This is a genomic window from Algiphilus sp. (assembly GCF_965216485.1).
Lineage (GTDB): Bacteria > Pseudomonadota > Gammaproteobacteria > Nevskiales > Nevskiaceae > Algiphilus.
The window spans coordinates 2,914,116-3,027,904 of the sequence record NZ_OZ244162.1 but is presented as its reverse complement, the minus strand read 5'-3'; the positions used below and the strand labels follow the sequence as shown (position 1 = coordinate 3,027,904).

Annotated in this window: 104 protein-coding genes, 1 other RNA gene and 1 riboswitch (2 of these 106 cut by a window edge); of the genes, 71 read left to right on the top strand and 34 right to left on the bottom strand. The window is 66.1% G+C overall.

The features are described from left to right. From ACOOFO_RS13975 to ACOOFO_RS13930, 10 genes are all read left to right on the top strand, one after another. Positions 1–142, top strand: partial view of a DNA-binding domain-containing protein gene (locus tag ACOOFO_RS13975; RefSeq protein WP_420427360.1) — the 3' end only. The gene continues 674 nt to the left of window position 1, outside the view; only the last 142 of its 816 coding nucleotides appear in the window; the start codon falls outside the window, past its left edge; it ends in the stop codon at positions 140–142. Beyond that, the gene (locus ACOOFO_RS13970; RefSeq protein ID WP_420427359.1) at positions 117–1,709 is read left to right on the top strand and encodes an MBL fold metallo-hydrolase; all 1,593 of its coding nucleotides are present in this window, start codon (positions 117–119) and stop codon (positions 1,707–1,709) included. The genes ACOOFO_RS13975 and ACOOFO_RS13970 overlap by 26 nt, the downstream gene beginning before the upstream one ends. Before the next feature lie 107 nt (positions 1,710–1,816). Further along, positions 1,817–2,854: a methyltransferase domain-containing protein gene (locus tag ACOOFO_RS13965; RefSeq protein ID WP_420427358.1), complete on the top strand. Its 1,038-nt coding sequence runs from the start codon at positions 1,817–1,819 to the stop codon at positions 2,852–2,854. An 80-nt stretch (positions 2,855–2,934) separates the two neighbouring features. Next, complete coding sequence (locus tag ACOOFO_RS13960; RefSeq protein ID WP_420427357.1) at positions 2,935–3,750, top strand: phosphate ABC transporter substrate-binding protein; 816 nt, start codon at positions 2,935–2,937, stop codon at positions 3,748–3,750. Beyond that, a complete protein-coding gene (gene pstC, locus ACOOFO_RS13955) occupies positions 3,743–4,594 on the top strand; it encodes a phosphate ABC transporter permease subunit PstC (protein ID WP_420427356.1) in 852 nt (283 codons plus the stop codon). The genes ACOOFO_RS13960 and pstC overlap by 8 nt, the downstream gene beginning before the upstream one ends. Further along, the gene (gene pstA, locus ACOOFO_RS13950; RefSeq protein ID WP_420427355.1) at positions 4,587–5,510 is read left to right on the top strand and encodes a phosphate ABC transporter permease PstA; all 924 of its coding nucleotides are present in this window, start codon (positions 4,587–4,589) and stop codon (positions 5,508–5,510) included. The genes pstC and pstA overlap by 8 nt, the downstream gene beginning before the upstream one ends. 5 nt (positions 5,511–5,515) lie before the next feature. Beyond that, a complete protein-coding gene (locus tag ACOOFO_RS13945) occupies positions 5,516–6,283 on the top strand; it encodes a phosphate ABC transporter ATP-binding protein (protein WP_420427354.1) in 768 nt (255 codons plus the stop codon). Between the two features lie 138 nt (positions 6,284–6,421). Next, the gene (locus ACOOFO_RS13940) at positions 6,422–7,357 is read left to right on the top strand and encodes a MipA/OmpV family protein (RefSeq protein ID WP_420427353.1); all 936 of its coding nucleotides are present in this window, start codon (positions 6,422–6,424) and stop codon (positions 7,355–7,357) included. A gap of 95 nt (positions 7,358–7,452) precedes the next feature. After that, the gene (locus tag ACOOFO_RS13935; RefSeq protein ID WP_420427352.1) at positions 7,453–8,355 is read left to right on the top strand and encodes a class I SAM-dependent methyltransferase; all 903 of its coding nucleotides are present in this window, start codon (positions 7,453–7,455) and stop codon (positions 8,353–8,355) included. Positions 8,356–8,441: 86 nt separating this feature from the next. Further along, on the top strand, positions 8,442–8,876 hold the full coding sequence (locus ACOOFO_RS13930) for a hypothetical protein (protein WP_420427351.1): 435 nt from the start codon (positions 8,442–8,444) through the stop codon (positions 8,874–8,876). Between the two features lie 664 nt (positions 8,877–9,540). On the opposite strand, the gene ACOOFO_RS13925 is transcribed toward ACOOFO_RS13930, so the two are convergent. After that, the gene (locus ACOOFO_RS13925; RefSeq protein ID WP_420427350.1) at positions 9,541–11,688 is read right to left on the bottom strand and encodes an FAD-dependent oxidoreductase; all 2,148 of its coding nucleotides are present in this window, start codon (positions 11,686–11,688) and stop codon (positions 9,541–9,543) included. A gap of 366 nt (positions 11,689–12,054) precedes the next feature. Here ACOOFO_RS13925 and ACOOFO_RS13920 point away from each other — a divergent pair, with 366 nt between their 5' ends. Beyond that, complete coding sequence (locus ACOOFO_RS13920) at positions 12,055–12,831, top strand: DUF547 domain-containing protein (RefSeq protein WP_420427349.1); 777 nt, start codon at positions 12,055–12,057, stop codon at positions 12,829–12,831. 98 nt (positions 12,832–12,929) lie between these two features. On the opposite strand, the gene ACOOFO_RS13915 is transcribed toward ACOOFO_RS13920, so the two are convergent. Continuing rightward, positions 12,930–13,490 (bottom strand): Hsp20/alpha crystallin family protein, encoded by a 561-nt coding sequence (locus ACOOFO_RS13915; protein WP_420427348.1) that lies wholly within the window; start codon positions 13,488–13,490, stop codon positions 12,930–12,932. 152 nt (positions 13,491–13,642) lie between these two features. On the opposite strand from ACOOFO_RS13915, the gene ACOOFO_RS13910 reads away from it, so the two are divergent. The 9 genes from ACOOFO_RS13910 to ptsP all read left to right on the top strand — a co-directional run bounded on the left by ACOOFO_RS13910 (position 13,643) and on the right by ptsP (position 21,113). Continuing rightward, entirely contained in the window at positions 13,643–14,386 is a 744-nt protein-coding gene (locus ACOOFO_RS13910; protein WP_420427347.1) for a class II aldolase/adducin family protein, read from the top strand. Between the two features lie 94 nt (positions 14,387–14,480). Then, positions 14,481–15,935: an RNA polymerase factor sigma-54 gene (locus tag ACOOFO_RS13905; RefSeq protein ID WP_420427346.1), complete on the top strand. Its 1,455-nt coding sequence runs from the start codon at positions 14,481–14,483 to the stop codon at positions 15,933–15,935. A 31-nt stretch (positions 15,936–15,966) separates the two neighbouring features. Then, positions 15,967–16,302: a ribosome hibernation-promoting factor, HPF/YfiA family gene (gene hpf / locus ACOOFO_RS13900; RefSeq protein ID WP_223056539.1), complete on the top strand. Its 336-nt coding sequence runs from the start codon at positions 15,967–15,969 to the stop codon at positions 16,300–16,302. A gap of 58 nt (positions 16,303–16,360) precedes the next feature. Beyond that, a complete protein-coding gene (gene ptsN, locus ACOOFO_RS13895; protein ID WP_420427345.1) occupies positions 16,361–16,804 on the top strand; it encodes a PTS IIA-like nitrogen regulatory protein PtsN in 444 nt (147 codons plus the stop codon). Positions 16,805–16,808: 4 nt separating this feature from the next. Next, positions 16,809–17,771: a hypothetical protein gene (locus ACOOFO_RS13890; protein WP_420427344.1), complete on the top strand. Its 963-nt coding sequence runs from the start codon at positions 16,809–16,811 to the stop codon at positions 17,769–17,771. A 14-nt stretch (positions 17,772–17,785) separates the two neighbouring features. Next, positions 17,786–18,643: an RNase adapter RapZ gene (gene rapZ / locus ACOOFO_RS13885; RefSeq protein WP_420427343.1), complete on the top strand. Its 858-nt coding sequence runs from the start codon at positions 17,786–17,788 to the stop codon at positions 18,641–18,643. Then, a complete protein-coding gene (locus ACOOFO_RS13880) occupies positions 18,640–19,062 on the top strand; it encodes a PTS sugar transporter subunit IIA (protein ID WP_223056535.1) in 423 nt (140 codons plus the stop codon). The genes rapZ and ACOOFO_RS13880 overlap by 4 nt, the downstream gene beginning before the upstream one ends. Continuing rightward, positions 19,055–19,324 carry an HPr family phosphocarrier protein gene (locus tag ACOOFO_RS13875; RefSeq protein WP_223056534.1) on the top strand — a complete coding sequence of 90 codons (270 nt, stop codon included), beginning with the start codon at positions 19,055–19,057 and terminating at the stop codon, positions 19,322–19,324. The genes ACOOFO_RS13880 and ACOOFO_RS13875 overlap by 8 nt, the downstream gene beginning before the upstream one ends. A gap of 46 nt (positions 19,325–19,370) precedes the next feature. After that, positions 19,371–21,113 carry a phosphoenolpyruvate--protein phosphotransferase gene (gene ptsP / locus ACOOFO_RS13870; RefSeq protein ID WP_420427342.1) on the top strand — a complete coding sequence of 581 codons (1,743 nt, stop codon included), beginning with the start codon at positions 19,371–19,373 and terminating at the stop codon, positions 21,111–21,113. Positions 21,114–21,145: 32 nt separating this feature from the next. Here the strand turns inward: ptsP and ACOOFO_RS13865 are convergent, their stop codons facing one another. The 11 genes from ACOOFO_RS13865 to cutA form a co-directional block, all read right to left on the bottom strand. Next, a complete protein-coding gene (locus tag ACOOFO_RS13865; protein WP_420427341.1) occupies positions 21,146–21,973 on the bottom strand; it encodes a UDP-2,3-diacylglucosamine diphosphatase in 828 nt (275 codons plus the stop codon). Positions 21,974–22,040: 67 nt separating this feature from the next. After that, positions 22,041–22,397 carry a TraR/DksA family transcriptional regulator gene (locus ACOOFO_RS13860; protein WP_420427340.1) on the bottom strand — a complete coding sequence of 119 codons (357 nt, stop codon included), beginning with the start codon at positions 22,395–22,397 and terminating at the stop codon, positions 22,041–22,043. 24 nt (positions 22,398–22,421) lie between these two features. Then, positions 22,422–23,246 (bottom strand): glutathione S-transferase N-terminal domain-containing protein, encoded by an 825-nt coding sequence (locus ACOOFO_RS13855; protein WP_420427339.1) that lies wholly within the window; start codon positions 23,244–23,246, stop codon positions 22,422–22,424. 74 nt (positions 23,247–23,320) lie between these two features. Next, on the bottom strand, positions 23,321–24,868 hold the full coding sequence (gene purH / locus ACOOFO_RS13850; RefSeq protein ID WP_420427338.1) for a bifunctional phosphoribosylaminoimidazolecarboxamide formyltransferase/IMP cyclohydrolase: 1,548 nt from the start codon (positions 24,866–24,868) through the stop codon (positions 23,321–23,323). After that, a complete protein-coding gene (locus ACOOFO_RS13845; protein ID WP_420427337.1) occupies positions 24,865–25,131 on the bottom strand; it encodes a helix-turn-helix domain-containing protein in 267 nt (88 codons plus the stop codon). The genes purH and ACOOFO_RS13845 overlap by 4 nt, the downstream gene beginning before the upstream one ends. A 149-nt stretch (positions 25,132–25,280) precedes the next feature. Then, a complete protein-coding gene (gene prmA / locus ACOOFO_RS13840; RefSeq protein WP_420427336.1) occupies positions 25,281–26,165 on the bottom strand; it encodes a 50S ribosomal protein L11 methyltransferase in 885 nt (294 codons plus the stop codon). Further along, on the bottom strand, positions 26,165–27,517 hold the full coding sequence (accC, locus tag ACOOFO_RS13835) for an acetyl-CoA carboxylase biotin carboxylase subunit (protein WP_420427335.1): 1,353 nt from the start codon (positions 27,515–27,517) through the stop codon (positions 26,165–26,167). Before accC ends, prmA begins: the two co-directional genes overlap by 1 nt. A gap of 3 nt (positions 27,518–27,520) precedes the next feature. Continuing rightward, a complete protein-coding gene (gene accB / locus ACOOFO_RS13830) occupies positions 27,521–27,970 on the bottom strand; it encodes an acetyl-CoA carboxylase biotin carboxyl carrier protein (protein WP_420427334.1) in 450 nt (149 codons plus the stop codon). Positions 27,971–28,003: 33 nt separating this feature from the next. Beyond that, positions 28,004–28,444 (bottom strand): type II 3-dehydroquinate dehydratase, encoded by a 441-nt coding sequence (aroQ, locus tag ACOOFO_RS13825; protein ID WP_420427333.1) that lies wholly within the window; start codon positions 28,442–28,444, stop codon positions 28,004–28,006. Positions 28,445–28,536: 92 nt separating this feature from the next. Further along, on the bottom strand, positions 28,537–29,040 hold the full coding sequence (locus ACOOFO_RS13820; RefSeq protein ID WP_420427332.1) for a TlpA family protein disulfide reductase: 504 nt from the start codon (positions 29,038–29,040) through the stop codon (positions 28,537–28,539). Positions 29,041–29,044: 4 nt separating this feature from the next. Continuing rightward, complete coding sequence (gene cutA / locus ACOOFO_RS13815) at positions 29,045–29,371, bottom strand: divalent-cation tolerance protein CutA (RefSeq protein WP_420427331.1); 327 nt, start codon at positions 29,369–29,371, stop codon at positions 29,045–29,047. A 75-nt stretch (positions 29,372–29,446) separates the two neighbouring features. Between cutA and ACOOFO_RS13810 the strand changes: the two genes are divergently transcribed. Continuing rightward, positions 29,447–30,823, top strand: a complete 1,377-nt coding sequence (locus ACOOFO_RS13810; RefSeq protein WP_420427330.1) for an MATE family efflux transporter — start codon at positions 29,447–29,449, stop codon at positions 30,821–30,823. Between the two features lie 37 nt (positions 30,824–30,860). Continuing rightward, positions 30,861–33,275: a DUF6351 family protein gene (locus tag ACOOFO_RS13805; RefSeq protein ID WP_420427329.1), complete on the top strand. Its 2,415-nt coding sequence runs from the start codon at positions 30,861–30,863 to the stop codon at positions 33,273–33,275. 42 nt (positions 33,276–33,317) lie between these two features. On the opposite strand, the gene ACOOFO_RS13800 is transcribed toward ACOOFO_RS13805, so the two are convergent. Then, positions 33,318–34,364 carry a serine hydrolase domain-containing protein gene (locus ACOOFO_RS13800; RefSeq protein ID WP_420427328.1) on the bottom strand — a complete coding sequence of 349 codons (1,047 nt, stop codon included), beginning with the start codon at positions 34,362–34,364 and terminating at the stop codon, positions 33,318–33,320. A gap of 94 nt (positions 34,365–34,458) precedes the next feature. Between ACOOFO_RS13800 and ilvD the strand changes: the two genes are divergently transcribed. Then, a complete protein-coding gene (gene ilvD, locus ACOOFO_RS13795) occupies positions 34,459–36,162 on the top strand; it encodes a dihydroxy-acid dehydratase (protein WP_420427327.1) in 1,704 nt (567 codons plus the stop codon). Positions 36,163–36,211: 49 nt separating this feature from the next. On the opposite strand, the gene ACOOFO_RS13790 is transcribed toward ilvD, so the two are convergent. The 3 genes from ACOOFO_RS13790 to ACOOFO_RS13780 form a co-directional block, all read right to left on the bottom strand. Further along, positions 36,212–37,030 carry a TatD family hydrolase gene (locus ACOOFO_RS13790; protein WP_420427326.1) on the bottom strand — a complete coding sequence of 273 codons (819 nt, stop codon included), beginning with the start codon at positions 37,028–37,030 and terminating at the stop codon, positions 36,212–36,214. Then, entirely contained in the window at positions 37,030–38,853 is a 1,824-nt protein-coding gene (locus ACOOFO_RS13785; protein ID WP_420427325.1) for a DCC1-like thiol-disulfide oxidoreductase family protein, read from the bottom strand. The genes ACOOFO_RS13790 and ACOOFO_RS13785 overlap by 1 nt, the downstream gene beginning before the upstream one ends. A gap of 85 nt (positions 38,854–38,938) precedes the next feature. Then, on the bottom strand, positions 38,939–39,580 hold the full coding sequence (locus tag ACOOFO_RS13780; protein ID WP_420427324.1) for a hypothetical protein: 642 nt from the start codon (positions 39,578–39,580) through the stop codon (positions 38,939–38,941). Positions 39,581–39,813: 233 nt separating this feature from the next. Between ACOOFO_RS13780 and ACOOFO_RS13775 the strand changes: the two genes are divergently transcribed. From ACOOFO_RS13775 to ACOOFO_RS13755, 5 genes are all read left to right on the top strand, one after another. After that, positions 39,814–40,470, top strand: a complete 657-nt coding sequence (locus ACOOFO_RS13775) for an alpha/beta hydrolase (protein ID WP_420427323.1) — start codon at positions 39,814–39,816, stop codon at positions 40,468–40,470. Positions 40,471–40,551: 81 nt separating this feature from the next. Next, a complete protein-coding gene (locus ACOOFO_RS13770) occupies positions 40,552–41,283 on the top strand; it encodes a hypothetical protein (protein ID WP_420427322.1) in 732 nt (243 codons plus the stop codon). A 4-nt stretch (positions 41,284–41,287) separates the two neighbouring features. Continuing rightward, positions 41,288–41,758, top strand: a complete 471-nt coding sequence (locus ACOOFO_RS13765) for a TerB family tellurite resistance protein (protein WP_420427321.1) — start codon at positions 41,288–41,290, stop codon at positions 41,756–41,758. Continuing rightward, entirely contained in the window at positions 41,755–45,297 is a 3,543-nt protein-coding gene (locus ACOOFO_RS13760) for a response regulator (protein WP_420427320.1), read from the top strand. The genes ACOOFO_RS13765 and ACOOFO_RS13760 overlap by 4 nt, the downstream gene beginning before the upstream one ends. A gap of 130 nt (positions 45,298–45,427) precedes the next feature. Next, the gene (locus tag ACOOFO_RS13755; protein WP_420427319.1) at positions 45,428–46,462 is read left to right on the top strand and encodes a diguanylate cyclase domain-containing protein; all 1,035 of its coding nucleotides are present in this window, start codon (positions 45,428–45,430) and stop codon (positions 46,460–46,462) included. Here the strand turns inward: ACOOFO_RS13755 and ACOOFO_RS13750 are convergent. From ACOOFO_RS13750 to proC, 5 genes are read right to left on the bottom strand one after another with little or no spacing between them, the layout of a single operon-like run. Continuing rightward, on the bottom strand, positions 46,459–46,938 hold the full coding sequence (locus ACOOFO_RS13750) for a DUF4426 domain-containing protein (RefSeq protein ID WP_420427318.1): 480 nt from the start codon (positions 46,936–46,938) through the stop codon (positions 46,459–46,461). The two genes, ACOOFO_RS13755 and ACOOFO_RS13750, sit on opposite strands and share 4 nt — an antisense overlap. Then, positions 46,935–47,576: a methionine biosynthesis protein MetW gene (gene metW, locus ACOOFO_RS13745; protein ID WP_420427317.1), complete on the bottom strand. Its 642-nt coding sequence runs from the start codon at positions 47,574–47,576 to the stop codon at positions 46,935–46,937. Before metW ends, ACOOFO_RS13750 begins: the two co-directional genes overlap by 4 nt. Next, positions 47,566–48,717: a homoserine O-succinyltransferase MetX gene (metX, locus tag ACOOFO_RS13740; protein ID WP_420427316.1), complete on the bottom strand. Its 1,152-nt coding sequence runs from the start codon at positions 48,715–48,717 to the stop codon at positions 47,566–47,568. The genes metW and metX overlap by 11 nt, the downstream gene beginning before the upstream one ends. A 2-nt stretch (positions 48,718–48,719) precedes the next feature. Further along, the gene (locus tag ACOOFO_RS13735; protein WP_420427315.1) at positions 48,720–49,277 is read right to left on the bottom strand and encodes a YggT family protein; all 558 of its coding nucleotides are present in this window, start codon (positions 49,275–49,277) and stop codon (positions 48,720–48,722) included. A 5-nt stretch (positions 49,278–49,282) separates the two neighbouring features. Next, positions 49,283–50,101, bottom strand: a complete 819-nt coding sequence (gene proC / locus ACOOFO_RS13730) for a pyrroline-5-carboxylate reductase (RefSeq protein WP_420427314.1) — start codon at positions 50,099–50,101, stop codon at positions 49,283–49,285. Positions 50,102–50,221: 120 nt separating this feature from the next. Between proC and ilvA the strand changes: the two genes are divergently transcribed. Next, positions 50,222–51,754, top strand: a complete 1,533-nt coding sequence (gene ilvA / locus ACOOFO_RS13725; RefSeq protein WP_420429788.1) for a threonine ammonia-lyase, biosynthetic — start codon at positions 50,222–50,224, stop codon at positions 51,752–51,754. Here the strand turns inward: ilvA and ACOOFO_RS13720 are convergent. After that, entirely contained in the window at positions 51,727–52,524 is a 798-nt protein-coding gene (locus tag ACOOFO_RS13720; protein ID WP_420427313.1) for an ABC transporter substrate-binding protein, read from the bottom strand. The genes ilvA and ACOOFO_RS13720 overlap by 28 nt on opposite strands. A gap of 239 nt (positions 52,525–52,763) precedes the next feature. Here ACOOFO_RS13720 and petA point away from each other — a divergent pair, with 239 nt between their 5' ends. Genes petA through ACOOFO_RS13695 form a run of 5 tightly spaced genes read left to right on the top strand, consistent with a single transcriptional unit; the run spans position 52,764 to position 56,445 of the window. After that, entirely contained in the window at positions 52,764–53,360 is a 597-nt protein-coding gene (gene petA, locus ACOOFO_RS13715) for a ubiquinol-cytochrome c reductase iron-sulfur subunit (RefSeq protein WP_420427312.1), read from the top strand. Beyond that, positions 53,360–54,601 carry a cytochrome b gene (locus ACOOFO_RS13710; protein ID WP_420427311.1) on the top strand — a complete coding sequence of 414 codons (1,242 nt, stop codon included), beginning with the start codon at positions 53,360–53,362 and terminating at the stop codon, positions 54,599–54,601. Before petA ends, ACOOFO_RS13710 begins: the two co-directional genes overlap by 1 nt. A gap of 9 nt (positions 54,602–54,610) precedes the next feature. Further along, positions 54,611–55,360 carry a cytochrome c1 gene (locus ACOOFO_RS13705; protein WP_420427310.1) on the top strand — a complete coding sequence of 250 codons (750 nt, stop codon included), beginning with the start codon at positions 54,611–54,613 and terminating at the stop codon, positions 55,358–55,360. Between the two features lies 1 nt (position 55,361). Continuing rightward, complete coding sequence (locus ACOOFO_RS13700) at positions 55,362–56,027, top strand: glutathione S-transferase N-terminal domain-containing protein (protein WP_420427309.1); 666 nt, start codon at positions 55,362–55,364, stop codon at positions 56,025–56,027. 10 nt (positions 56,028–56,037) lie between these two features. After that, complete coding sequence (locus tag ACOOFO_RS13695; protein ID WP_420427308.1) at positions 56,038–56,445, top strand: ClpXP protease specificity-enhancing factor; 408 nt, start codon at positions 56,038–56,040, stop codon at positions 56,443–56,445. 10 nt (positions 56,446–56,455) lie between these two features. On the opposite strand, the gene ACOOFO_RS13690 is transcribed toward ACOOFO_RS13695, so the two are convergent. From ACOOFO_RS13690 to ACOOFO_RS13680, 3 genes are all read right to left on the bottom strand, one after another. Continuing rightward, the gene (locus tag ACOOFO_RS13690) at positions 56,456–57,760 is read right to left on the bottom strand and encodes an FAD-binding oxidoreductase (protein WP_420427307.1); all 1,305 of its coding nucleotides are present in this window, start codon (positions 57,758–57,760) and stop codon (positions 56,456–56,458) included. A 77-nt stretch (positions 57,761–57,837) separates the two neighbouring features. Next, positions 57,838–58,203 (bottom strand): YraN family protein, encoded by a 366-nt coding sequence (locus ACOOFO_RS13685; RefSeq protein WP_420427306.1) that lies wholly within the window; start codon positions 58,201–58,203, stop codon positions 57,838–57,840. Then, positions 58,193–60,106, bottom strand: coding sequence for a penicillin-binding protein activator (locus tag ACOOFO_RS13680; RefSeq protein WP_420427305.1), 1,914 nt, complete (start codon positions 60,104–60,106; stop codon positions 58,193–58,195). The genes ACOOFO_RS13685 and ACOOFO_RS13680 overlap by 11 nt, the downstream gene beginning before the upstream one ends. A gap of 40 nt (positions 60,107–60,146) precedes the next feature. Between ACOOFO_RS13680 and rsmI the strand changes: the two genes are divergently transcribed. From rsmI to ACOOFO_RS13655, 5 genes are all read left to right on the top strand, one after another. Further along, on the top strand, positions 60,147–61,025 hold the full coding sequence (gene rsmI, locus ACOOFO_RS13675) for a 16S rRNA (cytidine(1402)-2'-O)-methyltransferase (RefSeq protein ID WP_420427304.1): 879 nt from the start codon (positions 60,147–60,149) through the stop codon (positions 61,023–61,025). A 10-nt stretch (positions 61,026–61,035) separates the two neighbouring features. After that, an RNA gene (gene rnpB, locus ACOOFO_RS13670) (RNase P RNA component class A) lies at positions 61,036–61,410 on the top strand. A 187-nt stretch (positions 61,411–61,597) separates the two neighbouring features. After that, a complete protein-coding gene (locus tag ACOOFO_RS13665) occupies positions 61,598–63,190 on the top strand; it encodes a hypothetical protein (protein WP_420427303.1) in 1,593 nt (530 codons plus the stop codon). Positions 63,191–63,203: 13 nt separating this feature from the next. Then, a complete protein-coding gene (gene arsC / locus ACOOFO_RS13660; RefSeq protein ID WP_420427302.1) occupies positions 63,204–63,563 on the top strand; it encodes an arsenate reductase (glutaredoxin) in 360 nt (119 codons plus the stop codon). Then, positions 63,560–64,171 carry a DUF938 domain-containing protein gene (locus ACOOFO_RS13655; RefSeq protein WP_420427301.1) on the top strand — a complete coding sequence of 204 codons (612 nt, stop codon included), beginning with the start codon at positions 63,560–63,562 and terminating at the stop codon, positions 64,169–64,171. The genes arsC and ACOOFO_RS13655 overlap by 4 nt, the downstream gene beginning before the upstream one ends. 7 nt (positions 64,172–64,178) lie before the next feature. Here ACOOFO_RS13655 and ACOOFO_RS13650 read toward each other — a convergent pair whose 3' ends face one another. Further along, positions 64,179–65,933 carry an OPT/YSL family transporter gene (locus ACOOFO_RS13650; protein WP_420427300.1) on the bottom strand — a complete coding sequence of 585 codons (1,755 nt, stop codon included), beginning with the start codon at positions 65,931–65,933 and terminating at the stop codon, positions 64,179–64,181. A gap of 103 nt (positions 65,934–66,036) precedes the next feature. Here ACOOFO_RS13650 and ACOOFO_RS13645 point away from each other — a divergent pair, with 103 nt between their 5' ends. Beyond that, positions 66,037–66,690: a 1-acyl-sn-glycerol-3-phosphate acyltransferase gene (locus tag ACOOFO_RS13645; protein WP_420427299.1), complete on the top strand. Its 654-nt coding sequence runs from the start codon at positions 66,037–66,039 to the stop codon at positions 66,688–66,690. Here the strand turns inward: ACOOFO_RS13645 and cydC are convergent. The 4 genes from cydC to ACOOFO_RS13625 all read right to left on the bottom strand — a co-directional run bounded on the left by cydC (position 66,687) and on the right by ACOOFO_RS13625 (position 72,866). Continuing rightward, a complete protein-coding gene (cydC, locus tag ACOOFO_RS13640) occupies positions 66,687–68,396 on the bottom strand; it encodes a thiol reductant ABC exporter subunit CydC (RefSeq protein WP_420427298.1) in 1,710 nt (569 codons plus the stop codon). The two genes, ACOOFO_RS13645 and cydC, sit on opposite strands and share 4 nt — an antisense overlap. Next, positions 68,393–70,093, bottom strand: coding sequence for a thiol reductant ABC exporter subunit CydD (gene cydD, locus ACOOFO_RS13635; protein ID WP_420427297.1), 1,701 nt, complete (start codon positions 70,091–70,093; stop codon positions 68,393–68,395). The genes cydC and cydD overlap by 4 nt, the downstream gene beginning before the upstream one ends. Beyond that, positions 70,080–71,081, bottom strand: coding sequence for a cytochrome d ubiquinol oxidase subunit II (cydB, locus tag ACOOFO_RS13630; RefSeq protein WP_420427296.1), 1,002 nt, complete (start codon positions 71,079–71,081; stop codon positions 70,080–70,082). Before cydB ends, cydD begins: the two co-directional genes overlap by 14 nt. Positions 71,082–71,444: 363 nt before the next feature. After that, the gene (locus ACOOFO_RS13625) at positions 71,445–72,866 is read right to left on the bottom strand and encodes a cytochrome ubiquinol oxidase subunit I (RefSeq protein WP_420427295.1); all 1,422 of its coding nucleotides are present in this window, start codon (positions 72,864–72,866) and stop codon (positions 71,445–71,447) included. Between the two features lie 141 nt (positions 72,867–73,007). Here ACOOFO_RS13625 and ACOOFO_RS13620 point away from each other — a divergent pair, with 141 nt between their 5' ends. From ACOOFO_RS13620 to ACOOFO_RS13605, 4 genes are all read left to right on the top strand, one after another. Continuing rightward, the gene (locus tag ACOOFO_RS13620; RefSeq protein ID WP_420427294.1) at positions 73,008–73,400 is read left to right on the top strand and encodes a hypothetical protein; all 393 of its coding nucleotides are present in this window, start codon (positions 73,008–73,010) and stop codon (positions 73,398–73,400) included. A 38-nt stretch (positions 73,401–73,438) separates the two neighbouring features. Continuing rightward, positions 73,439–73,535: riboswitch (TPP riboswitch) on the top strand. A gap of 47 nt (positions 73,536–73,582) precedes the next feature. After that, a complete protein-coding gene (gene thiC / locus ACOOFO_RS13615; RefSeq protein WP_420427293.1) occupies positions 73,583–75,472 on the top strand; it encodes a phosphomethylpyrimidine synthase ThiC in 1,890 nt (629 codons plus the stop codon). Positions 75,473–75,552: 80 nt separating this feature from the next. After that, positions 75,553–75,972 carry a hypothetical protein gene (locus tag ACOOFO_RS13610; RefSeq protein WP_420427292.1) on the top strand — a complete coding sequence of 140 codons (420 nt, stop codon included), beginning with the start codon at positions 75,553–75,555 and terminating at the stop codon, positions 75,970–75,972. Positions 75,973–76,027: 55 nt separating this feature from the next. Next, positions 76,028–77,875 carry an ABC transporter ATP-binding protein gene (locus ACOOFO_RS13605; RefSeq protein WP_420427291.1) on the top strand — a complete coding sequence of 616 codons (1,848 nt, stop codon included), beginning with the start codon at positions 76,028–76,030 and terminating at the stop codon, positions 77,873–77,875. On the opposite strand, the gene ACOOFO_RS13600 is transcribed toward ACOOFO_RS13605, so the two are convergent. After that, complete coding sequence (locus tag ACOOFO_RS13600; RefSeq protein ID WP_420427290.1) at positions 77,869–78,309, bottom strand: hypothetical protein; 441 nt, start codon at positions 78,307–78,309, stop codon at positions 77,869–77,871. The two genes, ACOOFO_RS13605 and ACOOFO_RS13600, sit on opposite strands and share 7 nt — an antisense overlap. Positions 78,310–78,383: 74 nt before the next feature. On the opposite strand from ACOOFO_RS13600, the gene ACOOFO_RS13595 reads away from it, so the two are divergent. The 18 genes from ACOOFO_RS13595 to lpxC all read left to right on the top strand — a co-directional run bounded on the left by ACOOFO_RS13595 (position 78,384) and on the right by lpxC (position 98,358). Further along, the gene (locus tag ACOOFO_RS13595; protein ID WP_420427289.1) at positions 78,384–79,496 is read left to right on the top strand and encodes a PQQ-dependent sugar dehydrogenase; all 1,113 of its coding nucleotides are present in this window, start codon (positions 78,384–78,386) and stop codon (positions 79,494–79,496) included. A gap of 337 nt (positions 79,497–79,833) precedes the next feature. Then, entirely contained in the window at positions 79,834–80,271 is a 438-nt protein-coding gene (locus tag ACOOFO_RS13590) for a division/cell wall cluster transcriptional repressor MraZ (protein WP_420427288.1), read from the top strand. A 66-nt stretch (positions 80,272–80,337) separates the two neighbouring features. After that, entirely contained in the window at positions 80,338–81,204 is an 867-nt protein-coding gene (gene rsmH / locus ACOOFO_RS13585; RefSeq protein WP_420427287.1) for a 16S rRNA (cytosine(1402)-N(4))-methyltransferase RsmH, read from the top strand. Continuing rightward, on the top strand, positions 81,204–81,461 hold the full coding sequence (ftsL, locus tag ACOOFO_RS13580) for a cell division protein FtsL (protein ID WP_420429786.1): 258 nt from the start codon (positions 81,204–81,206) through the stop codon (positions 81,459–81,461). The genes rsmH and ftsL overlap by 1 nt, the downstream gene beginning before the upstream one ends. After that, positions 81,458–83,191, top strand: coding sequence for a peptidoglycan D,D-transpeptidase FtsI family protein (locus ACOOFO_RS13575; protein ID WP_420427286.1), 1,734 nt, complete (start codon positions 81,458–81,460; stop codon positions 83,189–83,191). Before ftsL ends, ACOOFO_RS13575 begins: the two co-directional genes overlap by 4 nt. Further along, complete coding sequence (locus ACOOFO_RS13570; RefSeq protein WP_420427285.1) at positions 83,188–84,678, top strand: UDP-N-acetylmuramoyl-L-alanyl-D-glutamate--2,6-diaminopimelate ligase; 1,491 nt, start codon at positions 83,188–83,190, stop codon at positions 84,676–84,678. Before ACOOFO_RS13575 ends, ACOOFO_RS13570 begins: the two co-directional genes overlap by 4 nt. Then, positions 84,675–86,096, top strand: coding sequence for a UDP-N-acetylmuramoyl-tripeptide--D-alanyl-D-alanine ligase (locus ACOOFO_RS13565; RefSeq protein ID WP_420427284.1), 1,422 nt, complete (start codon positions 84,675–84,677; stop codon positions 86,094–86,096). The genes ACOOFO_RS13570 and ACOOFO_RS13565 overlap by 4 nt, the downstream gene beginning before the upstream one ends. Beyond that, positions 86,077–87,159, top strand: a complete 1,083-nt coding sequence (gene mraY, locus ACOOFO_RS13560; protein ID WP_420427283.1) for a phospho-N-acetylmuramoyl-pentapeptide-transferase — start codon at positions 86,077–86,079, stop codon at positions 87,157–87,159. The genes ACOOFO_RS13565 and mraY overlap by 20 nt, the downstream gene beginning before the upstream one ends. Beyond that, positions 87,156–88,499, top strand: coding sequence for a UDP-N-acetylmuramoyl-L-alanine--D-glutamate ligase (gene murD / locus ACOOFO_RS13555; protein WP_420427282.1), 1,344 nt, complete (start codon positions 87,156–87,158; stop codon positions 88,497–88,499). The genes mraY and murD overlap by 4 nt, the downstream gene beginning before the upstream one ends. Continuing rightward, positions 88,496–89,692 carry a putative lipid II flippase FtsW gene (ftsW, locus tag ACOOFO_RS13550; RefSeq protein WP_420427281.1) on the top strand — a complete coding sequence of 399 codons (1,197 nt, stop codon included), beginning with the start codon at positions 88,496–88,498 and terminating at the stop codon, positions 89,690–89,692. Before murD ends, ftsW begins: the two co-directional genes overlap by 4 nt. Continuing rightward, the gene (gene murG / locus ACOOFO_RS13545) at positions 89,689–90,744 is read left to right on the top strand and encodes an undecaprenyldiphospho-muramoylpentapeptide beta-N-acetylglucosaminyltransferase (protein ID WP_420427280.1); all 1,056 of its coding nucleotides are present in this window, start codon (positions 89,689–89,691) and stop codon (positions 90,742–90,744) included. Before ftsW ends, murG begins: the two co-directional genes overlap by 4 nt. Continuing rightward, positions 90,741–92,183, top strand: a complete 1,443-nt coding sequence (gene murC / locus ACOOFO_RS13540) for a UDP-N-acetylmuramate--L-alanine ligase (RefSeq protein WP_420427279.1) — start codon at positions 90,741–90,743, stop codon at positions 92,181–92,183. The genes murG and murC overlap by 4 nt, the downstream gene beginning before the upstream one ends. Then, positions 92,183–93,139 (top strand): UDP-N-acetylmuramate dehydrogenase, encoded by a 957-nt coding sequence (gene murB / locus ACOOFO_RS13535; protein ID WP_420429784.1) that lies wholly within the window; start codon positions 92,183–92,185, stop codon positions 93,137–93,139. Before murC ends, murB begins: the two co-directional genes overlap by 1 nt. Next, positions 93,136–94,074, top strand: coding sequence for a D-alanine--D-alanine ligase (locus ACOOFO_RS13530; RefSeq protein ID WP_420427278.1), 939 nt, complete (start codon positions 93,136–93,138; stop codon positions 94,072–94,074). The genes murB and ACOOFO_RS13530 overlap by 4 nt, the downstream gene beginning before the upstream one ends. Next, on the top strand, positions 94,074–94,793 hold the full coding sequence (locus tag ACOOFO_RS13525) for a cell division protein FtsQ/DivIB (protein ID WP_420427277.1): 720 nt from the start codon (positions 94,074–94,076) through the stop codon (positions 94,791–94,793). The genes ACOOFO_RS13530 and ACOOFO_RS13525 overlap by 1 nt, the downstream gene beginning before the upstream one ends. Continuing rightward, complete coding sequence (gene ftsA / locus ACOOFO_RS13520; RefSeq protein WP_420427276.1) at positions 94,793–96,031, top strand: cell division protein FtsA; 1,239 nt, start codon at positions 94,793–94,795, stop codon at positions 96,029–96,031. Before ACOOFO_RS13525 ends, ftsA begins: the two co-directional genes overlap by 1 nt. A gap of 41 nt (positions 96,032–96,072) precedes the next feature. Further along, on the top strand, positions 96,073–97,272 hold the full coding sequence (gene ftsZ / locus ACOOFO_RS13515) for a cell division protein FtsZ (protein WP_420427275.1): 1,200 nt from the start codon (positions 96,073–96,075) through the stop codon (positions 97,270–97,272). A 168-nt stretch (positions 97,273–97,440) separates the two neighbouring features. Then, positions 97,441–98,358 carry a UDP-3-O-acyl-N-acetylglucosamine deacetylase gene (lpxC, locus tag ACOOFO_RS13510; protein WP_420427274.1) on the top strand — a complete coding sequence of 306 codons (918 nt, stop codon included), beginning with the start codon at positions 97,441–97,443 and terminating at the stop codon, positions 98,356–98,358. Positions 98,359–98,499: 141 nt separating this feature from the next. Here lpxC and ACOOFO_RS13505 read toward each other — a convergent pair whose 3' ends face one another. After that, entirely contained in the window at positions 98,500–98,856 is a 357-nt protein-coding gene (locus ACOOFO_RS13505; RefSeq protein WP_420427273.1) for a DciA family protein, read from the bottom strand. Here ACOOFO_RS13505 and ACOOFO_RS13500 point away from each other — a divergent pair. The 9 genes from ACOOFO_RS13500 to ACOOFO_RS13460 all read left to right on the top strand — a co-directional run bounded on the left by ACOOFO_RS13500 (position 98,855) and on the right by ACOOFO_RS13460 (position 112,804). Beyond that, the gene (locus tag ACOOFO_RS13500; RefSeq protein ID WP_420427272.1) at positions 98,855–99,787 is read left to right on the top strand and encodes a M23 family metallopeptidase; all 933 of its coding nucleotides are present in this window, start codon (positions 98,855–98,857) and stop codon (positions 99,785–99,787) included. The two genes, ACOOFO_RS13505 and ACOOFO_RS13500, sit on opposite strands and share 2 nt — an antisense overlap. A gap of 142 nt (positions 99,788–99,929) precedes the next feature. After that, complete coding sequence (secA, locus tag ACOOFO_RS13495; RefSeq protein WP_420427271.1) at positions 99,930–102,719, top strand: preprotein translocase subunit SecA; 2,790 nt, start codon at positions 99,930–99,932, stop codon at positions 102,717–102,719. Positions 102,720–102,728: 9 nt separating this feature from the next. After that, positions 102,729–103,943: a bifunctional glutamate N-acetyltransferase/amino-acid acetyltransferase ArgJ gene (gene argJ, locus ACOOFO_RS13490; protein ID WP_420427270.1), complete on the top strand. Its 1,215-nt coding sequence runs from the start codon at positions 102,729–102,731 to the stop codon at positions 103,941–103,943. Next, the gene (locus ACOOFO_RS13485) at positions 103,943–104,866 is read left to right on the top strand and encodes a Nudix family hydrolase (protein ID WP_420427269.1); all 924 of its coding nucleotides are present in this window, start codon (positions 103,943–103,945) and stop codon (positions 104,864–104,866) included. Before argJ ends, ACOOFO_RS13485 begins: the two co-directional genes overlap by 1 nt. Before the next feature lie 108 nt (positions 104,867–104,974). After that, complete coding sequence (locus tag ACOOFO_RS13480) at positions 104,975–106,894, top strand: N-acyl-D-amino-acid deacylase family protein (protein ID WP_420427268.1); 1,920 nt, start codon at positions 104,975–104,977, stop codon at positions 106,892–106,894. A 273-nt stretch (positions 106,895–107,167) separates the two neighbouring features. After that, a complete protein-coding gene (locus tag ACOOFO_RS13475; RefSeq protein ID WP_420427267.1) occupies positions 107,168–108,232 on the top strand; it encodes an OmpA family protein in 1,065 nt (354 codons plus the stop codon). Positions 108,233–108,266: 34 nt separating this feature from the next. Then, positions 108,267–109,172 carry a hypothetical protein gene (locus ACOOFO_RS13470; protein WP_420427266.1) on the top strand — a complete coding sequence of 302 codons (906 nt, stop codon included), beginning with the start codon at positions 108,267–108,269 and terminating at the stop codon, positions 109,170–109,172. A gap of 165 nt (positions 109,173–109,337) precedes the next feature. Further along, the gene (locus tag ACOOFO_RS13465; RefSeq protein ID WP_420427265.1) at positions 109,338–111,128 is read left to right on the top strand and encodes an acyl-CoA dehydrogenase C-terminal domain-containing protein; all 1,791 of its coding nucleotides are present in this window, start codon (positions 109,338–109,340) and stop codon (positions 111,126–111,128) included. Between the two features lie 179 nt (positions 111,129–111,307). Continuing rightward, a complete protein-coding gene (locus ACOOFO_RS13460) occupies positions 111,308–112,804 on the top strand; it encodes an amidase (protein WP_420427264.1) in 1,497 nt (498 codons plus the stop codon). Here the strand turns inward: ACOOFO_RS13460 and ACOOFO_RS13455 are convergent. Then, a protein-coding gene (locus ACOOFO_RS13455; RefSeq protein WP_420427263.1) for a hemolysin family protein crosses the window boundary here: on the bottom strand, positions 112,780–113,789 show its 3' portion. The gene runs 70 nt beyond the window's last position; 1,010 of the gene's 1,080 nt are visible here — the last part of the coding sequence; its start codon lies off the right edge, out of view — the gene reads right to left on this strand; the stop codon is at positions 112,780–112,782. The two genes, ACOOFO_RS13460 and ACOOFO_RS13455, sit on opposite strands and share 25 nt — an antisense overlap.

Here is a 113,789-nt window from a genome sequence, read left to right as displayed (position 1 = left end):
CGACGATCCGGCACCGGTGCGCGCCGAGGGCGCCAAGCAGATGCAAGCCTGGCGCGAATCCGACATTCTGTTGGGGGTGCGGCATGCGCATTCGGCGCAGGGCGAGCGAGGAGACCATGGCGTATCAGGCAGTCACGAGTAGTCGGTTGGTGCCGGGTGGCATCGGCAGCGCATTGGCCTTGCTGCTGGCCACGATGACGATCCCCGCGCAGGCGCTCACGCCCTGCGAAGTGCAGCAATTGCAGTGGGAGGCTGTCGGCCAGAACTTTGATCCCAGCCAGACCCACACCCCCGGCGCGTCGCCGCGGCCGGTGTCCAACGACCGCGTGCAGGTGCGCTGGTGGCCCAATGCCGATTACGCCGAGCTGCGCTGGGACATGCACACTCTGTATCCCTTTGCGGCCGAGCTGTCCTACTTCGAGCAATTGAGCGCCGAGCGCAGCGTGGTCAGCGGCAAGGATGGCTTTCGCAGCAGCGGCGGCACGGTCTCGGAGGCGCGCAGGGCGGCGCGTGTCAGCGGCCTGTGGCTGCGTACCCCCTTGCTGTGGCCGGGTGAGACTGCGGGCTTGTCGCGGGAGATCACGCTGGGCGGTACGCGCTGGCAATTAGGTATCGCGCGCAATGGCTCGGGACCGCCCGGCGCACCGGTGCCGCTGGTCGCGGAGTCGCGCCAGTACGACTGGCCGAAGGGCAGCGTGGTGCATCAGCTGAAGTACAGCCGCTGGCAGGAGATCAACGGCCTGAGCATGCCGACGCAGATCGAGTGGCGTCTCGACGGCGCGCTGCTGCGTCGTGAAAGGCTGCAGGCCATCGCGGTGACGCGCGCGGAAGCCGAAGCCTGCGCCGCACCCAGCCGGCCGGCGCTGGCGCAGCCACCGGCGTGGTCGCGCGCGGCCGATCACTGGGTCCGCCGTCGTCTCGCCATGGGCGCGGGTGCGATTGCCGACCAGACGGCCAATATCCGGCTGGAAACTGTCGGCGAGGGGGTTTACCACGTGGTGGGCGGAAGCCATCACGCGCTGCTGATCGAGAGTGAAAGCGGGCTCACGCTGGTGGATGCACCGCTGTATCCGGCGCGCAGCGACCGGCTGTTGCGTCTGCTGTCCGAGCGTTTTCCGGACAAGCCGTTGCGCCGTGTCATCGTCACCCATCATCACAACGACCACAGCGGCGGCCTGCTACCGCTGCTGCAGGGCAAGGTGGAGCTGGTGGTCGGCGCCGAGGGCAAGGCCTTCTTCCAGGCGGTGATGCAGCGCGTTGGCGAAGACGCCGTCATCGCCCTGACCACCGTCTCGGATCGCAGCGAACTGATGGTGGATGAACGCCGCCTGCAGATCGTCAATATTCCCAATAGCCATGCCGCCGGCATGCTCGCCGTGCGGGTGGATGATCTGGCGCTGACCTATGTGGCCGATCTGTATTCGCCAGGGCGCGACGCGCAATCACCGGTGCTGGCGCGGGAATTCCATCAGGCCATGGCGTGGCACGGTCTGGCTCATGGCTCGCTGATCGGGGCCCATGGCAAGGGTGTTGAGCCATGGAGCAAGCTGGTGGATTGGCTGGGCTCCGTGCATCCGGCGTGGAGCGTGCCAAAGATCGCACCGCAGCAGGCGCCCAAGAGCGTCGATGACGCCGCTTCGGCCGACGCGGAGGACGTTCCCGCAGGCGCCGATGCTCTGCCTCCGGACGACAGACCCTCGAAGCCGTAACGCTGCGCTTCGGACGATCTCGCACGGTATCCGGAGCGGCGCCACTGTTGGCGGGGGTTCCCGCGTATTAGGCTTCGATGTACACCCGACACGGTCAGAAGCCACGCATGCCCGATTCTCAACCCACCCATGACGCCGTGCGCGACTACTACGCCCGCGTGCTGCAGTCGTCGAAGGACCTCAAGACCAACGCCTGCTGCACCATCGAGGCCATGCCGGGTTATCTGGCCACGCTGTTGCGCAATATTCATGACGAGGTGCGTGATCGCTACTACGGCTGTGGTTCGCCGTTGCCGCCGGCGCTTTCCGGCGCGACCGTGCTGGACCTTGGCTGTGGCACCGGTCGCGATGTCTACCTGCTGGCGCAGTTGGTGGGGCCTGAAGGCCGTGTCATCGGAGTGGACATGACCGAGGAGCAGCTTGAGGTCGCGCGCCGTCATCAGGCCTGGCATGCGGAGCGCTTCGGCTTCGACAATGTGCGCTTCCATCAAGGCTATATCGAGGATCTGGCGGGTGCCGGCATCGAGGGCGCGTCGGTGGATCTGGTGGTGAGCAACTGCGTGATGAATCTCTCGCCCGACAAGGAACGCGTGTTCAGCGAGGCCATGCGCGTGCTGCGTCCGGGCGGAGAGCTGTATTTCTCCGATGTATTCGCCGATCGCCGGGTGCCGGCCGACCTCGCTCAGGACCCGGTGCTGCTCGGCGAATGCCTGGGCGGCGCGCTGTATGGCGAGGACTTTCGCCGCATCATGGCGCAGGCCGGCTGCAATGACGTGCGCACGGCGTCCACCGCGCCTATCGAACTCCGCGATGAGGCCATTCAGCGCAAGATCGGCCACATCAGCTTCGCTTCGCGCACCGTACGCGCCTTCAAGCTGCCGCTGGAGGACCGCTGCGAGGACTACGGCCAGGTCGCGCGTTATCGCGGCACGCTCAGCGAAAGCCCCCACGCTTTCATCCTGGATGACCACCACCGGCTCGAAGCCGGGCGGCCGATGCTGGTGTGCGGCAATACCGCCGATATGCTGAGCCGCACGCGCTATGCCGAGCATTTCGAGGTCCAGGGCGACAAGTCGGTGCACTTCGGTCTGTTCGACTGCAGCGAGCCGGGCCCGACTGCCGCGGAAGCCGGCGCCTGCTGTTGATGCGACGCGCGCCTTTGTTCTGACGCTGCCCCCGGATTTGGCGGGACCAGTACCGATCCTGGATTTGGAAGATTCTCGATATGAAGGGATGTCGATATCTCGTTGCGTCAGCGTTGGCGCTCGCCGCGCTGAGCGCTTGCAGCGACCAGGACACCCAGCGCCTGACCTTGACCGGCTCGAGCACCGTCGCGCCGCTGGTCAACGAGATCGCGCGTCGCTACGAGGCAACGCATCCGCAGGTGCGCATTGACGTGCAGACCGGGGGGTCCACACGGGGCGTGCGCGATGCCCGCGCCGGTCTGGCGGATATCGGCATGGCCTCGCGTGCCCTGCGCGCGGATGAGTCGGACCTCGTCGGTACTCCCATCGCGCGTGATGGCATCACGATCATTGTGCATGCCGACAATCCGGTGCAGGGGCTGGAGCGGGAGGAGATCCGGGCCATCTACGGCGGCGAGATTGATGACTGGTCGGCCGTTGGTGGCAAGGCGGGGCCGATCACAGTGATTCACAAGGCCGATGGACGCTCCACACAGGAGCTGTTCCTGCAGCACTTCGGCCTGGGCAGCGCAGACGTCAAGGCGGACATCATCATTGGCGACAACAAGCAGGGCCTGCGCACCCTGGTCAGCGATCCGTCGGCGATCGGCTATGTCTCGATCGGTGCCGCGGAATTCGCGCACGAGCGCGGCGAAGCCGTGCGACTGCTGGCGTTGGAGGGGGTGCCGGCCTCGACCGACAATGTGCGTACCGGGCGCTTCCCATTGGCGCGCCCGCTGACGCTGGTGACCAATGCACCACCGGAAGGCCTGGCTGCGGATTTCATCGATTACGCGCGCTCCGCACAGGTACACGACCTGGTGCGCAAGCTGTACTTCGTGCCGCTGGATGGCTGATCGCGTGCTAGCAGGGCTGCTCTACGCCTGTGCGCTGCTGGCGGGCGCGGTGGTGCTGGTCATCCTGGTGTTCCTGCTGATCGAATCGTGGCCGGCGCTGCTTTCCATTGGACCGGCGCGCTTCTTCAGCGATGCCTCCTGGCATCCTGCGTCCGATCTCTACAACCTGCTGCCTATGGTGTGGGGGACCCTGTTCGCGGCGGCCGGGGCTGTGCTGATCGCGGCGCCGATGGGGCTGTTTGCGGCCACCTTTCTGCAGTTCTATGCGCCGCGGGCGATGGCGCGGCCTTTCCGTCGCGTGTTGGAGTTGATGGCGGGCGTGCCATCGGTGGTCTATGGCTTCTGGGGGCTGGTGGTGCTGGTGCCGCTGATTCGCGATATCAGTGCGCCCGGTACCAGTCTGCTGGCTGCCATTCTGGTTCTGACCTTGATGGTGCTGCCGACCATGGCGCTGGCCGCTGACGCTGCGTTGGCGGCCTTGCCACGCCAGCAACTGCAGGCCGCCGCGGCGCTCGGGCTGTCACGTGCCAGTACCGTGCTGCATGTGGCTTTTCCTGCGGCGCGTGCCGGTATTCTCACTGGTGGCCTGCTTCAGGCGGGGCGGGCAGTGGGGGAGACCATGGCGGTGATGATGGTTGCGGGCAACGTGGTGCAGACGCCGGACAGCCTGTTCGAGCCGGTGCGCACCCTGACCGCGAATATTGCCCTGGAAATGGCCTACGCCACCGGCGACCACCGCGCCGCGCTGTTCGTTGCTGGCTTGATCCTTTTTGCCGTGTCGGTGGCGCTGGTTCTGGCTGCCGAACGAGTCAGCGGTGCCGCGAAGGAGCCGACCCATGCCTGAGGCCGGAGCCGAGGTCGTCGCGGCCGGCCAGGTGGCGCAGACAGGGTATGCGCCGCCTCCACGGCCGCGTGCACTGCCCCACGGAAAGTGGCCATGGCTTGGTCTCGCCGTCTGGGGCAGCGCGCTGTCGATTCTGGCGTTGTTCGGGTGGCTGATGTGGGATGTGCTGGTCCATGGACTTCCGCAGCTGTCGTGGACCTTTCTCACCGAGTCGCCGCAGGACGCCGGGCGCGCGGGTGGCATCGGTCCCATCATCGTGTCGACGCTGCTGATTCTGGGCGTCTGTATGGCGGCTAGCGTGCCGCTCGGACTTGGCGCGGCCGTGGCCCTCGCCGAGTACACCGCGCCCGATCGCGGCATTGGTCGGCTGCTGCGGCGGCTGCTGGATGTGCTGGCGGCGGTGCCCTCGATTGTCTTCGGGCTGTTCGGCAATGCGCTCTTCGCCATTCATCTGGGCCTGGGTTTCTCTATCCTGTCCGGCGGGCTGACGCTGGCCTGCATGGTGCTGCCTATCTTCATTCGCACCGCGGAGTCAGCCGTCTCGGCGGTGTCGGGTGATATCCGTCAGGCGGCAGCGGCGCTGGCGCTGTCGCGCTGGCGCACGCTGTCCACCTTGCTCCTTCCGCTGGCGCTGCCGGGGCTCATGGCCGGTTTTGTGCTTGGGCTGGGTCGGGCGATCGCCGAGACCGCGGCGCTGGTCTTCACCAGCGGCTACGTCGATCGTATGCCCGGATCGCTGCTGGATTCCGGGCGGGCGCTGTCCATCCATATCTATGACCTGTCGATGAATATCAGCGGCGGTGAGGCGATGGCCTATGCCAGCGCGGCCGTGCTGGTGCTGTTGTTGCTGATCCTGAATGCGGGCGTCTTGCAGCTCGCCCGGTTGTGGCAAGCGCGCAGCCTTCGACTCGCGTAACTGGGATGCACCAGCCTGCCTTCGAGTTGCAAGAAGTGGCCGTGCGTTATGGCGAGCGAGCAGCCGTCAGCGGCGTCAATCTGAACATACCGGCACACGCGATAACGGCCTTCATCGGCCCCAGCGGTTGCGGCAAGACCAGCCTGCTGTCCAGCTTCAACCGCATGACGGACCTTTTTGCCGGATGCCGCGTGGAGGGGGCCATCCGCATGGCGGACCAGGATGTCCTGGCCGCTGACTGCGACACGGTGCAACTGCGTCGCCGCGTGGGCATGATCTTTCAGAAGCCGAATCCCTTCCCGCTGAGTGTGCGGCGCAATATCGAGCTGGCATTGATCGAGCACGGCTATGCGCGCGAGGCACGCGAGACCATCATTGAAGGCGTGCTGCGCGACGTAGGGTTGTGGGCGGAGGTGTGCGACCGACTCGACCGCTCGGCGCTGCAGTTGTCCGGGGGTCAGCAGCAGCGTCTATGCATCGCTCGCGCGCTGGCGCTTGAGCCGGAAGTCCTGCTGATGGACGAGCCCTGCAGCGCGCTGGACCCGATGGCCAGCGGCGTGGTCGAGGACCTCATCCTCCGGCTGGGTCAACGCCTGACCGTCATCATTGTTACGCACAACCTGCAGCAGGCGCAGCGCATCGCCGATGTCACGGGCGCCTTCTGGACGGAGGACGGCGTTGGCCGTCTGGTGGAATGGGGGTCCACTGAGCAGGTCTTCGAGCAGCCGCAGGACGCCCGCGCTGCGGCCTATGTGCAGGGCCGCTGTGGCTAGCGCGGTGAGGGTGGCGGCAGATATGGATTCCACGCGTAGCGCGTCACTGCGCTTCGACGCACATGCGGTCGCTCTGGTGCCGGTGGGGGAGGCGGTAGGCTGTCGCAATGGAGCGGAGGGAAGGGGAGGAGAACGACGATGGCATCAACGCTTTGGGCGAGCAGACGCAGCAGGCGGGACGCGCCGGTGACGTCGTCCGGGCGTGACCGGCCTGGCGCCTGGTGCCGGGTCGCCGTGCTGCTGGCGTACCTGCTGGGACCGTTCACGGCAGCGGCGCAGGTGGCTGATGCGGGTCTCCCGCTGTGGGAGCTTGGCCTGGGGGCAGCCGGTATCTCCTTGCCCGCCTATCCCGGCAGTGACGAGCAGCAGTTCTTTGGCGCCCCTTTTCCCTACGTGGTGTATCGCGGACGTGTGCTGCGCGCGGACGAAGACGGCGTGCGCGGGCTGTTCTTCTCCAGCGAGCGCGTTCGCCTTGAAGTCAGCGGCAACGGTACTCCGCGTGTGGACAGTGACGAGATCGCGGTGCGCGAGGGCATGCCGGACCTGGACCTCAGCTTCGAACTGGGGCCGTCGTTGCATGTGGATCTGCTCGAACGCGGCACGACGCGGCTCTGGGCGGAATGGAATCTGCGCGCGCTGATTTCCGCCGATGGCCTGCAGTTCGGGCACGAGGGTTTCGTCACCGACCCGGCGCTGTATATCAGTACGCGCCCGCTGGCCTGGGCGCGGGTGGGCGCTCGCCTCCACGTCTATTTCGCGGATGCGGACTATCACCGCTATTTCTACGAAGTGGCACCGGCCTTTGCGCGCGCGGACCGTCCCGCTTATGCCGCCCGTGGCGGCTATAACGGCAGTGGCGCTGGTGTCTTCGCCGATCTGCAGCCGGCCCGCAATTGGCATCTCCGCGCCGGCCTGAATTACCGCAGCGTCCATGGTGCGGCCTTTGAGGACAGTCCGTTGGTGGTGGAATCACAGGGCGTGACCGTGTTTCTGACCGTGGCGCGCAGCTTCTTCCATTCCGATCGACGCGTCCCCCGCGCACGCGGTGACGCGGTGACGCCCGCGGTGCGCTGATGCTCGACACCGGCGCATCGCGACCCGCTGACAGCGGGCATATGCTGGCTGTCAGTGATCCCGGTTCTTAGCCCCGCCTCCTTCAGGAGAATTCCATGCGATACCGTCTTGGCCCGTTGCTGCTGTCGATGCTGCTCTTGGTTACGGCCTGTGGTTCGGGTTCCAACTCCAACGGTGATGCAGCAGACGGCGGGGGCGCAGAGCCCGTATCCGACGATGTGCGCGCGGTGGAAGACCGCATTGCCGAGGCGGCCGAAGGTGCCCACCGGAGTGAAGCTCATATCGCGCGCAACGCACAGCGGCGCCCGGTGGAAACGCTGAGCTTCTTCGGCCTGCGCCCGGATATGACGGTGGTGGAAGTCTGGCCCGGCGGCGGCTGGTACACCGAAGTACTGGCGCCGGTGCTGCGCGACGAGGGGCGCCTGATTGCGGCCTCCTATCCCCTCGACGGCCGGATGCTGTTCCGGGTTCAGATGACGCGGGACTACCGGGCCAAGCTCGCGCAATATCCCGAGCTCTATCGCGCCGTAGAGCATATGCCTTTCCTTCCGCCCACCCACGGTGATCTGGGCGCCCCCGGAACGGCGGACATGGTGCTGCTGTCACGACATTTCCATAACTTCATCGCCGCCGGCATTACGGAACCAGTGCTGGAGGCGGCCTATGCCGTGCTCCGGCCGGGCGGCATCCTGGCCGTGGTGCAGCATCGCGCCGCGGAGTCATCCGTCCCCGAGTCCGAACAACGCGATGGCTATGTGCGCGAATCCTTCGTCATCGAGCAAGCCGAGCAAGCCGGCTTTCAATTGGACGCGCGCAGCGAGATCAACGCCAATCCCAAGGACACGCGCGATCACGCAGCGGGTGTCTGGGCATTGCCGCCCAGCCTGCGGGCCTGTCAGTCCATTGAGGATGCCGATGAACGTGCGCGCTGCGAAGAAAAGTACCGGGCCATTGGTGAGTCGGACCGCATGACGTTGCGCTTCATCAAACCCTCATAGGCCTTTCGGACGCGACTGCTTCCACCGGGGCAGTCGCTGCATTCGCCTTCTTGAAGGCACACGATCATTGATCAGGGAGAACTGCCATGCAACGCCTGAGCGCCATTTACCACTCCTATCGCAGCCTGCCGCTGTGGGTGCAGATCTGGGTGGTCGCCATCCTGATGCCGGTCAACGCGGCCGCATTCTTTCTGCTTGATACCTGGCTCGGCATGGCCGCGGCCATTGCTGCCGTGTTCGTCGTCATCACCAATGTGCCCATCATGTGGGGAACCGGCGGCATGAGTCGGCTCATGTCGGTGCCGCATCTCATTGCCTGGTATCCCCTACAGGTCCTGATCGTCATGCGGCTGGCGGGCATGGTGGAAGCCGGTCCGGTATCCGCTGCGGAGTGGTGGTTCGGCGTGATCCTGTTCGTGATCAATGGCATCTCCCTGGTCTTCGATACCGTGGATTCCTGGCGGTGGCTGCGGGGGGAGAGGGAAGTGCCGGGGGCGGATTCTTGGAGTGCGCCTTCCTAGCACTGATAGGAAGGAAATCTCGACGAATGCAGCGATGCCGCGCAGCGGCGAGCCAGTTCCTGTGCCCTTGGCGGGTGGCCGGATCGGGTGGCGCGCGCAGGGGGTGCGAGACAGGACGTCGAGCAAGGGCTGTGGCGCCATGGACGGCGCCTCAGCCCGACCCCGAGCACGCCGCTCGATCCGGGCACCTGGGTCGGCGTTAGCCGGCCCAGGCCATCCGTGGGCATCATGGCTTTGGTTCCTTTGGCCGTAACCAAAGGAACCCGCGCGTTCTCGGTGATCTAATCGACAGTGAATTGCTTCAGAGCGCGGAATCCTTGGCGATCAGGTTTCAGCTTTGATTGCTCGAATAACCACCTTCGCTCGTGGTTCCGCACCTGTGATGCTCTGAGCTCTGATCTGAGCATCCTGCCCGGTGCGGGTCCCTTTCTCTGCTTGCCCAGAGAAAGGAACCAAAGAGAGGGCACCCCACACCCGCGCCGGCCCTGTCGGGCCGGGTCCCTACGTAGCGCCTGTGCTCGGGGTCGGCCTGACACGACGTCCCTGTCGTGACAGGCCTTGGCTGGCCGTCCATGGCCAGCCATCCCCTGTGCGCAGGCGCTACTCCGGCGCGGGTGCAGGGGACTCCATACGGCTCGTCGCTTCGCGACATCGCAGCAAGCCTTTACCCCCGCATCCACGCATGAAACCTCCCCACCCACTGCAGCAGCTTCTCCGGCTTGTGCGCCTGCTTCCACTGGCCGGCTGCAAACTTGTTGGCCTCGGCCATGGTGGGGTAGATGTGGATGGTGCCGAGGATCTTGTTGAGGCCGATGCCGTGCTTCATGGCGAGGACATATTCGGCGATGAGGTCGCCGGCATGGGCGCCGGCGATGGTGACGCCGAGGATGCGATCGGAGCCGGGCCGGGTCAGGACCTTGACCTGACCATATGCGTCGCTGTCGGCGATGGCGCGATCGAGGTCGTCGATGCCGTAAGTGGTGACTTCGTAGGCGATGCCCTGCTCCTTGGCTTCGTCTTCGGACAGCCCGACGCGGGCGACCTCGGGGTCGGTGAAGGTGGCCCAGGGCACGACGGAGTAATCCACCCGGAATTTCTTGAGGGCGCCGAACAGGGCATTCACGGTGGCAAACCAGGCCGTGTGCGCCGCGGTATGCGTGAACTGATACGGGCCGGCGGCGTCGCCTACGGCGAAGATGTTCGGGAAGTTGGTGCGCAGGAATTCGTCGGTTTCGATGACGCGACTGGTGCGGATGCCCAGTGTCTCCAGGCCGAAGCCTTCCAGGCGGGCCTGTCGGCCAACCGCGACCAGCAGCTGGTCGAAGGCGATCTCTTCCCTGGCGCCATCCGGCGTGGTCACGCGCAGATAGGCTTGGCCGTCACGTATCAGGACTTCTTCCGCCTTGGTCCCAACGCGGACGTCCACGCCTTCGGCGGCGAGTCGCTCGTGCAGCATGGCGCCGAACTCGGCGTCTTCGCGCGGTAGCAGGCGCGGCGCCATTTCCACCTGGGTGACCTGGCTGCCGAGGCGCTGGAAGGTCTGCGTCATCTCCGAGCCGATAGGCCCACCGCCGAGCACCACCAGGCGCTTGGGTAGCTCTCGCAGCTGCCAGAGATTGTCGGAGGTCAGTACTTCGATCTGTTCCAGGCCGGGGAGCGGTGGCACAAAGGGCGCGGCGCCGGTGGCGAGAATGATGTTGCGCGCGGTCAGGCGCTCGGAGGCGCCCTCAGCATTGGTGATCTCAACGGTCCAGGGGTCGATGAGGCGGGCGTGGCCCTGGCGGATATCGACCCCCAGGCCGGTATAGCGCTCCGCGGAATCATGGGGCTCGATGGCCTTGATGACCTGGTGGACGCGATCCATTGCATCGCTGAAATGGAATTCCGCCGAAAGCTGGCGTACCCCCAGCTCGGCGCTGCGGCGCGCGTCATCCAGCAGGCGGGCGGTGCGGATCAAGGCCTTGGAGGGCACGCAGCCGGTGTTCAGACAGTCGCCGCCGAGACGGTCCTTCTCGATCAGCGTGACTTCGGCCTTCACCGCGGCGGCGATGTAAGCGGATACCAGACCGGCGCTGCCACCGCCGATGACGATGAGGTTGCGATCAAACTGCTTGGGTCGCTCGTAGGCGGCAAAGACACGCCGCGCCTTGACGAAGTCAACGATCTTTTTGGCAATCAGCGGGAAGATCCCGAGGAGCACGAAGGAGCCGATGAGGCCCGGCGAAAGGATGCCGCCCAGGCTGTCCAGCTGGCCGATCTGGGTGCCTGCGTTCACGTAGACCGCCGTCCCCGGCAGCATGCCGAGCTGCGAAACCCAGTAGAAGGTCCAGGTGCGCATGGGCGTGAGCGCCATGACGATGTTGATCAGGAAAAAGGGAAAGGCCGGGACCAGGCGCAGGGTGAAGAGGTAGAAACCGCCTTCGCGCTCGACGCCGCGGTTGATGGCGGCCAGACGCTGGCGGTAGCGCGACTGCACAGCGTCGCGGGCGACGAAGCGGGCGATGAGGAAGGCCAGGGTGGCGCCGATGGTGGAGGCAAAGCTGACCAGCACCAGACCCCAGATCAGGCCGAAGATGAGGCCTGCGGCCAGCGTCATGACGGCAGCGCCGGGCAGCGACAGGGCGGTCACCGCCACGTAGATCAGGAAGAAGACGGCGCTGACGAGGACGGGGCGCGCATCCACCACATCGACCAGATCTTCACGCAGCGACTTCAGCGCCTCGAAGCTGAGGTACTGATTGAGATCGAAGGCGAAGAACGCGGCGATGGCCACCACGACAAGGGCCACGAGGGCGACGCGGGCTCGGTTCATGACAATGCTTCCTGCGAAGATCGGATGACTACAGTAGAGGGACTCGGCGTCAGGCGTGCAACGCGGTCGTCCCGCCTTTATGTCATCCCGTACCGTGGTGGACGGTAGAGCATGAAGCCGGGACCGCGGCCAGCTGTCCAGGGCCGGCAAGGCCGTCTACCCTCACCGAAGCGGCATGAATGGTGGTTTGTCTGCGTCGTCGGCCATTGGAGCCAGTGACGCCGCGCGGCGGCTGCCGCGATGCCATCAGAGGCACAGGCCCAGGAGAACAAGGCAATGAGGCAACGCAAACGCACATGGGGTCTGATTCGGTGGTGTATCGCCGCTGCCGGGCTATGGATGGTGGGACCCTCTATGGCCTCAGACATGGCGCATCTGTATGCGCCCTATCAGCAGTTGCTCGATCGCCATGTCGTCGAGGTATCCACGGAAGAGGGTGGCCTGGTAACGGCCTTCCGCTATGCCAATGCCATGCGGGCTGCGGAAACGGCGTCCCTGCTCCAGCGTCAGCGCACCCAATTGGCAGCCTTTGATCCAGCCACGCTGAAGGATGCCGCGGCGGCCATTGCCTTCTGGATCAATGCCTACAACTTCTTCATGGTGGCGCACATCCTTGAGAACCCGGAGGACGGCGAGCCGGTGGAAGGCGTCAAGTCCTTCGGCAGTTTCATCAATCCCTACCGCGTGTTTCAGCGCGATCTGTTCACGGTGGGAGGGGCCACCTACAGCCTGGACGATATCGAGAAGGGCATCCTGTTGGGTGAGGACTTCGCGGCGCGCGGCTGGAAAGATGCCCGCGTGCACTTCGCGGTCAACTGCGCATCCGTGGGCTGCCCGCCGCTGCGGCAGGCGATCTACACCGCCGAGCGTCTGGATGCCCAGCTCGATGACAATCTGAGCCGCGCGCTGCGCACCGACCGACATCTGCGCGTGGACGGCGACACCCTGTATCTCAGTCGCCTGTTCGACTGGTACGAAGCCGACTTTGCGGACGTGGCGGGTTCAGTGCGCGGCTATGTGCTGCGCTACGTGGATGGGGAGCTGCGGCAGGCCGTCGAGGCCACCAGCGATATCGCCTACATCGACTACGACTGGTCGCTCAACCGCGTCGAGAACTTCCCCGAACTCGCGGGCGAACGCTGACGCTTAGAAGGCAAGGCGGCATGGGGCTGTCGGGCGATCCCATCGCCGGCAGGCCCGCGCCGTGGTCCGCTCGGCAGGCGGGCGTGGTGCCGGGGCGGCTAGGCGCCCTGGACTTCGATGCGCCGCCCGCGCTGTTCGGCATCCGCGCGACGGGGAACATGCACGCTGAGCACACCGTCCTTGAAGCGTGCGGCAATCTGCGCCTCGTCGGCATCCTCCGGCAGGTCCAGCACCCGCTGGAAGCGCCCGTAGTTGCGCTCGACCGCGTGGAAGTCGCCGGCGTGGTGCTCCTCGGACTGGCGCTTCTCGCCGCGGATCAGCAGCGTGCCGTCGTCCACCGAGATGTCGACGTCGTCGCGTTCAACACCAGGAATTTCCACCGTGATGGTGTAGCCCGTGTCGTTCTCGGAGATGTCGAGCTGGGGGCGAAGCATGTTGCTCCAGCTGCCACCCGGCTGCGGCAGGCTGCCGCGCATCAACGGGTCGGGGATGCCAAAGGAAGAGAACACATCCTCGAACAGGCGATCCATCTCACGATGCATGCGGGCGAGGGGGTGTTCCGCGGCGGGGTGGCGCATCGCCCGTTCGCCGCCCGGTCGTTCAACCTGCTGGTTCTCCTTCTTGAACCAGTTCCAGGGAGAGAGTTTCTTCCAGTTCATGCGTCATCACCTCCATACCCATGCACTGTCCTCTGTGCCATGAGATAGGGCCTGCGCGCCTTGATTCAAGTCACGCCCCGAGGCTTGCCGCTGGCTGGCTGGGCGCGTAGCTTGGCGTGCAGACCCAAGAAGAAAGAGGAGACCTCACGGGCATGAACGATCAAGTTGCGCATACCGAAGCGGCGCTGCGCCGGGACCTGGCGGCGGCCTACCGACTGGTGGCCCTGTTCGGCTGGGATGATCTGGTGTTCACGCACATCACGGCCAAGGTGCCGGGCAGTGATCACCACTTTCTGATCAATCCCTACGGCATGATGTTCGAGGAGATCACGGCCTCGAGCCTGGTCAAGATCGATGCCGAGGGTAACAAGGTGGAAGACAGTCCGTGGCCGGTCAATCCGGCCGGCTTTCTCATCCACAGCACCATTCATCACGCGCGCGAGGATGCCGGCTGCGTGATGCATACGCATTCGCTCAATGGCGTGGCCGTGTCGGCACAGAAGGAGGGCCTGCTGCCGCTGTCGCAGCAGTCACTGTTCGTGCTCTCGAGCCTGGCCTATCACGACTACGAAGGGGTCGCGCTGGAAGAGGGCGAGCGTGCGCGTCTAGAAGCGGATCTCGGCGGTGCCAACTATTTCATGCTGCGCAACCACGGCCTGCTCACCATTGGACCGCGTGTATCGGACGCCTTCCTTGCCATGTATCTGTTCGAGGCCGCTTGCAATATTCAGGTGCGCGCGCTTTCCGGCGGGCGCGAGACCACGCACATCGGTCCGGAGATCCTGGCGGGTGCCCAGCGCATGCAACAGCAGGTCACGCACCAGCAGGGCTCGGCCATGGTCTGGCCCGGTTTGCTGCGTCGGTTGGACCGTGTCAATCCTGGCTACGCGGACTGATTCCGCACCGCACAGGCGGTGCGCGGGGGTCACGCGCCAAGCCTCTCGGATAGCGGTATCATCGAGCCATGCAAGATTTGTGCAAACGCTCGGAATGAAACAGTCCCTGTCGCTCAAGCTCGGTCAGAGCCTGGCGATGACGCCGGCGCTGCAGCAGGCCATTCGCATGCTGCAGCTGTCGAGCACCGAGCTCCAGGCTGAGGTCACAGAAATCCTGGACCAGAACTTCATGCTCGAGGTGGCCGAGCCGAGCAGCGAAGACATGGGGGGCGACAGCGAGGTCCTGCTGACCCCGGCCGAACGCGGGCCCGATGTGGAGCAGCCCGAGCCGCGCGCCGAGGCCCCCGAGCTCGATCAGCCCGAAACCGCCGATGACTGGTCACTGGCGGACAGCGGCTGGCGCGACAGCAGTGGCGATGCCGAACGCTACGAGTATCAGCAGGCCAACCTGCACGAGAGCGGCAGCCTGCGCGAGCATCTCGCCTGGCAGGCCAATCTTTGCGCCGTGGACGAGAACGTGCGCGACATCCTGGCGCATCTCATCGACGCGGTCACCGACGACGGTTATCTGGACGATTGGGACGCACTGGCCGAGCGCCTCGCCGGCGCTGATGCGGCGCGACAGGCCGATCTCGACCGTGCACTCCGCACCTTGCAGCAGCTCGATCCCAGCGGGGTGGGTGCGCGCTCGGTGGTGGAGTGCCTGCGTCTGCAGCTGGATCAGTTGGGCGAGGACGGCGATGGCGAGGTGCGCGACGTGGCCAAGCAGTTGGTCGACAAGCACATCGACATGCTCGCGCGCCACGAGGCCGACAAGCTGGCCAAGCTGGTCGGTGCCGACAGCGACACCGTCCATGCGGCCATCGCCTGCATCCGCAGCCTGTCACCCCATCCGGGGCGCGCCTTCTCGGGCGAGCCTCCGGATTACGTGGTGCCCGATGTGATGGTGGCGCGCCGCAACGGCATCTGGCAGGTGCACCTGAATCCGGAAGCGGTGCCGCGCGTGCGCGTCAATCGCAGCTACGCCGCCCTGGTGCGGCGTACTGAACGTAGCGGCGAGCAGCAGACCATGCGTCGACATCTGCAGGAGGCCAAGCAGCTTGTCTCCGCCTTGCGCGCACGCCATGACACGCTGCTCCGTGTCGCCCATTGCATCGTTGAAGCGCAGACTGGTTTCATGGAATATGGCGTGGAGCATATGCAACCGCTCGTTCTTCGCGAAGTGGCCGAGCGGCTGGGTATTCACGAATCGACGGTCTCGCGCGCGACGGCAAACAAGTACATGCTGACACCGCTGGGCGTCTTCGAACTCAAGTATTTCTTTTCCAGTTCCATTCGCACGACACAAGGAGGTTCCGCATCCGCCACCGCCATACAGGCGCGCCTCAAGCGTCTCATCCAGGCCGAAACCCCCGGTAAGCCGCTGTCGGACGCTCGTCTGTCCGATTTGCTGCGTGCCGAAGGCATGGAAGTCGCACGGCGCACCGTCGCCAAATACCGTGAGGGACTGGGTATTCCACCCGCCCATGAACGGCGCCGGTCAGCCTGAATTTTTCTCGTCTTCTGTTCGGGAGTACTGCATGAATCTCGATATTACCGGTCACCACCTCGACCTCACCGACGCGCTGCGCGACTATGTCATCGAAAAGCTGAAGCGCGTCGAACGCCATTTCGACCACCTCATCGACGCCCATGTGGTGTTGACGGTGGAGAAGCTCGAACAGAAGGCAGAGGCCACGCTCAAGGCAAGTGGCGCTGAGCTGCACGCGTCCGCAAAGCATAGCGATATGTATGCGGCCATCGACCAGCTCACGGACCGGCTGGACCGCCAGATCAAGAAGCACAAGGAACAGAAACGCGACCACCACGCGCGCGAAGCCCAGAAAGGCGATTTCGCCGAACAGCTCGCACGATGAACCCCCAGCGAGGGGCCGCACCGCGGCCCCTCGCTTCGTTGAATAAGGACCCCACCGCATGAAGCTTGCCGAGGTAATTGAATCCAGCCGCATCCGCACCGACCTCTCGCTGTCCAGCAAGAAGCGCGTGATGGAGGAAATCAGCCATCTGCTGGCGGGCGATGACGGCCCCAGCCAGGGCGATATCTTCAACGCGCTGATGTCGCGCGAGAAGCTGGGCAGTACCGGCCTCGGGCACGGCGTGGCGATTCCGCACGGCCGCGTTGGCAATCTCAGCAAGACGGTGGCGGCTTTCATCCGTCTGCCGCATGGGGTGGACTATGACGCCCACGATGGCCAGGCCGTGGATCTGATCTTTGGCCTGATCGTTCCGCAGAATGCGACCGAGGATCACCTCAAGCTGCTGGCCGCAGTCGCGGAGAAGTTCTCCGACGAGGAATTCTGCGAGCAGCTGCGCGCGGCCACCTCCAGCGATGCCGCCGCTGCCCTGCTGACCCAGTAAGCCCGTGGCGGCGGAGCAGCCGGCCGCGTCCGCATACACCGTCCATGCCGATGCCGATGGCTCGTCACAGCTTGCCGTCGGCAAGCTGTTGTCGCGCGCCGGCCTTGCCGTGGAGTGGCGCCGCGCGCAAGAGGCCTCCACACTGATTGCGCGCGCCGGCTGGCTCGAACCGAGCGCGCCGGCCCATCTGTGCATGGCCGGAACGGCGGCGCTGCGCTGGCTGCAGGACGCGGCCGACCCCATTGCCGCGCTGACCCAGGCATCCGGGCGCGGGCTGCGCGTGGTGCTGGCCAAGGCCGCGGACGCCGACCCTTTGCATACCTGGTTGGAGGGCACTCCAGTGGCGCTGGGCGTGCTGCCCGATGCGCACAGTCGTGCCGATGCGCTGCATGTTTTGCGCATGCACTTGTTGGAGGCCTGTGCGCCGCTGGCCAGCGTCTACGGCGTGCTGGCGGAGGTCTTCGGGCTCGGCGTGCTCATTGTAGGTCCCGCCGGGGTCGGCAAGAGCGAATTGGCGCTGGAGCTACTGGCGCGCGGCCACCGGCTGGTGGCCGACGATGTGGCCGAGATCCGCGCCCTGCCAGGCGGACTGCTGGAGGGGCGGGCTCCCTCTTTGTTGCGCGATTATCTGGAGGTACGCGGGCTCGGCGTGCTCGATGTCGCGCGCATGTATGGGCGCGATGCGCTGGTGGACAGCCGGCGGGTGGATTTCCGCCTGGAGCTGTTGCCGGTACGTGATGCCCCCACCGACTACCGCGCCCGGCTGGCCGGCCTGCGCGGCAGTGTCGATATCCTCGGACAGGCTCTGCCCACCATCTGTCTGCCGGTGCGCGTCGGGCATAATCTGGGCACCTTGGTCGAGGCTGCCTGCCGCGATCAGTGGTTGCGCCTGCAGGGCTATTACGCGGAGGAGGCTTTCGCCGAACGGCAGCAGCGCGCCATTGACGAGCAGACAGAGTCTCAGTAACGCGGGAGCGGCGCATGGAAGTCATCATCGTCAGTGGCCTGTCCGGAGCCGGCAAGTCGGTCGCCCTGCGCCAGCTTGAGGATCTGGGCTACTACTGCATCGACAATCTTCCGCTGGACCTGCTCGGCCCTCTGGCCAAGCGCGCCTGGGGCGTGGCCGAGGGGCGCTTTGACCGCATTGCGCTTGGCATCGACGCGCGCGACAGCGGGGAGGCCATTCGCGGTCTGCCGCAGTACATGGACCGGCTGCGCGAGCGCGGCCTCAATGCCCGCATCCTGTTCCTTACCGCCGATGAGAACGCGCTGCTCAAGCGCTTCGCCGAGACCCGCCGCAAGCACCCGTTGTCGGGTTCGCGCTACACCCTGCTGGAGGCCGTGCAGAAGGAGCGTGCCCTGCTCGAACCGATCGCCTCCTACGCCGACGAGATCATCGACACCAGCAGCATGAATCTGCACGAGCTGCGCGAGCGCATCCTGCTGACCTCGCGCGGCGAGGAAGCCCCCATGCTGCTCTCCATCGTCTCCTTCGGCTTTAAGAACGGCATGCCCGATGGGCTGGATTTCGTCTTCGATGTGCGTTGCCTGCCCAACCCCCACTGGAAGGAGCAGCTGCGCGCGCACAGCGGCCAGGATCCGGAGGTGGTCGAATGGCTGGCAGGACACGACAGCGTGGTCAGCATGATCGACGACATTGATGGCTTTCTGCAGCGCTGGCTGCCGGCCTTTGATCGACAGGCGCGCTCCTACATCACCGTCGGCATCGGCTGTACCGGCGGGCAGCATCGCAGCGTCTATATTGCGGAACGGCTGGCGCAACGCCTGCGCGCGCTCTACCCTGATCTGCAACTTCGCCACAAGGAACTCGCGGCATGACAGAGACAGCGGCTCGCGTCGGCGTCTTGCTGGTTACGCACGGACGGCTCGGCCGCTTCTTCCTGGACACCCTCGGGGACATGCTCGAGAACGCGCTGACGCTGTCGGTGGAAGTACTCGAAGTCCGCCGCGTCCAGGACACCGAGCTGCTCACCCGTGACGGCCAGCGCATGATCGAACGCCTCGACAGCGGCCGCGGCGTGCTGGTGTTGACCGACGCCTTCGGCTCGACACCGAGCAATATCGCCACCCGTCTGGCGGAGCCTGGCCGCACCCGCGTGCTGGCCGGCCTGAATCTGCCGATGCTGGTGCGCGTCTTCAACTATCCGCATCTCGATCTGGATGCGCTCGCCGACGCCGCCGTAGAAGGCGGGCGGCGCGGCATCATGTTCTGCAGCAGGGAGCACGGCGGTGCCTGAATCGACTGTAACCATCGTCAATCGTCTGGGGCTGCACGCGCGCGCCGCCGCCAAGCTGGTGACCGAGGCCAATCGGCATCAATCGGAGATTCGTGTGCGCAAGGACGGTCGCGAGGTCAGCGGCAAGTCCATCATGGGCGTGATGATGCTGGCCGCGGCCAAGGGCAGCCAGATCACGCTGATCGCCGAAGGTGACGACGCCGACCACGCCATCGCCTGCCTGGCCGAACTGGTGGCCGACCGCTTCGGCGAAGAGTCATGACCCGCCTTCCGCCTCCTGCACGCGCCTGCCACGGGCCCGCCGACGCATGAGTCTCTGGCTGCACGGCATCGGCGTCGCGCGCGGCATCGCCATTGGTCGCGTCTCCAAGATTTCGGGCACCGACCTGGAGGTGCGCGAGTACTTCGTTGAGCCCGACGAAGTCGAATCCGAGATCGCGCGCTATACCCACGCCCACGAGGAGGCCAAGGAGCAGCTGCGCGAGGTGCGGGCGCAGATCCCGGCCGGTACGCCGCAGGATATTGCCGCCTTCATCGACACCCACCTGCTCATGCTCGATGACCATTCGCTCAGCGAAGCGGTGATCGGGCGCATCCGCGACGACCGACTCAATGCCGAGGGCGCATTGCGCCAGGCACGCGACGCCCTGATGGCCGTCTTCGAGCAGATGGACGACCCGTATCTGCGTACGCGACAGAATGACGTCGAGCACGTTGTGGCGCGCGTGCTGCGCATCCTGCTGCAGTCGGAGCGGGCATTGCCGGAGCCAGACGACAGCCCGCCCGGCGAGGAAGCGCGCATCGTGGTGGCGGATGACATCACGCCGGCCGACATTATTCTGCTGTCGCAGCAGAAGACCGCCGCCTTCGTCACCGAATATGGCGGACCGCTGTCGCACACCGCCATTCTGGCGCGCAGCCTGCATCTGCCGGCGGTGGTGGGCGTGCACAATGCGCGTCGGCTGCTGCGCGACGGCGAGCAGCTGGTGGTCGATGGCGCCGCAGGGCACATTCTGGCCAGTCCGGACGACGCCGCGCTGACCCGCTTCCGCCACCGCATCGCACGCGATCAGCGCTATCAGCGCCGGCTCGAGCGGCTCAAGGATGAGCCGGCGATTTCCCGTGACGGCACCAAGATCCGTCTGCTCGCCAATATCGAGCTGTCCGAGGACGCCGCCGAGGCGGCGCGGGTCGGTGCCGAGGGTGTCGGCCTGTACCGCACCGAATTCCTGTTCATGAACCGCGCCGAGCTGCCCACCGAGGAAGAGCAGTACGCGGCCTATGCGCGGGTGGTGGCGGCGGTCACCGGCACCATCACCATCCGGACCCTTGATCTGGGTGCGGACAAGCAGGTGGACTCCGGCGCGCGCTCCGGGCCGACGCCCAACAATCCGGCGCTGGGGCTGCGCGCGATCCGTCTGTGTCTGCGCGAGCCCGAACTGTTCCGGACGCAGATCCGCGCGCTGCTGCGCGCCTCGGCGCATGGCCGCATGCAGATCATGCTGCCGATGATCTCCAATACGCTGGAGTTCCGGCAGGCACGACGCCTGATCGAGAGCTGCCGCGCCGAGCTTGCGGCCGAAGGTCACGCCATGGCCGAATCCATTCCGGTGGGGGCGATGATCGAGGTGCCGGCAGCGGCCATTGCCGCGCCCTGGCTGGCACGGACCTGCGATTTCTTCAGCATCGGCACCAATGACCTCATCCAGTACACCCTGGCCATCGACCGCGTCGACGATGAGGTCAATTATCTCTACGATCCGCTGCACCCGGCGGTGCTGGCACTGATTCAGCAGACGATTGCCGCCGGGGCCCAGGCCGGCATCCCGGTCGCCATGTGTGGCGAAATGGCGGGCGATGTGCGCTACACGCGTCTGCTGCTCGGACTCGGGCTGACCGAATTCTCGATGCACCCTTCCAGCCTGCTGGAGGTCAAGCGCATCGTCATGGACGCGGATATCGCCGGCCTGCGCGCGCGGGTGGAACGGGCCCTGGCTTCCACCGAACTGGCTGAGCAGCGTAGCCGACTGGCCGAGCTGGACGCGCAGTAGCGACCTGCCTGGCGGTCGCGTCCAGGCGCGCCCTAGGCGGTTTCGGCGCTGGGGACCGCCAGCGGTTCGACGGCGTCGTTGCGGTTGGGGCGCTCGTTGAGCTTGTTGAAATCGACCCAGCGCACGATCTCGATGCGGCCGTCGTAGTGCTCGACGAGGGCCGAGCAGGATTCCACCCAGTCGCCGCAGTTCATGTACTGCACCCCGTGAATCTCGCGCATCTCGGCGTGGTGGATATGGCCGCAGACGACGCCGTCCAGGCCGCGCCGACGGCATTCGTGCGCCACCGATTCCTCGAAATCCGACACGATGTTGACCGCCGACTTGACCCGGTTCTTGGCATAGGCCGACAGCGACCAGTAAGGCATGCCGAGCCGACGCCGCACGCGATTGAAGTGGCGGTTGAAGCGCATGGCGTTCTCGTACAGCGTGTCGCCGGCCATCGCGATCCACTTGTGATAGCGCGTGATAACGTCAAAGGCGTCGCCGTGCAGCACGAGCAGCCGGCGGCCATCGGCGGTGACGTGCACGTGCTCGTTGAGCACGTGGATGTTGCCCATGCTCAGGCCGAAGTTGACGAAACGGCGCAGGAATTCGTCGTGGTTGCCGGTGATGTAATACACCTTGGCACCGCGCTTGGCCTTGGTCAGGATCTTGCGGATGACATTGGTGTGCTCCTGTGGCCAGTACCAGCCACCGGTCAGCTTCCAGCCATCGATGATGTCGCCGACCAGATAGAGCGTTTCGCACTGGTTGGCCTTGAGAAAGTCGACCAGATGCTCGGCCTTGCAGCCGGGCGTGCCCAGGTGCACATCGGAAACCCAAATCGTGCGGTAGGTCGGTGCCGTCGTCTCTGCCATGGCCGGCAGGGTAGGAGGCGGTCGAGTCGCTGCCATGACAATGGCGTGACACTTTTGTGACGAGGGCCTACTCCCGAGCCGACTGGCAGGCAATGCAGCGTGCCGCCTCGGGTTGGCGTTGCAGGCGGGCGAGGGCGATGGGCTCGTCGCAGTCGATGCAGTAGCCGTAGTGCCCCTGCTGGAGCCTTTGCAAGGCGCCGTGCACCGCATGCAGTCGCTGCTGCAGGACGCGCTGTCCGGCCTGGGCCATGGCCTGCTGTTGCAGCGCATCGCCGCGCGAGACGCGCCCGACGCGCGCCTGGTCGAGTTCCACGGGGCTGGCCGAGGCGTCGCTCTGGGTCAGCGCCTCGCGCAGTTGCTGCGCCAGCGCCTGCAATTGATCGGCCAGTCGGTCGCGGTCGGCCGCGCTGAGATCCTCCGTCATGCGCCCAGCATAACGGCGGCCCCACTAGAGCGCGTAGACGCTCTCCAGGTAGTTGTTGATGACGCGCGACTCGAACATGGCGGCGCCGGTGTTCGGATCTTCCAGATAGGGCACCTGGGTGCGACCGGTCTTGGCCAGCATCTCGCGCCGGTTGCGCGAGTCCACCGGCGCATCGGGGAAGAAGCGCGTGCGCACGAAGGGGGGACCGATATCGGTGGCGCGCGCCTTGCCGAAATTCTTCAGCCGATAGGGCAGCTCGAGTTCACACAGGCGCTCGCGCACCATGCGCGAATAGGGGCTGGATTCGAAGCTGTACAGCACCAGTGGCTGCTTGGGCTGGCGCGAGGGGCGGGCGCGCAGGCCGGCCAGACCTCGGCTCAGACTGGCCGCCTGGGAGCCGGCGAGGGCGCGGCGCATGGCGGCCGCGCTGGGTGCCGGACGGCCGTTGCCATAGCGCGCGTAGAGGCGCTTGATGATGTCTGCGGATTCGTACAGCGGTGCCTCGCCCTCGATGACCAGCAGCGGGAACTGCTGCTTGCCGCCGAGCCGCTCGGCCTCTTCGCGAAAGACGCGTCCGCCCGCCGGACAAGGGCGGATATGCACGTCCAGGTCGAGCTCGGTCAGCACCTCGCGGACCACGCGGCAGAAGGGGCAGCCCTCGAATTCATAGAGGGTGATCTCCGTCACTTCCTGCGGCTGATGCACGCGCACATTGGAACCGCGCCAGCCGCGGGCCGACGAGGCGAGCAGCGAGGTCGGCAGATTGACGCCCGGCAGGCGGCTCAGGCGCGACAGCGCCGTGGACGCGTTGACGGCGGCGCGCGACAGTGCGGCGGGGGTACGGGCCATGCGGAGATATCCTTCGAGAGCGAATGCGGAGCTTAACGTCGAGCTGCGCAGTGCGGGCAGCGCAGCCGTCGATGCTAGTGCCGGAAGTGGCGCATGCCAGTGAAGACCATGGCGATATCGTGTTCGTTGGCTGCCGTGATCACCTCTTCATCGCGCATCGAGCCACCGGGCTGGATGATGGCGCGGATGCCCGCCTTGGCGGCCGCATCGATGCCATCGCGGAACGGGAAGAAGGCATCCGAGGCCATCACGGCCCCTTCGACCTGCAGGCCCTCGTCGGCGGCCTTGATGCCAGCGATGCGCGCGGAGTAGACCCGGCTCATCTGGCCGGCACCGACGCCGATGGTCTGGCCGTCACGGGCATAGACGATGGCATTGGACTTGACGTACTTGGCCACGCGCCAGGCAAAGAGCAGGTCGGCGATGGTCGCGGCGTCGGGAACGCGGGTGCTGACGGTACGTAGCTGCTCGGCAGTGACCACGCCGTGGTCGGAATCCTGCACCAGCAATCCGCCCGAGACGCTCTGCAGGCGACGCTTGGGCTGCGGCGCGCTGGCGTTGCTGGTGAGCAGCAGGCGGATGTTGGGCTTGGTGGCCAGCGCCTCCAGCGCCTCGGCCTCTGCCTCGGGCGCGATAAGGACCTCGACGAACTGGCGCTTAATGATGCTCTGCGCGGTGGCGGCGTCGAGCGGCCGGTTGAAGGCGATGATGCCGCCGAAGGCCGAGGTGGGATCGGTGGCAAAGGCGGCGTCGTAGGCTTCGCCAATGGTGTCGCGTTCGGCGACGCCGCAGGGGTTGGCGTGCTTGACGATGACGCAGGCCGGTCGATCGAACTGGGCGACGCAGCCCATGGCGGCGTCCGCGTCCGCATAGTTGTTGTAGGACATCGCCTTGCCCTGGACCAAGCGGGCAGCGCCCAGCGATCCGGCGGGGGCATCGGCTTCCCGATAGAAGGCTGCATGCTGATGCGGATTCTCGCCATAGCGCAGGGCTTCGACCCGCTCCCAGCCACAGACGAGCGCGGCCGGATGGGCTTCGTCCGGGTTGCTGGCGGTCTGCAGATAGTCAGCGACCATGGCGTCATAGCGGCCGGTATGGGCAAAGGCAGCGGCGGCCAGCTCGCGGCGCAGGCTGTCCGGCAGCGCGCCGGCCTGGACCGCGGCACCCACGCGCGCATAGTCGGCGGGGTCCACCACCACGCCGACATGGGCGTGGTTCTTGGCGGCGGCGCGCACCATCGCCGGGCCGCCGATGTCGATGTTCTCGATGGCATCGTCGAAGGTGCAGTCGCTGCGCGCGATGGTCTGCGCGAAGGGATAGAGATTGACCACCACGAGATCGATGGGGGCAATGCCCTGCGCCTGCATGACGGCGTCGTCGATGCCGCGGCGGCCGAGGATGCCGCCATGAATGGCCGGATGCAGGGTCTTGACGCGGCCATCCATGATTTCCGGAAAACCGGTCACCGAGGCAACGTCGCGGACCGCGATGCCGGCCTCCTGCAGCGCACGGTGCGTGCCACCGGTGGAGAGCAGTTCGACGCCGGCGTCGGCCAGCACGCGGGCAAAATCAACGAGACCGGTCTTGTCGGAGACCGATAGCAGAGCACGCTTAGGGGTCATGATTCGGTATTCAGTAGCCCGTAGTGGCGGAGCTTCTTGCGCAGGGTGGCGCGGTTCATTCCGAGCAGGGCGGCCGCCCGAGACTGATTGCCGTCGCAATGCTCGAGCACCTTGGATAGCAGCGGACTCTCGACCTGAGAGAGCACCATCCCATACAGATCTCCGGGCGGCGTATGCCCATTCAGATGGGAGAAGTAGTCGTCGAGGCTTTCGGCGACATGGTCAGCAAGGCACTTCGGAGCGGGCGGCAATGTGTCGGGCATGGCCGGGCGGGCTGGTGGTAAGTGACGTGCGTCCTGCATGGGAGCGTGACCGAATGATGACGCACAGGTGACACGGCCGGGCACTATAGCGCCTGCGCGCCGTCTCGGCTACCGCGTCCGCCGCCTTTTTTATCGGTGACGCGTCGCCGCTAGTGCTGTGACGTCATGCTGCGTCCCGCCAGGCGCGTCCAGCCTTCCAGTGATTCGCGCGTCCAGGCAATGCCCGGGTAGGCGGCCTCGACGCGTTCCGCCTGACGGTCGAGCAGCCCCGCGAGCACCACACTGCCACCGGGCTTGAGCTGGGCCAGCAGGGTCGGTGCCAAGGCAATCAAAGGTTCAGCGAGGATGTTGGCGAGGACAATGTCGAAGTCTCCGTCGCCATCGAATTCCGTGTCCAGCATGCAGTGCAGCATCGCATCCACGTCGTTGTTGACCGCGTTCTCGCGCGTGGCAACGATGGCCTGCGCATCGTTATCCACCGCCACCGCTTCGCGCGCGCCCAGGCGCAGGGCGGCCACCGCAAGGATGCCGGAGCCGCAGCCAAAATCGAGGACGCGCTGGCCTTGCAAGGACGCGCCGTCCAGCCATTGCAGGCAGAGGTCGGTGGTCGGGTGCGTGCCGGTGCCAAAGGCAAGCCCCGGGTCCAGCTTGATGACCACGGCCCCGGGGGCATCGACCTCGCGGTGGTGCGGCGCCACCCAGAGGCGCTGGCCGAAGCGCATGGAGCCCATGTTGTCGAGACAGTTGCGGACCCAGTCGGTGTCGGGGACCAGCATCTCCTCGGCGCGCATCTGGGCCGCGTCGGGCAGCAATTCCTCAAGGGCGCGGTAGACCGGCGCGAGATCGCTGTCATCGGGGAACAGCCCCTCCAGACAGACTCGCGGCCACAGCGGTGTGGCGCCGGGGCCCGGCTCCAGGATGGGGTCGACATCCTCGGTCGGCTTCATGCTGACCGCCAGCGCCCCCTGGGCCTCGAGAATCTCCTCACCAAAATCGGGGTACTGCGTCTGCAGCACCAGCTGACGCCACGCCATCAGCTCTCCACCCAATGGTCGATCAGGTGCTGCAGATAGTGGATGTTGTGTTTGCCGGCACGGAAGGTGGGGTCGCGCAGGATCTGCTGGTGCAGCGGCGTGTTGGTCTTGATGCCTTCGATAACGAGTTCGGACAGCGCACTGCGCGAACGTTCGATGGCGATCTCGCGGGTCTCGCCGTGGCAGATCAGCTTGCCGATCATCGAGTCGTAATGCGGTGGCACCTTGTAGCCCGTATAGACGTGCGAATCCATGCGCACGCCGGGGCCGCCCGGGGCGTGATAGGTCGTTACCGTGCCCGGCGAGGGAATGAACTTGCGCGCGTCCTCGGCATTGATGCGGCATTCAATCGCGTGTCCGCTGATCTTGATGTCGTCCTGCGTCAGGCCAAGGGGGCGTCCCGCGGCGATCTCGATCTGCTTCTTGATGAGGTCGACGCCGGTGATCATTTCGGTCACCGGATGCTCCACCTGGATGCGGGTGTTCATCTCGATGAAGTAGAAATTGCCGTCTTCATAGAGGAACTCCAGCGTGCCGGCACCGCGATAGCCGATGCGCTCGCAGGCGGCCACGCAGAGTGCGCCGATGCGTTCGCGCTGCTCGTCGGTAATGCCGGGTCCAGGCGCTTCTTCCACCACCTTCTGGTTGCGGCGCTGCATCGAGCAGTCGCGCTCGCCCAGGTGAATGGCGTGGCCCTGTTCGTCGGCCAGCACCTGGAATTCGATGTGGCGCGGCGCTTCCAGATACTTCTCCAGAAACACCGAGCCGTCACCGAAAGCGGATTGCGCCTCATTGCGCGCCATGTGGATGGAGCTGACCAGTTCGTCAGGTGTGCGCACCACGTACATGCCGCGGCCGCCACCGCCGGAGACCGCCTTGATCAGCACCGGATAGCCCACCTGCTCAGCGAGCTTGACGCACGTGGCGTCGTCGTCCGGCAGCACGCCTTCGGAGCCTGGCACGCAGGGCACGCCGGCGGCAGCCATCTCCGCCTTGGCGGTGGTCTTGCCCCCCATCATGCGAATGGTTTCCGGTCGCGGCCCGATGAACACGAAGCCCGAGCGCTCGACGCTCTCGGCAAAATCCGCGTTTTCCGACAGGAACCCGTATCCCGGGTGGATGGCGTCGGCCTGGGTGACTTCGGCCGCACTGATGATGGCGCCCATCGACAGGTAGGAATGGTTGGCCTGTGCCGGGCCAATGCATACCGATTCGTCCGCGAGCAACACGTGCTTCAGGTCGCGGTCCGCCTGCGAATACACGGCCACCGTCTTGATGCCGAGTTCGCGGCAGGCGCGCTGAATGCGCAGCGCGATCTCGCCGCGATTGGCAATGAGGATCTTGTCCAGCATGGCTCAGGCCGGGTTGATGACGAAGAGCGGCTGGTCGTACTCGACGGGTTCGCCGTTCTCGACGAGGATCTGGCTGATGACGCCATCGCGATCGGCCTCGATCTGGTTGAGCATCTTCATCGCTTCGATGATGCACAGGGTCTGGCCGGCGCGAACGGTCTGACCCACGTCCACAAAGGCTTGCGCGCCCGGGGCCGGCGCGCGATAGAAGGTGCCGACCATGGGGGCGCGCATGGTGTTGGCATGGTTCTCGGCCGGCGCGGGGGCTTCCGCTGGAGCGGGTCCCGGCGCCGGAGCGGGTGCTGCCGGTGCGGCTACCGGGGTCGGTGCTGCGGCGACTTGACTGCCGTGCCGGCTGATGCGCACGGATTCCTCGCCCTGCTGCACTTCCAGCTCCGCAATGCCGGATTGCTCAAGCAGTTCGATGAGTTTCTTGATCGTACGGATATCCATGGTGGGGGTCGTTCGTTCTTGGAATGGGGGTGGTCAGTCAACCGCGCGGCCACAGGCCGCGCGAATGGCAAGCGGGTAGACATCGGCGCCCAGGCCGCTGAGCACGCCGCTGGCGACATCGGCCAGCAGCGAGCGATGGCGGAAGGCCTCGCGCGCGTGAATATTGCTCAGGTGGACTTCGTAGAAGGGGAGGGCCACGCCGATGAGGGCGTCGCGCAGCGCGACACTGGTATGCGTGTAAGCGCCCGCGTTGATGACGATGGCCGTGGTGCCATCGCTGCCGGCGGCGTGGATGCGGTCCACCAGTGCCCCTTCATGGTTGGACTGGAAGGCGTCCAGTGACGCGCCCAGTGCCTCGGCCAGCGTGTTGCACGTGGCGATGATTGATGCCAGTGTTTGCGTACCGTAGCGGTCCGGCTCACGTTGTCCGAGCAGATTCAGATTGGGGCCGTTCAGCAGCAGGATGCAGGGCACGGGGTGGCTCCTTCAGCAGTCCCCCGAGTATAACGGCTGTCGAGCACGATGCGGTAACAAGGCGCACATTTGCCGCATTTCGCTGAATTTTCCTACAAATACGGCGCGATAAGGGATTCCAGCTCGGCCCGATCCAGCTTGCCGTGATGGCGTTCCACCATACGGCCCTGACGGTCGATGATGACGGTGTACGGCAACGCGCCCTGGGTATCCCCCATGGTCGAGAGCGCGGGCCCGATCTGGTTCGGGTCAGCGAACACCGGATAGTTCATGCCGTATTCCTCGGCGAAGCGCTGTACCGGAGCCGCATCGTCCAGCGCCGGGCCGAGCATGCGCAGGCCATCATCGCGGCGTTCGCGCTGAACCTCGATGAGCATCGGGATCTCCTCGATGCAGGGCGGGCACCAGGTGGCCCAGAAGTTCATCACCACGACTTGGCCGCGATAGTCCGACAGGCGGTGCTGCTCGCCTTCGAGGTCGGTCAGGCTCAGCGCTGGGGCCATCGCCTGCTGCGGTCCCGGGCCCAGCCACCAGTAGGCGCCAGCGCCCAATGCAATGCCGAGCAGGCCGAGCAGCAGCAGAGCGATCGTACGCACCGGCTTACTCCGCGGCGCCGCGCGTGCTGTCGACCACCCACTGGGCGTAGGCGGCGTGGGCCTGCTGGGCTTCGAGGGCGATGCACTCGGGCACGTCGTAGCTGTGCAGTTCCAGCAGAGCGGCTTCAAAAGCGGCATAGCCGCTCCGGCTGGTCTTGCAGATCAACAGGCTCTCCTGTTCGTGATCGACGCGGCCCTCCCAAAGAAACACCGATTGCACGCCAGGGAGGATGTTCACGCAGGCCGCCACCTGGCGTTCGACCAACGCTTCGGCGAGGGCGGACGCTTCCGCCTGCGGGGCGGTGACCAGTACGACAAGGGGTTCAGACATGGTCAGAGAATAGCAGTCCCATGGCCTCGCTTTCGCGGCGGATTACCATGCGTCTCCCTTCGCCTGGCCACCGCCGTGCTCGCTGCTGCCTACCGCCAAGAACTGGTGCCCTTCCTGCGCACTGCGCTGCCCATCATCGGCGCACAGCTCGCCTTCATGGGCATGGGGGTGGTCGACACCATCTTCGCGGGCCGGCTGGGCGGCCAGGCTCTGGCGGCGGTGGCTGTGGGCAGCCACGTCTGGATGCCGGTCTTCATGTTCTTTCTCGGCGTGCTGATGGCGGTATCGCCGATCGTGGCCTACCGCATCGGCGCCCGCGAGAATCCCGCGGAGACGGGGGTCATGCTGCGCGGTCAGTTGTTGCTGGCTGGCCTGCTCGGACTGGTGTGGATGGCGCTGCTGTGGACGGTGGGAAGTGCGCTCATCGCGCAGACGGGGCTGCAGCCGGAGACGGCGACGCTGGCACGGGATTACCTGCGCGCCGAATCTTTCGCCTGCGTCGCCTTTGCCTGCGTCTTCGTGCTGCGGTACGGCGTCGAAGGCACCGGGCGCACGGCGGCGGTGCTATGGATCAGCGTCCTCGGCTTCGTAGTGAATGCGGTTTTCGATGGCATCTTCATGTTCGGTTGGGGGCCGGTGCCGGCGATGGGGGCGGTGGGCTGTGGCTGGGCAACGGTGGTCGCGGTGCTGGTCATGCTGGCCTGCTGGTTGCTGCTCTATGCGCGCAGCCGTCCGCTCGCCGCCTTTGCGCTGTTTCGCTGGCAGTGGCCGGGCATGCCGTGGGCGCACTGGCTGAGCACTCTGCGTCTGGGGCTGCCGATCGGCTGCATCCTAATCGCTGAGGCGGGGTTGTTCGCGGCGGCCACCCTCTTCATGGCGGCCTTCGGCGACACCGTCGTTGCAGCACATCAGGTGGCGATCAATTTCGCCGCACTGGCCTTCATGGTACCGCTGGGCTTCGGCTTTGCCGCCACGGTGCGTGTCGGACAGGCCATGGGCGCGGGCGATGCGCACGCGGCCGCGCTGCGTGGTCGCATGGCCATTGCCCTTGGCTTTCTGTTCTCCCTGATGTCCGCCACCTTCATGGCGCTCTTCCCCGAGAGCATTGCGCGTTGGTACACCGATGATGTCGCAGTGGTGCAGGTGGCCGCGCACCTGCTGGCCTACGCGGCCGCCTTTCAGCTCTTCGATTGCCTGCAGGCCACGGCCAATGGTGCGCTGCGTGGGTTGAAAGACACGCGCGGCCCGATGCAGATCACGGTGACCGCCTACTGGCTGGTGGGCATGCCGCTGGCATGGACTGCTGCCTTTGTCTGGGATGCAGGACCCGATGGGCTCTGGTGGGGGTTGATTGCCGGCTTGGCGGTGGCCGCCTTCGGCCTGGTCACGCGCTTCTTGCGTGCGTCCCGCTCCTTAAAATCGACGAGTGACCCTGCGGCGACGCGGCACTAACATCGTTGTCCATAACAACCATACCGAGGAGAAAGTCATGCCCCTGACGCGTACCGGGCGCCTCGCCCCTTGGCTGCTGGTCGGCCTGCTGTGCGCCTGCGGCACTTCTACTGCGCCCGAGGGCGGTGCCGGCACCGCCGGCGCAAGCCGCACGGTGGAGGCCGACTTCCATAGCCTGAAGACCCCGCCGCGACCGGAGGGCGCGATTGACCTGCTGACGCTCTCCACGCTGCCGGACACCGTCACGGGTGGCGATGTACTGGTGGCACTGCGCGGCATCAATGAAGCCGACCAATGGTCGGTCGCGCGCAATGGCGAGGACGTGAGCCCGGCCTTTGCCTTGGGCGAAGATGGCACGGCCACCGGTCTGGTGCAGGATCTGCGCATGGGGGGCAATACGCTCACGGCCACGGTACGCGGGCCGAAGGGGGTGCGTCGCGCCGTGTTGGAGGTGGAGAATCACGAGGTCAGCGGGCCCGTCATTTCCGGGCCGCATCAAAGCCCCTTCTTCTGCCAGACCGAGGCGGTCGGTCTCGGCCAGCCGCTCGACGAGAACTGCCGTTTCGAACCCAAGGTGCAGTGGTTCGCGCGGCAGCTGACCCAGAACTTCGTCGAACTGGAAGACCCCTTCGCCGACTATCCGCCGGGAACCATCAGCACACAGACCGAGGACGGTCGTTCGGTGCCGTGGGTCGTGCGTGTCGAAACGCGTTTCATCAATCGCGGCATCGCACGCATTGCCGTGCTTGACGATCCGGCAGCACGCGGACCGGAGGCGCCCTTTGCGCCATTGAACTGGAATGGCGGGGTGTTCTATGTCTTCGGCGAATCCTGCGGCGTGGGCTACACGCAGGGGCAGAGCACCCCAGACTTTGTACTCGGCGGACTGCCTGACCCCACCGCGGTGGCGGCGGACAATCTGCTGATCAATCTGGCGGGGGTTTCCGACCGATTGGGACGTGGCGACATCACGGTGCACAACACGCTGTCGGCTTTCGGCAACCACTGCAATCCCTTGATCAGCATCGAGACCACGATGATGACCAAGGAACATATCGTGGAGCAGTACGGACCCGTGCAGCGCGTGGTCGGGACCAATGGGTCCGGCGCCGCGCTGCAGCAATTCAACGCGGCCAACAATGCGCCCGGACTGATCTCGGCGGGCCTGCCCACCGCCACCTTCGCCGATATTCCCTCGACGGCCATGACGGTGGCGGACTGCGGATTGCTGTTGCGCTATTACGCCAACAGTGACCTGGACTGGAGCCAGCAGAAGCAGGCGGCGGTCAATGGCCACAACCTCCTGTCCGGCAATCAGCTCAATGCCATTTGCCAGTCCTGGGCCGATACCTTCCTCGACCGGCTCGATCCGACCACCGGCTGTCCGGTGCCGGAGGCGATGCGCTATGACCCCGAAACCAATCCCACGGGGGTGCGCTGTACGGTGCAGGAGGCCAACGTCAATCTCTTCGGCCGCGATCCCGTCACCGGCTTCGCGCGGCGCCCCTTGGACAACACCGGCGTGCAGTATGGGTTAAAGGCCTTCAATGAGGGCACCATCAGCTTCGAGGAATTTCTCGATCTCAATCGCAACATCGGCGGCTACGATATCGACGGGCAATGGCAGCCGGATCGCATGGCCATGGACCCCGAGGTGGAGCGCATCACCTATGCAGTGGGCGCGGTGATCGGTCGCGGAGCGCTGCCCGAGACGCCGTTCATCGATGTGGCGCCCTACCTCGATCTGATCCCGATCGCCAACATCCACGAGGCAGTGCGCCCCTTCACAATCCGTGCCCGTCTGCAGCCGCGGCAGGGTGGCGGCGCCACGCACAGCATCTTTCGCGGTGTGCTGACCCAGCCCGATGTCTATCCGATCATGGACGATTGGCTGGATGCCATCGCCGCAGCCGATGCGCCTTTCGGCGCCGATCGCGTGGCCACGGTGATCAACGCCAAGCCGAGCAATGCCGATGACCGCTGCAGCTTCGGCACCATCGGCGGTCGGCTGGATCTGCCGGCATCGCTGCTCGGTCCGCTGGGCGTGGAAGCGCCATTGCTGACCCAGCTCGCGCTTCCCGTGGAGGTGGAGATTCCGCTGCGCGTGGATGTGCCGGAGGACTTCGACAACGGGCAGGGCACCGGCCCTTGCTCGACCTTGCTGCCGGTCACGGCCACGCCCCGCATGGTGGCGGGCATGCCCTTGTCCGGCGACGTCATCCGCTGTCAGACGAAGCCGGTTGACCCGCAGGACTATGCGGCGGCGCTGAGCCCCGCGCAGCTTGCCGCCATCGCCGAGGTCTTTCCGCAGGGCGTATGCGACTACGCGCTGCCGGCGGCCGGCGATGTCGAGCGTAGTCCGGTCTGGCTCAGCTTTGGCGGACGGCAGCTATTGCCGGAACCCAAGCCGCTGCGCTGGCGGGTCGCGCGCGGTCTGCCTGCCAACGACTGACCGCCGGAATGCTGGCCGGGGTGACCGGCCAGCGTCATTTCGTCAGAGGGCGTCGAGAATGCGGCTGCGCAGCGTGCGCTGCAGCGCCAGGCCCTCGCGGTAGCTTTCCGCGTTGAGCAGCACCACGGCGTAGTAGCCGCGGTCATCATCCAGCCAGGGCACGGTGCCGAGGAAGCCCGGTGCTGAGAGCTCCGGACCGTCGCTGTCCTCGAGCAGCGCCGGGTCCTCGAACCAGAGCCCAAAGCTGTAGCCGGTGGCGCTGACCACCGGGGGGCGCTCCATCGGCAGGCCGTTTACCTGGTCCGTACGCAGACGCTGCATGTTGGTCGCATTCAGCAGGGCCGGGTCTCGCGCCAGGATGGCGCGTTGCACATCGCCCAGGTCGCGCACATTGGCGACGATGCCGCCCGCAATGCGCGGATTCACCAGCGGCGTGAAGGTCAGATCGGCGCCGACCGGATTGGCAACGCGTGCATCCACGAGCTGCTGCCAACTGCGGTTGGCCGCCTGTTGCGCGACCAGACCGGCGACCTGATAGCTGCCACCCCCATAAGCGAACCGCGAGCCGGGCGCGAAGGCGCTACCCGCGCGCAGAATGGCGGTCGCACAGCTGGCCAGCGTGTGGCTGGTGTCGCTCAGACAGGGTGGACTGGTGGGCAGGCCGGAGGTGTGGTTGAGCAGCTGGCGCAGCGTGACGCGCTGAGCGGCCTCGGTATTGCGGGCGTCGCCCTGCAGCCAGCGCGCCACCGGGACGTCGAGTTCCAGCACGCCGTCCTCCACCAGTGACAGGATGACGGCCGCGGCCACCGGCTTGCCGGCCGAGGCGATGAAGACGGCGCGGTCTTCGTCGAGGTTGCCGCTGGTCAGTCGCGCCAGCACGCCATCGGCCGTGCCCAGTTCAAAGGCGTAGTCGTTGATGTCACCGGCTTCGCAGGCGGCGTCCAGGGTGGCACGCAGGCTGGCAAAGCGCCCATCGCCAAAGTCGTCGGCGCCGACGCTGCCTGCGCAGCCGCGCTCATCGTTGTCGCAGGCGCCAAGCGCGACGGCAAATAGGGCAGCAAGGGCAAGACGCGTGAGAAGGGTGCGCATGAGGGTCTCCAGCCGGCTGTAACGGGACGAAAGGGTAGGGCTCGTGTAGCATCTGGCCGCTTACGCGGTACTGAACTCACTCGAATCCTGTCCCATGAGCAACGACGCCAAAACGCCCCGCTACCGTTCCAACACCATCACCCAGAGCGTTGCCCGCTCGCCCAACCGTGCCATGCTGCGCGCGGTCGGTTTTGGTGACGGCGATTTCAACAAGCCGATCATCGGCGTGGCTTCCGGTCACTCGACGATGAACCCCTGCAACGCGGGTATTGGTGCGCTCGCCGAGCGCGCCATCGAGGCGCTCAACGAGGCGGGTGCCAAGCCGCAGATGTTCGGCTTTCCGACGGTGACCGATGGCATTTCCATGGGCACCGAGGGCATGAAGTATTCGCTGGTGTCGCGCGAGGTCATCGCCGATTCCATCGAGACGGCGGTGCAGTCCCAGTTCATGGACGGCGTGCTCGCCATCGGTGGCTGCGACAAGAACATGCCGGGCGCCATGATCGCCATGTTGCGCATCAATGTGCCGGCCATCTTCTGCTACGCCGGCACCATCAAGCCGGGTTGCTGGAAGGACCAGAACCTGACCATCGTCTCCGCCTTCGAGGCGGTGGGTGCCTACACCGCCGGCAAGATGGAGAAGGAAGACTACGAGGGCATCGAGCGCAATGCCTGCCCGAGCTTCGGTGCCTGCGGCGGCATGTTCACCGCCAACACCATGTCGAGCGCTTTCGAAGCCATGGGCATGTCGCTGCCGTACTCCTCGACCATGGCCAGCCCGGATCCGGAGAAGGCGGATTCCGTGGCCGCTTCGGCCGTGGCTCTGCGCAAGGCGGTCGATCTCAATATCCGGCCGCGCGATCTCGTCACGCGCAAGTCCATCGAGAATGCGGTGGCGGTGATCATGGCCACGGGGGGCTCGACCAATGCGGTCCTGCACTTCCTCGCCATCGCCCATACCGCGGGCGTCGAGTGGACCATCGACGACTTCGAGCGAATGCGCAAGAAGGTGCCGGTGCTGTGCGATCTGAAGCCGTCGGGCCGCTACGTCGTCACCGAATTCCACAAGGCGGGGGGTACGCCGCAGGTCATGAAGATCCTGCTCGCCAATGGCTTGCTGCACGGTGATTGCCTGACCATCACCGGTCAGACGCTGGAGGAAGTGCTGGCCGATGTGCCGGAGCAGCCGCGCGCGGATCAGGATGTGATCCGTCCCTTCGACAACCCGATGTACACGGCGGGGCATCTGGCCATCCTCAAGGGCAATCTCTCGCCATTGGGCTGTGTGGCCAAGATCACTGGCATCAAGCATCCGGTGATCACCGGGCCGGCACGCGTCTATGACTCGGAGGACGACGCCATGGAAGCGATCCTGGGCGACAAGATCCAGGCCGGCGATGTGCTGATCATCCGCTATGAAGGCCCCAAGGGCGGGCCCGGCATGCGCGAAATGCTGGCGCCGACCTCGGCCATTATCGGCAAGGGGCTGGGCGAGAGTGTGGGCTTCATCACCGACGGCCGCTTTTCCGGTGGGACCTGGGGCATGGTCGTAGGCCATGTCGCCCCTGAGGCCGCCGTGGGTGGCCCGATTGCATTGGTCGAAGAGGGTGATCAGGTCACCATCGACGCCGAGCAGCTCAAGATCGAGGTGCATCTTGACGACGCCGAGCTGGAGCGCCGTCGTCAGGCCTGGCAGCCGCGGCCGCCGCGCTACACGCGCGGCGTACTGGGCAAGTTCGCGCGACTGGCAGCAGGCGCCGAACGCGGCGCGATTACCGACGCCGAACCGGAAGCCTGAGTCTGCAGCCACCGCCGGCACGATGCGCGCCGGCGGTGGGTGGGACGCCTCAGTGTCCCGAGGTGGCTTCGTGCTCGGCCGTCAGGCCGAAGAAGCGTTCCGCGTTGGCCGTGGTGCAGGCCTCGACGGTTTCCGGGCTTTCACCGCGCGCTTCGGCGACCGCATCGCGCACCCAGGGCAGGTACGCGGGTTCATTGCGCCGGCCGGCACTCTTGCGCAGCGCGCGCGGCAGGTTGCGTGGCAGCAGGTAGGGGGCGTCGGTTTCGATCAGCAGTCGGTGGGCGGGGATGTGCGGAACCGCTGCGACCAGGTCGTTACCGCGGCGCTCGTCGCAGATCCATCCCGTGATGCCGATATAGCAATCGAGCGCGAGGTAGGCTTCCATCGCCTCGCGCGTATCGGTAAAGCAATGCACGCAGACGTCCGCAAGCTGCGGTCGGTACTCGCGCAGGATGGCAAGAAAATCCGCATGCGCGTCGCGCTGATGCAGGAAGACGGGACGCCGGCTTTCCACGGCGATATCGAGCTGCGCGCGGAAAGCCCGCGCCTGATCGTCGCGCGGCGACAGGTCGCGGAAATAGTCGAGGCCGCATTCGCCCACGGCCCGGCACGCGGGATCTGCGGCGTGGCTGCGGATCTGGCCGGCGAGACCGTCATTCCAGTCACTAGCGTGATGCGGATGCAGGCCCGCAGTGCAGGACAACATGTCGGTTCGCGCACGCGCCAGCTCGAGCGCATCGTGATTGCTCTGCGCGCAGCTCCCGGTGAGCACGATGTGGCTCAGGCCAGCCGCCGCGGCGCGGGCGATGACCGCGTCGCGGTCGTGGGCAAAGCTTTCGTGCGTGAGATTGGCGCCGATGTCGATCATCAGGAAGCGGGCGTCCGAGGAGAAGGTGTGGGTTCGTCCGGCAAGCAGCGATGGTGCCAGGCGGTGCGGCGCTCGGCAGTACTTTGCCCACCGCGGGGAGGCGAGGCTTCGATGACGTAGACCATGTCGAAGCGCAGCAGCCGTTCCCCTGCCGGTGCGTCGCTGTTGTACTGGCGACATAGATAGCGCCCATAGGCAAGGAACAGGGCTTCATTGCGCAGCGCGTACAGTCGCCACTCGTAGCTATGCCAGCGAAGATTTCGATGCGCGTTGGGCGGTTCGGGGCGCTCCCAACGCAGCGCCTGTCTGGGCCGCCGCAGGTCCATGGTTTCGCCGTTCTCCAGCGTCGCCGGGAACACGATCCACCCGTCGCGGCGGGATGGCTCCGGCGCGAACATGTCCCAGCGCTGGTCAAGACGGAGGGTCTGCATCAGCGGCGCCAAGGGGGTTGCCCATGCGCGCGATAACCAATCGACGGTGGTCGCATTCCAGACGGTGATGGCGAGCAATGCCACAACGGCCACTGTCTGATGGCCGTTGCCGAAGCGCCAGCGTACCGGGCGCGATTGCCAGAACCAGTGGGTCCATGCCGCCACGGCGCCACGGCCGTTGGCGACGCGGTCATAGGTCGCTGTGCCGAAGCGGTGGATCGGTGACCACTGCATCAACGGTGCCAACCATCGGAACAACAGGCTGGCACGCAGCAGGGCGATGAAGGCGTCGAACTTGAGGTGAGCGGTGCGTTCGCCGTCGATGATGACCCAACTCCAGTGCGCCTCCATCAGGCGATGCGCCCGCGGCGTGTCCTGCGCGGCTTCGATGCGGGTGCGCGGCAGCACCAGGAAGACGCGCAGCAGACGGCAGCTGGCGCGGCAGAAGGCACAGTCGCGGTCGTAGTAGGTGCGGGTGCGCGCTGCGGTCGGGTGCTTCGGGTCCAACCTGCGGCGCAGCGTTTGCCACAGCCCTGGGGTGGTCAGTGCCATCAGCGATGCCATGCTGACCCATGGGAAGTGCCCCAGCTCCAGGCAGAGCAGAAAGCCCAGGTGCATGCCCATGAGCAGAACGAAGGCGAGCAGCCGCAACCTATAGGTGGCAAGGGGGGCGAAGACCAAGAGGGGCACCAACCATTCCAGGCCGTAGACGCCATAGCTCAGCCCCTGGGTGAGCGTCGGCCATTGCTGCAGCCAGCGACCGAAGTCGGTGGCGTAACGATCCAGTTCCAGCGCGTAGTACACCGCCGTGCCGTCTGGCCACCAGGCATCGCCGTGCTTGAGGACAGCGGAGAAGAAGTACACCGACACCACCTGTACCAGCAGACCGAAGGCGGCGAGGCTGCGGTAACGGTGACGAGGCGGCGGGGACGCGCTGGCCAGCGCGGCATCGGCCGACCAGCGTGCGCCCGTGGGCAGCAGCAGACACCAGAACAGCAGCGCCATGATGAGGATGTCACCGCCAATCAGGATCAGCGGCTGGCGCGACTGGATCGATCCCACGGCGATGAACAGCACGAGATTCGCGAGCCGGGTGCGCCAGCCCAGTGCAAAAGCAAGGGCCGCTAGTGCTGCAATCACAATGACTGCCGCCGCCCACCACGGCGCACCGGTGGCCATCAACAGCGAGAAGCGATGGGTGGCTACCGCTTCCAGCAGCGTGGCACGGGGCAGGATGCCTTCGTCGCTGTAGAAGGCGGTGAGCGCTCCAAGGCGGGCCAGCATGTCGCAGAAGACGATGCCGCCGAGCAGGACCCGCAATGCGGCCAGTCCGCGCAGGTCGATGCTGCTGGCGGTGCGCCACCAGCGCTGAAGGGCATGCGTCATTGCCATGGGCCGACACAGGACGGGGAGCCTGAAGCTCCCCGTCTTTGACCGATGAAGGGAGGGCGGGTGGTCACGCCGCCTGGGTCCGGTACTAGTCGAGATCGCCCATATGACCAGTGCCGCCGTCCAGCCATTCGCGATACTCCGATTCGGTCAGGCTGCCCCGAGGCGACTCCAGAAAGCCGGTGCCGCCGCCCAACAGGCCGCCGAGCAATCCGCCGCCACCATCGTCGCCGCTGCCGTCGCCGTCGCCATTGTCAAGATTGCCGTCATCATCGCGCTGCGGCTCGGCGCTTTCATCACTGTCGGCGACCTCATAGATGACATATCCCAGACCCGCGACGCCCAGGGCCAGCAGGCCCCAGTCGGTCCAGTTGTAGATGATGTCGCCTTCCTGCTGATTCAGTGCGTATTGCCGCTGCAGCAGCGGCATGCCGCCGAGAGTGGCGGCGTGCAGACCGGCGCGGTCGAAATCGATCTGCGCCATCGGCGTTGTCTGGGTCCAATCCGCTTGCTTGTTGCGGTCCAGCCGCAGACCCAGATGCACGGGGTAGCGGTGCTCGACCGGTTGCCCGCCGAATTCGACCGACATATAGAAGCGCGCCGTCGGATCGTTCCACAGCATGCGCTCGGTGAAGGACACATCGCCAAAAGGCAATGCCGTGGCAGACGTGAAAGCGGTGCTTCCCAGGCCGATGGCGACACCGGCCGCAATGGTCTTCCAAGCGTTCATTCTGGCTCCCCGATGAAGTGTCCCGTCGGCGCACAAGCAGGTGCGGGTCCGGACGGGTCGTTGTTTGATGATACGGCATCGACCTCTGGCCGTCGATGCGCGTCAGCGGCAATGCCGGAGGGCATCAAGCGCTCCGGCGATGAGGAAGCTACAGCGCTACCATGCCGGCTCATTCCTACTGCACGGGGCTGTGCCGGCAAGCGACGTATGGCCCCATTTCTGGATTCATGGACATGACCCAGCAGCTACCTGCCCCCGGCGCACGGGAAACGGTCTTCATCGACGGTGAAGCGGGTGCTATCGAGGCCGTACTCTCGACGCCCCGCGGCGCGCCTGCGCGCGGTGCGCTGCTCGTCTGCCATCCGCATCCGCTCTATGGCGGCACCATGGATAACAAGGTGGTCACGACGCTGGCCGCTGCTGCCCACGACGCCGGCATGGCAGCGCTGCGCTTCAATTTCCGGGGTGTGGGTGCGAGCGAGGGCGCGCACGATGCAGGGCAGGGGGAGACGCGGGACTGCCTCCGCGTTGCCGAGTGGCTGCGCCATCGGCTGGCGGGGGAGGCCTTGGCACTGGCGGGCTTTTCCTTCGGTGGCTACGTGGCCCTGGCGGCGCAGGCGGACATTGCGCCCGCGGCGCTGATTACGGTCGCGCCGGCCACACGCTACTTTCAGGGTATCTGGCCACAGTGGCCCACCTGTCCCTGGCTTTGCATTCACGCGAAGGACGACGATGTCGTGCCTTACGAGGCCACACACACCGACCTTCAGGCCGCCGATCCGCCCCCCCAGTGGAGCCTCACCGAGGAAGGTGGACACTTCTTCCACGGTCAGCTCCAGGCGGTGCGCGCGCCGGCGCGGGCATGTCTGGAAGGCCTTGTGGGAGGCTGATTGCCGCTGCGGGAGCTTGCTGCGGCGGTGCTATGCTCGCGCGCAGAACGAAGGACACACGCACGACCGAGGAGCCCTGAGATGTTGATTCCGAGAACACTCCGCAGGACCGGAGCATGCCTTGCCCTGACGGCATGGCTCGCCAGCCCACTGGCGGTCGCCAACGATTTCGAGTTGCAGAGTGGCGCGGCCGCATCCGATGTCCGTCAGATGTCGGAAGATCTTGCCGCCGCGACCTCCTACAAGGCGCTCGGCCCGGCCGAAGCCTTCGGTCTGATCGGTACTGGTGTTGGCGCCTTTGCGGGCTACATGGCCACCGACGACGAGGACGCCTGGCAGCGCGCCAGCGGCAATCGGGTCGGCGACATCACCACCGCGGGCCTGCGTGCGCGCAAGGGCCTGCCGCTGGGCATTGATGTCTCCGCCTTCTACGCCGATGTCCTCAATACCGATGGCTCACTCTTTGGCGGTGCGCTGCAATACGCGATCTGGGAAGGCGGCGTCGCGACGCCGGGTATCGCGCTGCGCCTGGGCTACAGCCAGCTCACCGGCGTGGACGACTTCGACTACGACACGTGGTCGGTAGACGCCACCATCTCCAAGGGCTTTGCCATGCTCACGCCCTATGCCGGCGTGGGCTACGTCACGGGCGAGCTTGATCCCTCGGATTCTTCCATCGATGCCGAACGCGTCGACAACGGGCGCTTCTTCGCGGGGCTGCGGCTGTCTCTCGGGCTGATCGATATCACACCGGAAATCGAGCAGAACGGTGACAACTTCGTGACCAATCTGCGCCTTGGCATTACCCTCTGAGGGCATGATGCTCTGGGAAAAATTGCAATCCTTACTCGGCGGGGGCGATGGCGCGGACAAGGCGTCATCGCCCGGAACGGAGCTGGCGACAGCAGTACTGCTCTACGAAATCGCCTGCGCGGACATGGAAGTGGCGGATGCCGAGGACAAGACACTGCGCGACTTACTGCAGGCCATGCCGGGCATCGATGCTGCCACCAGCGAGACCCTGCTCGAGCAGGCGCGTGCCGTGAAGAGCGATGCAGTGTCCCTGCACGACTACATCGACGCACTGAATGCCCAGTGCGATGCCGACGACAAGCGCGGCATCGTGCGCATGATCTGGGAAGTCGCCTATGCCGATGGCGTGCTGGATGCGCATGAGGAGCACATGACGCGGCGACTCGCGGAGCTGCTCTACATCCCGCATAGCGTGTTCATCCAGGAAAAGCTGGCGGTGGAAGAAAAGCACGGACGCAACAAGCCGGACGCGTGAACGACGGGCCGCGAGCGGAATCACCTCCCCTGCGCCGACGTGGCTTGCGGCTCCAGACCCGCTTTTCGCTCGCCTTTGGCATTATCCTGGCATTGCTCACCGCGCTGACGGCCCTGTACTGGATGGCCGCGGACGAGCTCACCGAAGTACGCGACATCACGCGAGATACGGCGCGCCGCCTGGTGTTGATCGAGCGCATGCGCAGTCTGTTGCTCGAGAACGAAAGCAACCTCCGTGGCTTTCTGCTCAGTCGGGACGAAGCCTTCTATACGGCCTATCGCGAACTGCCCGCACGGCTCGCGGAGGTCGCAGCTTCGCTGCGCGCCATTGGCCAGCCCGATGCGGAACGCGAGGCGTTGCTGCGCGACATCGAAAGGCGCGTCTCACGCTGGCGCAACGCCTTCGCGGAACCGGCGATCGATCAGGCACGCGCTGGCGATGACGCCACCGTCCAGGCCCTCTTGGCCGAGCGTAACGAGCGCGCGCTGCTGGAGGGGGCTGAGGGGGTTCTGCAGCGCATGGCAGCCAGTGCCCGCGAGCAGCTGGAGCGGCGCGAAACCCGCACGCGACAGCGGCTGCGCACGATCGAGATCACGGTCGTGGCCGGCATCGTGGGCGCCCTCTTTGTAATGCTGCTGGTGGTGCGCCTGACGCACGCGCGCGTGACCCATCCGATGTCGACGCTGGCGGCCAGCACGCGGCGATTGGCGGCCGGCGACGAGTCCGTCACTATCGCCTACCAAGGGCAGGCGGATGAGGTGGGCGACATCGCGCGCGCGCTGAATCAATTCCGCGATGCCAACCGCATGTCGCGCGAGTCGGCCTGGATCAAGGCCCACGTCGCCGAGCTGACCGAGCGACTGGGGCAGCAGGATTCCTGGGAGGAATTCGGCCAGATGCTGTTGACGCATCTGTGCGCTCCATTGGGTGCGCTGTCGGCCGTGCTCTATCGCATCGACGCCGACGACGGTGCCGCCTGGGCGGTGGCGCACTGGGCGGATGGCAGCTTGCAGGGAGATGGTCGACGGCGTTTCGCCCGTGGCGAAGGCCTCGTCGGGGAGTGCCTGCGAACGGCGCGGACGGTGCGCCTCGAACCATTGCCCGACGATGCCCGTGTGCAGGTCACCGGAACCATGTCCATCCGGCCACACTTCCTGGCCATCGAACCCCTGCATCTGGGCCAGGATGTGGTGGGTGTGCTCGAGTTCTCGGCCCTGGAAGCCCCCAATGCAGCACAGGAAGCCCTGCTGGCGGAGGTGCGACGCGTGCTGGCGCTGGCCATGGACAGCCTGGACGGTGAGTTGCGCACGCGCAAGCTGCTTGAACAGACGCGCGAGCAGGCTCTGACCTTGCGCGAGAACGAGGAGGAGCTGCGCCGCCAGCAGAATGAGCTGCGCGCCACCAATGAGGCGCTCAGCAAGCAGGCTGCCGAGCTCGAGGCACAGGGTGAGCGCGTGCAGGCCTCCGAACAGGAGATGCGCGCGCAGGCCCAGGAACTGCGCGCGGCCAATCGCGAGTTGCAGGAGCGCAGCGACGCGCTGGAGCAGGCCTCGGAGGCTCTGCAGCGCAAGAGCGAGGAAGTCGAGCGCGCCTCACGCTACAAGAGCGAGTTTCTCGCCAATATGTCGCACGAGTTGCGCACCCCGCTCAATGCACTGCTCATCCTGGCGCGCACGCTGGCCGATAACGACGAGGGCAATCTGACGCCGGACCAGGTCGAGTCGGCGCAGGTGGTGTACGAAAGCGGACACAATCTGCTGCGTCTGATCAACGATATCCTGGATCTTTCCAAGATCGAGGCGGGGCGGCTGGATGCCGAACGCCAGCGTATTCCACTGCACGCCTTTTTCGAGCGCATCCACCGGCAGTTCGCGCCACTGGCCAATGAGAAGGCGCTGCATTACGAGCACGAGATCGGCAGCGATCTTCCCGAGGTGATCTATCAGGATGGCGACAAGCTGCGGCAAATCGTGGTGAATCTGCTCGGTAACGCCATCAAGTTCACCGAGCGTGGGGCGGTGCGCCTGCAGCTGGATTGCACCGACGACGAGCTGGTGGTGCGCGTCAGAGACACTGGCATCGGTATGGATGCCGAGACCGCGAGTCGGGTATTTCGCGCCTTCGAACAGGCCGATGGCTCGACCTCACGACGCTTCGGTGGCACCGGTCTCGGTCTGGCCATCTCCAGCCGGCTGGCGGAACTGCTCGGCGGCTCGCTGCAGGTCGACAGTACCCCGGGCGAGGGTTCCTGCTTCACCCTGCGACTGCCGCTGCTCGAAGCGCCTGATGACGCCGCGTCCTCCGATGAGGCGCCAGCCGCGTTGCCAGCCTCTACACAGCCCGCCTCCGCTGCACCCGCGCCAACCTTGCTGATTGTCGAAGACGACCGCAATTTCGCGCGCATTCTCGCTGAAATGGCGCGCGATCGCGGCTATTCGGTGCTCACAGCAGCGCGTGGCAGCGACGCGCTTGAGCAGGCACGACAGCATCGCCCCCAGGGCATCGTGCTCGATGTGGGCCTGCCGGACATGGATGGCTATGCCGTGGCCGAGCGGCTGCGGCAGGACGCCGCAACCGCCGCCATCCCGCTGCATTTCATCAGTGCCGAAGATGATCCCGGTGCCGCCGTCCGGGGCAACGCCATTGGCTTCCTGCGCAAGCCGGTCTCACGAGAGGAACTGGACCAGGTGCTATCGCGGCTGCTCGGTGTCGCCACACCCCGTCAGATCTTGCTGGTGGACGACGATGCCGCCACGCGCCGTGCCGTGGCCCAGCTTTTTGCCGGTCAGGCCGGTGTGTCGCTCAGCCATGCCGAGAGCGGAGGGGAGGCCATCAGCGCACTGCGCGAAGAGGGGCCCTATGACTGCGTGATCCTGGATCTGGGGCTGCCGGATATGAGTGGTTTCGATGTCCTGGATGCGATTGAGCGCGCCGCGCATTCGCCACCGGTCATTGTCTATTCCGGGCGCGAACTCAGCGACGACGAGACCCGGCGACTGCGCGGTCATGCCGACAGTATTGTCATCAAAGGGGTGCAGGCCTCGGAGCGCCTGCTCGAAGAGGTGCAGAGTTTCCTGCGCAATGTACCTGGCACCCCGCCGGCGGTGATGGCGTCTGCCGGCACCGGTGGTGGTTCGGCGCTGGCGTTACAGGGGCGGCGTGTGCTGCTGGTCGACGATGACGTGCGCAATGTATTCGCCTTGTCCAAGGCGCTGCGTGCACGCGGACTCGACATCGTCATGCGGCAGGACGCCGAGCGTGCCCTCGACTATCTGCAGAGCGAGGAAGGCGCCGAGGTGGAGCTGGTGCTGATGGACATCATGATGCCCGGCATGGACGGTTACACCGCGATGCGCCGCATTCGCGACATGCCCACCCGCGCGCATTTGCCGATCATCGCGTTGACCGCGAAGGCCATGGAGGAAGATCGCGACAAGTGTCTGGAAGCCGGCGCCAGCGATTACCTCAGCAAGCCCGTCGATGTGGACCGCCTGGTGGCGATGATGCGTGCCTGGTTGGCACCCGACGGCCAGCACTGATCGCGTTGATCATGACGGCGATGCCGCAGAAAACCGTCGAATCTGCCGTTCAGCGGCGCGCTGCGTGTTGGCGCGCTCATCTACGCCACGGTGGGCGCATGTCCATCGCTTGCGTGCAAGGAAGCCTCGCGTGACCCCGACCCCGTCGCAGCCGGACCAGCCCCGCATCCTGCTGGTGGACGACATACGCGCCAACCGCCTCGCGATGCGGCGTCTGCTGTCGCGCGTCGACGCGGATATCGTCGAAGCCGCTTCGGGGGAGGAGGCCCTGTCCGCCTGTCTGGACCAGCCCTTCGCCCTGATTCTGCTCGACGTGCAGATGCCGGGCATGGACGGCTTCGAAGTCGCGGAACTGTTGTCCGGACAGGGCGATCTGTCCGATACGCCGGTCATCTTCGTGACCGCCAACCACACGGATGACCTGGATCACTTGCAGGGCTACCGCCTGGGGGCGGTGGACTATCTGGTCAAGCCGATCAACGAAACCGTGCTGCTGGCCAAGGTGCGGGCCTTTCTCGACCTCTATCGGGCACGCGGGGAGATGCAGCGCCTGCTGCGCCAGGTGGAGCTGTACAACGATCGCCTGCAGCAGGAGGTCGCTGAGCGCAAGCGGGCCGAGGCGCGGGCGCTGCATCAGGCGCATCACGATCCGCTCACCGATCTCCCCAACCGCACCCACTTCTACCAGATGCTGGAGCAGGCACTGGCTGCCCAGCCCGAGACCGTGGCCCTGATCTACATTGATCTCGATGGCTTTAAGGCGGTCAATGACACGTACGGGCATGCTGCCGGCGATGCGCTGCTGTGTGCGGTGGCCGGACGGCTACGCCGTGCCTTTCGCGAAGACGATGTGGTGGCCCGCCTTGGCGGTGACGAATTCGCCGTGCTGATGACGGGCATCGACCGTGCGCACCGCAATATCCCCGAGCGCCAGGCGACCGTAGTGGTACAGGCGCTGGCACAGCCCTTTCGCTTGTCACTCGATGGCGCCATGGTGCAGGCGCAGATCGGGGCCAGCGCAGGGGTGGCTTATGGCGATGCCGACGGCAGCAGTGCCGATCGACTCATGGCAGCCGGGGACCGTGCCATGTATCAGGCCAAGCACGGCGGCAAGGGCCGCGTCTGCTTGGCACACACGGCCGACACCTCCGAACGCGCGTCCTAGCGCGGGCGGTAGAAAGCCTGCTGGAAGCGGACGGGGATGATGCCGTTCGCGCCTTCGGCGCGCACTTCAACATCGAAGCGGAGCTGTTCCCCGTCGGCAATGCGGAAGGGCGCGATCAGATACCACGTACCGGCTTCCTGCACGGTGCGCGGCTCGAAGGCTTTGGATTGCCCCACTAGATTCTCGATGCTGCCCTCGGCCTGCAGCGGGATGCTCTGCAGTGCGCCATCGTCGTCGGGGCGTTGCCCGTTAAGCACAAGAATGGCCTGACCCCCACTGCGTGTGATGCCAAGCGCAGTGGCGGTGGCTGCGGGTATGTCGGTGGTATTGATGGCGGCGTAGTGCACGGTGATGTCGCCGCGCGTCACGAACTGTCCACCCTGTTCCTGCGCCCAGGCTGTGCTGCTTCCAAGGACGAGGGCCGTGGCCAGGCAGGCGCGAAGGAGGGCAGAAGCGAGGATGTGTTGAATCGTCATTTGCTGCGTTGCTCCGATTCCAGCATGTACACCGCGATTTCGGTGAAGAGATTGGGCGAGACGCGCTGCAGCCAGCCGTCCTGGTGGTCATGGTTGAGCAGGTTGCGGCGGGTGATGCGCCAGCCGTTGTCCTGGCAGAGCGCCTCGAAGTCGCGCACCGTGCACAGATGGATGTTGTCGCTGTCGTACCAGTTGTCCGGCATGGTGCGCGTGCGCGGCATGCGCCCGCCCATTACGTCGATACGCGCCATCCAGTGACCGAAATTCGGGAAGGTGACGATGGCGGTGCGCCCCACGCGCAGCATCTCGCCAATGGCGAGATCCGGCCGCTGCAAGGCTTGCAGCGCCTGTGTCATGACCACGAAGTCGAAACTGCCGGTGGCAAACTGCTGCAGACCGTCGTCCACGTCACCCTGAATCACGTTGACGCCGCGCGCCACGGCAGCCGCGATTTCGTCTTCGTCGATCTCCAGGCCGTAACCGGTCACCCCGCGCTCCTCGTGCAGGTAGGCGAGCAGGGCCCCTTCGCCACAGCCGAGATCCAGAATGTGGGTCTCGGGCGGAATCCAGTCGCTGATCAGCGACAAGTCCGGGCGCAGGCGCTCCGGTGGATGCACGTTCATGACCTCAGGTTCCATGCTGTCGCGCCACCCGCGCCAGATAATCGCCCAACACACGGTGGTAGTACGGTATCGGCATGAGGAAGTCGTCGTGACCGAGGCTGGACGGGACCGAGACGTAGGCCACCGGCTTGCGGGCGGCCACCAGGGCGTGAACGATTTCGCGCGAACGCTCCGGCGAGAAGCGCCAATCGGCCTCGAAGGCGATGACCAGTGAACGGCACTGCACGCGTTCCATGGCGGCCGCAAGGTCGCCGCCGTACTCGGCGGCGGGGTCGAAGTAGTCCAGCGCCTTGGTCATGAGCAGATAGGTGTTGGCGTCGAAGCGCGACACGAATTGCTGCCCCTGGTAGCGCAGATAGCTTTCGACCTCGAACTCCACATCAAAGTCGTAGCCGAGAATGTCCGAACGACGCATGCGACCGAACTTCTCGCGCATGGCTTCGTCGGACAGGTAGGTGATATGGCCGAGCATGCGCGCCAGCCGCAGGCCGCGTTCGGGTGTGACGCCCTGCTCCAGATAGCGACCGGAGTGGAAGTCGGGGTCCGAGAAGATGGCCTGACGCGCGATCTCGTTGAAGGCGATGTTCTGTGCCGACAGCTTGGGGGTGGCGGCAATGATGACGGCGTGGCCGACGCGCTCGGGCTCGTCGATGGCCCACTGCATCACCTGCATGCCGCCCAGGCTGCCGCCGACGCAGGCCGCCCAGCGCTCGATACCCAGACGGTCGGCGAGCATCGCCTGGGCGCGCACCCAGTCGCGCACCGTGACCATCGGGAAATCCGAACCCCAGTACGTACCGGTCTCCGGATTGATGCTGGCCGGGCCGCTCGATCCCGCGCAGCCACCGAGGTTGTTGAGGCTGACGACGAAGAGGCGGTTGGTGTCGATTGGCTTGCCGGGCCCGATGCAGGAATCCCACCAGCCGGGCTTGCGGTCCTCGGCGCTGTGATAGCCGGCAGCGTGGTGGTCGCCGGATAGCGCATGGCACACCAGCACAGCGTTGCTGCGATCGGCATTCAGCGTGCCGTAGGTTTCCACCGCGAGATCGAACTGATTGAGCTGGCGACCGCACTCAAGACGGATCGCTTGATCGAAGTGGAGAATCTCCGGCGTGACGATACCGACCGAGGCGTTACCGAATAGGGGTTTGCTCACGATTAGCGCAGTACCGGATGCAGCGGCAGCAGGTAGTACAGCACCTGCAGAAGCAGAATCGCCGCCAGAGGGGAGAGATCGATGCCGCTGATGGGTGGAATGACACGGCGCAGCCGGCTGAGCAGGGGCTCGTTGAGGCTCCACAGCACGCTGCCGGCGCGATTGTTCACGCCCGGTCCCAGCCAGGAAAGAATGGCCTGCACGAAGATGCTGAAGGTCATCAGCATCAGGGTCAGCGACAGCCCGATGAGCACGGCCAGCCACAGCGTGTGCAGGAAGGCGATGCGGTACGAGAGGATGGCAAAGACCGCCTGGATATAGAGCAAGGCCAGCACATAGAGCACGGCCAGACTGGCGAGGTCCCAGCGCTGGTAGCGCGGAATCACGCGCGCCACGGGGCCGACCACGGGCTGCGTCAGCCGCCATACGAGCTGCGATACCGGGTTGTAGAAATCGGCGCGCACCAACTGCAGTGCGATGCGCAGGATGACGACCCACATCGCCAGCTTGAACAGGGTCGACACCAGAAAGAACAGGGCGTTGTCGAAATTCGAACTCATGCCGGTCAGCTTGCGGAGGAGGGGGGAGCGGACAGCTCGCGGGCGCGCGCCTCGGCGGCGACCATGGCCCGTGACACCAGGCCGGCAAGGTCGCCTTCTTCGAGCACGTCGAGCGCGGCCGCAGTCGTGCCACCCTTGGAGGTTACACGGGCGCGAAGCGTGCCGGGGGAGGCGTCGTCCTCGGCGAGCAAGCGACCGGCGCCGATCAGGGTCTGGCGGGCCAGTGTCTCGGCGGTGTCACGCGGCAGCCCAAGCGCCTCGCCAGCCTGCGCCATGGCCTCGCCCAAGGCAAAGACGTAGGCCGGACCCGAGCCGGACAGCGCCGTGACCGCGTTGATATCGCCCTCGTCCTGCAGCCAGACCGTAGTGCCGGCGGCGCCGAGCACGTAGTCCGCCTGCGCGCGCGCGGCCTCGTCCACTGCGGTATCCGCCCACAGACCGGTGACCCCCGCGCCCAGCCGCGCGGGGGTATTGGGCATGCTGCGCACCACGCGTACGCCATCGGGCAGCTGCTGCTGCAGCCAGTCGCAACGCAGCCCGGCGGCAATGGAAATCAGCAGGCAGGAGGCTGGCACCCGGGTGGCGGCTAGGGCCGCCTCGGCCTGCTGCGGTTTGACCGCGAGCACCACTACGGCCGCCTCGGCAATGGCCTCGCCCGGTGCCTGGGTGCGCACGCCATGCTGCGCGCGCAGCGCGTCGGCGCGCGCCGCATCAGGCTCCGTGACCACGATGCAGCCGGCGTCGTGCCCGGCGGCGATCAGGCCGCCGATGAGGGCGTCAGCCATGTTGCCGCCGCCGAGAAAATGAATGGGAAGACGTCGCATGAACTCCGGGCCTGAAAAGGCGAATGCGGAAAATGCATGATAATCGCCGGCTTGTCTCGGTGCAGACAGCGCAGACCCCGCCAAGGAGACGACGTGCCGCAACGCGATGACGCAAGCCGACTGCTCGCCCGCTACCGCAAGCGGATCGAGGCCGCGCGCGTCTACGACGTGGCGGAGCGCACGCCTCTGGCCCATGCCGAACGGCTGTCGACGCGCATCGGCAATCACCTGCTGCTCAAGCGCGAGGACTTGCAGCCGGTGCATTCCTTCAAGTTGCGCGGTGCCTTCAATCGCATGGTGCATTTGTCCGAGGCCGAGCGCGCGCGCGGCGTCGTGTGTGCCTCGGCGGGCAACCACGCCCAGGGCGTGGCGCTGGCGGCACGTACCCTGAGCTGTCCCTCCTGGATTGTGATGCCGCGCACCACCCCGGCCATCAAGGTCGATGCCGTGCGCAGCTTCGGCGGCAAGGTGGTCTTGCACGGCGATACCTACGACGAGGCTTCCACGCATGCCGCCGAGATCGTCGATGCGCGCGGTGCCACTTACATCCCGCCCTACGACGACCCGCTGGTGATTGCCGGTCAGGGCACCATCGGTCGGGAGATCCTGGAGCAGGTAGCAGCACAGGACGAGGGGCCGTTGGACGCGGTCTTCGTCTGCGTCGGTGGTGGTGGCCTGTTGGCGGGGGTGGCGGCCTACATCAAGGCCGTGTCGCCGCAGACGCGGGTGATTGGTGTGGAGCCCGAGGATTCGGACTGCATGGGGCGCGCCCTGGCTGCGGGCCGGCGGGTCAAGCTGGCCCAGGTTGGGCTCTTTGCCGACGGGGTGGCCGTGCGCCAGGCTGGCAAGGAAACCTTCCGGGTGGCGCGGCTGACCGTGGATGCCATGCTCACCGTCACCACCGACGAGATCTGCGCGGCGGTGCGCGACGTCTTCTATGACCACCGCAGCCTGCCGGAGCCTGCCGGCGCGCTGGCGGTGGCCGGCGCCAAGCGCTGGGCCATCGAGCAGGGCGCGTCCGGCCAGCGCTGGTGCGCGATCGTCTCGGGGGCGAACGTCAATTTCGACCGGCTGCGCCATATCGCCGAGCGCGCCGAGTTGGGTGACCACACCGAGGCCTTGCTGGCGGTCACCATCCCCGAGCAGCCTGGTGCCTTTCGGCGCTTCTGCCAGGATCTGGGTCGGCACGGCATTACCGAGTTCAACTACCGCTATGCGGACGCCACGGCGGCGCACATCTTTGTCGGGGTGCGCGTATCGGGCGGGCTGCAGGAAGCCGCCGAGGTGGTCGCGCATCTGCGTGCCCAGGGCTACGCCGTGGTGGATCTCAGCGCCGACGAAATGGCGAAGGTGCATATCCGCTACATGGTGGGCGGACGCTCACCCGGGCTGCGCGACGAGCGTCTGTTCCGGGTGGAATTCCCGGAGCGGCCGGGCGCGCTGCTGGCCTTCCTCAAGAAGCTGGGGGCACAGTGGAACGTGTCGCTGTTCCACTACCGCAATCACGGTTCCGCGCATGGCCGCGTGCTGCTTGGGTTGCAGGTGCCGCGCGGCGAACTGCGCGCCTGTCGCAGCCGTCTGGACAGTACAGGCTATCCCTGGTGGGAGGAAACCGGCAACGCGGCCTATGAGCTGTTTCTCGGCACGGACTGAGGATCTTCCGCCCGGATGTGCTCGATGATCTCGCGGAGGCGGCGGTAGCCCTCGACCAGTCGTGGACCAGGGCGGCCGAGATGGGCCTCGGTGATCGGGTAGACGCGTTGTGCGGCCACCGCCGGTACCGCTTCCCAGCCGGGCCGGTTGAGTACCTTGTCGACACGGTAATTGGCTTCGTTGACGCCGCACCAGCTGATCACCATGGCATCGGGCGCAGCGGCGATGGCTTCCTCCGGCGTAATGGGGGCGCTCTTCTCGGCGCGCTGTGCCCATGGATTGCTGGCGCCGGCGAGTTGCAGCACATCGTTTATCCAGCTACGGCCGGTGGCAACGATGGCTGGCTTGGGCCACCACTCGATGCCGATACGTACGGCCGGGTCGCCTGCGCAGGGCGGCATCGCTGCCTGCATCGAGGCGATCAGGGATTCACCGGCCTGCGCGGCGTCCAGATGCTCGGCAATGGCGCGGATGTCGGCATAGATGTCGCTCAGACTGACCGGATCAGCCACGTAGACCGGAATGCCGGTGGCGCGCAGATCCGCGACGACCCGTTCGTGCCCCGGGACAGTGAGCGAGGTGAGCACCAGATCGGGCTGCAGCGCCGCCACGGCCTCGGCATCGAAGGCAAGGTCGCGGCCCAACTTGGGCAGGTGCTCAACCACGGCGGGCGGGTAGTCGGAGTCGGCATCCACACCGATGAGCGTGTGGCCCAGACCCAAGGCGCAGACGATCTCCGTGTTCGAGGCGGTATGTGCGATCAGTTTCACGCGGGCATCCTGCCAGCGCATGCTGCGGCACGCCAGATCGGGCGTGCGGCGTGGCCCTTCGCCGACGGCGCCTCCCGTGAGAACCGGGCTATAATTACCGGGTTTCGTGGCGGATTCGAGCGATCCGAGCCCGCGGCATACCAGCGGTCCATGGGGGCGGTGAGGGATCGGTGAGCCCGTCGGGGCGAGACGCCCACGGCCTGCTGCGGCCGTCAGTGACGACAATAGGATAGAGGCGAATGAGTAACGAAGGTGTCAACACCAAACGGCGTCGCTTCCTGACCCTCGCCACAGGCGTGGTCGGGGCAGGCGGTGCAGCGGCAGCCGCCGTACCTTTTCTGGCGTCCATGGCGCCCAGCGAACGCGCCAAGGCGCTTGGCGCGCCGGTGTCGGTGAATGTCGAGAATCTGAAGCCCGGCCAGATGGTCACCACGTCCTGGCGCGGCAAGCCGGTGTGGGTGGTCAGTCGTACGCCGGAAATGCTTGACACGCTGGACAAGGTCGCCGACGAGCTGCGCGACCCGAACTCCGAGCAGCCGCAACAGCCGGCCTACGCGCAGAACGAAACCCGCGCCATCAAGCCGGAAAAGCTCGTCATCATTGGCGTGTGCACGCATCTCGGCTGCGCCCCGAAGTATCGTCCGGAAAAGGCCCCGGCGGACCTCGGCTCCGACTGGCTGGGCGGCTTCTTCTGTCCCTGCCACGGCTCAAAGTTTGACTTGGCCGGACGTGTCTACCAGGGCGTTCCTGCACCCCTTAACCTTCCCGTCCCGCCGCATCGTTATGTCTCGGAGAACGAGATCCTCGTCGGCGAAGACTCGAAGGAATCTGCGTAATGGCTATCACACCGAATCCTCACAACACGACTGGTTTTCTGGGCTGGATCGACGATCGCTTCCCGCTGACGAAAATCTGGAAAGACCACGTCGCCGAGTACTACGCGCCGAAGAACTTCAACTTCTGGTACTACTTTGGCTCGCTGGCCATGCTGGTGCTGGTCAATCAGATTCTGACCGGCATCTTCCTCACGATGCATTACACGCCGAGCGCCGAAGACGCGTTCTCCAGCGTGGAATACATCATGCGCGACGTGCCCTGGGGCGACACCATCCGCTATCTGCATTCCACAGGCGCGTCGGCCTTCTTCATCGTCGTCTATCTGCACATGTTCCGGGCACTGCTCTACGGGTCCTACCGCAAGCCGCGCGAACTGCTGTGGATCTTCGGCTGCCTGATCTACCTCGTGCTGATGGCGGAAGCCTTTGCCGGCTATGTGCTGCCCTGGGGGCAGATGAGCTATTGGGGCGCGCAGGTCATCATTTCGCTGTTCGGCGCCATACCGGTGATCGGCCCGGATTTGGTCATCTGGATTCAGGGCGACTACATCCCCTCCGACGCCACCCTCAACCGCATGTTCTCGCTGCACGTGATCGCGCTGCCCTTCATCCTGGTCGGCCTGGTCATCGCGCATCTGATGGCGCTGCACGAGGTGGGCTCGAACAACCCCGACGGCATTGAGATCAAGAAGAACAAGGACGCCTCCGGCAAGCCGGTGGACGGTATTCCCTTCCATCCGTACTACACGGTGAAGGACATCATGGGCGCCACCTTCTTCATGATCATCTTCCTGGGTGTCGTGTTCTTCGCTCCCGAGGGCGGTGGCAACTTCCTGGAAGCACCGAACTTCGAGCCGGCTGACCCGCTGCAGACGCCCGAGCACATCGTGCCGGTGTGGTACTTCGGCGCCTTCTACGCCATGTTGCGCGCCGTGCCGGACAAGCTCGGCGGCGTGCTGGTGATGGGTTCGGCGGTGGCCATTCTTTTTGTGCTGCCGTGGCTGGACCGTTCGCCGGTGAAGTCGATCCGCTACAAGGGCATCATCGTCAAGACGGCGGTCATGATCTTTGCCGCGGTCTTCCTCATGCTGACCTACCTTGGCACGAAGCCGACGTCGGACATTGCCACCCTGCTGGCTCGTATCGGCACCATCTACTACTTCGCCTTCTTCCTGCTGATGCCCTGGTATTCCAAGCTGGACCGGACGAAGCCGGTGCCGGACCGTGTGACCGATCACTAGGCTGTGATGATGAAAAAGCTCATTCTTTCTGTATCCACCTTCCTCGCAGCCGCGCTCGCTGCCCCGGCCGCCTCGGCGGCCGGCGGTGGCGCGGTGATGGACTACACCGCCGACTACACCAACACGGCCTCCATGCAGCGCGGCGCGCGCAACTTCATGAACTACTGCGCCGGTTGTCACGGCTTGAAGTACCTGCGCTACTCCAGCCTCGAGAAGCACCTGGAGATTCCGCGCGAACTCATCGAGTCGGAGTTGATGTTCGGTACCGACAACTACAACGGGCACATTGAGGTCGCCATGCCGGCGGCCTCCGCCGATTGGTTCGGTCAGCAGCCGCCGGATCTGAGCCTGACCGCGCGCTCGCGTGGCGCTGACTGGATCTACAGCTTCCTCAACACCTTCTACGTGGATACCGAGGCTGCAACCGGATACAACAACCTCCAGCTCAAGGGCGCAGCGATGCCGCACGTGCTCGCCGAGTTGCAGGGCATCGTCGTCAAGAGCAAGGAGGCGCACGCCGATGACGGTCACGGTGGCGGCCACGACGGGAACCACGGTCTGAAGCTGGTGCAGGATGGCGTGATGACGCCGGAAGAGTACGAGGCCTTCACTGCCGATCTGACCAATTTCCTCGCCTTCGCGGCAGAGCCAGGCAAGGCGGACCGCATCGCGCTAGGCTGGAACGTGATGTTCTACTTGGTGCTGTTGTTCGGCCTGACCTATCTGCTCAAGAGGGAGTTCTGGAGGGACGTGCACTAGTATGGGAGCACGTGAACCCGCAGCCGTGGCTGCCGCAACCCCCGCCAGTGCCCTGGCGGCGCGCCGAGCCGGGCTGCTCCTCTTCTCCGGGGAGAATCATCTGGGCAGCCACTGGGCACGCCTGATCCTTTGCGAAAAGGATGTCGATGGTGTCGCCATTGAGTGGGTGGATGAGGACTCAGTCAATGAAGACTGGATGACTCTGTCCCCACGTGGCGAGCTGCCGACACTGGCCGATCGCGAAGTCGTGCTCTATCCGGCACGCCTGGTGGTCGAGTATCTCGACGAACGCTATCCACATCCGCCGCTGCTGCCGGTGGAGCCGGCAGCGCGCGCGCGGGTACGCATGATTCAGCATCACATCGCCTCGCACCTCTACGGCCTGGCGACCACTGGTCTCGGTCAGGGGCGCCCAGCGCAAGCGGCACGCAAGGAACTGCAGGAAGAGTTGCTTGGTTTGGCGAGGATGTTCCCGGCGCGCGGCTTCTTCATGGGCAATGACATGACCGTGGTCGATACGGCCTGGGCGCCGCTGATGTGGCGGCTGCCGTCGCTCGGCATTGCCCTGGATTCGGTGGACGGCATGCGCGCCTATGCCGACCGGCTGTTCGCACGCGGTGCCTTCCAGCGCAGCCTGTCGTCGGTGGAGCGCAATCTCGCCGCATGAGGGTGCAGTAATGGCCCTTTCCCGACGCCCCTACCTGATCCGCGCCATCCATGAATGGGCCTGCGATGATGGTCAGACCCCGCACCTGTTGGTGGCGGCGGACTTCCCAGGCTGCGAAGTGCCAGTCGATTACGTCGAGGATGGCCGTATCACGCTCAACATCGGCTTGCGCGCCATCACCCAGCTGAGCATGGAAGGCGATGCCATCGCCTTCTCGGCCCGCTTCGGCGGTCGCCCCTTTGCTTGCCGCGTGCCTTGGGGCGCCGTCCTCGCCATCTTCGGCCGCGAGAGCGGCGAGGGCATCGTCTTTGGCGAAGTCGAATCAGCGCCGGCGGTCGAGTCCGACGACGGCTCCGATGAACCGCCACCGGACCCCAATCCCAGTCCGCGCAAGTCGCATCTGCGCGTCGTGAAGTAGACGCTGCAGATCAGACTCCGGGAAGCGTCTTTCCAGGATTGAGGATGCCCTTGGGGTCAAAGACGGCCTTGAGTGCATGCATCCGATCCAGCGTGTCGCTGTCGACCTCGCGCGCGACAAAGTCTCGCTTGGCGATGCCCACGCCGTGCTCGCCCGAGAGCGTGCCACCGAGCGAGAGCACCACATTGAAGACATCTGACAGGCAGGCATCGATGGCCTGCATCTGCGCACCGTCGTCCGGGTCGGCCAGGATGTTGACGTGGATGTTGCCGTTGCCGGCGTGCCCGAAATTCACGATGGGCAGGCCATGGCGCTTGGAAAGGCCGCGCAGTTCGCGGATGAGCGTTGCCAACGCACTGATCGGCACGACTACATCCTCGTTGACCTTCTTTGGAGCCAGGTGCCGCAACGCGGGAGACAGCGCCTTGCGGGCTGACCACAGTGCGACCGAGTCCTCCACGCTGGCTGCCGATTGCCAATCGAGCAGCCCTTCACCGCGCGCCGCCGCCTCGATGGCCGCGACATCATGCGCAATACTGCTCTCGGCGCCGTCGACTTCCAGCAGCAGCAGTGCGTGCGTGCGCTCAGGCAGATCCAGGGCGCTGTATGCCCGAGCCAGGCGTACTGCTTCGTCGTCCATGAATTCCACCGCGCAGGGAATGGCTGGCTGGCGCATGATGCGCGCCACGGCGGCGACAGCGGCGTCGACAGTGGCATAGGCAGCGCGCATCGTGCGTTTCTGCTCCGGTTGGGGCAGCAGTCGCAGCGTTGCCTCCGTGATGACCGCCAGTGTGCCTTCGCTACCCACCAACAGGCGCGTCAGGTCGTAGCCCACCACGCCTTTGCTGGTGCGGCATCCGGTGCGCAGGCTGCGGCCGGTTCCATCCACAGCGCGCAGACCGAGCACGGCGTCCCGCGCCGTACCGTATTTAACGGCACGCGGGCCACCGGCGCCGCAGGCGATATTGCCGCCCACGGTGGAATAGGCCGCACTGGTCGGATCCGGCGCCCAAAACAGTCTGTCCGCCGCAGCCTGTGCCTGCACGCTGCTGTTCAAGGTGCCGGGCTCGCATACCAGCAGCCGGTCATCCGGCTGGTAGTCGAGAATGCGCGTCATGCGCTCCAGGCTGAGCGCGATGCCGCCTGCGCTCGGAACCGTGGAGCCCACTGTGTTGGTCCCCCTTCCTCGTGCCACCACGGGAACGCCGTGTGCGTGGGCCAGACCGAGTACGACCGCAACATCCTCATGGCAGGTCGCAAAGACGACCCCGTCGGGCAGTCCGTGCAAGCGGCTGTTGTCGTAACTGTACGCCACCCTTTCCGCCATGGCCCTGGTCCAGCGCTCGCGCGGGAGGCGCTCGCTTAGGCTGTTGAAAACCGCGTCAATCGAGTTCACGGGGCAGTGACGTCGAGCACATTGCGCAGCCATTGTGCGCCTTCGTCCGCCTCGAAGGCCACGACATCAAAGCGCAGGCCGCGCATGGCATCTTCAGGGTGACGGCTCAGCCAGACGCGGGCCGCGTGCAGCATGCGCTGCTGTTTGCGTGCGTCTATGGATGCCAGCGCGCCGCCGTGGTCGCGACGCTGCCGGAAGCGCACCTCGACGAAGACCAGCGTCTCCCCCTCGCGCATGACCAGATCGATTTCTCCACCGCGTGAGCGCACGTTGCGCGCAACCAGGCGCAGACCCTGTTGCTGAAGGTAAGCGAGGGCGCGGTCTTCGGCCTCGACGCCGCGCCGGGCCCGCTCAGATGCCAAGGTCCAGGGTGCCGGGCGCGTTGCGCTGGCGACCCGGCTCGCGGCGATCATTCGCTGCCTGTCCCTGGCGCGGCGAACCGGTGGTGAGAATGCCCTCCTCGGTCTCGATCGAGAAGTCGCGCTGCAATGCCGGCAGCGGCTCTGCACCTTCAGCCGTGAGGGTGGCGCAACCCAGCTCGCGCTCGATATGTCCATCCGGGCGAAGTTGCAGAAAACCGGTGGCCCCCGGAAAGGCTTCGCCGGAAGCCCAGCCCTGCTGCACGCGCAAAGCGAGCAGCAAGGCATCGTGGCCAAGGGCGAAGAGCCGCGGGAATCGCTGGAATCGGGCGCCCTCGGTCTCTGCCAGCTGCGCGCGCAGCGGAGCCCACTCGGCGTCGGGCTGCTGCATCATCCAGGGCATGTCGCACAGGCGCAGCCCGCGCAACTCCTCGTGCACCGGAGTGGCGCCATCCCAAGCCAGTGCCGTGGTGTAGATCGGAAGATCGCCGGCTCCGAAGTAGGCGAAGCGCGGGGCGATCTGCCGTGCCGCCTGCTCGCGTGCGATGAAGAATAGCGATTCGGCGTCGCCACGCGGTCGCGCCTCGAACTCCGGTCGCGTGCCGAGGGCGCGGACCAGTGCGTCGTAGCGGGCTTGCGAGGCGTCGATATTGAGCGCCATGCGCACGGGCTCGGTAAAACCGTTGTCGTCTTCGACGTAGCGCGTTTCCAGGATGGCACCGCCCTCGACTTCCGCCGTTTCGTGCAGCGTGCGGGCAATGCGTTCGCTCCAGTCGGCTCGGGTCAGCAGGGCCACCATATGGCCGTGGCCCTCGCGTGCGGCACGGCGCATGGCCGCCCGCGCCTCATCCTCCGGTGCGAGGCCGTACTGCAGTAGATTGCGTGGCGGTACGACCTCGGCGGCCAGCTTGTTGAGCGCGATAACCGGCACCGGGAGGCGGCCAAAGCGTGACAGCGCGTTGACGTGCTCCTTGCGCAGCGGGCCGACGATCAGTCGCGCGCCGTCGGCGAGGGCGGCATCGACCACCGCGCCGATGGCCGCGTGATCCTCGCCACTGTCATAGAAGCGCAGTCGCGGGCGGGGTTCGGGACGCGCCTGCCAGGCAGCAATGAAACCGTCGCGTACCGATGCGGCGATGTCCGAGAAGCGTCCGGTCTCCGGCAGCAGGATCGCGATGTCTCCACCCAGCTCGGCCTGCACGAAGCTGCTTTCGATCTGGCGCTGCAGGGCCTGCTGCGCGCGCTGAATGTCCGCCGGGTGATTGGGATAACGCGCGCGCCACGACGACAGCAGGGCGCTCTTTTCGCCCGGTACTGCCCCGCGTCCAATCAGCGCCAGTTCGAACCAGCCCTGGGCAACGCGCCCCGCCCCGGAGAAGCCGGCCTGCGCTTGTGCTTCCAGTCGGTGCTCCATGAGCAATGCCCAGATGCGGTCGCGGTTTTCCGCAATGGCCGTGGGACTATCGAGCAGCGACTCGCGGGTGACCAGCGCGCTGACGGCACCAGCAATGTCACCCATGGATTCCAGGATGCGTGCGCGCAGCGATTCGGTACGCGCCGCCAGTGCGCGATCCGCAGTACTGTTCGGATCCGGCAGATCCCGTAACGCGGACAGTGGGGTGTTGGCTTCCAGTGAGAGCTCTGCGCGCAGCAGGCGGAAGCGGTGCCTTTCACGGGCGTTGAGCGACTCGACCGGGACGTAGGCCAGGGCCTCTTCCGCCGCGAAAATGCGGCCCTCTCGGAGAAGACGCTCGACGCGATCCAGCGGTGCCTCCTGTTGCGAACGGCCGCGTTCCATGGCATCGGGACCCTGCACACGACCGCGCTGTGCCGGGCCGCAGCCAGCGAGCAGAACCACGATGAGAAGGAGGGAGAGGGCAGCGGCCCATCGGGGCAGAGCGATCATGCGTAAAGTATGGCATGCACCTGTCCCGCCATGCCGCTCCGTGAATCCAGCCAACGAAGGGGCTGCAGAAGCCGGCACCCTCTACATCGTGCCAACGCCAATTGGCAATCTGTCTGATCTGTCGCCGCGTGCGCTACGCGTGCTGGACGGCGTGGACGTCGTGGCCGCCGAGGACACCCGCACCACCGGTGCGATGCTGTCGCACTTCGGCATTCGCGCGCGTCTGACCGCTTTGCACGAGCACAATGAATCCCAGGTCGTGGGCAGCTTGCTGGCGCGTCTTGCCGAGGCGCACAGCGTGGCACTAGTCAGTGATGCCGGCACCCCCCTGATCTCCGATCCGGGGTACCGACTGGTCGACGCCGTGCGCGACGCCGGGCACCCGGTGGTGGCCTTGCCTGGCCCTTGCGCGGCAGTGGCCGCGCTTTCCGCGGCGGGACTGCCTAGCGACGCTTTCAGCTTTTTCGGCTTCCCACCACCCAAGGCCAGTGCCCGCCGCGATTGGCTACAGGCGCATGCGCATTGGCCGCACACCATGGTGATGTACGAATCCAGCCATCGCATCCAGGGGCTGGCCGATGATCTTGGCCGGGTATTTGGAAGGGAGCGACGGGTGGCACTGTCGCGGGAGATCAGCAAGCGCTTCGAGGAACATTGGCGGGGCGAGGCCTCGGCACTCTCAGGATGGTTGGCCGAGGACGAGAACCGGCTGCGTGGCGAGTTCGTGGTCATGATCGCCCCCGGTGCACCTCCCGACCCGGCAGAAGCCATCGACCGCCTGCTCAAGCCGTTGCTGCGCGAGCTGGAACCTTCGCGTGCGGCGCGCGTCGTGGCCAGTGCGCTGGGGGAGCGGCGTAACACCGTCTACCGGCGGGCGATGGAGCTGGCCGGAGATGCCCCACCGGCGGCGAAGGAGTAGACTGCGCACCGGAGTTGGCCGAACAGCCGCTGCCGCTTTGCGGTGGAGGAAAGTCCGGGCTCCAGAGGGCAGGACGCCAGGTAACGCCTGGGCGGCGCGAGCCGACGGAAAGTGCAGCAGAGAGCAGACCGCCGATGGCTGCAGCCACTGGTTGCAGCACAGGCAAGGGTGAAAGGGTGCGGTAAGAGCGCACCGCGCGACCGGTAACGGGACGCGGCACGGTAAACCCCGTCCGGAGCAAGGCCAAATAGGGAAGCACGGCGGTTTTCCGCCAGCGCGTGGCCCGCGCGCGACTTCCGGGTAGGCTGCTTGAGGCGCACGGTGACGTGCGTCCCAGAGGAATGGTTGTTCTCGACAGAACCCGGCTTACAGGCTGACTCCACCTTTTCCACGCGTGGATGGCGCGGACCGACCGTGCCATCCCGCTCCAGCCTGCGCGCCCCGACCGATCGTTCGGAGCCAGATGCGCGACTCGGTTAGCATCCGCGGATGCGGTACTTTCTGGATCGACAGACGCCCGTGCCGGCGTCAGGGCGGTGTCGGCACCACACGCATCAGTGGAGAGAGCGCACATGCTCAGTGTGAGCGGATTCATCGGCGGCTTCGGCCTTCTGCTTCTGGGGCTGATGCAGAGCAGCGGCGCGCTGCGGGCGCTGGGAGCGGCGCCACTGCATCGTTACCTGCTGATGCAGAACGGCAGCTGGCACGCTGCACTGCTGGCCGGCCTGCTCAGTGCACCCCTGCGCGCCAGCCTGGCCGCAGCGGTGGTCGGCACGCGTCACGCCGGACCCGGCGTTAGCGGTTTGTCCGCCGCGATGCGGCTGATGGCTGCGGCGGCATTGGCTGCAACCTTGGCCGGCTGGGGCTTTGCCGTCATCGGCCTGGACCCGTCGCTGTCTCCGGTCCTGTTGCCCGTCGTTGCGGTGGGCGCGTTGCTCATGCTCTCGCGCAGGGCTACGTGGGCCCAATGCGGGCGGCTGCTGGCCGGCTTGGTGCTCATCCTGCTCGGCACGGAACTGCTGTTTGGTGCCATGCCCAGTGTGGCCGGCTACGGCACTCTGGATGGACTCCTCGTCGACAACCCATTGATCACCACGCCGCTCCTCATCCTGTTGGGCTTCGTGCTGGCTGGCGCGGTGTGTTCCCCCGTTGCCATCGTTGCAGTCAGCCTCGCCGCCCTCTCGGTGGATGCGCTATCTCTGCTGCAGGCCGCTGCGCTCAGCATCGGTTGCTACGCCGCACTGGTGCTGCCGGCCATCTCGGCGCTAGGCGCGGCGCCGGGGGTAAGCCGACGCATTGCAGCCGGTCAGGTCCTGCTGCACGGCATTGCGCTGATCATCGGCCTTGCCTGCTTGTATGGCCTGAGTCTTGTCGACCAACACCTGGTGGCCACAGGCATGGATGTACTGCTGGTGGCAGCCGGTTTTGCGACGATGTATTGGCTGCTGAGCCTCGCCCTTGTGGCGCTTGTCGCGCGCAGCCTATCCATGCGCAGCCAACGCCATATTGCGGAGGATCAGCGTCCCCGATTGCGGCCGCTGGAGCCGACGCTTTACGTGGTGCCGGCCTGGGCGCTGGATGCCGCCGTCATCGTCCTGCGCCAGACCGTGGCCGACCTGTACAGCCTGCTGGCGCGTCCGCTGCGCCAGACCGGGGAGGCAAGCACCAAGGCGATCGCAAGTGGTCGCGAGACGCTGGAAGCGATCGAGGCCTATCTCGAACGACTGGGGCCGGTCGATATGCCGGAGGACGCGCGGCGGATGATGCGCATGCGTCAGGCGCTCGATCATGCTCGCAGCCTGTGCGATGACCTGGAAGCGGTGCGCCGGGCACAGGCCATCCAGGATCTGGTAGCCCTGCAGCGTCTGGCCGCCGATCTGGGCGTCGTGCTTGAGCAGTGCGCCGCCGGGCTGGTCAGCGACGGTGGTCTACCGCAGCCGGCCTACGCCGCGCTCGAGCAGAACATGCAGCGTCTGTCGACGGTCGAACGGGGCGCGCGGCCGGCAATCCTGGAGCAGGTGGCCGGCTATCAGATCGGTATCGACGCGGCGCTGGCGCAGTTGGCCGCGCAACGCTGGCTGGAGCGTGTGGCTGTGCATGCATTGCGCACTGCCCATCACCTGCGCGAACTCTCCGACGGCGCACATCCCTCATCAACCCACTAGCACCCCGCAGACAATGGCTGGCAGTCCGATCACGATCTATCACAACCCGCACTGCTCGAAGAGCCGGGCCACCCTCAAGCTGATCGAGGAGCAGGGATTGCATCCCACGGTCATCGACTATCTCAAGACGCCGCCGAGCGTGGCGGAGCTCGACATGCTGTGTACCGCCTTGGACGCGGACCCCACCGACATGGTCCGCTTCAATGAGCAGGAGGCCAAGGACCTCGGCTTGAAGAAGAGCGATACGCGCATGCGTGCCGATTGGCTGAAACTGCTCGCTGAGTATCCGCGATTGATCGAGAGGCCTATCGTGTTGCGCGGCGAGAAGGCGGTCATTGGGCGGCCGCCGGAGAACGTCAAGGCACTGCTTTGATCCCGGCCGCGGTGGACAAGCCCTTTGCCCCAGCGGCGGCGCGCAATGCTGACGCCATCCTGAGTGTGCTGCAGTCGGCCTTCGAGGAGGTTGGCTCCGTTCTCGAAATCGGCAGTGGCACGGGGCAGCACGCCGTGCACTTTGCGCGTGCGATGCCGTGGCTGCGCTGGCAGTGCAGCGATGTGCCTGCCCACCTGCCCGGGATTCAGGCCTGGCTGGACGAGGCCGCGCTGCCCAATACACCGCCGGCGCTGGCGCTCGATGTGCGCGAAGCCTGGCCCGACCTCCAGGTTGACGCCGTGTTCAGCGCTAACACCCTGCACATCATGCATCCGGAAGGGGTGGAAGCCTGCCTGATGGGCATGGCGCAGGTCCTCGCGCCTGAGGCGGTGGTGGCGATCTATGGCCCTTTCAAGCAGGATGGCGCCCATACCGCGCAGAGTAATGCGGCCTTTGAGCAACATCTGCAGGCCGAAGATCCGGGGCGGGGTATCCGCGATATGGCGGACCTCGATGCCGTGCTCGCGCGTCACTCCCTGGAGCGCAGCGATACGGTGGCCATGCCGGCCAACAATCACTGCCTGATCTGGCGCCGCCGCCAGCGCTGATCGCGCATCAATCGGCGCCGAGCAGGGCGCGCATCGCGGCCGCCACCCCGGCCAGGCTTTCACCGGCAACCAGACCCGCCGCCACGGCAAGCAGGTGTCGCGCCGCCCAGTGCGGCTTCCACCAGCGCAGGAGCGCGGCCAGCGCGGCGCCGATGAAGAGCCCGAAGGCAATCCAGGCCGGGATGACGAAGGCCAGGCCCATGGCGCTGGCGCTGGGCACCCAGGCGGCCAGCACGGCGGGCGCGCGCTGCTGCAGCAATGCCAGGCCGATGCCGGCGAGGGCACCCACGACGGCGGCGGGCGTGCTCCAAGGGGGCATCGCCTCGGCGCCGCCGGCAATGACCTCGGCCACCGCCTTCCAGGTGGCGACCGCCGGTGCAGGCCATTCCGGCGTCAGCAACTGCTGCGCCGGGTCGGGGATCAGCAGCATGTAGCTCAGGCTGCCGACAATGCTGCCAACGGCAATGCCGAGCAATTGGGCGGCGAACAGCGGCGCCGGTCGGGCGCCGAGCAGGGCGCCGGCCTTCAGGTCATTGAGCAGGTCGGCAGTCTGACCACTGGCGCCCCCGGTGACGTTGGCACCCATCAGATTGGCGCTGATGCTGCCCGGTACCAGCGCACCGCTGCCAAGCTGAGCGATCTTGCCGAGGGCGCCGATGGGAGGGATCCCGGTTTCTCCCACCACGCGCGCAGCCACGGTGGCCAGGCCGAAGGCCATCAGCACCATCGCTGCGCCCGCCAGCGGCGGGATGCCGAAGAGCCACCATTGCAGGGCAATGACCAGCGCCGCGGCCATGGCGGATCCACCGAGCCAGAGTGCGGGCGCGATGGGGAGGGTCGCCTCTGTTCGGCCTGTGCGCGCTGCACCAGTGCCGCGCCGCCGCCCCAGCCACAACGCAGTCAGGGCCCCTGCCGTCATCAGACTGACGCCCGGCCAGATCAACCAGCCCACCAGCGCGTTGAACCAGACAGTACCGGCCGCACCGGGCTCGACCAGGCCCTGGGCGAGCAGCCAGGGGGCGAGCCCCAGCCAGGCGATGAGCGCGCCGAGCAACAGCGACAATCCGGCGCGAAGCCCGATGATCCCGCCGAAGCCGATCATCAGCAGCGAGCCGTCGAGGGCAATGCCCAACTGCTGAAAGCCCACCCCTTGGCCCCCGGCTCCGCCAAAGGGGAAGCGGCCCGGAAGGCTGGCGCGCAGCACCGAGCCGCTGAACTCGCTGATCAGCTTGACCCCAGCAGCCAGCAATGCTGCCGCACCGAGCCAGCGCACGCGTGCGCCAGCTTCTGGGCCGCTACCGTGAATGTCGGACAGAGTCTCTGCGGCGGCCGTGCCTGCTGGAAAGGGCAGCGCGGCAGTGGTCACAAAGCGTGCGTGCAGCAGTGCGGCGATGGCCAGTCCGAGAACGCTCACGCTGAATACCCAGAGCACGAGGGTGATGCCGTCGGGCACTGGCTGATGAAGCAGAGCCAGTGCGGGGATGGGGGCGACCAGGCCGCCCGAGATGATGGATGCCGCCGATGAGGCCGTGGTCTGGTTGATCAGGTTTTCCGGCAGGCCCCAGGCACGGGTACCGAACAGATCCTGCGCCAGCCGCCAGAAGGCCAGGCCCAGCAGCGCCCCGGCAATCGACATGTTGAAGGACCAGCCGATCTTCAGACCGCTGTAGATGTTGCACGGCGTCAGCAGCGCACCGATGACGGCTCCCGTCAGCAGTGCCCGCGCCCCGAGCCCGTTGGCAGGGTCTGCTCGTGACTGCATGGCAGCAGTCTAGCCGGCATGCCGCGCGCACGTGGCGGCAAAGCGGTTTAGGCTCGCCGCAAGAACGCAAAGAGGAGATGGGGGCGGCATGGAACTTCCGGGGATGGATCACGATAGCCTGGGCGGCGCCGTTCCACGGCGTGGCAATCGCTGGACGCGCGCACTGGGGCGCCTGATCCTGCGTCTGCTGGGTTGGCGTCTGGTGGGGGCGATCCCGGATCACGCCAAGATGGTGGTCATCGGCGCGCCGCATACTTCGAATCTGGACGCACTGGTCGCGCTCGGCACGGCGCTCAGTCTGCAGGTGCGCATCAAGGTCATGGTCAAGGCGAGCGTCTTCCGCGGCCCCTTCGACCGGCTGTTCCGCTGGCTCGGTGGCCTGCCGATCGAGCGCGCCGTCGCCGGTGGCATGGTCGAGCAGTGCATCCAGGCCTTCGCCGCTCACGATGGGCTGTTGCTCGGCATCGCGCCTGAGGGCACACGCAGCGCCCCCGCGCAGTGGAAGCGCGGCTACTACCACGTGGCATCGGGAGCCGGTGTGCCGATCCTGCCCGTGGTGCTGGACTACGATCGCCGCCGCGTCTGCTTCATGCCGCTGATCGAGCCCAGTGGCGACTATGACAAGGACTGGCCGGCCATCATCGGGTCCTTCACAACCGCCGCTCCACGCCACCCGGAGCGTCTGTCGGGACCACTCTGCGACCATCTCGGCTTGCCCTATCGCGGCAAGGGCGCGCCGCCGCCGGACCCCTCCTAGCGGGCGGCCTCCGTCAAGCGGCCGGCGGTCAACCGCAGCACGCGATCGTGGGCCGGCAGGCTGTCGGGATGGTGCGCGAGCAGCAGGGCGCTGCGTCCGCTCAGCCAGTGATTCAGGCGCTCGCGCACGATTGCTGCGGTGGCGGCATCCAGGCCGGTGCAGGGTTCGTCCAGTATCACCAGAGGGGGATCACGCAGCACCACCCGCGCCAGTGCCAGGCGTCGCGCCTGCCCGCCGGAGAGCCGGGTGCCATGCTCGCCGACCCAGGTGTCGAGACCGTCGGGGAGCTGGCGCACGACCGCGTCCAGGGCCGCTATCTGCAGCGCGCGCCAGAGCGCCGCATCGTCGGCATCGGGCGCGGCCAGCAGCAGATTGGCGCGGATGCTGTCGGCGAAGAGTTCGCTGTGCTGGGTCAGAATGCCAAGCTGTCCGCGCCACCACTGCGCGCTGACCATCGTCGAAGCGTGACCGCCCAGCAGGAGGCGACCGGACTGCGGCGCGTACAGCCGGCCGACAAGCTGGACCAGGCTGGATTTTCCGCAGCCCGATGGTCCGACGATGGCCACCCGCTCGCCTCGGCTTAGCCTGAGGTCGACGCCCTGCAGGGCGGGCTCCGCCCGCTCGGGGAAGCACAGCGTGACAGCCTCAAGCTGCAGTGCGGGTGCCTCGCTGCCTGCCGGCACCTCAGGGTCCGGTACGGCCTCGGCGGTGTCTTCCGGCGTCGGCGTGAGCAGCTGGTTGAGCCGTACCGCTGCGGTCTGGGTTTCGCCCAGTCGATAGAAGGCCGCGGGCAGGGTGGGCAGGATCTCCATGCCTCCCAGCAGCGCCAGGGCCGCCAGTACTGCCGCCGCGGGCCCCATGGCGTCCCCCTGCAACAGGCTCAGTCCGCCGACCAGTGCCAACAATGCCGCGCCATGGACCAGCGTTCCGGCAAAGGCTTCATGGGCGGCGATACGGTGCATGCGTTGCCATTGCTGCTGGCGCAGGCGCGCATCGAGCTGCGCGGTGTTGCGCATATGCCCGTCCAGCGTGTCGGCGGTGCGCAGTTCGGCGAGCCCGGCGAGCGACTCGGCGATGCGCGCGTGCAGTCGCTCGCTGCGCGCGCGCAGGGTACGGCCAGGGCGCAGCCCAGCTATCAGCGCCATGACGCAGAGCGCAGTGATGGCCAATGTCAGCAGACCCACCGGCCAGAGCATCCAGGGAGTGGCGAGCAGTGACAGGCCCACCGCCACGACCAGTAACAGCGCGACGGCGACGGCGCTTGGACTGAGGACGCGCAGTAACAGATTGTCGATGGCATCCACATCGGCGGTCATGCGGTCGATCAGCACGCTGTTGCGTAGCCACCCCAGAGTGGCAGACGGCTGCTGTGCCAGGCGGGCGAAGACGGCACCGCGCAAGGCCGCCAGCAATTCCAGCGTGAGGTCGTGCTGACGGAGCCGTTCGAAATAGCGTGCCACCGTGCGCGACAGCGCGAAGAAGCGGATGCCCGAACCAGGCAGGAAGATCTCGAAGAAGCTGCGCGTGCCCGCTGCCCAGGCGAGCGCAGTGATGCCGGTTGCGGTGATGAACCAGCCGGACAGGCCGAGCAGGCCGACGGCGGAGAGCACAGTGGCCAACAGCAGCGCGGCGCCGAGCAGCGCGGCCCCGCGCCGCCGCCGCAGCAGGCGGGCGTAGGGCAGCAGAGGCCGCAACACGCGCATCATGGCTGCCAGGCCGCAAGCGGCAGAACGTGATCGGCGATGGCCTTCAGATCAGGGTCATGGCTGGCGACCACCAGACTGCGGCCGTCCTCGCAGAGGGTGCGCAGCGCCTGGATTACGCTGGCGGCGGCGTCGCGGTCCAGTCCGTTGGTGGCTTCGTCGGCCAGAGTCAGCGGCGCCTGGGTCAACCAGGCGCGTGCCACCGCCACGCGCTGCGCCTGTCCGCCGGAGAGCCCGATGCCGCCTTCGCCGATGCGGGTATCGAGGCCATCGGGCAGGGCGGCGGCAAAATCCAGCACCCCGCAGCGTCGGGCGGCCTCCTCGATCTCGGCGCGAGAAGCCTGCACGCGGCCGAGGCCAATGTTGTGGGCGATGCTGCCGCGCGCCAGGAAAGGCCGCTGCCCGAGCCAGGCCACGCTCCCTGGGCGCCCGGGCGCGCCCCCGGCCACCTCGATATGGCCTGTATCGGGGGCGAGATGACCGGCCAGCAGATGCAGGATGCTGGTCTTGCCGCAGCCACTGGGGCCCCACAGCAGCAGGCACTGTCCGCGCGGGAGCTCGAAAGCGAGGTCGTGCAGGACACGGCCATGCGTTCGGCTGAGCGACACGGCGTGGCATGCGGCCGCGGCGTGGGCGCCGGCGGCCCGCGCGTCCTCGCTATGCCGTGCCGGCATGGCGGGGAGTTCGAACAGCGGTGCAAGCTGCTCGGCCGCGCCCAGTGCCGCTGCGCGATCGTGGTAGTGCGTGGCCAGTTGGCGCAAGGGCGCGAAGAACTCCGGGGCCAGCAGCAGAACGCAAAGCCCGCTGTACAGGCTGAGCGCTCCTGCCGGCCCAATCTCCAGATAGCCAAGCAGGCCCATACCGACGTAGATTGCCACCGCGGCCACCGCCACCGCGGCGAAGAACTCCAGCACTGCCGACGACAGGAAGGCCACGCGCAGCACGCGCATGCTGTCCTTGCGCAGCTCGTTCGAGAAGGCGCGCACCTGGCGCGTGGCCTGGTCCTCCGCGTTGAACAGGCGAAGGCTGAGCAGGCCGCGAATGCGGTCCCCGAAGACGCCGGCGGCGCGCGCACGCTGCTTCTCGAAGCGGGTCGACAGCCGTTCGGCTCCCCAGCCGACCAGGGTCATGAACAGGGGAATCAGGGGGGCGGAGACAAAGAGCAGCAGGCCAACCAGCCAGTCGTGCAGTGCCGCCGCAATACCGACAAGCAGGGGCACCGCTACGGCCAGCACGCGCTGCGGCCGGTAGTGGGCAATGTAGGGGCCGATGGCGTCGACGGCATGAACGGCCCGGCTTGCCAGGTCGGCCTGATGCCATTGGGCGATGCGGGCGGGGCCGGCCGCGTGCAGGTGTGCCAGCAAGGCGCTGCGGATACCGCCAATCCGTTGCTGGCTGACGCGCCCCGCGGCGCGCTGCTGGAGATACTGCAGCAGACCGCGCAGCAGCATCAGTGCGGCGACGGCGGCGATGCTCGGCGCGGTTTGCATCACGCTGAGGTCGAGCGTGACCACGCTGTGCACGATCCAGGCGATGCCCATCGCCTGACCGATGACACACAGACCCACGCCGAGACCGGCACCCACGGCCAGCGTCATGCCGGCCGAGCGCCCTCCCGCGTGGCGGGCCAGCCATTGCGCCGCTTGGGCTGGCGCTGCGGCCTTGCCGCCGGCAGCGCCATCGTCCTCAGTGATAGCCACCCTCTTCGGAGACCTTGCCGCGGAATACCCAGTAGTTCCAGGCGGTGTAGGCGAGCACGACCGGGATCAGGAACAGCACGCCGATGAGCAGGAAGAGCTGCGAAGCGGGTGCGGAGGCCGCATCCCAGAGCGTGTGGTCGGGTGGCACGATGTAGGGCCATTTGCTGGCCAGCAGGCCGAGGTAGGTGAAGCCGAAGATGCCCATGGTGGCGAGAAAGGGCATGTATTCGCGTCGCCGCTGCACGGCGACCCACAGCCGCCACGCCAGAAACAGGGTGGCAATGGGCAGCAGCCATATCAGGCTGACGCTGTCGAACCAGCGCGCGCGCACGTAGTCGTCGGTCAGCGGTGTCCAGACGCTGACGATGGCAAAGACCGCCATCAGTGCGAGCAGCAGCTTCGGCGTCAGGCGGTAGGCCCAGTCCTGAAGCGCGCCTTCGGTCTTCATGATGGTCCAGGTGCTGCCGAGCAGGGCATAGCCGATCACGAGGCCAAGGCCGGTGAGGACGGTGAAGGGCGTCAGCCAGTCCAGCGGGCCGCCGACGTAGGTCATGTTCTCGACCGCGAAGCCCTGAATGTAGGTGCCAACGACGGCACCCTGGGCGAAGGCCGCCACGGTGGAGCCGATGGCGAAGGCCGCATTCCACCATTGCTTGCGTCGAGAGGACTTGAAGCGGAACTCGAAGGCAATGCCGCGGAAGATCAGGCCGGCGAGCATCAGGAAGACGCCGATGTACAGCGCCGGCAGAAACACCGAGTAGACCAGCGGAAAGGCACCCAGCAGACCGGCGCCCCCCAGGATCAACCAGGTCTCATTGCCGTCCCAGACCGGAGCGACCGAATTCATCATCTTGTCGCGGCTGCCTTCGCCTGGCGCAAAGGGGAAGAGGATGCCGACACCAAGATCGAAGCCGTCCATCAGCACGTACATCATGATGCCGACCGCAATGATGACGGCCCATACCAGGGTGAGATCAATCAGTTCCATGAGAATGCTCCGTCGCGAAGCGACACCAATGCCCCTCTCCCGGCACGGGAGAGGGGGGGGCCGCCGGCCGAGCCGGCGGTGGGGTGAGGGAGGGGTTCAGCGCGCACTGCTCCAGGAGACGGGGCCACCGCCAGCGGATCGCCAAGCGCTCCGTCGCGAAGCGACACCAATGCCCCTCTCCCGGCACGGGAGAGGGGGGGACCGCCGGCCGAGCCGGCGGTGGGGTGAGGAAGGGGTTCAGCGCGCACTGCTCCAGGAGACGGGGCCACCGCCAGCGGATCGCCAAGCGCTCCGTCGCGAAGCGACACCAATGCCCCTCTCCCGGCACGGGAGAGAGGAAGAACGCCAGTCAGACCCATCGCGCTAGCCCCGCAGTGGCCTGAAGTCGAGATCGTCGCCATCGAAGGGCGTATCCGCTGCCGACAACGGCCGCTTCGGGCGCTGACGCTCGGGGTGCTCGGGCGGCGTCTCGATGTCGGTGAGGCCGGCGGCAGTCAGTCGGGTCAGGTAGTAGATGCCCACCACGAAGACCACGGCGTAGACCAGCATGAAGCCGATCAGCGAGAACAGCGCCATGCCACCGGTCAGCGAGGGCGTCAGCCCTTCCGCCTGCGTCATCACGCCGTAGATCAGCCAGGGCGCCCGGCCCAGTTCAGTGGTGAACCATCCGGCGGTGACCGCAATGAACGGCAGCGGCACCATCAGCCGCAAGGCCTGCAGGAAGCCGCGGTGGTCATAGAGCCTGCCCATCATGCGCAGTACCAGTCCAGCAAAGGCGGCCACGATCATCAGGATGCCGATACCGACCATGATGCGGAAACTCCAGAACACCAGCGCAACGGGCGGGCGCTCCTCCTTGGGTACATCGGTGATGCCGGGTACGATCCCATTGACGTCGTGCTTGAGGATGAAGCTCGCCATGCCCGGAAGACCGATGGCGGCGTGATTGGTCTCTGCCTCCTGATCGGGCAGGGCGAAGAGCAGCAGCGGGACGTTGCTACCGCGCTCCCAATTGCCTTCCATGGCGGCCACCTTGACCGGCTGTTCCTCCAGCGTGTTCAGGCCGTGGAGGTCGCCTACTACCAACTGCAGCGGGGCGATGATCAGCAGCAGCCACATGGACATGGACAGCGCGCGCTTGTTGGCCTCGACCGCGTGGTTGCGTACCAGATGCCAGGCGCTGACACCCGCCACCACGAAGCCACCGGTGAGGAAGGCCGCCAAGCCCATGTGCGCGAAGCGATAGGGGAACGAGCTGTTGAAGATCGCTTCCGACCAGGAGGTGAGATGCACGATGCCGTCGCGCATTTCGAATCCGCCCGGCGTCTGCATCCAGCTGTTCGCGGAAAGGATCCAGAAGGAAGAGATGAAGGTGCCTAACGACACCATGATGGCGGAGAAAAAGTGCGCCGCCGGGGGCACCTTGTCGCGACCAAAGAGCAAAACACCCAGGAAGGTGGCCTCCATGAAGAAGGCGGTCACGACCTCATAGCTGAGCACCGGTCCCATGAAATTTGCAGTCGCATAGGAGAAATTGCTCCAGTTGGTACCGAACTGGAAGGCCATGACCAGGCCGGAAACCACACCGAGCGCAAAAACCACGGCGAAAACCTTGGTCCAGAACATGCTGAGCTGTTTCCAGACGGGGTTGCCGGTCTTGAGTAGCAGGCCTTCCAGTACGGCGATGTAGGCCGCCAGACCGATGGTGAACACCGGAAAGATCGCGTGGAAGGACACCACGAAGGCAAATTGGATGCGGGACAACAGCAGCGGATCGAGTTCCATAGTTACCTCTTGCGTGCAGGACGTCAGGAAGGGCCTGCCCCGTCTCCAATATGCGCAATAGTTATATCAATATTATAAATTGTATATACGCATGACGAAAGTGGTGCGTCATGTGCATTTCAACTGCATCAGAATGCCCTTATGAAACGACAAATGCATGGCATGGTGATGAGTTTGGTCGGCCTGTCCATGGGGCTGCTGGCAGGCTGCAGCAATGATCCTGGTCAGCCGGAGGTGGTGGCGCAGCTTGAATGGGACGCCCCCATGGCCGCGGCAGGTGAGGCGACGGTGCAGCTCCTGCCGCAGCGCCCTTCGGCGGGGTTGCCTGTCTTCACCGGGCATGCTCGGGTGCCGGCCGGCGCAACCGAAGTCAGCGTCACGGTGCGCCATGACCCGGACGCAGCGGAGGCACTGGCTTATCGCATGAGTGCGCGCATTGATGCCCCGGGCACGCTGCTGCTGGGGCGGTCTGACGAGACCTTGGTGCTGGATGAAGATGGCGACCGGGTGCGCATCGCGCTGGACCCGCCCTGAGGCGCTTGCATTCCGGGCCCGGCAAAGCGCTATCCTGCGCGTCTAGCCGGGGGTGCCCAACGTCGTTGGGCTGAGAGAGTCCCCTTGTACCTGAACCGGATCATGCCGGCGGAGGGAAGGCGATGCGGGCGTCGTGTGCGCGCTGCATGCGTTCCGCTGTCGGCAGGGAGAGCACACCGCGCATGACCGCACCCGCCACATCCCTCATCGACGACGCCATCCGCCTGCGCGACGAGATCACGCGCCCCTTCCCCGCCAGCCAACGGATCTATGTGGAAGGCAGCCGCGGCCTGCGCGTCCCCATGCGCGAGATCGCCTGTTCTCCGACGCGGACCGAAGAAGGTCTGCAGCCCAATGCGCCGATACGGGTCTACGATACCTCTGGCGCGTACACCGACCCCGACTGCGAGATTGACCTGCGTGTTGGTCTTCCTGCGCTGCGCGCGGACTGGATTGCCGAGCGCGACGACAGCGTCCAGCTCGACGGCCCGAGTTCGCTGTACGGCCGTATCCGGGCGGCGGACAGTGGTACCCAGCAGCTGCGGTTCGAGCATATCCGCGCCCCCCGTCGCGCCCGCGAAGGCGCCAATGTCACGCAGATGCACTACGCGCGGCGCGGCATCATCACGCCGGAGATGGAATTTGTCGCCATCCGCGAGAACGCCTGTCTGCAGGCCATGCGCGCGCAGTACGAGGCGGCTGGCTACTTGCGGCGCATGCATCCGGGTCAGGCCTTCGGTGCGCGTCTGCCCGACGAGGTGACACCCGAATTCGTGCGCGAAGAAATCGCGGCCGGCCGCGCCATCATCCCCAACAATCTCAATCACCCCGAATCCGAGCCGATGATCATCGGCCGCAACTTCCGGGTGAAGGTCAACGCCAATATCGGCAACTCGGCGGTGACCAGCTCCATCGCCGAGGAAGTCGAGAAGATGGCCTGGGCCACGCGCTGGGGTGCCGACACGGTCATGGACCTGTCCACGGGCAAGCACATCCACGAAACGCGCGAATGGATCGTGCGCAACAGCCCGGTGCCGATTGGCACCGTGCCGATCTACCAGGCGCTGGAAAAGGTGGACGGCAAGGCCGAAGCGCTCACCTGGGATATCTTCCGCGACACCCTGATCGAGCAGGCCGAGCAGGGTGTGGACTACTTCACCATCCATGCCGGCGTGCGTCTGCCCTTTATCCCCATGACCGCGGAGCGCACCACCGGCATCGTCTCCCGGGGCGGTTCGATCATGGCCAAGTGGTGCCTGGCGCATCACACCGAGTCCTTCCTCTATACGCGCTTCGAGGAGATCTGCGAAATCATGAAGGCCTATGACGTGGCCTTCTCGCTGGGCGATGGACTCCGGCCCGGCAGCATCGCGGATGCCAACGATGCCGCCCAGTTCGCCGAACTGCGCACGCTGGGTGAACTCACCCGCATCGCCTGGGAGCACGATGTCCAGGTCATGATCGAGGGCCCTGGCCACGTGCCGATGCACATGATCAAGGAGAACATGGAGGAGCAGCTGCAGCACTGCTTCGAGGCGCCCTTCTACACTCTGGGGCCGCTGACCACCGACATCGCCCCGGGCTACGACCACATCACCTCTGCCATCGGCGCGGCCAATATCGGCTGGTACGGCACGGCGATGCTGTGTTACGTCACACCCAAGGAGCACCTTGGCCTGCCCGACCGTGACGATGTCCGCGAAGGCATCGTGACCTACAAGCTGGCGGCGCACGCGGCGGATCTCGCCAAGGGCCATCCGGGGGCGCAGGTGCGCGACAACGCCCTGTCCAAGGCGCGCTTCGAATTCCGTTGGGAGGACCAGTTCAATCTGAGCCTGGACCCGGACAAGGCGCGTGAATTCCACGACCAGACCCTGCCGCAGGAAGGGGCCAAGACGGCTCACTTCTGCTCGATGTGCGGCCCGCATTTCTGCTCGATGCAGATCACCCAGGAGGTCCGCGACTACGCCCGTCAGCAGGGCGTGGAGGCCGAGGCCGCGCTGGCCCATGGCATGGCGGAGAAATCGGAGGAGTTTCTGCAGGAGGGGGCCGAGCTCTATCGCAAGGCCTGACACCCACCACGTATTTTTGGCGCATCGGGCGCACGCGACTATGATTGCGACCGCATTCCCCATTTCGATAAGAGTGATTTATGTCGACGGATTCGCAGCAGCTTCCTGAAATCAAGCTCGATGCCGCGCAGCTGTATCGCGAGGAGCAGTACACCGACCGGCGCGTGGGCTCGCTGAGAAAGCTGATTCCGGTCACCGCGGACGGCAGTGATGATCCCGCGCGCGATGTGGTGTTCGAAGGGCAGGCCAGCCTGATGACGCCTGCTGGTGCCTTGCCGCTGCATTTCGAGATCGATGCCGCCAGCATCGAGGAAGCCCTCGAGAAGTACCCCGAGGTCGCGCAGCAGGCCTTGCAGGAAACCCTGGAAGAAATGCAGCGCCTGCGCCGCGAGCAGCAGGGCAGCGGCATCATCGCGCCCGGTCAGGGGGGCGGCATGGGTGGCATGGGCGGTGCGGGTGGCCCCGGTGGCATGCCGGGCGGCGGCAAGATCCAGTTCTGAAAGTCTGTGATCCCGACGCGGCGCGCGGCGGCCCTGCATTCAATTCGGGGCGCGCATGACCGCTCCCGCAGAGCCACTCGAAGGCGAAAGCAGCTCGCTGTTCCAGCGCACGCTTGGCGTCTTTCGCTATTCGCGAAGGGCGCTGGCCCTGGTGTGGAGCACGGCGCCCGGACTGGCCATCGTCTTGGGCCTGGCCACTATCGTGGCCGGCGTACTGCCCGCGGCGGCCGCCTGGGTGGGGCAGCTCATCGTCGATGCGGTGGTGGCGGCCATCGAGGCGCGCGAGGCTGGCAAGGCGTGGGATTACCGTCCCGCGCTGCAGTGGGTAGCGCTGGAAGGGCTGATCATGATCGGCATCGCGGGTGCCCAGCGCACCATTTCCGCGTGCCAGTCACTGCTGCGCGCGCTGCTCGGGCAGCGCGTCAACGTCATGATCCTCGACAAGGCGGGGACGCTGTCGCTGTCCCAGTTCGAGGATTCCGAGCTGTACGACAAGCTGACGCGGGCGCGGCGTGAGGCCTCGCAGCGTCCGCTGGGGCTGGTCAACAAGACCTTCGGCCTGATTCAGAACGGCATTTCGCTGCTCAGCTTCGCCGCCATCCTGTTTCAGTTTTCGCCGTGGGCGATGCTCATCCTCTTTGTAGGCGCGCTGCCGGTCTTCCTGTCCGAGGCCAAGTTTTCGGGCGATGCCTTCCGGTTGTTCCGCTGGCGGTCGCCGGAGACGCGCATGCAGATGTATCTGGAGACCGTGCTGGCGCGCGAGGACAGCGTCAAGGAGGTCAAGCTTTTCGGTCTGGGGCCGCTGCTGCTCGAGCGCTATCGCGACATCTTCCGGCGGCTCTACCGCGAAGACCGCGCGTTGACGCTGCGCCGCGATGGCTGGGGCTTCCTGCTCGGCATCATCGGCTCGCTGACTTTCTACGGTGCCTATGCCTGGGTGGTGGTGACTGCAGTCGCCGGCCGCATCACCCTCGGCCAGATGACCATGTACGTCATGGTGTTTCGTCAGGGCCAGTCGGCGGTCAGCGCCATGCTGACCGCGATCAGCGGCATGTATGAGGACAACCTCTATCTGTCGAATCTCTACGAGTATCTGGAGCAGCCCACCGCCACCGACGGCGGCTGGCGCAGCGAAGGCGCCGTGCCGGGCGACGGCGTGCGCTTCGAGCAGGTCGGGTTTCAGTACCCCGGCGCGCCCCGGCCGGCGCTGCACGACGTCAGTTTCCATCTGCGTCCTGGCCAGAGCCTGGCCCTGGTCGGCGCCAATGGCTCTGGCAAGACGACGCTGATCAAGCTGCTGACGCGACTGTATGCGCCGAGCAGTGGGCGCATTCTGCTCGATGGTTCGCCGCTGGAAGAATGGTCCATCGACCGGCTGCGTGCGCGCATCGGCGTCATTTTCCAGGACTTCATGCGCTACCAGATGCAGGTCGGCGAGAACGTCGGCGCCGGCGACGTGGCGGCTTTCGAGGATGCGCAGCGCTGGCAACGCGCAGCCCAGCTCGGGCAGGCGGATGCTTTCATCGAGGCACTGCCCGAGGGCTACCAGACCCAGCTTGGGCGCTGGTTCCGCGATGGCCAGGAACTCTCCGGTGGGCAGTGGCAGAAGATCGCCCTGTCGCGCGCCTTCATGCGCGAGGAGGCCGACATCCTGGTGCTGGACGAGCCCACTGCCGCGATGGATGCCCAGGCCGAGGCCGACATCTTCCAGCGTTTTCAGGAATACGCCCGTCAGCGCATGACCATCATCATTTCCCACCGTTTCTCGACCGTGCGCATCGCCGACCACATCCTGGTGATGGACAGCGGGACGGTCATCGAGGCGGGCACGCACGAGGCCTTGATGGCGCGCGACGGTCGCTACGCCCATCTCTTCAAGCTGCAGGCGCGCGGCTATCAGTAAGCTTGCGCGGGTGCCGTCGCCGCAAAGCTGAGGCCGGCCAGACCGCCCGCCAGGCACAGGCCGAAGATGCCGACGAGATCCCGCGCCGCGGCGATGGCCGTTACCGGCAGGGCCCATCCCATAATCGCCAGCAGGGCAAGAATCGAGAGGGTGCCGCCAGCGCCGAACCAGGCGATGCGGTGTCCGCCGGTCCAGGCCACTATCTGCGTGGCAATCAGAAAGGCCACCAGCAGGGCCGCGCCCGACAGCAGCGCGAAGGTCGGCGCGAAATGCAGCATGTCGTGCATCAGGGTGGCCCCCACCTCGCCGAAGGACGGCGGAAAACCAAGGCCGGCAATCTGCGCCAGATTGTGGCCGCTCTGCCAGAGTGTGCCGATGACGGCGCACAGCACCACGCTACCGGCAAAACGCAGCAGCCGCCGCAAGATGATCATGATGGGCTCGTTATCGGGTTCATTTCCGTGCAGGATGCCCCAATGCGCCGCCAGGCGCCTGCTATGGTGACGCCATGGCCACTGATCGCGTTCTCTCCATGACCTGCTTCCGCCTTGTCCTCTGCCTGTTGTGTCTGGCGCCCGCAGCGGCAATGGCGCAGGGCTATCGCCTGGACACCCTTGCCGAGGGCCTGGACCACCCCTGGTCGGTTGCCTTTGTCGACGACGGCCGCATGCTCGTCACCGAAAAGGCCGGGCGGCTTCTTCTGCTGGACGCGCAGGGTCAACGGCTTGCCGAGGTCGAAGGCGTGCCGCCGGTATTCGACAAGAGTCAGGGTGGGCTGTTCGAGGTCCTCCCGGCAGTGGATTTCGCGGACAGCGGCATGCTCTATCTGAGCTATGCCCACGGCGATGCACAGGCCAATGCCACCCGTGTGCTGCGGGCCCGCCTTCAAGGCGAACGGCTGGTGGAGGGGAAGGTGATTTTCACGGCTGAGCCGATGAAGGACACGCCGGTGCACTACGGCGGGCGCATGTGCTGGCATGGCGACGGCACGCTGATACTGGGCCTTGGCGATGGCTTCGATTTCCGCGAGGCCGCGCAGCGGCTGGACAGTCACTTCGGCGCCATCGTGCGCCTGAATGCCGATGGCAGCATTCCACAGGACAATCCCTTCGTCGGGCAGAGCGGGGCCTTGCCCGCCATCTACAGCTACGGCCACCGCAATGTGCAGGGCCTTCTTTGTGATAGCGATGCGGTGTGGGCGCATGAGCATGGTCCGCGCGGCGGCGACGAGCTCAACCGCATCGAGCGCGGCGTCAACTACGGCTGGCCGGTGGCCACCCACGGCATCGACTACAGCGGCGCCCGCATCTCACCCTATACCCAGGTCGAGGGCATGCGCGATCCGGTGGTGCACTGGACGCCATCTATCGGTCCCAGTGCCCTGGCCCGCTACACGGGGGATCGATTCCCCGCCTGGCAGGGTGATTTCTTCGTCGCGACCCTGGTCGAGCCTGGCGTGCGCCGCCTGCAGATGCGCGATGGCGCGGTCGTGGCGCAGCAGCGTCTGTTCGAGGCGCTGGGAACGCGCATCCGTGACATCCGGAGCGGCCCCGACGGGGCGCTCTACGTGCTGACCGACGGCGCTGATGCCGCTCTGATTCGGGTCTTGCCCGCCGACTGACGGCGCCGCACCACTCCGGCGGCGTCGCGTCAGTCTCGCCTCCCCACTTCCCCCCACCGCTCCACCAAGGCCTTCTCAGGCATCCCCTGGGCGCTCTCCCGGTGCTCGGGCGCTGCGCTCTTGTCTGTCGGCAGGGGTGCGGTTCTGATGTCGTTTATAGCAAAACGCCCCAACTATATGTTTTTGCAGGCAATGAGAGGATTGCTATCGAGTGTCCTGCAACTGATTGTTTCACCGTGGATTTTGTCTTGCGTGGTGGGGGAACGTGGAGTAAAGTGGCGGGAAGTGCACGAAGGTGGGGAGCTGCAGTCACGCAAGGGCTTCCGGGGGTTAGAACATGTTCACCGGGGAACACCCGCTCAATGTCGATGACAAAGGACGCCTGGCAGTCCCAGCGCGTTTTCGACAGCAGCTGGCCGATTCCCACGGTCTACAGCTCTACATCACCATCGTCACCCTCGATGACAACCCTCGCCTGGAGATCTATCCGGCGCCCGTATTTCGCGATATCGCCGAACAGATTCAGCAAATGGAGGATCGAGATCTCGCAGAAGCCCTGAAGCTGGGCTTCGTCGGTCGAGCCGTCGAGACGGAAATCGACCGCCAGGGCCGCATCGTTCTGCCGCCGTTGCTGCGCCGGGATGCCGGCATCGGCAACCGCGCCATGCTGGTGGGGCAGATCACGCGCTTCGACGTCTGGGATCAGCCTGCCTACGAGGCAACCCGCGTCGGAGCGGATCAGCTCGCCAACGCGCTCAAGCAGATCCGGCGGTGATCCCCGATGATGCCCGCCTACACCACCACCTCCCGATGCCACCCGGGCGGTTCGCCGACCGCTGATATGTCCGGCCATCGTCCCGTACTGCTGGATGAGGCGCTTGCGGGGCTGGCGGTGCGCGCCGACGGCCGCTATGTGGACGCCACCTTTGGTCGCGGCGGGCACGCCCAGGCGATTCTGGATGTGCTGGGTCCGTCGGGGGCGTTGCAGGGCTTCGACCAGGATCCGGATGCCGTGACGGCTGCGCGGGCCCGCTTCGGCGACGACGCCCGCTTCGGCATCGTGCACCGCCGTTTTGATGGTCTGCGCGATTGGGCCGAGGATCAGGGGTTGATGGGCCGGATCGATGGCGTGCTCATGGATCTGGGCGTGTCCTCACCGCAGCTGGATACGCCGGAGCGCGGCTTCTCCTTTCAGCACGACGGTCCGCTGGATATGCGCATGGACCCCACGCGTGGCGAGGCGGTGTCGGACTGGCTGGCGCAGGCCGACGCCACCACCATCGCCGATGTGCTCTATCACTATGGTGAGGAGCGGGCCAGTCGCCGCATCGCCCGTGCCATCGTCGAGGCGCGGGTGCGCGAGCCGATCGTGACCACGCATCAGCTCGCCCAGATCATCAGCAAGGTGCAGCCGCGGCGCGGTCGCATCCATCCCGCCACGCGCAGCTTCCAGGCCCTGCGCATCTTCATCAACGAGGAAATCGAGGTGTTGAAGGCCGGGCTGGAGCAGGCGGCCGGCGTATTGGCCCCTGGCGGGCGGCTGGTCGTGATCAGCTTTCATTCGCTGGAAGACCGCATCGTCAAGCGCTTCATCCGCGACGATGTTCGCGTCAAGGCCGTGCAGCGGGTGCTGGCGGACGATCGCCACGCCGCCGACAATCCGCGCGCACGGAGCGCCGTGCTGCGCGTGGCGGAGGTATTGCCGTGATGCTATTGCGCACGCTGCTTGCCGCGGCACTGGTGATCTCCGCCGTGGGTGTGGTGTGGAGTACGCATACCCATCGCGCGCTGGTCAGCGAGGTCGAGGTGCTGCGCGCCAAGCAGCACGAGCTGGCTGTCGAGATGGGGCAGTTGCAGCTGGAAGAGGCCTCGCTGGCTCACCCTGGCCGCATCGATCAGGCGGCACGCGCCAGCCTCGGCATGCGTCTGCCCGATAACCGGACCGTCGTGGAGCCGCATCGATGAGCCGCGCCGCGCGCAAGCCGCAGATTCGCGACGTCGGGCGCTGGCGCCGTCACCTGCTCAGCGGCTTCGTCATCGCCGGGGCGGTGGTGGTGGGTCTGCGTGCCTTTGAATTGCAGGTGCTGGACCGTGCCTTCCTCGAGAACGAGAGCGCCAAGCGGGCCATCCGCCACGTCGAGATCCCGGCCAATCGCGGCGCCATTGTCGACCGTAACGGCGAGCCCCTGGCGGTATCGGCGCCGGTGGAGTCGGTGTGGGTGGTGCCGGCCGATTTGCTGGCCGCGCCCGAGCACCTGCAGGCCGTCGCCCGTCTGCTGGATCGCAACAGCGGCGCACTGCGGCGCGAGCTCGAAGCCCGTCGCGATCGCCAGTTCTATTGGCTGGCGCGTCATTTGTCACCAGCCGAGGCGCGCCGAATCACCGCGCTGAACGCGCCCGGTGTGGCTACCTCGCGCGAATATCGGCGCTTCTATCCGGCGGGTGAGATCCCTGCGCATATCGTCGGCATCACCAATATCGATGGCAAGGGGCTGGAGGGGGTCGAGGCCATCGATCAGCAGACCCTCGCCGGCGAGCCCGGCAAGCGACGCGTGATTCGCGCGCGCGATGGCCGCGTGGTCGAGACGGGCATCGAAGTGAAGCCGGCGCGGCCGGGGCAGGATGTGCAGCTCACCATCGACCTGCGCCTGCAATATCTCGCGCATCGCGAGCTCAAGGCGGCCGTGCAGCGCCATGACGCTAAGGGCGGCATGGTGGTGGTGGTTGACGCACGCAGCGGCGATATCCTGGCGATGGCCAGCAGTCCCGGATTCAACCCGAACCGGCGCAACGCCATCGACCGCAGCGCCATGCGCAACCGGGCGATGACCGACGTCTTCGAACCCGGCTCGACGGTGAAGCCGCTGCTGGTGGCGCACGCCCTCGACCGCGGGCTGGTCGATTCCGGGACGCGCTATCAGACCGGGGATGGCTGGATGCAGGTCGGCCGACTGACGGTGCAGGACGTGCACGCCTACGGCGAGGTCGATCTGACACGCATGCTCAAGAAATCGAGCAATGTGGGTGCAGCCAAGCTGGGTCTGGACATGGGCGCCGAGGCCGTGTTTACCGCCTTCGATCGTTTTGGGTTCGGCAAGCCGCTCTACATGCGCTTCCCGGGCACCGCCAGCGGGCGCCTGCCCTTCTGGCGCAGTTGGGATGAGGTGGAGGTTGCCACCGCCTCCTATGGCTACGGTCTGTCGAGCAGCGCGCTCCAGCTCGTACGGGCCTATGCGGCTTTGGCCAACGACGGACAGCTTCCCGGCTTGCGCCTGCGTACCGACGAGGCGCTTGTGCCCCCTGAGCGGGTGATTTCGGCTGATGCCGCGCGCCAGGTGCGCGGCATGCTGCGCACCGTGATTAGCGAGGACGGCACGGCCGCGCGTGCCGCCGTGCCCGGTTTCAGCGTGGCGGGCAAGACCGGCACCATGCGCAAGGTGGGGGCCGGTGGATACTCGGCCGATCGCCACCAGGGCCTCTTCGTCGGCATGCTGCCCGCCGAGAACCCGCGCCTGGTGGGTCTGGTGCTGATCGACGAGCCCCGTGCCGGTGGCTTCTACGGCGGCGTGGTGGCCGCGCCGGTGTTCTCGCGCGTGATGCAGGGCGCCGCCCACTGGCTGCAGCTATCGCCGCGCGCCCCCGTCGTGCCCGGCTTCACGACAGCGGCCACTGCGGAAGAGGAGCCGCGCTCATGACCGGACAAGGTCCCTACCTGGACGACACCCCACGGCTGCCGCAACTGCTCGACGGACTCACCGACGCCGCCGACGTGCCCGATCTGCCGGTGACCGGACTGGCCCTGTCCAGCCAGGCCGTAAGCGCGGGCGACATTTTCCTTGCGGTGCAGGGGACCCGCATGCACGGCCTGGCCTTCGCCGCCGACGCGGTGGAGCGCGGCGCCAGTTGTATCGTCTACCAATCCGGCGCGGGTGCGGTGGCGCCGGATCTGTCGGTGCCGGCTGTGGCCGTCCCCGATCTGTTCCGGCGTATGGGTCTCATTGCATCGCGTTTTCAGGGCGACCCCTCCGCTTCGCTGCGGATCACGGCCATTACCGGCACCGACGGCAAGACCTCGGTTGCCTGGCTGATGGCGGGGGCACTGGCGCATCTGCGGGTATCGGCGCACTACATCGGTACGCTGGGTGCCGGCTGTCCGACAGGGCTGTCCGCCACCCAGCACACCACCCCCGATCCACTGCGTCTGCAGGCTGCCCTCGCCGAGGCGCGCGACGCCGAAGTGCGCGCCGTGGTCATGGAAGTGTCCTCCCACGCCCTCGATCAGGGACGGTTGGCTGGCACGCACGTGGACTGCGCAGTGCTGACCAATCTCGGTCGCGATCACCTCGACTATCACGTCGATGTGGCGGCTTACCATGCCGCCAAGAAGCGCCTGTTCACCGAATGTGCACCCAAGTGCATGGTGCTGAACGCCGACGATCGCGTGGCCCGTGAATGGATCGTGGAAATGCCGCAGGCCTGGACCTACGCCCTGGACCACGAGGCACGCGTGCGCGCCATGGATCCACATTTCACGCAGGAAGGAGTGCGTTTCATGCTGACCTGCGACGGCGAGCAGGCGCAGGTCAAGGCGCCTCTGATGGGCCGCTTCAACGTTTCCAATCTCACGGCAGTGGGTGCCGCCCTGCTGGCGCAGGGTTATGGCCTGAAGCAGGTGGCTGCCGCGCTGTCGCGGGCTGGCGTCGTTCCCGGCCGCATGCAGCCATTGCGCGCCAGTGGAAAGCCCTTGGTCATCGTCGACTATGCCCACACGCCGCAGGCGCTCAGCCAGGCCCTGCTCGCCAGCAAGGCCCATGCCCGCGGCAAGCTGTGGTGCGTCTTTGGCTGCGGCGGCGATCGCGACACCGGCAAGCGCGCGCTGATGGGGCAGACCGCGGCCGCGGTGGCCGACCATATCGTGCTTACCGACGACAACCCACGCAGCGAAGACCCCGAAGCCATCACGGCGACCATCGCTGAAGGCGTGGGCGCGCACGGGCATGTCGAGACCATCAATCGCCGTGCCGACGCCATTGCCCACGCCATCCGCTCGGCCAAGGCGGAAGATATCGTGCTCATCGCCGGCAAGGGGCATGAGACGACGCAGCAGTATGGCGCCGTGGAGTACCCCTTCTCGGATATCGAGCACGCCCGTGCCGCCCTTGGCCTGGAGTCCGCTCCATGATGCGTTCCGCTGCCGCACTGGCCGCTGCCGTGCATGGTCAACTGCACGGCAATGACGTGCGCTTCGAGGCGGTGGTGACCGACTCCCGCGCGGTGGCGCGCGGCGACTGCTTCTTTGCTCTCAGTGGCCCGCGCTTCGATGCCCATCAATTCCTGGATCAGGTGGCCGGCGCCGGCGCTGCATTGGCAGTGGTGGGTCACGCGACGGACGCCGATATCACCCAGGTGGTGGTGGACGACCCGCTGACCGCACTCCAGCGCTTCGCCGCTGCCTGGCGGGCGCAGTTCGCGCTGCCGTTGGTGGGCGTGACCGGTGCCAATGGCAAGACCACGGTGCGTGCACTGTGCGAGACCGTGCTGGCACCCATGGCGCCGGTATTGGCTACCACCGGCAACCTCAACAACCATATTGGCGTTCCGCTGGTGCTCAGCCGCCTGCGCGATGTGCACCGCGTTGCGGTCATTGAAATGGGCGCCAATCACCTGGGCGAGATCGCTGCCCTGACTGCGATGGCCCGGCCCACCGTGGGCGTGGTGACCAATTCCGGCAACGCCCATCTCGATGGCTTCGGCTCGCGCGAGGCCGCGGCACAGGGCGAGGGCGGCGAATTGCTCGAAGGACTGCCCAACGACGGCGTTGCCGTGATCAACGCCGACGATCCCTGCGTGGCACTGATGGAGAAGGCGGCCGGCAGCCGGCGTTGTCTGCGATTCGGCATAGACGCCGCCGACGTCGACGTCGCGGCCGAGGCCATCGTCGCCGAGCCGGTGCAGGCGCCTACCCGGATGCATTTCATGCTGCGCCTGGGCGAGGCCCGCGTACCGGTCCAACTGCCGCTGCCCGGCCGACACAATGTCTCCAACGCGCTGGCCGCGGCGGCGGCGGCCCACGCGCTGGGTATCGCGCCAGCGGCCATTGCCGAGGGGCTCAGCCGCGCGCAGCCCGTGCAGGGGCGTCTGGTCTGGCGCGACGGGGCCGCGGGCTGCCGTGTGCTGGATGACAGCTACAACGCCAATCCGGATTCACTGGCCGCCGGGATCGCGGTGCTCGCGCAGAGCCAGGGCACACGCGTCCTCGTCCTTGGCGACATGGCGGAGCTGGGTGCCACGGCCGCCGAGCATCACGCCGAGGCCGGGCGTCGCGCCCGGGCCGCCGGCATCGAAGGTCTGTACACCGCTGGACCGCTGGCCGCGCAGGCAGCCGCTGTCTTTGGTGAGGCCGCGCAATCCTTTGATGACGCGACCGCTCTCGCAGCCGCCCTTCCGTCACTGGCGTCGCGCGACTGGGTGGTTCTGGTCAAGGGTTCGCGCAGCGCCGGGATGGAACGCGTGGTGCAGGCTCTGTGCCCGCCGCCCGTCGCGAGCAATCACAACAAAGACAACGAACGGGGGGCGTCGCATGCTGTATCACCTCAGTGAGATTCTGCAGGAACTGGAAAGTGGCTTCCGCGTCTTCCAGTACCTCACTTTCCGTTCGCTGCTCGGGGTGCTCACGGCGCTCATCTTCTCCTTCATCGCCGGGCCGTGGATGATCCGCCGCCTGCAGATCAACCAGATCGGCCAGGTGGTGCGTACCGATGGGCCACAGACGCATCTCATCAAGTCCGGCACCCCCACCATGGGGGGAGCGCTCATCATCGTGGCCGTCGTGGTCGGTACGCTGCTGTGGAGCGATCTGACCAATCACTATGTCTGGATCGCCATCTTCGTCACCATTGCCTTCGGCGCCGTGGGCTTTGTCGATGACTACAAGAAGGTGCACTACGGCAAGTCCAAGGGGCTGAGCGCCGGCCAGAAGTACTTCTGGTTGTCGCTGGCCGGATTCACGGCCACCACCGTGATGTATTTCACGGCGCGGTCGCCCGTCGAGACGGGCCTGATCCTGCCTTTCGTCAAGGATGTCGTGATACCGCTGGGTCCGGGTTTCATCCTGTGGGCCTATCTGGTCATCGTCGGCACCTCGAATGCCGTGAACCTCACGGACGGGCTGGATGGCCTCGCCATCATGCCGACGGTGATCATCGCATCGGCGCTGGCCATTTTCGCCTACGCCCACGGCAATGCCTTTATTGCCGACTACCTGGGCATTCCCTTCATTTCGGGTGTGGGCGAGCTGGCCATCTTCTGCACGGCCATTGCAGGGGCCGGATTGGGCTTTCTCTGGTTCAACGCCTATCCGGCCCAGGTCTTCATGGGAGATGTGGGTGCGTTGGCGATGGGCGCTGCCCTGGGGGTGGTGGCCGTGCTGGTGCGCCAGGAGCTGGTGCTCTTCGTCATGGGCGGCATCTTCGTCGCCGAGACGCTGTCGGTCATTCTCCAGGTCGGCTCCTACAAGCTGCGCGGCAAGCGCATCTTCCGCATGGCGCCGCTTCACCACCACTACGAGCTGAAGGGGTGGCCCGAGCCGCGCATCATCGTGCGCTTTTGGATCATCACGCTCGTGCTTGTCCTCATTGGTCTGTCGACGCTGAAGATTCGATGACGCTCGGACACGCCAAGCCTTTGTTGGTGGTGGGCCTCGGGATGACCGGGGCCTCTGTGCTGCGCTTCTGCGCGGCACGCGGGCTGCAGGCCGACGCTACCGACAATCGCGCGCAGCCGCCGGATATCGAGCACCTGCGCGCGCGCTATCCGGAGTGCCGCTTTGCGGTCGGCGCATTCTCAGCACCGCGTGGCGCGGAAGGCTACGACGCCGTGGTGCTGTCGCCCGGGATTTCGCCGCAGACGCCCTTTGTGGCGGAACTGCGCGCGTCCGGCCTGCCCGTCATGGGGGACATCGAGCTCTTCGCCCGCGCCGTCGAGGCGCCGGTGGTGGCCATCACCGGTAGCAATGGCAAGTCCACCACCACCGCGCTGTTGGGCGCGATGGCAGACGCCGCCGGCATCGATGCCGGCGTCGGTGGCAATCTCGGTACGCCGGCGCTGGACCTGCTGGAGTCGCAGCACGATCTCTACATCCTCGAGCTGTCCAGCTTCCAGCTCGAAGTGACCAGCACCCTGGCGGTCGCCGCGGCCACCATGCTCAATCTGTCCGAGGACCATCTCGATCGCCACGGCTCCATGGAAGCCTACGGTGCGGCCAAGGCGCGCATCTATCGGCGCTGCGGCACGGCGGTGGTCAATCGCGCCGACGCCGCCACCCTGCAGGGCAGCGATCAGGCACGGCAACGCCGCTCCTTCGCTCTGGATGCGCCGCCGACGGAGGCCGACTACGGCATCCTGCGGATGGATGGCCGCGACTGGCTGGCCGTGGGCAGCACGCGGCTGGTGCCGACCGATCAGATTGCGCTGCGGGGCCTGCACAATCAGGCCAATGCGCTCGCCGCGTTGGCTCTTGCCGAAGCCGCGAGCATGCCGCGCGCACCGTGCCTGGACGCGCTGGCGACCTTCGACGGTCTGCCGCATCGCTGTCGTCTGGTGCACGCCGCGGGTGGCGTGCAATGGCTGGACGATTCCAAGGCGACCAATGTGGGCGCCGCACTGGCGGCCCTGTCCGGCATGTCGGGCCCGCTGATCTGGATCGGTGGTGGTCAGGCCAAGGGTCAGGACATGGGGCCATTGGCAGACGCACTGGCGCAGCAGGCGCGGATTGCCATTGTCTTCGGACAGGACGCCGACCTGCTGGGTGCGGCGCTGGATGCCGTCGGCGTGGACACGCGCCGGGTGCGTACCCTCGCCGAGGCGGTGGCAGAAGCCGCGGAGGGGTCACGGGATGGCGATACCGTTCTGCTGTCTCCGGCCTGCGCGAGCCTCGATCAGTTCCCGGACTATCGCGCGCGTGGCGACGCCTTCGCGCGCCTCGCCAAGGAGTCGGCGGCATGATCCGCGATCAGCTCGCCCACTTTGCCGTGCGCGCCCCCATGCCGGACCGCTGGCTGGCGGGTCTGGCTGTGACCTTGCTGCTGCTCGGGCTGGTCATGGTGGCGTCGAGCTCGGTCGCCGTCGCCGAGCAGAGCAGCGGTGGCGCATTGACACTGTTCTGGAAGCAGGTGGTCTACGCCGCGCTCGGCGTCTTCGTGGCGGCCACCCTGATGCAGATTCCGCTGGCGGCCTTCGCCCAGAACGGCATGCTGCTGCTGGGCGTGGCTTTTGTGCTGTTGCTCTTGGTGCTAGTGCCCGGCATCGGAGTGGAGATCAACAGCGCGCGCCGCTGGATCGACCTGGGTCCGGTCAATCTGCAGGCCTCCGAGCCCGCGCGCCTGGCCATCGTGCTCTACCTCGCCGGATTCATTGTCCGCCGTCAGCTGGAGGTGCAGCACCAGTTCCGGGGGCTGCTCAAGCCCTTGCTGGTGATCACACTGGCATGCGCCCTGCTGTTGCTGCAGCCGGACTTTGGCGCCGCGGTCATCCTCGCCGGCATCAGCTTTCTGATGCTCTTCCTTGGGGGCGTCAAGCTGCGTTATCTGGTGGCACCGATGCTGCTCACGGTAGGCGCTTTCGCCGTGCTCGCCATCACCCAGCCATACCGCCTGCGCCGTCTGCTCGGCTTCTCTGATCCCTGGCAGCACGTCGAGTCGGCTGGATGGCAGTTGTCGCAGTCCTTGATCGCCATCGGCCGGGGTGGCTGGTTCGGGGAAGGGCTGGGCAACAGTCTGCAGAAGATGCTGTATCTCCCAGAGCAGCACACCGATTTCATCTTCGCCGTCTATGCCGAGGAATTCGGCCTGTTCGGCGTACTGGTAATGCTCGCGCTCTACATCGCGCTGTGGTGGCGCGGCGTGGCCATCGCGGCCGAGGCCGAAGCACGTGGTGCGCGCTTTGCCGCCTATCTGGGCTATGCGCTCAGCTACTGGCTGGCCTTCCAGGTGCTGGTGAACATGGCCGTCAACATGGGGCTGCTGCCCACCAAGGGGCTCACCCTGCCGTTGATGAGCTACGGCGGTTCGAGTCTGCTCACCGTGTGCGCCATGGTCGGCCTGCTGCTGCGCATCGATGTGGAGAATCGTGCCGCCGCGCCAGCCAGCGCCGATGGAGACAGTCGTCGCCGCGTCTCCCGCCAGGGGGTGACGGCATGAAGGTGCTGATCATGGCGGGCGGCACCGGCGGCCATGTCTTCCCGGCACTGGCTGTGGCCGAGCTGCTGCGCGCCGAGCGACACGAGGTGGAGTGGATGGGCACTGCCGCGGGTCTGGAAGCGCGGGTCGTTCCGCAACACGGCATCCCGCTGCGTACCATCGATGTTCGCGGCCTGCGCGGCACCGGCTGGCGGAGACTCGTCGTGGCGCCTTTCGCTGTGCTGCGCGCGATTCTGCAGGCCCTCACCATCGTGCGCCGCATGCAGCCCGCCGTGGTCCTGGGCATGGGCGGTTTTGCCGCCGGGCCGGGTGGCATCGCCGCCTGGCTGCTGCGTCGTCCCCTGGTGATTCACGAACAGAATGCCGCGGCCGGCATGACCAACCGGCTGCTCGCGCGCTTCGCGCGCCGCGTCCTGCAGGCCTTTCCGAATGCCTTGCCCGGAGCCACTTCCGTGGGCAATCCCGTGCGTGCGGCTTTCACGGCGCTGCCTTTCCCGGAACAGCGCTTCGCCGACCGGGATGGCCCGCTGCGCCTGCTCGTGGTGGGGGGCTCGCAGGGTGCGCGTGCGCTCAACGAGCGGGTGCCGCAGGCGCTGGCGCTGGGCGCACCGGGCCACTTCGAGGTATGGCATCAGGGCGGACGCACGGTGGAGGTGGCGCAGCAGGCCTATACCGAAGCCGGATTGGCCGCGCGCGTCGATGCCTTCATCGATGACATGGCCGCGGCATACGCCTGGGCCGACGTGGTGGTGTGCCGCGCCGGCGCCATGACCGTGGCCGAACTGGCTGCAGCGGGCGTAGGCGCCATCCTGGTGCCTTTTCCAGCGGCGGTCGACGATCATCAGACACGCAACGGTCAGCATCTGGTGGACCGCAACGCCGCCGTCCTGATTCAGGAGGCGGTGCTGACGCCGCAGCGCCTGGCTGAAACGCTGCAGGACATCGGTAACCGAGACCGCCTGCTGCAGATGGCGCAAGCCGCGCGTGCAGCCGCGATGCCTGACAGCGGGCAGCGCATTGCATCGGCATGTCTGGAGGTGGCGCGGCCATGAATCCGCACGACCCCCAGAGCACCGATATGCGTAGCCGTCCCATGCGCCGCGTGCGCCGCGTGCACTTCGTCGGGATTGGCGGCAGTGGCATGGCCGGCATCGCCGAGGTGCTGTGCAATCTTGGCTATACGGTCAGCGGCAGCGATACCCGCGCCTCCGCCGTGACCGAGCGACTGGCTGCGTTGGGCGCCACCGTGTACCCGGCGCACCGCGCCGAGAATGTGGCCGAGGTCGACGCAGTGGTGGTGTCGACCGCCATTGATCCGACCAATCCCGAAGTGGCGGCGGCGCGGGCGGCGCGTACGCCCGTGGTGCGGCGCGCCGAAATGCTGGCCGAGCTCATGCGCTTCCGCTACGGCATCGCTATCGCGGGCACCCACGGCAAGACCACCACAACCAGTCTGGTGGCAGCGCTGCTGGCCGAAGGCGGACTCGATCCCACTTTCGTGGTCGGGGGCCGCGTCAAGTCCGCCGGGGCCAATGCGCGCCTGGGCGCCGGCGAGTATCTGGTGGCCGAAGCCGACGAGAGCGATGCCTCCTTCCTGCATCTGAATCCGCTGATCGCCACCCTGACCAACATCGACGCCGATCACCTGGAAACCTACGGCGGCGACTTCGAGCGCCTGCGCGCGACCTATGTGGAATTTCTCCAACGCCTGCCCTTCTACGGCCTGGCGGTGATCTGCGCCGATGACGCGCACAACCAGCAGCTGATTCCGCAGATTGGTCGCCCGATCACGACCTATGCCCTCGAAGTCGAGGCCGACTATCGCGCCACCCAGCTTGAGCCCGGGCAGGGTGGCACCCGCTTCACGGTGCAGCCCCCCGATGGCGACGGGCAGCGGCTGTTCCTGGCCATGCCGGGTCGCCATAACGTCTCCAATGCCCTGTGTGCCATTGCGGTGGCGCGGGAGCTCCAGGTGTCCTGGGAGGCGATTGGCCGCGCGCTGAGCGGTTTCCAGGGCATCGGTCGCCGACTGGAGCCCTGTGGCGACCTGCGTTGTGGTACTGCCTCGGTGGCGCTGGTGGACGACTACGGACACCACCCGCGCGAACTGGAGGCAACCTTCGAGGCCGTCCGCGCCGCCTGGCCGGCGCGCCGTCTGGTCGTTGCCTTCCAGCCGCACCGCTACACCCGGACGCGCGACTGCTTCGACGACTTTGCCGCCGTGCTTTCGACCGCTGACGCGGTCATTCTCAGCGAGGTCTACGCCGCCGGGGAAACGCCCATTGCCGGTGCGCGTTCGCACGACCTGGCCACCGCGCTCCGGGCGCGCGGCAAGGTCGTGCCGGTGGTGGTGCGCAACCCTGACGAGGTTCTGGAGGTGCTGCCGGATGTGGTGCGCGACGGTGATGTCGTGCTCACCCTGGGCGCCGGCGACATCGGTCTGCTGCCCGCCAAGCTGCGCGCGGCCTTTGCCCCGGGGGCATCCTCGTGATCGCCTGTGCTGACCGCAGCGCCTTGCAGGGGCGTCTTGAACATCACGTGCCTCTGGCGCGTTACACCTCCTGGCGTGTGGGTGGTCCTGCTGACCGTTTGTATCTCCCTGCCGACCGCACCGATCTGCTCGCCTTCATTGCTGAGCTTCCGGCGGAGGAGCCGCTGCACTGGATCGGCCTTGGCAGCAATCTCCTGGTCCGCGACGGCGGGCTGCGTGGCACCGTGATCGTGCTGCATGGCGCCCTCAACCGTCTCCATCTGGAGACGGCGGACGGCCACCCGCTGGCGAGTGATGTTGCCTTGCCGGCCGGGGCACGGGTCTATGCCGAAGCCGGTGTCCATTGCGCGCGCCTTGCCAAGTTCGCCGAGCGCGCCGCACTGGCGGGGCTTGGCTTCATGGCCGGTATTCCCGGGACCGTAGGCGGTGCCTTGGCCATGAATGCTGGCGCATGGGGCGGTGAAACCTGGCCGGCCGTGGCCGCGGTCGAGATCGTGCAGCGCGGTGGCACGACGCGCTGGCTGTCGCCGGAGACGGTGCACTTCGCCTACCGCGAGGTGCGTCTGCCGGAAGACGCCATCGGCCTGATTGCCGCGCGCTTCACGGTGCAGGCCGACGAGGATGGCAGCCATGCTGCGGCGGTACGCTCGCAGTTGGCGCGGCGCAAAGCCACCCAGCCGGTCGGCCGACCCAGCGCCGGCTCCACCTTCCGCAACCCGGAAGGCGATTTCGCCGCCCGACTGATCGAGGCTGCGGGCCTCAAGGGCTATCGCGTGGGCGGCGCTGAAGTCAGCGAGCAGCACGCCAATTTCATTCTGACCAGCGAGGGCGCGCGCGCCAGCGATGTCGAGCGCCTGATCGCCCATATCCAGCACACCGTGCGCGAACGCACCGGCGTCGTACTGCAACCCGAGGTGCGCGTGGTGGGTGATGAATCTTTGGAGGGAAGCGCATGATGCCGTCCGCGCGCATTCATCAGCCTCGTGCCTTCGGCAAGGTCGCCGTGCTGTGCGGTGGCTGGTCGCCGGAACGCGAGATCAGTCTGCAGTCCGGCAGCAATGTCTATGCTGCCCTCGAGCGTCAGGGCGTGGACGCCACCCTGCTTGATGTCGACCGCACCATGCTGCTCGGACCCGCACTCGACGGCTTCGACCGGGTGCTCAATCTGGTGCACGGCCGGGGTGGGGAGGATGGTCAGCTGCAGGCAGTGCTGGATTTGCGCGGCCTGCCCTATCCGGGCGCGGGGGTGGCGGCCTCGGCACTGGCCATGGACAAGTTGCGCAGCAAGCGGGTCTGGCGCGATGCCGGCCTGCCGACGCCTGCCTTTGCCGCGCCCGGTGATCTGGCGGCGGCCCACGCTGCCGCCGAGCACATCGGCTATCCGCTGTTCATCAAGCCAGTGGCGGATGGGTCGTCAGTCGGCATCCACAAGGTCCGCAGCGGCGAACAGCTCGAAGCGGCCTTCCTCGATGCCGCCCAATACGGCGACGTGCTGATGGAAGCCTTTGCCGAAGGGCGCGAGTTCACCTGCGCGGTGCTTGATGGCACGCCTCTGCCGCTGATCTGCATCGAGCCGGCGGGGGAGTTCTACGACTACCACGCCAAGTATCTGTCCGATGAAACGCGCTACCTGTGCCCGGCGCCGGTGGACGAGGCCCTGCGCGATCGCCTGCAGGCCATGGCGTTGGAGGCCTTCGCGGCCATCGGCGTGCGCCAGTGGGGGCGCGTCGACTTCATGCTGGACGCCAACGGCGCGCCCCAGCTGCTGGAGATCAACACCCTGCCGGGAATGACCACGCACTCGCTGGTGCCCATGGCCGCGCAGGCCGTGGGCATCGATTTTGACGCCCTGTGCTGGCGGTTATTGGAATGCACGATGGAGGCTGCGTAATGCCTACGATGAATTGCCTATGGCGGGGCCGCCTGCTGTCGGTACTGGCCGGCATGATGCTGGCCGGTGGCGCGGCGGCAACGACCCACGCGCTGGTGGAACGCGACACCGGTCTGCGTCAGGTCGTCCTGGCGCACAGTCCGGTGCGGGTGGCACCGGAAACGGTGCGCGCCGTGGTCGCGCCCTTTGCGGACGCCGAGTTCGCGCGCCTGGATCTGGCGGCTATGCGTCAATCGCTGGAGGCGCTGCCCTGGGTGGCGCGCGCTCAGGTGCGACGCGACTGGCCGGATCGGCTGGTGATCACCCTGCACGAGCACGAGCCGATCGCGGCACTGGCCGAGGGCCGTTTCCTGATGCGGGACGGTACGGTGGCGGCCATCGAGGACTTTGCCGGCAAAGGACTGCCACAGCTCGCCGTGGATGCGGCCCACGCCCGCACCGCCTACCAGGCCTATCGGGATCTCGAGGCTGCCCTGCACGGCAGTGCCCTGCAGCCGGTACTGCTCGAGCGTTCGACCCGTGGCAGCTGGACCTTGGTGGATCGCGACGGCGTGGCCTTCCGGCTGGGCAAGGGCAATCCGGCACAACAGGCGGAGCGCCTCAGAAAGGCGGTGATGCCCGCATTGGCGGGACGTATGCAGCGCGTGGCCTATGTCGATCTGCGCTACGGAAATGGATTTGCAGTGGGCTGGGATGAGACCGGCCCGGAGAGCGATTAATGGCGAAGAAGGGCAACAGCAATCTCCTGGTCGGTATCGATATCGGGACCTCCAAGGTCGCGGTCATCGTCGGCGAGGTCCAGGACGATGGCTCGATGGAGATCGTCGGTCACGGCGAGGCACCGTCCAAGGGCCTGTCGCGGGGGGTGGTGGTCGACATCGAAGCCACCACCAATGCGATTCGGCGCGCCGTAGAGGAGGCCGAACTGATGGCCGGCTGTCGCGTGCAGACGGTCTATGCCGGCATTTCGGGCAGCCATGTGCGTGCGGTGAACTCGCAAGGCATCGTCGCGGTGCGCAATCGCGAGGTCACCGAAACCGACAAGGAGCGCGTCATCGACGCCGCCCGCGCCATCGTGATCCCCGCCGATCAGCGCGTCCTGCATGTGGTGCCGCAGGAATGGTCGGTGGACGGTCAGGAGGGCATCCGTGAACCGGCCGGCATGGCCGGTGTCCGTCTGGAAGCGAAGGTGCACATCGTTTCCGTGGGCACCTCAGCGGCGCAGAACATCTACAAGTGCATTGAAGGCTGCGGGCTGGAAATCGACCGCCTGATTCTGGAGCCCTTGGCGTCCAGCTATGCGGTGCTGCAGCCCGACGAGCGCGATCTTGGGGTCTGCCTGGTGGATATCGGTCATGGCACGGCCGACATCGCGATCTTCAAGGACGGCTCCATCCGGCATGTGGCGGTCGTGCCGCTGGCGGGTGAATACGTCACGCGCGACATCGCCGCCATGTTTCGCACACCCAGCAAGTCGGCGGAGGCCATCAAGCGCGAATTCGGCTGTGCCTGGCCGCAGATGCTGGAGCCGGGGGAATCCATTGAAGTGCCTTCGACCGGGGACCACCCGGCGCGGCAGATCTCGCGTCAGGAAATGGCCGAGGTCATCAAGGCCCGCTACGAAGAACTCTTCCGCGAATTCATCGCGCGCGAACTGCATCGCAGCGGCTTCTACGACCTCATCGCCAGCGGCATCGTGCTCACCGGCGGCAGCTCGCGCCTTCCCGGCGTGATCGAACTCGCCGAAGACGTCTTTCAGGTTCCGGTCCGCCTTGGCCTGCCGCAGGAGCAGATCAAGGGCATCACCGATGTCACCCGGAATCCCGCATACGCCACAGCAGTCGGCCTGCTGCTGTTCGGGCGTGATCAGCGACCCCATGAGCGGGTCGATTTCGATCAGGCCGGCATGAAGCAGTTGTGGCAGCGAGTCCGCAACTGGTTTCAGGGCAATTTTTAATCATCACGACTCGCCACCGCGGGCAATCAGGAGGTATCACCATGAGCGAAGTATTCGAAATCCACGACGGGCAATCCCCGGAACGCGCAGTCATCCGTGTCGTCGGCGTGGGAGGCGGTGGCTGCAATACCGTCAACCAGATGGTCGAGGCCGGCATCGAAGGGGTGGAGTTCATCTGCTCCAATACGGATCGTCAGCACCTTGACCGCAGCAAGGCGGCCAACATCCTGCAGATCGGTGCCGCTGTGACGCGTGGCCTGGGTGCCGGCAGCGACCCCGAAAAAGGCCGGGCCGCCGCGGAGGAGGATCGCGACCGCATCCGCGACGTGCTGGAAGGCACCGACATGCTCTTTCTCACGGCGGGCATGGGCGGTGGCACCGGCACGGGTGCGGCCCCCGTCATTGCCGAGATTGCACGCGAACTCGACATCCTCACGGTGGCCGTGGTCACCAAGCCTTTCATGTTTGAAGGCAAGAAGCGCAACAGCGCGGCGACCGCCGGCATCAGCGAGCTGCATCGTCACGTCGACTCGCTCATTCTCATCCCCAACGAGCAGCTGCAGCGCGTGCTGGGCGATGACGCCACCATGGAGGAATGCTTCCGCAAGGCCAATGATGTCCTGCAGAACGCCGTGCAGGGCATTTCCGACCTGATCACCCGTCCGGGCCAGGTCAATGTGGACTTTGCTGACGTCTCGACCGTGATGCGCAGCCGTGGCAAGGCGATGATGGGTCTGGGTCGTTCCTCCGGCGATGATCGCGCCCTTAATGCGGTGGAGGAAGCGCTCACCAGCCCGCTGCTGGATGACATCGAGCTGACCAACGCCCAGGGCATCCTGGTCAACGTCGCCTGCGACCATTCGCTGAAGATGGGCGAAATCAATCGCATCATGGGCCGCGTGTTGGAGATCGCCAGTGACGACGTCGATCTCAAGTTCGGCACATCGCTGGACGAATCCCTCGACGGCGAGCTGCGCGTGACCGTGGTGGCCACCGGACTTGGCGGGAGCCATCAGCAGGCCGAGCACAGCGCGAATGTGACGCCCATCAACCGTCAGCACAGCCCGCAGCAGCCCGCGGCAGACGTCAACGGCCATCCCCGTCACAGCTCGGTGGAAGTGCCGGCCGTGATGCGCGAATCGGGGAGTCGCGTGGCGGTGGGGCAGGACTTCCACAGCAACTCGATTCCTGATGAGGAAGTGCTCAATATCCCGGCCTTCCTGCGCAATCAGGCAGACTGAGCGCACAAGGCCGCGATCCGGAGCGGCCCCGACACGGGGCCGCTGGCGGGGGCGTTCCTTGGTGTGGCCAGCGGCTTCATCGTGGATACAGCTTCACGGTGCTGTCATAATGGTCGGCTAACAGACGCAACGGCTCTGCCGGTGCGCGTTCCGCGCGAGATAATGAATATGGTCCAGCAACGCACCCTGAAAAACCCGATTCGCGCCTCTGGCGTCGGGCTGCACAGCGGTCGCAAGGTCTTCCTGTCCATGCAGCCGGCGGAGCCCGATACGGGCATCGTCTTTCGCCGCATTGATCTGCCCGGCGCGCCGGAGATTCCGGCACAGGCCCACCTGGTGACGGACACCCAGCTGTGTACCTGCCTGACCAACGAAGCGGGTCAAAAGGTCCAGACCATCGAGCATTTGCTGTCGGCGCTGTCTGGAATGGGCATCGACAACGCCATCATCGAGCTGTCGGCGCCGGAAGTGCCGATCATGGACGGTAGCGCGGGGCCCTTTGTCTTCCTGCTGCAGTCCGCGGGGGTGGTGGAGCAGGCCGCACCCAAGCAGTTCCTGCGGGTCAAGCGGCCCGTGCAGGTGCAGGAGGGCGACAAGCTGGCGCGGCTCGAGCCCGCCAATGGCTTCCGGCTGTCCTTCGGCATCGAGTTCGACCACCCGGTGGTGAGCGGTACGCGCCAGCATGTGTCGGTCGACTTTTCCAGTACGGCCTTCGTGCGCGAGGTCGCCCGCGCACGCACCTTCGGCTTCATGCAGGATGTGGAGTTCATGCGCGCGCGCAATTTGGCGCTGGGCGGCAGCCTGGAGAATGCGGTGGTGCTCGACGAATTCCGCGTGCTCAACCGGGATGGCCTGCGCTACGACGATGAATTCGTCCGCCACAAGATCCTCGACGCCGTCGGTGATCTCTATCTGGTTGGGCACAGCATCCTTGGCGCCTACTCGGCCTTCAAATCAGGGCACGACCTCAACAACAAGCTGGCGCGCAAGCTGCTGGAATGCGAAGACGCCTGGGAGCTGGTGACCGTGGACGATGCCGCCGAAGCGCCGGTGCAGTTTGGTCCGGCGCTGCCTGCCACTGCCTAGAGCCTCGCTACCCGCTGGTCAGCTCATCGCGGGCGTGTGTAAGATTACTCCCTCGTACCTTGTCGCTTTTGTGGCACACCCCTACACTGGCTGAAAAAGAAGTGTAATCACAGGGGCTTTCGTGCATTCAAAGGACTTACGTCAGCGTGCCTGGCGTGATGGTCGAGTTTTTACAATCAATCGATCGCAGGGCGCTCCCGCCTGGCGGAGTCGCTCCGCAATGCGCCCGGCATCCTGCTTCGCGCGCAGCGCTGCGCCCGCATTCTCTGCAAACAGCACCACTGCCCCGTCGCGCACATTCGCCACCCGTATCTGTCCGCTCCAGGGTGTGCCCATGCTCTGGATTGCCTCACTGAGCTGCTGCAGTCGCGCTGCACGGGCCAGCAAGCGCCCGGCCGTGCCGGTGCGCGAGGCAAGCACGTCGCCGAGCTGGCTGCCTTCGCTACCCGAGGCCGAAGTCCGCCCGTCTCTGGAATTGGATGTCTGTGAATAAGCCATGCAGGTAATCATCGTAGACCATCGCCGGGGTTGGACGCGTCGCTTCGATGCGACTGGCCGGCGCGCGCGTGCCATTGCCGTGGCCAGCGGCCTCGCGCTGTCTGTCCTCTTTGCCGCCGTGCTGGTTGCGGGTTGGCAGCTGCACAGCTGGCTGGCGCCCAAGCGCGTCGAGGTGGTCGATGTCTGGGGGCCGGACGTCGCCGACCAGCGCGCGGCCATCGATGCGCTGCGTGAGCGCCTGCACGATGAATCGGCCGCCTTTGCTCGCCGAATTGCCACGCTGCAGGCGCATGTCACCCGGCTGGATGCTGCCGGCGAGCGTATGGCGCGACTGGCAGAGCTTGATGATGGGGAGTTCAATTTCGAGAATGCGCCGGCACTCGGCGGTCCCATGGACGAAGCAGGGGGCGTGACGCCGGAGCTCAGTGAACTCACCGCTGAACTCGATGCACTGGAAGCCAAGATCCGCAGCCGTTCGCGTCAGCTAAGCGTGCTGGAGGAGATGTTGGTGGCGTCGCGGGTCCGCCAGGAATCCCGGCCTGAGGGGCGGCCCGTGACTGCGGGCTATATCTCCTCGCAATTCGGCCGCCGCATCGATCCCTTCACGGGGCGCGCGGCTAGCCACTATGGCATCGATTTCGCGGCCGTGACGGGCAGCGAGGTGGCCGCGGTGGGTTCCGGGATCGTCGAATACTCCGGGCCGCGCAGCGGCTACGGCAAGATGATCGAGATCAACCACGGCAATGGGTACAGCACCCGCTACGGCCACAATAGCAAGCTGCTGGTGCGCGTCGGCGAGCGCGTGACACGGGGGCAGGCCATTGCCGAGGTTGGTGCCTCCGGCCGCGCCACTGGCCCTCACCTGCACTTCGAGGTGCACTACAACGGCAAGCCGGTCAATCCCGCGCGCTTCATCAGCGCAGCGCGCTAGACGGCGCCGCGCGCGCTTTGCCATGGGCCCGGCTCGGGGAAGCGAGTCGTGTCCATTGTCCGCAGCCGGCATAATGGGCAACCAGCAGAAGCGCACCCGCCATGCGGGCGCGTCGAGCATTGACCCAACTCCATGAGTTCTGATGTTGAATAACATGATGGCCCGGCTGTTCGGCAGCCGGAATCAGCGCGTCGTATCGCGTCTGCGCGGACTGGTGACGCAGGTCGGCAAGCTCGAAGAGAGCATGCAGGCATTGTCGGACGACGCGCTTGCGGCCAAGACCGCGGAATTCCGCCAGCGGCTCGCCGACGGCGCCTCCCTTGAGAGCCTGCGCGGCGAAGCTTTCGCGGTCGTGCGTGAGGCCGGTCGGCGCTGGCTGGGCATGCGTCATTTCGATGTGCAGCTGATTGGTGCCGCGGTGCTTGACGAGGGCAAGATCGCGGAAATGAAGACCGGCGAAGGCAAGACGCTGGTCGCCACGCTGGCGGTCTATCTCAATGCGCTCGCCGGCAAGGGTGTGCACGTCGTGACCGTCAACGAATACCTCGCGCGCCGTGACGCCGATTGGATGGGGCGCATCTATCGCAATCTCGGCATGACCGTGGGCGTGGTCGTGCCGCAACAGGACCGCGAGGAGAAGCGCGCGGCCTATCAGGCCGACATCACCTACTGCACCAACAACGAGTTGGGCTTCGACTACCTGCGCGACAACATGGCCTTCCGGGTGGAGGACAAGATGCAGCGCGGGCATGCCTTCGCCATCATCGACGAGGTCGACTCCATCCTCATCGACGAGGCGCGTACGCCGCTCATCATCAGCGGCCCCACCGACGACAAGCCCGAACTCTACAAGCGCGTCAACGAGATCGCGCCGCGCCTCAAGAAGCAGGAAGAGGAGGACGGTCCGGGTGACTTCTCGGTCGAGGAAAAGAACAAGCAGATCTTTCTCACCGAAGAAGGGCACGACCACGTCGAGCAGCTGATGCGCGAAGCCGGTCTGCTCGGCGAGGGCGACAGCCTGTATGACGCTCAGCACATCGTGCTGATGCACCATCTGAACGCCGCGCTGCGCGCGCATCACCTGTACCGGCGCGACGATCAGTACATCGTGCGCAACAACGAAGTCATCATCATCGATGAATTCACCGGCCGCATGATGGTCGGGCGGCGCTGGTCGGATGGTCTGCACCAGGCGGTGGAAGCCAAGGAAGGCGTCCCGATCCAGCAGGAAAACCAGACGCTGGCCTCGATCACCTTCCAGAACTACTTCCGGCTGTACGAGAAGCTGGCCGGCATGACCGGCACTGCCGATACCGAAGCCTTCGAGTTCCAGAACATCTACGGTCTGGAGGTTGTGGTCATCCCCACCCACCGGCCGATGATCCGCGATGATCGCGGCGATCTGGTCTACATCACCGCGCAGGAGAAATTCAACGCGGTCGCGCAGGAGGTCATCGAGGCCCATCAGAAGGGGCAGCCGGTGCTTCTGGGTACGGCCAGCATCGAAACTTCCGAGCTGCTGTCGAAGCTGCTCACCCAGGCCTCGGTGCCGCACGAGGTGCTCAACGCCAAGCAGCACGAGCGCGAGGCCGACATCATCGCGCAGGCCGGGCGGCCGGGCGCGGTCACCATCGCTACCAACATGGCGGGCCGCGGAACCGACATCGTGCTCGGCGGCTCGCTCGATGCCGAACTCGCACAACTCGCCGAGGAAGACGCCGAGGCACGCGCTGCGGCTGAGCGCGCCTGGCGGGAGCGCCACGATCAGGTGGTGGAGAATGGCGGCCTGTTGGTGGTGGGTTCGGAACGACACGAATCGCGCCGCATCGACAATCAGCTGCGCGGCCGCTCCGGCCGTCAGGGTGACCCGGGCGCCACCCGCTTCTACCTGTCGCTGGATGACAGCCTGATGCGCATCTTCACGCCGCCGCGCATGCGCGCCATGCTGCAGAACATGGGCATGGAGGAAGGCGAGGCCATCGAACACCGCTGGGTGACGCGCGCCATCGAGACCGCGCAGCGCAAGGTGGAGTCGCACAACTACGACATCCGCAAGCACCTGCTCGATTACGACAACGTCGCCAATGACCAGCGCAAGGTCATCTACGAGTTGCGCGACAACCTCATCACGGCGGATCAGGTCAGCGAACTGATCGAGAACATCCGCGGCGAGGTGGTCGACAGCGTGATCGACGCCTACATCCCGCCGCAGAGCGTGGAAAATCTGTGGCAGGTCGAAGGGCTGGAAGACGCCCTGCGCGCCGATTTCGAGCTGGATCTGCCCATTCGCAAGTGGCTCGACGAGGAAAAAGAACTCAACGAAGCCGGCTTGCGCGAGCGCGTCTACGAGCGCCTGGTGGCTGCCTACGACGCCAAGCGCGAGCAGGTGGGGGCCGGCGTTCTGCAGCACTTCGAAAAGGCAGTCGCCCTCAACGTACTCGACCGCCTGTGGCGCGAGCATCTGGCGTCGATGGACTACCTGCGACAGGGCATCCATCTCCGTGGTTATGCGCAGAAGGACCCCAAACAGGAATACAAGAAGGAAGCCTTCGCCATGTTCAGCGACATGATCGCGCGCTTCAAGCACGAGGTCATCAGTGTGCTGGCGCGGGTCCAGGTCAAGAGCGAAGAGGATGTGGCGGCGGTCGAATCGCAGCGCCGTGCGCCGGAGAACCTCGACTTCCAGCATGCCGAGGCGGAGCAGGTTCCGACCGGAACGGCGCTGCCTGCTGGCGGCGCTCAGCCGGGAGCGGCGCCCGCGGCTGCGCCGGAGCAGAGTGCGGGGCGCCGCATTCCGCTCGGCGCAGGAGCGCCAGCGCCTGCAGAGAAGCCGGAGACGGTACGCCGTGACATGGCCAAGGTCGGGCGCAACGAGCCGTGCCCCTGCGGCTCGGGCAAGAAGTACAAGCACTGTCACGGGCGTATCGAATAGACGTGCGCCATGGCCGTTGATCTACACGAGCCGGAAAATCTGCCGCCTGTTCCCGGCGTGCGCCTGGGCGTCGGACGCGCCGGCATTCGACGTAGCGACCGCGACGACCTGCTGCTGATCGCGCTGGATGCCGGCACGACCGTGGCCGGCCTGTTCACACGCAATGCCTTCTGCGCCGCCCCCGTGACTCTGTGCCGACAGCGGCTGGCGGAACGCACCGCTGTGCGTGGATTGCTGGTCAACAGCGGCAATGCCAATGCGGGGACCGGCCGCGGCGGTATGGAAGCGGCGCGCCAGTGCGTGACTGCGGCCGAAACCCAGCTGGGTGGGATGGTGCTGCCCTTCTCGACGGGCGTCATCGGCGAGCCATTGCCGGTCGATCGCATCTGCAGCGCCATTCCGCGCGCCGCGGTGCAGCTGCGCAGCGACGCATGGCTGGATGCGGCGCGCGCCATCATGACCACTGACACCGTAGCCAAGGGCTGCAGTCAGCGGCTCCCGCTCGAGGACGGCCGCGAGATCACCATTACCGGTATCGCCAAGGGCGCCGGCATGATCTGCCCGGACATGGCCACGATGCTGGCTTTCATCGCCACCGATGCGCCCATCTCGCGCCGCGACCTCCAGAAGGCGCTGGAGACGGTCGCCGCCGACAGTTTCAATGCCATCACCATTGACGGCGACACCTCCACCAACGACAGCCTGATCCTCGCAGCGACCGGTGCAGCCGGTGGCACGGCGCTGGGCGAAGGCCAGGCGGCCTACACGCAGTTCGTGGAGGCGCTGCAGGCCGTATGCGATCAGCTCGCGCAGGCCATTGTGCGTGACGGCGAGGGGGCCACCCGTTTCATCACCATTGCAGTGGAGGGGGCCTGCAGTCGCGACGAGGCGCGCGCGGTGGGCTACACGCTGGCGCATTCGCCTTTGTTCAAGACGGCGGCCTTTGCCGGCGACCCCAACTGGGGGCGCATCCTGGCGGCAGTGGGACGTGCACCGGTGGAGGATTTCGATCTGTCGCGGGTCGACATCCGGATCGACGAGGTGGCGCTGATCGAGCAGGGCGAACCGCATCCCGACTATCGCGAAGCGGCCGGGGCCGCTGTGTTCGCTCGCCCCGAGTTCACGGTCCACGTCGCGCTCGGTCGCGGCAGCCAGGGTGCGTGGGTCTATACCTGCGACCTGTCGTACGACTACGTCCGCATCAACGCCGAATACCGCAGCTAGTGACGGACAAACGGGTACGAGTGGCGGTGGCCGCCATGCGCGATGCCGCCGGGGCCGTGTTGCTCAGTCAACGGCCGCCACACAAGAGCTATGCCGGCCAGTGGGAGTTCCCTGGCGGCAAGATCGAGTCAGGAGAGACCGTCAAGCAGGCGCTGCGGCGCGAGTTGGCCGAGGAGCTCGGCATCGATGTGATCCATGCCAGGCCCTTGATCCGGGTGCGCTACGATTATCCGGAACTGGCCGTCTGTCTCGACGTCTGGGAGGTGCTGCAGTGGTCGGGGGAGGCCACGGGCGAGGAGGGCCAGGCGCTGGCCTGGGTAGCGGCGGAGGCCTTGCCGGATTGGCCCCTGCTCGCGGCCGACGCCCCTATCATCCGCGCGCTGCAACTGCCCGCGCACTACGCCTTTACCGCCGCGGATGCCGACGCTGCCAGTGTGCTGCAGGGACTCTCACGGTTGCCGGAGAACGCGCTCTTGCGCCTGCGCCTGCCCGCCATGGGTGATGCGGACTACCTCGCCCTGGCCGAGAAGGTGGGTGCGCTGCGCGGGCCGTCCCGGCTGGCAGTGGATCGCGGCCCCGATCTGGCGGAGCGGCTGGGCTGCTGGTGGCATGTGGATGGGCGCACGCTGTCGCGCTTGGCCGCCGAGCGAACCGCGTTGCCGGCTAGCAGCATTGTCTCGGTCCACGATGGCGCGGAACTGGAGACGGCAAAGGCCCTGGGGGCAGGCGCCGCCGTTCTTGGCCCAGTGCACGCCACGGCGACGCATCCCGGCGCCGAGGTGCTCGGCTGGTCGCGCTTTGCGGCGCTGGTGGATCAGGCGGCATTGCCGGTCTACGCCATTGGCGGGCTGACGCCCGACGACGCGCTGCGTGCACGCGAGGCTGGCGCGCAGGGGGTGGCCGGCATCCGCGCATTCTGGTGACGCCGCACTGTCGAGGGCGCTCGGCTGCTGAAAAATAACGAATGCGTTGGCTCTAGGGAGCCGCTAACGTGACAGGCTTGATCGTCCTCCCAACGGAAGGATTCGCCCATGGATGGCCTTAGCAAGCCGGTCTACGACACCGTCATTCGCAACGCGCTGGTATTCGACGGTACCGGCAGCGCCCCGTGCCGGCAGGATGTCGGCATTCGTGACGGATGCATCGCCGAGATCGGGCGACAACTCGGCGCCGGAAACGAGGAGGTCGACGCCGCGGGCCAATGGCTCATCCCCGGCATGCTCGATATCCACACCCATTTTGACCTCGAAGTGGAGCTGGCGCCCGGGTTGCCGGAAGCGGTCCGCCATGGCACGACGACGGCCATCATGTCGAACTGTTCGCTGGGCTTGGCCTACGGCAATCAGCGCAGGGACGGAGCGGACCCCATCGTCGACTGCTTCGCTCGCGTAGAGAATGTGCCGAAACACACCCTGGCCAAGGTGGCGGAAGCAGTGACATGGCGCGATTCCGCGGCCTACCTCAAGCACTTCGACGACATGCCGCTTGGCCCCAACGTGGCGGCCATGATTCCGCACTCGATGCTGCGTATCGAGGTCATGGGTCTCCGCGATTCGATTTCGCGCGATCCCACCGAGGACGAACTGCAGCGCATGGAGGCGCTGCTCGAAAAGGGTATGGAGGAAGGCTATATCGGCTTCTCCACCGATGGCCTGCCGTTTCATTACCTGGCCAATCAGCCCAATGTGCGCAAGCAGATTCCGACCCAGTTCGCGCCCTATGCCGAGTTGAAGCGGCTGACCGCCATCGTGCGACGCTGGGGCCGGCTCTGGCAGGCCACGCCACCCAAGGACAACACCTTGGCGGTCTTTCGCAATTTTCTGCTGACCTCGGGGCGGTTGTTCGGTTGCCCGCTGAAGGTAACGGCAGTGGCCGCTATCGACCTTGCGACCAATCGCTCCATCGTGCGGCTCGGTCTGCTGCTGTCGCGGCTGCTGAACTCGCGTCTGCTCAAGGGGCAGTTCCGCCTGCAGGCCTTGCCTGCGCGCTTCAAGATCTGGAGCGATGGCGTGGTCACCCCGATTGCCGAGGAAATTCCGGAACTGCGCCGACTCAATGAGTGCGATCTGGAAGATCGCGTCGGCCGCCGCCGCATTCTGGACGATGCCGATTATGTCCGTGCCTTTCGCCGCATGTGGTACCACGGTCGGCGCGGCTGGAGCCTGGCGCGGCTGAAGCACTGGCTGCGCCTCGATGACAACGTGCTGTCGCGCGATCTCTCGGACATGACCATCGACGAGTGTCCGGTGCCGGAGTGGCAGGGCGAGACCATGCAGCAGGTGCGCGACGCCCTGTTGCGCTGGCAGGCCAGCAGCTCCGATGCGCGCAGCGCCGCGGAGGAAGAGGCCTTCCGCAGTTTTCCTGCGCAACCGGATGCGGCGGACTTCTTCCTGCATCTCCTGCGCCGCTTCGATACCGATCTGCGATGGTGGACCGTGTCAGCCAATCGCGATCTCGCGGTGGTCGAGCAACTCGCCTTTCATCCGCGCCTGTTGCCCGGCTTCAACGATAGCGGTGCGCATCTGACCAATATGGCCTTCTACGATGGCAATCTGCGCATGCTGAAGATGGCCCAGAAGAAAGGATTGGCGCGCGTCGCCCACGCTGTGCACCGTCTGACGCGCGAGCCGGCCGAGTTCTTTGGTATCGACGCGGGGTGCCTCGATGTGGGCGCGCGGGCCGACCTTGTGCTGATCGATCCGCATGCCCTGTCACGTTGGGAACCCGAGGCCACCTACGAGTACATCTGGCGCGATGCCTTCGAGCACCGCCAGCTAGTCAACCGGCCCGATGGCGTCGTGCGCCGCGTGTACATTCATGGGCACTGTGCCTTTGCCGATGGGCAGTACACCGCCAAGCACGGCACGCAGCGCATGGGGCGGCTCCTGCGGAGCCACGACCACGAGAGTCGTTTGCGTCACGCCGATGCACTGTCCGTCCTCCCTGTCTGAACGGTCGCACGTCCGTCCAGCGTTCTACCTATGACGTAGCGCGCCGTCTTTGGCAGGACGCAGTCCCTGCGCGGGCAGTGCTGCACCGCGATAGGTTTCGCGGGTGTTCGAGTTGACAATTCGGTGTAAAAACCGCGGAATGGGTCGCACAGACGTGCGATTCCGTTACACTGCGCCCGAATGCGGATGACCGCAATCGATGGAAGTGCGCGTGTCGAGCCATGGTTCGGGGCGCGCCTCGCAGCGAACAATTTCCTAAGGGAGGGAAATCGAATGTCGACACGGAAATGGGCCCTCGGGCTCGCAGTTGGTGGCGCGCTGGTCGCGGGCAACGCGATGGCGCAGGAAGAAGAGAGCACGACGAGCAGTTACTTCTCCTTCCTCGGCAGCTACTCCATGATGGACGAGGACCGCACGCCGCTCGAAGAAGGCGACGAGGGCTACGGCTTTCAGGTGATGTACGGCACGCAGTACGGCTCCGGCTTCGGCTGGGCGCTTGGCCTGGGTTCCCAGATCATCGAGACCGATATCGAATCCTTCACCGACTTCTACCGCCACAATGTGGAGCTGCAGGGTACCTATGCCCTGGGTGACCGCACCGGCTTCACGCCCTATGCCCTGATCGGTATCGGCGGCAACTACAACGACGTGCGCGATGTGGAAGAGGGCGACAGCTTCGATCCCTATGGCACGGCCGGTCTTGGCTTCGTGACGGGCCCGCTGACCGAACGCGGCGAACTCAAGCTGCGTGCCGAAGTGCGCTACGTTTACGACACCTACTCCGAGGAATACCAGGACTACACGGCACTGGTCGGTATCGAACTGCCGCTGTTCAAGCGAGTCGTGAACATGCCGCCGCCGCCCGCGCCTGAGAAGGAAGTGCAGGTGGTCGAGGCTGAACTCGAAGACTCCGACGGCGACGGTATTCCGGACAAGGCGGACAAGTGCCCCGGCACCCCGGCGGGCACGCGCGTTGACGGCGAAGGCTGTGCGCTCTCCGACGTCATCAATCTCTACGGCGTGCTCTTCGCCTTTGATTCGGCCGATCTCAACGCCAATGCGCGTCGTCTGCTGAACCCGGTGGTCGAGCTGTTCAACCGCTATCCGGATCTGGAAGTCGAGGTTGCCGGTCACACCGACAGCGTCGGGCCCGACGAGTACAACCAGCAGCTGTCGCAGGAACGCGCCGAAGCAGTCCGTCAGTACCTGATCGACCACGGCGTGCCGCCGTCCCAGGTGACGGCTCAGGGCTACGGTGAGAGCGAGCCGGTTGCGACCAACGATACGGAAGAGGGCCGGCAAGAGAACCGCCGGGTCGAAATCCGCATCCTCAACTAGAACGTGCGTTTGATTGGCAAACACGGAGGTAGCCATGCGTAAAACTCGTTTCTTCGCGGTGGGTGCTCTGGCGTTCGCCGGCCTGATGGCCGGCTGCGCCCAGAGCGGTGATGACACGCAGGGCGTTGGCCCGGGCAGCCCGCCCGGCGCGCCGGGCAATGGTGGTGGGGTCAATGGACCCGGCGACGTCGCCAACTGCTCGGTACCGCTGGGCGGGGTCTGTGTCCTCGCTGGTAGCGAGGGCAGCGACGGTCTGGTGGATGATCTCTTGCGCGACGGTGGCGCTCTCGCTCCGATCGCGGACAACATCAACACCGAAGACCTCGAGAATGCCCTCCAGACGCTCCTCGCCAGTGATGGCGATCTTGAGAGCCTGGTGACCAACCTGCTCATGGAAGGTCAGCTCGAAGAAGGCCTGATGGAGCTGCTCACCGGTGGTGAAGACGGTGAGGGTGGCCTCGCGGATATCCTGGCCGACCTGCTGGTCGGTACGGATGAGGGTGAGGGACTGGCAGCGCTTCTCGGCGAAGACGGCGTACAGGGGTTGGTGACGGCCCTGCTGGTCGAGCCCACCGATCCGGACTGCCAGGTGCCGCTTGGCACCCTCTGCCTGATCACCGGTGACGGAAGTCAGCAGGGATTGGTCGACGTACTCATTACCGAGGACGGCGCGCTGGCGCAGATCAGCCAGAACCTGTCGCAGGATGAGTTGGTTGCCATTCTGTCTAACACACTGGAAAGCGATGGCAGCCTGCAGGACCTGGTTACCGGTCTGATTCAGGACGGTCAGCTGGCTGCAGGTCTCGAAGCGCTGCTGATCGGCGATCCCGACGCAGGTGTCCAGAGCGGGTTGGTGCAGGCGCTCGAGGGGCTGCTGACGCCCGACCTCGTGACCGATCTGGTCGACCTGGTTGCTGGTCTTCTCGGACAGCAGGTGTAGAACGCGCGCATCGCCACGGAATGGCGTCACCCGATTGGATCGGGAAGCGTTGAAAAGGGCCCGCCTCGCGCGGGCCCTTTTTTGTTGATGTTGTCGCCTGCTCGCGATCGCGCCATACGGTACAGTATGTGCCCCAATGCCCCCTTGCCGAGATGAGGAAAGCCCATGGCCGACTACCGCGCGCCCACCCGAGACATGCAATTCGTTCTGCACGAAATGTTGGATGTGCAGACGGCCTTCCAGAGCCTGCAGGGCTGCGAGGAGGTCGACGCCGATCTCATCAACCAGGTTCTGGACGAGGCCGCGAAGTTCAGCAGCGAAGTGCTTGCGCCGTTGAACCAGCCGGGCGACGCCGAGGGCTGCCATATCGATGACGCGGGCAATGTGACGGCGCCCAAGGGCTTTCGCGATGCCTATCAACAGTATGTGGAAGCCGGTTGGCCGTCACTGGCCTGTGCGCCGGACTTTGGTGGGCAGGGTTTGCCGGAAATCGTCAACAACGTGCTCTACGAGATGCTGAACTCGGCGAACCAAGCGTGGACCATGTACCCGGGCCTGACGCATGGTGCCTACGCCTGCCTTGCCGCGCATGGCACTGAAGCTATTCAACAGACCTATCTGCCCAAGATCGTGGAAGGGACCTGGACCGGCACCATGTGCCTGACCGAATCGCATTGCGGCACGGATCTCGGTCTGTTGCGCACCAAGGCGGAGCCCGATGACGACGGCGCCTACCGTCTCAGTGGCTCCAAGATCTTCATCAGCTCCGGCGAGCACGATCTCGCCGAGAACATCGTGCATCTCGTGCTGGCGCGTCTGCCCGATGCCCCGGCAGGCACCAAGGGGATTTCCCTCTTCGTGGTGCCCAAGTTCCTACCCGATGCGGATGGCAATCCGGGCGAACGCAATGGCATCCGCTGCGGTTCCATCGAGCACAAGATGGGCATTCACGGCAACGCCACCTGCGTCATGAATCTGGATGACGCCAAGGGCTGGCTGGTGGGTGAGCCGCACAAGGGGCTGCCCGCCATGTTCGTGATGATGAACGGCGCGCGGCTTGGTGTGGGCATGCAGTCGCTGGGGCTGGCTGAGGTGGCTTATCAGAATGCCGTCACCTATGCGCGGGATCGCCTGCAGATGCGCGCGCTGTCCGGCCCCAAGGCCAAGGACAAGCCGGCCGATCCCATCATCGTGCACCCCGACGTCCGCCGCATGCTCCTCACGCAGCGGGCCTACACCGAGGCGGCGCGCGCCTTCTGCTATTGGGTGGGCCTGATGATCGATACCGAACATCGTCATGCCGACGAGGCCACGCGCAAGGAATGCGCGGATCTGGTGGCCCTGCTCACCCCGGTGGTCAAGGCCTTCATTACCGATAACACCTTCCATACCACCAACCTCGCCCTGCAATGCTACGGCGGCCATGGCTACATTCAGGAATGGGGGATGGAGCAGTTCGTGCGCGACGCCCGCATCAACATGATCTACGAGGGCACCAACGGTATTCAGGCGCTGGACCTGATCGGCCGCAAGGTCCTCGGTGACGGTGGTGCCCGTCTGCGGCGCCTCGGCACGATCATCGAATCCTTCATCAAGGAGCAAGGCGGTCGCGAGGACATGAAGGAGTTCGTCGAGCCCTTGGCTGATATCGGCGGCAAGCTCACCAAGCTGACTGGTGAGCTGGGCCAGAAGGCAATGCAGAATCCCGAGGAAGCCGGCGCCGCGTCCACGGACTATCTGCGCGTGCTGGGGCATACCGTCTACGCCTATCTGTGGGCACGGATGGCACGCGTGGCGCTGGACCATCGCACCGACGCCGAAGCCGGTTTCTACGATGCCAAGCTTGCCACCGCACGCTTTTATTTCGCGCGGCTACTCCCGGAGACGGCCTATCACATCCGGGCCGCGCGTTCGGGCGCCGACAACCTGATGGCCCTGACTGCCGAGCAGTTCTAGTTGTCGCGATCGCGCCCGTCGTGCGCCACGCGACGGGCGCGCTGGCGGCGCATTCGCCGCTCCGGGGGCGTCTGCATGTCCGCTGACCACGTTCCATTGTCCCGTGACGGCACAGCCTGAGCAGCCCGCAACCGGTAGTGAATCCGGGGCGACGCCCCTCAAATAAGGAGACCTTGACCATGGATGCGCACGAGTACCGTAGCCACGACGCCGTGGGCCTCGCAGCCCTGCACGCCGAAGGGGCCGTAGACGCCGCCACCTTGCTGGCACTGGCGCAGGCGCGCTTGGCCGAGATCAATCCAGTGCTCAATGCGGTCTGCATCGACATGAGCGCCATTGCCGCCGATCGTGCTCAGCAGTCGCTGCAGGGCGCCTTTGGCGGCGTGCCCTTTCTGATCAAGGACATCATTCAAGATTACGCTGGCGTACCGACGACCTCGGGCAGTCGCGCGCTGCAACAGGTGCGTCCGGCTCGGCACGCGGATTACACGCAGCGGGTGCTGGACGCGGGAATGGTCATCTTCGGCAAGACCACGACCCCCGAGCTTGCCCTCAAGGGCGTGACCGAGTCCGATCTGTGGGGCGCGACGCGCAACCCCTGGCATCCCGATCACACCCCTGGCGGCTCCAGCGGGGGTGCGGCGGCGGCCGTGGCGGCGGGCGTCGTTCCGATGGCGGGCGCCAATGACGGTGGCGGCTCGATCCGCATCCCGGCTTCGCATTGCGGGCTTTTCGGCCTGCGGCCGTCGCGGGGGCGTGTGCCCGTGACGCCAAGCATTGGCGAGCAATGGGAGGGTGCCTCCAGCGACGGGGTCGTGTCGCGCAGCGTGCGCGATTCCGCACGCATGCTCGATGTGCTGTCCGGTCCCGGTCGAGGTGCGCCCTTTCAGGTGGCGCCACCGGCCGGCAGTTTCGAGTCGGCCGCCGCCCGCGCGCCTGGCCGGCTCCGCATCGGCTGGAGCAGCCGTTCGCCCATCGGCAGTACGGTCGATTCCGAGTGCATCGCCGCGGTCGAGCAGACGGCGAAAGCGCTGGAGGCGCTGGGCCACGACGTCACCGAAGCGGAGCCGGAAGTCGACGGCATGCTGGTCGCCCGGGCCTTCCTGACGCTGTACTGCGGTCAGGTCGCAGCGAGTGTGGACAGCGCCGTTGCCCAGGGTGCGCGCGAAAGCGGTTTCGAGCCGGATACCCGCACCCTGGCGGTGATCGGCCGCGCGATGCCAGCGAGCGAATACATCATCATGCGCCAGCATTGGAACGACATCTGCCAGGCCGTGGCCGGTTTCTATGATCGGTTCGACCTGTGGTTGTCACCGACGGTGGCCGCGCCGCCGGTGCGCATCGGTGCCCTCGATACGCCGCCGATGGTGCGCATGCTGCAGCGCGTGATCGTGCGACTTCCCGTGGGCGGTCTGCTCCGCAAGAGCGGCCTCGTCGATCGCCTTGCCTTCGAGAGCCTGGAGAAGACGCCGTTCACCCAGCTCGCCAACCTCACCGGGCAGCCCTCGATGTCGGTTCCCATGCACTGGACGGCCGAAGGCCTTCCAGTGGGCGCGCAGTTCACGGGCCCATGGGGCAGTGAAGAGCAGCTGATTTCTCTGGCCGCACAGCTTGAAGCCGCCCATCCCTGGTTCGATCGAACGCCGCCGCTCTACCTCGGACCTTCGTCGGCCTGATGCGTCTGTAGCTGCTCCCAGCGCTCGCGTGCCAGGGCCTGCATATCGGCCACGGAATCGGCTTCATCCATGATTTCCAGACCGAGCAGGGCTTCGACAATGTCCTCCACGGTGACGACGCCGCTGGTCGCGCCGTACTCATCCACCACCACGGCAAGCTGCAGCCGTTCGCTGGTCAGGCGCCGCAGCAATTGTGGCAGGCGCATGGACTCCAGCACGAACAAGGCTTCACGCGCCAGCGTCCCGATGAGACGATCGTTTTCCCCGCGGGCCGCGGCAGCGAGGATGTCATGCTTCATCGCCAGCCCGGTGACCTGATCGATGTGCCCTTCATAGACCGGCAGGCGCGACACCGGAAGCTCCGGGTAGCGGGCGAGGAAATCAGCCACCGTTTCCTCCGCATCCGCGCCGATCACGACCGTGCGCGGCGTCATGACCTGGCGCGCGCGGGTTTCCCGGAAACTCAGCACATTGCTGATGACGGCGGCCTCGGAGGCATCGAGGCGTCCTTCGCTGCGGCCAAGCTCGGCCATCGCCAGGAAATCCGCGCGGGTAAAGGCTGGAGCACGTTCGCTCTTCTTGAGAAAGCGGGTGATGCCTTCACTCAGTCGAACCAGCGGATACAGCACCAGGATGAGTACCTTCAGGCAACGTACTGTCAGCGGCACGAAGCGTTCCCAGTAGCTTGCACCCAGCGTCTTGGGGATGATTTCCGAGAAGATCAGAATGGCCAGTGTGGTGGCTGCCGCCACGATCGCCTCCAGACTGAGCTGGAAGCCCAATAGCGAGAAGCGGGCCGTACCAAACAGCACATTCGCCTGTGCGCCGACACCAATCGCGCCCACGGTATGGGCGATGGTGTTGAGGGTGAGTATGGCCGAGAGGGGGCGGTCGATATCCCGCTTGAATTCGGACAGCAGCCGCCCCGTCGCGCGTCCTTCCGACACGCTGCGCGTGACGTAGCTGGGCGTGACGGAGAGCAGTA

Bases quoted from the DNA above. Each gene is read 5' to 3' on its own strand.
- ACOOFO_RS13475 (WP_420427267.1), top strand. From the start codon at position 107,168: ATGTCGACACGGAAATGGGCCCTCGGGCTCGCAGTTGGTGGCGCGCTG.
- accB (WP_420427334.1), bottom strand. From the start codon at position 27,970: ATGGATATCCGTACGATCAAGAAACTCATCGAACTGCTTGAGCAATCC.
- ACOOFO_RS13965 (WP_420427358.1), top strand. From the start codon at position 1,817: ATGCCCGATTCTCAACCCACCCATGACGCCGTGCGCGACTACTACGCC.
- hpf (WP_223056539.1), top strand. From the start codon at position 15,967: ATGAATCTCGATATTACCGGTCACCACCTCGACCTCACCGACGCGCTG.
- rsmH (WP_420427287.1), top strand. From the start codon at position 80,338: ATGTCCGGCCATCGTCCCGTACTGCTGGATGAGGCGCTTGCGGGGCTG.
- murD (WP_420427282.1), top strand. From the start codon at position 87,156: ATGACGCTCGGACACGCCAAGCCTTTGTTGGTGGTGGGCCTCGGGATG.
- ACOOFO_RS13700 (WP_420427309.1), top strand. From the start codon at position 55,362: ATGGGAGCACGTGAACCCGCAGCCGTGGCTGCCGCAACCCCCGCCAGT.
- thiC (WP_420427293.1), top strand. From the start codon at position 73,583: ATGACCGCACCCGCCACATCCCTCATCGACGACGCCATCCGCCTGCGC.
- ACOOFO_RS13650 (WP_420427300.1), bottom strand. From the start codon at position 65,933: ATGCAGTCACGAGCAGACCCTGCCAACGGGCTCGGGGCGCGGGCACTG.
- ACOOFO_RS13805 (WP_420427329.1), top strand. From the start codon at position 30,861: ATGCCCCTGACGCGTACCGGGCGCCTCGCCCCTTGGCTGCTGGTCGGC.
- pstC (WP_420427356.1), top strand. From the start codon at position 3,743: ATGGCTGATCGCGTGCTAGCAGGGCTGCTCTACGCCTGTGCGCTGCTG.
- murG (WP_420427280.1), top strand. From the start codon at position 89,689: ATGAAGGTGCTGATCATGGCGGGCGGCACCGGCGGCCATGTCTTCCCG.
- argJ (WP_420427270.1), top strand. From the start codon at position 102,729: ATGGCCGTTGATCTACACGAGCCGGAAAATCTGCCGCCTGTTCCCGGC.
- ACOOFO_RS13610 (WP_420427292.1), top strand. From the start codon at position 75,553: ATGTCGACGGATTCGCAGCAGCTTCCTGAAATCAAGCTCGATGCCGCG.
- ACOOFO_RS13785 (WP_420427325.1), bottom strand. From the start codon at position 38,853: ATGGCAATGACGCATGCCCTTCAGCGCTGGTGGCGCACCGCCAGCAGC.
- ACOOFO_RS13800 (WP_420427328.1), bottom strand. From the start codon at position 34,364: ATGCGCACCCTTCTCACGCGTCTTGCCCTTGCTGCCCTATTTGCCGTC.
- ACOOFO_RS13945 (WP_420427354.1), top strand. From the start codon at position 5,516: ATGCACCAGCCTGCCTTCGAGTTGCAAGAAGTGGCCGTGCGTTATGGC.
- purH (WP_420427338.1), bottom strand. From the start codon at position 24,868: ATGACCCCTAAGCGTGCTCTGCTATCGGTCTCCGACAAGACCGGTCTC.
- ACOOFO_RS13470 (WP_420427266.1), top strand. From the start codon at position 108,267: ATGCGTAAAACTCGTTTCTTCGCGGTGGGTGCTCTGGCGTTCGCCGGC.
- murC (WP_420427279.1), top strand. From the start codon at position 90,741: ATGAATCCGCACGACCCCCAGAGCACCGATATGCGTAGCCGTCCCATG.
- ACOOFO_RS13915 (WP_420427348.1), bottom strand. From the start codon at position 13,490: ATGAACTGGAAGAAACTCTCTCCCTGGAACTGGTTCAAGAAGGAGAAC.
- cydC (WP_420427298.1), bottom strand. From the start codon at position 68,396: ATGATGCGCGTGTTGCGGCCTCTGCTGCCCTACGCCCGCCTGCTGCGG.
- ACOOFO_RS13620 (WP_420427294.1), top strand. From the start codon at position 73,008: ATGAAACGACAAATGCATGGCATGGTGATGAGTTTGGTCGGCCTGTCC.
- ACOOFO_RS13765 (WP_420427321.1), top strand. From the start codon at position 41,288: ATGATGCTCTGGGAAAAATTGCAATCCTTACTCGGCGGGGGCGATGGC.
- ACOOFO_RS13595 (WP_420427289.1), top strand. From the start codon at position 78,384: ATGGCCACTGATCGCGTTCTCTCCATGACCTGCTTCCGCCTTGTCCTC.
- ACOOFO_RS13710 (WP_420427311.1), top strand. From the start codon at position 53,360: ATGGCTATCACACCGAATCCTCACAACACGACTGGTTTTCTGGGCTGG.
- ACOOFO_RS13500 (WP_420427272.1), top strand. From the start codon at position 98,855: ATGCAGGTAATCATCGTAGACCATCGCCGGGGTTGGACGCGTCGCTTC.
- accC (WP_420427335.1), bottom strand. From the start codon at position 27,517: ATGCTGGACAAGATCCTCATTGCCAATCGCGGCGAGATCGCGCTGCGC.
- ACOOFO_RS13625 (WP_420427295.1), bottom strand. From the start codon at position 72,866: ATGGAACTCGATCCGCTGCTGTTGTCCCGCATCCAATTTGCCTTCGTG.
- ACOOFO_RS13920 (WP_420427349.1), top strand. From the start codon at position 12,055: ATGGCGCATCTGTATGCGCCCTATCAGCAGTTGCTCGATCGCCATGTC.
- ACOOFO_RS13530 (WP_420427278.1), top strand. From the start codon at position 93,136: ATGATGCCGTCCGCGCGCATTCATCAGCCTCGTGCCTTCGGCAAGGTC.
- ACOOFO_RS13940 (WP_420427353.1), top strand. From the start codon at position 6,422: ATGGCATCAACGCTTTGGGCGAGCAGACGCAGCAGGCGGGACGCGCCG.
- pstA (WP_420427355.1), top strand. From the start codon at position 4,587: ATGCCTGAGGCCGGAGCCGAGGTCGTCGCGGCCGGCCAGGTGGCGCAG.
- ACOOFO_RS13735 (WP_420427315.1), bottom strand. From the start codon at position 49,277: ATGAGTTCGAATTTCGACAACGCCCTGTTCTTTCTGGTGTCGACCCTG.
- ACOOFO_RS13930 (WP_420427351.1), top strand. From the start codon at position 8,442: ATGCAACGCCTGAGCGCCATTTACCACTCCTATCGCAGCCTGCCGCTG.
- ACOOFO_RS13970 (WP_420427359.1), top strand. From the start codon at position 117: ATGGCGTATCAGGCAGTCACGAGTAGTCGGTTGGTGCCGGGTGGCATC.
- ptsP (WP_420427342.1), top strand. From the start codon at position 19,371: ATGAGTCTCTGGCTGCACGGCATCGGCGTCGCGCGCGGCATCGCCATT.
- lpxC (WP_420427274.1), top strand. From the start codon at position 97,441: ATGGTCCAGCAACGCACCCTGAAAAACCCGATTCGCGCCTCTGGCGTC.
- ACOOFO_RS13665 (WP_420427303.1), top strand. From the start codon at position 61,598: ATGCTCAGTGTGAGCGGATTCATCGGCGGCTTCGGCCTTCTGCTTCTG.
- ACOOFO_RS13465 (WP_420427265.1), top strand. From the start codon at position 109,338: ATGGCCGACTACCGCGCGCCCACCCGAGACATGCAATTCGTTCTGCAC.
- secA (WP_420427271.1), top strand. From the start codon at position 99,930: ATGTTGAATAACATGATGGCCCGGCTGTTCGGCAGCCGGAATCAGCGC.
- ACOOFO_RS13590 (WP_420427288.1), top strand. From the start codon at position 79,834: ATGTTCACCGGGGAACACCCGCTCAATGTCGATGACAAAGGACGCCTG.
- cutA (WP_420427331.1), bottom strand. From the start codon at position 29,371: ATGTCTGAACCCCTTGTCGTACTGGTCACCGCCCCGCAGGCGGAAGCG.
- ftsL (WP_420429786.1), top strand. From the start codon at position 81,204: ATGCTATTGCGCACGCTGCTTGCCGCGGCACTGGTGATCTCCGCCGTG.
- ACOOFO_RS13605 (WP_420427291.1), top strand. From the start codon at position 76,028: ATGACCGCTCCCGCAGAGCCACTCGAAGGCGAAAGCAGCTCGCTGTTC.
- ACOOFO_RS13790 (WP_420427326.1), bottom strand. From the start codon at position 37,030: ATGATCGACATCGGCGCCAATCTCACGCACGAAAGCTTTGCCCACGAC.
- ACOOFO_RS13925 (WP_420427350.1), bottom strand. From the start codon at position 11,688: ATGAACCGAGCCCGCGTCGCCCTCGTGGCCCTTGTCGTGGTGGCCATC.
- ACOOFO_RS13570 (WP_420427285.1), top strand. From the start codon at position 83,188: ATGACCGGACAAGGTCCCTACCTGGACGACACCCCACGGCTGCCGCAA.
- ACOOFO_RS13645 (WP_420427299.1), top strand. From the start codon at position 66,037: ATGGATCACGATAGCCTGGGCGGCGCCGTTCCACGGCGTGGCAATCGC.
- ACOOFO_RS13575 (WP_420427286.1), top strand. From the start codon at position 81,458: ATGAGCCGCGCCGCGCGCAAGCCGCAGATTCGCGACGTCGGGCGCTGG.
- cydB (WP_420427296.1), bottom strand. From the start codon at position 71,081: ATGGAACTGATTGATCTCACCCTGGTATGGGCCGTCATCATTGCGGTC.
- ACOOFO_RS13480 (WP_420427268.1), top strand. From the start codon at position 104,975: ATGGATGGCCTTAGCAAGCCGGTCTACGACACCGTCATTCGCAACGCG.
- rapZ (WP_420427343.1), top strand. From the start codon at position 17,786: ATGGAAGTCATCATCGTCAGTGGCCTGTCCGGAGCCGGCAAGTCGGTC.
- ftsW (WP_420427281.1), top strand. From the start codon at position 88,496: ATGATCCGCGATCAGCTCGCCCACTTTGCCGTGCGCGCCCCCATGCCG.
- ACOOFO_RS13565 (WP_420427284.1), top strand. From the start codon at position 84,675: ATGATGCGTTCCGCTGCCGCACTGGCCGCTGCCGTGCATGGTCAACTG.
- ftsZ (WP_420427275.1), top strand. From the start codon at position 96,073: ATGAGCGAAGTATTCGAAATCCACGACGGGCAATCCCCGGAACGCGCA.
- ACOOFO_RS13935 (WP_420427352.1), top strand. From the start codon at position 7,453: ATGCGATACCGTCTTGGCCCGTTGCTGCTGTCGATGCTGCTCTTGGTT.
- ACOOFO_RS13600 (WP_420427290.1), bottom strand. From the start codon at position 78,309: ATGATCATCTTGCGGCGGCTGCTGCGTTTTGCCGGTAGCGTGGTGCTG.
- ACOOFO_RS13845 (WP_420427337.1), bottom strand. From the start codon at position 25,131: ATGCCCGACACATTGCCGCCCGCTCCGAAGTGCCTTGCTGACCATGTC.
- ilvD (WP_420427327.1), top strand. From the start codon at position 34,459: ATGAGCAACGACGCCAAAACGCCCCGCTACCGTTCCAACACCATCACC.
- ACOOFO_RS13695 (WP_420427308.1), top strand. From the start codon at position 56,038: ATGGCCCTTTCCCGACGCCCCTACCTGATCCGCGCCATCCATGAATGG.
- arsC (WP_420427302.1), top strand. From the start codon at position 63,204: ATGGCTGGCAGTCCGATCACGATCTATCACAACCCGCACTGCTCGAAG.
- ACOOFO_RS13525 (WP_420427277.1), top strand. From the start codon at position 94,074: ATGCCTACGATGAATTGCCTATGGCGGGGCCGCCTGCTGTCGGTACTG.
- metW (WP_420427317.1), bottom strand. From the start codon at position 47,576: ATGGAACCTGAGGTCATGAACGTGCATCCACCGGAGCGCCTGCGCCCG.
- ACOOFO_RS13780 (WP_420427324.1), bottom strand. From the start codon at position 39,580: ATGAACGCTTGGAAGACCATTGCGGCCGGTGTCGCCATCGGCCTGGGA.
- ACOOFO_RS13960 (WP_420427357.1), top strand. From the start codon at position 2,935: ATGAAGGGATGTCGATATCTCGTTGCGTCAGCGTTGGCGCTCGCCGCG.
- ACOOFO_RS13770 (WP_420427322.1), top strand. From the start codon at position 40,552: ATGTTGATTCCGAGAACACTCCGCAGGACCGGAGCATGCCTTGCCCTG.
- ACOOFO_RS13910 (WP_420427347.1), top strand. From the start codon at position 13,643: ATGAACGATCAAGTTGCGCATACCGAAGCGGCGCTGCGCCGGGACCTG.
- ACOOFO_RS13905 (WP_420427346.1), top strand. From the start codon at position 14,481: ATGAAACAGTCCCTGTCGCTCAAGCTCGGTCAGAGCCTGGCGATGACG.
- mraY (WP_420427283.1), top strand. From the start codon at position 86,077: ATGCTGTATCACCTCAGTGAGATTCTGCAGGAACTGGAAAGTGGCTTC.
- ACOOFO_RS13855 (WP_420427339.1), bottom strand. From the start codon at position 23,246: ATGGCCCGTACCCCCGCCGCACTGTCGCGCGCCGCCGTCAACGCGTCC.
- ACOOFO_RS13750 (WP_420427318.1), bottom strand. From the start codon at position 46,938: ATGACGATTCAACACATCCTCGCTTCTGCCCTCCTTCGCGCCTGCCTG.
- ptsN (WP_420427345.1), top strand. From the start codon at position 16,361: ATGAAGCTTGCCGAGGTAATTGAATCCAGCCGCATCCGCACCGACCTC.
- ACOOFO_RS13460 (WP_420427264.1), top strand. From the start codon at position 111,308: ATGGATGCGCACGAGTACCGTAGCCACGACGCCGTGGGCCTCGCAGCC.
- prmA (WP_420427336.1), bottom strand. From the start codon at position 26,165: ATGGCGTGGCGTCAGCTGGTGCTGCAGACGCAGTACCCCGATTTTGGT.
- ACOOFO_RS13505 (WP_420427273.1), bottom strand. From the start codon at position 98,856: ATGGCTTATTCACAGACATCCAATTCCAGAGACGGGCGGACTTCGGCC.
- ACOOFO_RS13775 (WP_420427323.1), top strand. From the start codon at position 39,814: ATGACCCAGCAGCTACCTGCCCCCGGCGCACGGGAAACGGTCTTCATC.
- ACOOFO_RS13705 (WP_420427310.1), top strand. From the start codon at position 54,611: ATGAAAAAGCTCATTCTTTCTGTATCCACCTTCCTCGCAGCCGCGCTC.
- petA (WP_420427312.1), top strand. From the start codon at position 52,764: ATGAGTAACGAAGGTGTCAACACCAAACGGCGTCGCTTCCTGACCCTC.
- ftsA (WP_420427276.1), top strand. From the start codon at position 94,793: ATGGCGAAGAAGGGCAACAGCAATCTCCTGGTCGGTATCGATATCGGG.
- ACOOFO_RS13860 (WP_420427340.1), bottom strand. From the start codon at position 22,397: ATGACGGAGGATCTCAGCGCGGCCGACCGCGACCGACTGGCCGATCAA.
- ACOOFO_RS13680 (WP_420427305.1), bottom strand. From the start codon at position 60,106: ATGATCGCTCTGCCCCGATGGGCCGCTGCCCTCTCCCTCCTTCTCATC.
- ACOOFO_RS13880 (WP_223056535.1), top strand. From the start codon at position 18,640: ATGACAGAGACAGCGGCTCGCGTCGGCGTCTTGCTGGTTACGCACGGA.
- proC (WP_420427314.1), bottom strand. From the start codon at position 50,101: ATGCGACGTCTTCCCATTCATTTTCTCGGCGGCGGCAACATGGCTGAC.
- ACOOFO_RS13865 (WP_420427341.1), bottom strand. From the start codon at position 21,973: ATGGCAGAGACGACGGCACCGACCTACCGCACGATTTGGGTTTCCGAT.